General features: G+C 66.9%; 177 protein-coding genes and 6 tRNA genes (1 of these 183 only partly in view). 27 read left to right on the forward strand and 156 right to left on the reverse strand.

Going from position 1 to position 96792, the window contains the following annotated elements; translation table 11 throughout:
- Positions 1 to 93: 93 nt before the first annotated feature.
- The 22 genes from AB0B72_RS18610 to AB0B72_RS18715 all read right to left on the reverse strand — a co-directional run bounded on the left by AB0B72_RS18610 (position 94) and on the right by AB0B72_RS18715 (position 10593).
- Positions 94 to 603 (reverse strand): hypothetical protein, encoded by a 510-nt coding sequence (locus tag AB0B72_RS18610; RefSeq protein WP_367740044.1) that lies wholly within the window; start codon positions 601 to 603, stop codon positions 94 to 96.
- Between the two features lie 136 nt (positions 604 to 739).
- Complete coding sequence (locus tag AB0B72_RS18615; protein WP_367740045.1) at positions 740 to 877, reverse strand: hypothetical protein; 138 nt, start codon at positions 875 to 877, stop codon at positions 740 to 742.
- A 151-nt stretch (positions 878 to 1028) separates the two neighbouring features.
- A complete protein-coding gene (locus AB0B72_RS18620) occupies positions 1029 to 1637 on the reverse strand; it encodes a hypothetical protein (RefSeq protein ID WP_367740046.1) in 609 nt (202 codons plus the stop codon).
- Between the two features lie 30 nt (positions 1638 to 1667).
- Complete coding sequence (locus tag AB0B72_RS18625) at positions 1668 to 2039, reverse strand: winged helix-turn-helix domain-containing protein (RefSeq protein WP_367740047.1); 372 nt, start codon at positions 2037 to 2039, stop codon at positions 1668 to 1670.
- Positions 2036 to 3454, reverse strand: a complete 1419-nt coding sequence (locus AB0B72_RS18630; RefSeq protein ID WP_367740048.1) for a hypothetical protein — start codon at positions 3452 to 3454, stop codon at positions 2036 to 2038. Before AB0B72_RS18630 ends, AB0B72_RS18625 begins: the two co-directional genes overlap by 4 nt.
- Before the next feature lie 44 nt (positions 3455 to 3498).
- Complete coding sequence (locus AB0B72_RS18635) at positions 3499 to 3756, reverse strand: hypothetical protein (RefSeq protein WP_367740049.1); 258 nt, start codon at positions 3754 to 3756, stop codon at positions 3499 to 3501.
- A 34-nt stretch (positions 3757 to 3790) separates the two neighbouring features.
- A complete protein-coding gene (locus AB0B72_RS18640) occupies positions 3791 to 4000 on the reverse strand; it encodes a hypothetical protein (RefSeq protein ID WP_367740050.1) in 210 nt (69 codons plus the stop codon).
- Positions 3997 to 4218 carry a hypothetical protein gene (locus tag AB0B72_RS18645; RefSeq protein WP_367740051.1) on the reverse strand — a complete coding sequence of 74 codons (222 nt, stop codon included), beginning with the start codon at positions 4216 to 4218 and terminating at the stop codon, positions 3997 to 3999. Before AB0B72_RS18645 ends, AB0B72_RS18640 begins: the two co-directional genes overlap by 4 nt.
- 2 nt (positions 4219 to 4220) lie before the next feature.
- Positions 4221 to 4475 carry a hypothetical protein gene (locus tag AB0B72_RS18650; RefSeq protein WP_367740052.1) on the reverse strand — a complete coding sequence of 85 codons (255 nt, stop codon included), beginning with the start codon at positions 4473 to 4475 and terminating at the stop codon, positions 4221 to 4223.
- Positions 4472 to 4837 carry a hypothetical protein gene (locus AB0B72_RS18655; RefSeq protein ID WP_367740053.1) on the reverse strand — a complete coding sequence of 122 codons (366 nt, stop codon included), beginning with the start codon at positions 4835 to 4837 and terminating at the stop codon, positions 4472 to 4474. Before AB0B72_RS18655 ends, AB0B72_RS18650 begins: the two co-directional genes overlap by 4 nt.
- 5 nt (positions 4838 to 4842) lie before the next feature.
- On the reverse strand, positions 4843 to 5517 hold the full coding sequence (locus AB0B72_RS18660; RefSeq protein WP_367740054.1) for a hypothetical protein: 675 nt from the start codon (positions 5515 to 5517) through the stop codon (positions 4843 to 4845).
- Between the two features lie 56 nt (positions 5518 to 5573).
- Positions 5574 to 6050 (reverse strand): hypothetical protein, encoded by a 477-nt coding sequence (locus AB0B72_RS18665; protein ID WP_367740055.1) that lies wholly within the window; start codon positions 6048 to 6050, stop codon positions 5574 to 5576.
- A complete protein-coding gene (locus AB0B72_RS18670; protein ID WP_367740057.1) occupies positions 6047 to 6364 on the reverse strand; it encodes a hypothetical protein in 318 nt (105 codons plus the stop codon). The genes AB0B72_RS18665 and AB0B72_RS18670 overlap by 4 nt, the downstream gene beginning before the upstream one ends.
- Positions 6354 to 6587, reverse strand: coding sequence for a hypothetical protein (locus AB0B72_RS18675; RefSeq protein WP_367740058.1), 234 nt, complete (start codon positions 6585 to 6587; stop codon positions 6354 to 6356). The genes AB0B72_RS18670 and AB0B72_RS18675 overlap by 11 nt, the downstream gene beginning before the upstream one ends.
- Before the next feature lie 44 nt (positions 6588 to 6631).
- Positions 6632 to 7366, reverse strand: a complete 735-nt coding sequence (locus AB0B72_RS18680) for a ribonuclease HI (protein WP_367740059.1) — start codon at positions 7364 to 7366, stop codon at positions 6632 to 6634.
- Positions 7367 to 7504: 138 nt separating this feature from the next.
- Positions 7505 to 7894 (reverse strand): hypothetical protein, encoded by a 390-nt coding sequence (locus AB0B72_RS18685; protein WP_367740061.1) that lies wholly within the window; start codon positions 7892 to 7894, stop codon positions 7505 to 7507.
- A 2-nt stretch (positions 7895 to 7896) separates the two neighbouring features.
- Entirely contained in the window at positions 7897 to 8319 is a 423-nt protein-coding gene (locus AB0B72_RS18690; protein ID WP_367740062.1) for a hypothetical protein, read from the reverse strand.
- Positions 8316 to 8582, reverse strand: a complete 267-nt coding sequence (locus AB0B72_RS18695) for a hypothetical protein (protein WP_367740063.1) — start codon at positions 8580 to 8582, stop codon at positions 8316 to 8318. The genes AB0B72_RS18690 and AB0B72_RS18695 overlap by 4 nt, the downstream gene beginning before the upstream one ends.
- A 41-nt stretch (positions 8583 to 8623) precedes the next feature.
- A complete protein-coding gene (locus AB0B72_RS18700) occupies positions 8624 to 8866 on the reverse strand; it encodes a hypothetical protein (protein WP_367740064.1) in 243 nt (80 codons plus the stop codon).
- A 15-nt stretch (positions 8867 to 8881) separates the two neighbouring features.
- Complete coding sequence (locus AB0B72_RS18705; RefSeq protein ID WP_367740065.1) at positions 8882 to 9964, reverse strand: tyrosine-type recombinase/integrase; 1083 nt, start codon at positions 9962 to 9964, stop codon at positions 8882 to 8884.
- 1 nt (position 9965) lies between these two features.
- Positions 9966 to 10325 (reverse strand): hypothetical protein, encoded by a 360-nt coding sequence (locus AB0B72_RS18710; protein ID WP_367740066.1) that lies wholly within the window; start codon positions 10323 to 10325, stop codon positions 9966 to 9968.
- Positions 10326 to 10368: 43 nt separating this feature from the next.
- Positions 10369 to 10593 carry a hypothetical protein gene (locus tag AB0B72_RS18715; protein WP_367740067.1) on the reverse strand — a complete coding sequence of 75 codons (225 nt, stop codon included), beginning with the start codon at positions 10591 to 10593 and terminating at the stop codon, positions 10369 to 10371.
- 170 nt (positions 10594 to 10763) lie between these two features.
- On the opposite strand from AB0B72_RS18715, the gene AB0B72_RS18720 reads away from it, so the two are divergent.
- The 4 genes from AB0B72_RS18720 (at position 10764) to AB0B72_RS18735 (ending at position 13620) form a co-directional block, all read left to right on the forward strand.
- Positions 10764 to 11066 carry a hypothetical protein gene (locus AB0B72_RS18720; protein ID WP_367740068.1) on the forward strand — a complete coding sequence of 101 codons (303 nt, stop codon included), beginning with the start codon at positions 10764 to 10766 and terminating at the stop codon, positions 11064 to 11066.
- A 63-nt stretch (positions 11067 to 11129) separates the two neighbouring features.
- Positions 11130 to 11966 (forward strand): NYN domain-containing protein, encoded by an 837-nt coding sequence (locus tag AB0B72_RS18725; protein WP_367740069.1) that lies wholly within the window; start codon positions 11130 to 11132, stop codon positions 11964 to 11966.
- A 477-nt stretch (positions 11967 to 12443) separates the two neighbouring features.
- Complete coding sequence (locus tag AB0B72_RS18730) at positions 12444 to 13382, forward strand: DNA-directed RNA polymerase subunit alpha C-terminal domain-containing protein (protein ID WP_367740071.1); 939 nt, start codon at positions 12444 to 12446, stop codon at positions 13380 to 13382.
- The gene (locus AB0B72_RS18735; RefSeq protein WP_367740072.1) at positions 13375 to 13620 is read left to right on the forward strand and encodes a hypothetical protein; all 246 of its coding nucleotides are present in this window, start codon (positions 13375 to 13377) and stop codon (positions 13618 to 13620) included. The genes AB0B72_RS18730 and AB0B72_RS18735 overlap by 8 nt, the downstream gene beginning before the upstream one ends.
- Before the next feature lie 212 nt (positions 13621 to 13832).
- Here the strand turns inward: AB0B72_RS18735 and AB0B72_RS18740 are convergent, their stop codons facing one another.
- A complete protein-coding gene (locus AB0B72_RS18740) occupies positions 13833 to 14312 on the reverse strand; it encodes a hypothetical protein (protein WP_367740073.1) in 480 nt (159 codons plus the stop codon).
- Positions 14313 to 14400: 88 nt separating this feature from the next.
- Here AB0B72_RS18740 and AB0B72_RS18745 point away from each other — a divergent pair, with 88 nt between their 5' ends.
- The 9 genes from AB0B72_RS18745 to AB0B72_RS18785 all read left to right on the forward strand — a co-directional run bounded on the left by AB0B72_RS18745 (position 14401) and on the right by AB0B72_RS18785 (position 16690).
- Positions 14401 to 14736 (forward strand): hypothetical protein, encoded by a 336-nt coding sequence (locus AB0B72_RS18745; protein ID WP_367740074.1) that lies wholly within the window; start codon positions 14401 to 14403, stop codon positions 14734 to 14736.
- Between the two features lie 276 nt (positions 14737 to 15012).
- Positions 15013 to 15261 (forward strand): hypothetical protein, encoded by a 249-nt coding sequence (locus AB0B72_RS18750; RefSeq protein WP_367740075.1) that lies wholly within the window; start codon positions 15013 to 15015, stop codon positions 15259 to 15261.
- Between the two features lie 420 nt (positions 15262 to 15681).
- Positions 15682 to 15755, forward strand: a tRNA-Arg gene (locus AB0B72_RS18755).
- Positions 15756 to 15797: 42 nt separating this feature from the next.
- Positions 15798 to 15870, forward strand: a tRNA-Phe gene (locus AB0B72_RS18760).
- A gap of 5 nt (positions 15871 to 15875) precedes the next feature.
- Positions 15876 to 15948: transfer RNA gene (locus tag AB0B72_RS18765), tRNA-Lys, on the forward strand.
- A gap of 153 nt (positions 15949 to 16101) precedes the next feature.
- Positions 16102 to 16175, forward strand: a tRNA-Ile gene (locus tag AB0B72_RS18770).
- Between the two features lie 38 nt (positions 16176 to 16213).
- Positions 16214 to 16287, forward strand: a tRNA-Glu gene (locus AB0B72_RS18775).
- 22 nt (positions 16288 to 16309) lie between these two features.
- The gene (locus AB0B72_RS18780; protein WP_367740076.1) at positions 16310 to 16609 is read left to right on the forward strand and encodes a DUF1707 domain-containing protein; all 300 of its coding nucleotides are present in this window, start codon (positions 16310 to 16312) and stop codon (positions 16607 to 16609) included.
- A 7-nt stretch (positions 16610 to 16616) separates the two neighbouring features.
- Positions 16617 to 16690, forward strand: a tRNA-Met gene (locus AB0B72_RS18785).
- A gap of 50 nt (positions 16691 to 16740) precedes the next feature.
- Here the strand turns inward: AB0B72_RS18785 and AB0B72_RS18790 are convergent.
- Both AB0B72_RS18790 and AB0B72_RS18795 read right to left on the reverse strand, forming a co-directional pair.
- Positions 16741 to 17118 carry a hypothetical protein gene (locus AB0B72_RS18790; RefSeq protein ID WP_367740077.1) on the reverse strand — a complete coding sequence of 126 codons (378 nt, stop codon included), beginning with the start codon at positions 17116 to 17118 and terminating at the stop codon, positions 16741 to 16743.
- Positions 17119 to 17173: 55 nt separating this feature from the next.
- Positions 17174 to 17557 carry a low affinity iron permease family protein gene (locus AB0B72_RS18795; RefSeq protein ID WP_367740078.1) on the reverse strand — a complete coding sequence of 128 codons (384 nt, stop codon included), beginning with the start codon at positions 17555 to 17557 and terminating at the stop codon, positions 17174 to 17176.
- Positions 17558 to 17612: 55 nt separating this feature from the next.
- Between AB0B72_RS18795 and AB0B72_RS18800 the strand changes: the two genes are divergently transcribed.
- Positions 17613 to 17930: a hypothetical protein gene (locus tag AB0B72_RS18800; RefSeq protein ID WP_367740079.1), complete on the forward strand. Its 318-nt coding sequence runs from the start codon at positions 17613 to 17615 to the stop codon at positions 17928 to 17930.
- 46 nt (positions 17931 to 17976) lie between these two features.
- Here the strand turns inward: AB0B72_RS18800 and AB0B72_RS18805 are convergent, their stop codons facing one another.
- The 54 genes from AB0B72_RS18805 to AB0B72_RS19070 form a co-directional block, all read right to left on the reverse strand.
- Positions 17977 to 18306, reverse strand: a complete 330-nt coding sequence (locus AB0B72_RS18805) for a hypothetical protein (RefSeq protein ID WP_367740080.1) — start codon at positions 18304 to 18306, stop codon at positions 17977 to 17979.
- A gap of 96 nt (positions 18307 to 18402) precedes the next feature.
- Positions 18403 to 19509, reverse strand: a complete 1107-nt coding sequence (locus tag AB0B72_RS18810; protein ID WP_367740082.1) for a hypothetical protein — start codon at positions 19507 to 19509, stop codon at positions 18403 to 18405.
- A gap of 54 nt (positions 19510 to 19563) precedes the next feature.
- Complete coding sequence (locus AB0B72_RS18815) at positions 19564 to 19830, reverse strand: hypothetical protein (RefSeq protein ID WP_367740084.1); 267 nt, start codon at positions 19828 to 19830, stop codon at positions 19564 to 19566.
- A 124-nt stretch (positions 19831 to 19954) separates the two neighbouring features.
- Positions 19955 to 20443, reverse strand: a complete 489-nt coding sequence (locus tag AB0B72_RS18820) for a hypothetical protein (protein WP_367740085.1) — start codon at positions 20441 to 20443, stop codon at positions 19955 to 19957.
- Between the two features lie 30 nt (positions 20444 to 20473).
- Positions 20474 to 20959: a hypothetical protein gene (locus AB0B72_RS18825; protein ID WP_367740086.1), complete on the reverse strand. Its 486-nt coding sequence runs from the start codon at positions 20957 to 20959 to the stop codon at positions 20474 to 20476.
- Positions 20960 to 20961: 2 nt separating this feature from the next.
- Positions 20962 to 21963 carry a hypothetical protein gene (locus AB0B72_RS18830; protein WP_367740087.1) on the reverse strand — a complete coding sequence of 334 codons (1002 nt, stop codon included), beginning with the start codon at positions 21961 to 21963 and terminating at the stop codon, positions 20962 to 20964.
- Positions 21964 to 21975: 12 nt separating this feature from the next.
- The gene (locus tag AB0B72_RS18835) at positions 21976 to 22335 is read right to left on the reverse strand and encodes a hypothetical protein (RefSeq protein ID WP_367740088.1); all 360 of its coding nucleotides are present in this window, start codon (positions 22333 to 22335) and stop codon (positions 21976 to 21978) included.
- Positions 22332 to 22673 (reverse strand): hypothetical protein, encoded by a 342-nt coding sequence (locus tag AB0B72_RS18840; protein WP_367740089.1) that lies wholly within the window; start codon positions 22671 to 22673, stop codon positions 22332 to 22334. The genes AB0B72_RS18835 and AB0B72_RS18840 overlap by 4 nt, the downstream gene beginning before the upstream one ends.
- 137 nt (positions 22674 to 22810) lie before the next feature.
- On the reverse strand, positions 22811 to 23035 hold the full coding sequence (locus AB0B72_RS18845) for a hypothetical protein (protein WP_367740090.1): 225 nt from the start codon (positions 23033 to 23035) through the stop codon (positions 22811 to 22813).
- A gap of 34 nt (positions 23036 to 23069) precedes the next feature.
- Positions 23070 to 23282, reverse strand: a complete 213-nt coding sequence (locus tag AB0B72_RS18850; protein WP_367740091.1) for a hypothetical protein — start codon at positions 23280 to 23282, stop codon at positions 23070 to 23072.
- A gap of 235 nt (positions 23283 to 23517) precedes the next feature.
- Positions 23518 to 24213, reverse strand: a complete 696-nt coding sequence (locus AB0B72_RS18855) for a hypothetical protein (RefSeq protein WP_367740092.1) — start codon at positions 24211 to 24213, stop codon at positions 23518 to 23520.
- 15 nt (positions 24214 to 24228) lie between these two features.
- The gene (locus tag AB0B72_RS18860; RefSeq protein WP_367740093.1) at positions 24229 to 24720 is read right to left on the reverse strand and encodes a hypothetical protein; all 492 of its coding nucleotides are present in this window, start codon (positions 24718 to 24720) and stop codon (positions 24229 to 24231) included.
- 14 nt (positions 24721 to 24734) lie between these two features.
- On the reverse strand, positions 24735 to 25322 hold the full coding sequence (locus tag AB0B72_RS18865) for a single-stranded DNA-binding protein (protein ID WP_367740094.1): 588 nt from the start codon (positions 25320 to 25322) through the stop codon (positions 24735 to 24737).
- 10 nt (positions 25323 to 25332) lie between these two features.
- Entirely contained in the window at positions 25333 to 25587 is a 255-nt protein-coding gene (locus AB0B72_RS18870; RefSeq protein ID WP_367740095.1) for a hypothetical protein, read from the reverse strand.
- On the reverse strand, positions 25587 to 25955 hold the full coding sequence (locus tag AB0B72_RS18875; protein ID WP_367740096.1) for a hypothetical protein: 369 nt from the start codon (positions 25953 to 25955) through the stop codon (positions 25587 to 25589). The genes AB0B72_RS18870 and AB0B72_RS18875 overlap by 1 nt, the downstream gene beginning before the upstream one ends.
- A 151-nt stretch (positions 25956 to 26106) precedes the next feature.
- Entirely contained in the window at positions 26107 to 26892 is a 786-nt protein-coding gene (locus AB0B72_RS18880; protein WP_367740097.1) for an N-acetylmuramoyl-L-alanine amidase, read from the reverse strand.
- Between the two features lie 94 nt (positions 26893 to 26986).
- A complete protein-coding gene (locus AB0B72_RS18885; RefSeq protein ID WP_367740098.1) occupies positions 26987 to 27160 on the reverse strand; it encodes a hypothetical protein in 174 nt (57 codons plus the stop codon).
- A gap of 39 nt (positions 27161 to 27199) precedes the next feature.
- Positions 27200 to 27958, reverse strand: coding sequence for a M50 family metallopeptidase (locus AB0B72_RS18890; RefSeq protein ID WP_367740099.1), 759 nt, complete (start codon positions 27956 to 27958; stop codon positions 27200 to 27202).
- A gap of 267 nt (positions 27959 to 28225) precedes the next feature.
- Complete coding sequence (locus tag AB0B72_RS18895) at positions 28226 to 28993, reverse strand: hypothetical protein (protein ID WP_367740100.1); 768 nt, start codon at positions 28991 to 28993, stop codon at positions 28226 to 28228.
- A 32-nt stretch (positions 28994 to 29025) separates the two neighbouring features.
- Positions 29026 to 29478, reverse strand: coding sequence for a hypothetical protein (locus tag AB0B72_RS18900; protein ID WP_367740101.1), 453 nt, complete (start codon positions 29476 to 29478; stop codon positions 29026 to 29028).
- Between the two features lie 33 nt (positions 29479 to 29511).
- Entirely contained in the window at positions 29512 to 30876 is a 1365-nt protein-coding gene (gene dnaB, locus AB0B72_RS18905; protein ID WP_367740102.1) for a replicative DNA helicase, read from the reverse strand.
- Positions 30873 to 31394, reverse strand: coding sequence for a hypothetical protein (locus AB0B72_RS18910; protein ID WP_367740104.1), 522 nt, complete (start codon positions 31392 to 31394; stop codon positions 30873 to 30875). The genes dnaB and AB0B72_RS18910 overlap by 4 nt, the downstream gene beginning before the upstream one ends.
- Entirely contained in the window at positions 31391 to 31606 is a 216-nt protein-coding gene (locus AB0B72_RS18915) for a hypothetical protein (protein WP_367740105.1), read from the reverse strand. The genes AB0B72_RS18910 and AB0B72_RS18915 overlap by 4 nt, the downstream gene beginning before the upstream one ends.
- A gap of 113 nt (positions 31607 to 31719) precedes the next feature.
- Complete coding sequence (locus AB0B72_RS18920) at positions 31720 to 32307, reverse strand: hypothetical protein (protein WP_367740106.1); 588 nt, start codon at positions 32305 to 32307, stop codon at positions 31720 to 31722.
- 490 nt (positions 32308 to 32797) lie between these two features.
- Positions 32798 to 33082, reverse strand: a complete 285-nt coding sequence (locus AB0B72_RS18925) for a hypothetical protein (RefSeq protein ID WP_367740107.1) — start codon at positions 33080 to 33082, stop codon at positions 32798 to 32800.
- 256 nt (positions 33083 to 33338) lie between these two features.
- On the reverse strand, positions 33339 to 33842 hold the full coding sequence (locus AB0B72_RS18930; protein ID WP_367740108.1) for a hypothetical protein: 504 nt from the start codon (positions 33840 to 33842) through the stop codon (positions 33339 to 33341).
- A gap of 104 nt (positions 33843 to 33946) precedes the next feature.
- A complete protein-coding gene (locus AB0B72_RS18935) occupies positions 33947 to 34213 on the reverse strand; it encodes a hypothetical protein (protein WP_367740109.1) in 267 nt (88 codons plus the stop codon).
- 113 nt (positions 34214 to 34326) lie between these two features.
- Positions 34327 to 34620, reverse strand: a complete 294-nt coding sequence (locus AB0B72_RS18940) for a hypothetical protein (RefSeq protein WP_367740110.1) — start codon at positions 34618 to 34620, stop codon at positions 34327 to 34329.
- A gap of 154 nt (positions 34621 to 34774) precedes the next feature.
- Positions 34775 to 35122 (reverse strand): hypothetical protein, encoded by a 348-nt coding sequence (locus AB0B72_RS18945; RefSeq protein ID WP_367740111.1) that lies wholly within the window; start codon positions 35120 to 35122, stop codon positions 34775 to 34777.
- Between the two features lie 133 nt (positions 35123 to 35255).
- Complete coding sequence (locus AB0B72_RS18950; protein WP_367740112.1) at positions 35256 to 35408, reverse strand: hypothetical protein; 153 nt, start codon at positions 35406 to 35408, stop codon at positions 35256 to 35258.
- Between the two features lie 75 nt (positions 35409 to 35483).
- A complete protein-coding gene (locus AB0B72_RS18955) occupies positions 35484 to 35708 on the reverse strand; it encodes a hypothetical protein (RefSeq protein ID WP_367740113.1) in 225 nt (74 codons plus the stop codon).
- Between the two features lie 116 nt (positions 35709 to 35824).
- The gene (locus AB0B72_RS18960; RefSeq protein ID WP_367740114.1) at positions 35825 to 36070 is read right to left on the reverse strand and encodes a hypothetical protein; all 246 of its coding nucleotides are present in this window, start codon (positions 36068 to 36070) and stop codon (positions 35825 to 35827) included.
- Positions 36071 to 36498: 428 nt separating this feature from the next.
- A complete protein-coding gene (locus AB0B72_RS18965) occupies positions 36499 to 36750 on the reverse strand; it encodes a hypothetical protein (protein ID WP_367740115.1) in 252 nt (83 codons plus the stop codon).
- Positions 36751 to 36860: 110 nt separating this feature from the next.
- Complete coding sequence (locus tag AB0B72_RS18970) at positions 36861 to 37325, reverse strand: hypothetical protein (RefSeq protein WP_367740116.1); 465 nt, start codon at positions 37323 to 37325, stop codon at positions 36861 to 36863.
- Positions 37326 to 37422: 97 nt separating this feature from the next.
- Positions 37423 to 37938, reverse strand: coding sequence for a hypothetical protein (locus AB0B72_RS18975; protein ID WP_367740117.1), 516 nt, complete (start codon positions 37936 to 37938; stop codon positions 37423 to 37425).
- Positions 37939 to 38037: 99 nt separating this feature from the next.
- Positions 38038 to 38253 (reverse strand): hypothetical protein, encoded by a 216-nt coding sequence (locus tag AB0B72_RS18980; RefSeq protein ID WP_367740118.1) that lies wholly within the window; start codon positions 38251 to 38253, stop codon positions 38038 to 38040.
- A 106-nt stretch (positions 38254 to 38359) separates the two neighbouring features.
- A complete protein-coding gene (locus AB0B72_RS18985) occupies positions 38360 to 38728 on the reverse strand; it encodes a hypothetical protein (protein WP_367740119.1) in 369 nt (122 codons plus the stop codon).
- 129 nt (positions 38729 to 38857) lie between these two features.
- Positions 38858 to 39385, reverse strand: coding sequence for a transposase (locus AB0B72_RS18990; RefSeq protein WP_367740121.1), 528 nt, complete (start codon positions 39383 to 39385; stop codon positions 38858 to 38860).
- Positions 39386 to 39503: 118 nt separating this feature from the next.
- Positions 39504 to 39722: a hypothetical protein gene (locus tag AB0B72_RS18995; RefSeq protein WP_367740122.1), complete on the reverse strand. Its 219-nt coding sequence runs from the start codon at positions 39720 to 39722 to the stop codon at positions 39504 to 39506.
- Between the two features lie 91 nt (positions 39723 to 39813).
- Complete coding sequence (locus AB0B72_RS19000; RefSeq protein WP_367740123.1) at positions 39814 to 40245, reverse strand: hypothetical protein; 432 nt, start codon at positions 40243 to 40245, stop codon at positions 39814 to 39816.
- Positions 40246 to 40298: 53 nt separating this feature from the next.
- Entirely contained in the window at positions 40299 to 40490 is a 192-nt protein-coding gene (locus tag AB0B72_RS19005) for a hypothetical protein (RefSeq protein ID WP_367740124.1), read from the reverse strand.
- 125 nt (positions 40491 to 40615) lie between these two features.
- Entirely contained in the window at positions 40616 to 40918 is a 303-nt protein-coding gene (locus AB0B72_RS19010) for a hypothetical protein (protein ID WP_367740125.1), read from the reverse strand.
- Between the two features lie 115 nt (positions 40919 to 41033).
- Complete coding sequence (locus tag AB0B72_RS19015) at positions 41034 to 41324, reverse strand: hypothetical protein (RefSeq protein ID WP_367740126.1); 291 nt, start codon at positions 41322 to 41324, stop codon at positions 41034 to 41036.
- 55 nt (positions 41325 to 41379) lie between these two features.
- Positions 41380 to 41778, reverse strand: a complete 399-nt coding sequence (locus tag AB0B72_RS19020) for a hypothetical protein (protein ID WP_367740127.1) — start codon at positions 41776 to 41778, stop codon at positions 41380 to 41382.
- A gap of 118 nt (positions 41779 to 41896) precedes the next feature.
- Positions 41897 to 42280 (reverse strand): hypothetical protein, encoded by a 384-nt coding sequence (locus AB0B72_RS19025; RefSeq protein WP_367740128.1) that lies wholly within the window; start codon positions 42278 to 42280, stop codon positions 41897 to 41899.
- A 92-nt stretch (positions 42281 to 42372) separates the two neighbouring features.
- Positions 42373 to 42660: a hypothetical protein gene (locus tag AB0B72_RS19030; protein ID WP_367740129.1), complete on the reverse strand. Its 288-nt coding sequence runs from the start codon at positions 42658 to 42660 to the stop codon at positions 42373 to 42375.
- Positions 42661 to 42673: 13 nt separating this feature from the next.
- Entirely contained in the window at positions 42674 to 43048 is a 375-nt protein-coding gene (locus AB0B72_RS19035) for a hypothetical protein (RefSeq protein ID WP_367740130.1), read from the reverse strand.
- 178 nt (positions 43049 to 43226) lie between these two features.
- Entirely contained in the window at positions 43227 to 43499 is a 273-nt protein-coding gene (locus AB0B72_RS19040) for a hypothetical protein (protein ID WP_367740131.1), read from the reverse strand.
- A 62-nt stretch (positions 43500 to 43561) separates the two neighbouring features.
- A complete protein-coding gene (locus AB0B72_RS19045; RefSeq protein WP_367740132.1) occupies positions 43562 to 43822 on the reverse strand; it encodes a hypothetical protein in 261 nt (86 codons plus the stop codon).
- A gap of 169 nt (positions 43823 to 43991) precedes the next feature.
- Positions 43992 to 44318, reverse strand: coding sequence for a hypothetical protein (locus AB0B72_RS19050; protein WP_367740133.1), 327 nt, complete (start codon positions 44316 to 44318; stop codon positions 43992 to 43994).
- A gap of 92 nt (positions 44319 to 44410) precedes the next feature.
- Complete coding sequence (locus AB0B72_RS19055; RefSeq protein WP_367740134.1) at positions 44411 to 45250, reverse strand: hypothetical protein; 840 nt, start codon at positions 45248 to 45250, stop codon at positions 44411 to 44413.
- Positions 45251 to 45328: 78 nt separating this feature from the next.
- Entirely contained in the window at positions 45329 to 45616 is a 288-nt protein-coding gene (locus tag AB0B72_RS19060; protein ID WP_367740135.1) for a hypothetical protein, read from the reverse strand.
- Between the two features lie 273 nt (positions 45617 to 45889).
- Positions 45890 to 46087, reverse strand: a complete 198-nt coding sequence (locus tag AB0B72_RS19065) for a hypothetical protein (RefSeq protein ID WP_367740136.1) — start codon at positions 46085 to 46087, stop codon at positions 45890 to 45892.
- Positions 46088 to 46089: 2 nt separating this feature from the next.
- Positions 46090 to 46353 carry a hypothetical protein gene (locus AB0B72_RS19070; RefSeq protein WP_367740138.1) on the reverse strand — a complete coding sequence of 88 codons (264 nt, stop codon included), beginning with the start codon at positions 46351 to 46353 and terminating at the stop codon, positions 46090 to 46092.
- Between the two features lie 139 nt (positions 46354 to 46492).
- Between AB0B72_RS19070 and AB0B72_RS19075 the strand changes: the two genes are divergently transcribed.
- The gene (locus AB0B72_RS19075; protein ID WP_367740139.1) at positions 46493 to 46741 is read left to right on the forward strand and encodes a hypothetical protein; all 249 of its coding nucleotides are present in this window, start codon (positions 46493 to 46495) and stop codon (positions 46739 to 46741) included.
- Between the two features lie 64 nt (positions 46742 to 46805).
- Here AB0B72_RS19075 and AB0B72_RS19080 read toward each other — a convergent pair whose 3' ends face one another.
- The 68 genes from AB0B72_RS19080 to AB0B72_RS19415 form a co-directional block, all read right to left on the reverse strand.
- On the reverse strand, positions 46806 to 47066 hold the full coding sequence (locus tag AB0B72_RS19080) for a hypothetical protein (protein WP_367740141.1): 261 nt from the start codon (positions 47064 to 47066) through the stop codon (positions 46806 to 46808).
- 48 nt (positions 47067 to 47114) lie between these two features.
- Positions 47115 to 47432, reverse strand: coding sequence for a hypothetical protein (locus AB0B72_RS19085; RefSeq protein ID WP_367740142.1), 318 nt, complete (start codon positions 47430 to 47432; stop codon positions 47115 to 47117).
- Between the two features lie 4 nt (positions 47433 to 47436).
- Complete coding sequence (locus tag AB0B72_RS19090; protein WP_367740144.1) at positions 47437 to 47838, reverse strand: hypothetical protein; 402 nt, start codon at positions 47836 to 47838, stop codon at positions 47437 to 47439.
- 15 nt (positions 47839 to 47853) lie between these two features.
- Positions 47854 to 48054: a hypothetical protein gene (locus AB0B72_RS19095; protein WP_367740145.1), complete on the reverse strand. Its 201-nt coding sequence runs from the start codon at positions 48052 to 48054 to the stop codon at positions 47854 to 47856.
- Positions 48055 to 48149: 95 nt separating this feature from the next.
- Positions 48150 to 48638, reverse strand: coding sequence for a hypothetical protein (locus tag AB0B72_RS19100; protein WP_367740146.1), 489 nt, complete (start codon positions 48636 to 48638; stop codon positions 48150 to 48152).
- A gap of 210 nt (positions 48639 to 48848) precedes the next feature.
- Entirely contained in the window at positions 48849 to 49196 is a 348-nt protein-coding gene (locus AB0B72_RS19105; RefSeq protein WP_367740147.1) for a hypothetical protein, read from the reverse strand.
- Between the two features lie 348 nt (positions 49197 to 49544).
- Positions 49545 to 49715, reverse strand: a complete 171-nt coding sequence (locus tag AB0B72_RS19110; RefSeq protein WP_367740148.1) for a hypothetical protein — start codon at positions 49713 to 49715, stop codon at positions 49545 to 49547.
- A 42-nt stretch (positions 49716 to 49757) separates the two neighbouring features.
- Positions 49758 to 50021, reverse strand: a complete 264-nt coding sequence (locus AB0B72_RS19115) for a hypothetical protein (RefSeq protein ID WP_367740149.1) — start codon at positions 50019 to 50021, stop codon at positions 49758 to 49760.
- Positions 50021 to 50401: a hypothetical protein gene (locus AB0B72_RS19120; protein WP_367740150.1), complete on the reverse strand. Its 381-nt coding sequence runs from the start codon at positions 50399 to 50401 to the stop codon at positions 50021 to 50023. Before AB0B72_RS19120 ends, AB0B72_RS19115 begins: the two co-directional genes overlap by 1 nt.
- Before the next feature lie 43 nt (positions 50402 to 50444).
- The gene (locus AB0B72_RS19125) at positions 50445 to 50708 is read right to left on the reverse strand and encodes a hypothetical protein (RefSeq protein ID WP_367740151.1); all 264 of its coding nucleotides are present in this window, start codon (positions 50706 to 50708) and stop codon (positions 50445 to 50447) included.
- A 136-nt stretch (positions 50709 to 50844) separates the two neighbouring features.
- Positions 50845 to 51450, reverse strand: a complete 606-nt coding sequence (locus tag AB0B72_RS19130; RefSeq protein WP_367740152.1) for a hypothetical protein — start codon at positions 51448 to 51450, stop codon at positions 50845 to 50847.
- Between the two features lie 198 nt (positions 51451 to 51648).
- Complete coding sequence (locus AB0B72_RS19135; protein ID WP_367740153.1) at positions 51649 to 51855, reverse strand: hypothetical protein; 207 nt, start codon at positions 51853 to 51855, stop codon at positions 51649 to 51651.
- A 114-nt stretch (positions 51856 to 51969) separates the two neighbouring features.
- Positions 51970 to 52635 carry a hypothetical protein gene (locus tag AB0B72_RS19140; RefSeq protein WP_367740154.1) on the reverse strand — a complete coding sequence of 222 codons (666 nt, stop codon included), beginning with the start codon at positions 52633 to 52635 and terminating at the stop codon, positions 51970 to 51972.
- 44 nt (positions 52636 to 52679) lie between these two features.
- Complete coding sequence (locus AB0B72_RS19145; RefSeq protein ID WP_367740156.1) at positions 52680 to 52892, reverse strand: hypothetical protein; 213 nt, start codon at positions 52890 to 52892, stop codon at positions 52680 to 52682.
- A gap of 9 nt (positions 52893 to 52901) precedes the next feature.
- Complete coding sequence (locus AB0B72_RS19150; RefSeq protein WP_367740157.1) at positions 52902 to 53243, reverse strand: hypothetical protein; 342 nt, start codon at positions 53241 to 53243, stop codon at positions 52902 to 52904.
- 83 nt (positions 53244 to 53326) lie between these two features.
- On the reverse strand, positions 53327 to 53647 hold the full coding sequence (locus tag AB0B72_RS19155; protein WP_367740158.1) for a hypothetical protein: 321 nt from the start codon (positions 53645 to 53647) through the stop codon (positions 53327 to 53329).
- 4 nt (positions 53648 to 53651) lie between these two features.
- A complete protein-coding gene (locus tag AB0B72_RS19160; RefSeq protein WP_367740159.1) occupies positions 53652 to 53996 on the reverse strand; it encodes a hypothetical protein in 345 nt (114 codons plus the stop codon).
- Positions 53993 to 54268, reverse strand: a complete 276-nt coding sequence (locus AB0B72_RS19165) for a hypothetical protein (RefSeq protein WP_367740160.1) — start codon at positions 54266 to 54268, stop codon at positions 53993 to 53995. The genes AB0B72_RS19160 and AB0B72_RS19165 overlap by 4 nt, the downstream gene beginning before the upstream one ends.
- Before the next feature lie 122 nt (positions 54269 to 54390).
- The gene (locus tag AB0B72_RS19170; protein ID WP_367740161.1) at positions 54391 to 54792 is read right to left on the reverse strand and encodes a hypothetical protein; all 402 of its coding nucleotides are present in this window, start codon (positions 54790 to 54792) and stop codon (positions 54391 to 54393) included.
- Positions 54789 to 55022 (reverse strand): hypothetical protein, encoded by a 234-nt coding sequence (locus AB0B72_RS19175; RefSeq protein ID WP_367740162.1) that lies wholly within the window; start codon positions 55020 to 55022, stop codon positions 54789 to 54791. The genes AB0B72_RS19170 and AB0B72_RS19175 overlap by 4 nt, the downstream gene beginning before the upstream one ends.
- 5 nt (positions 55023 to 55027) lie before the next feature.
- Positions 55028 to 55363 carry a hypothetical protein gene (locus tag AB0B72_RS19180; protein ID WP_367740163.1) on the reverse strand — a complete coding sequence of 112 codons (336 nt, stop codon included), beginning with the start codon at positions 55361 to 55363 and terminating at the stop codon, positions 55028 to 55030.
- A gap of 106 nt (positions 55364 to 55469) precedes the next feature.
- Complete coding sequence (locus AB0B72_RS19185) at positions 55470 to 56375, reverse strand: hypothetical protein (RefSeq protein ID WP_367740164.1); 906 nt, start codon at positions 56373 to 56375, stop codon at positions 55470 to 55472.
- A 130-nt stretch (positions 56376 to 56505) separates the two neighbouring features.
- Positions 56506 to 56733 (reverse strand): hypothetical protein, encoded by a 228-nt coding sequence (locus AB0B72_RS19190; protein ID WP_367740165.1) that lies wholly within the window; start codon positions 56731 to 56733, stop codon positions 56506 to 56508.
- A gap of 7 nt (positions 56734 to 56740) precedes the next feature.
- Positions 56741 to 57025 carry a hypothetical protein gene (locus AB0B72_RS19195; RefSeq protein WP_367740166.1) on the reverse strand — a complete coding sequence of 95 codons (285 nt, stop codon included), beginning with the start codon at positions 57023 to 57025 and terminating at the stop codon, positions 56741 to 56743.
- Positions 57026 to 57537: 512 nt separating this feature from the next.
- On the reverse strand, positions 57538 to 58272 hold the full coding sequence (locus AB0B72_RS19200; RefSeq protein ID WP_367740167.1) for a 7-carboxy-7-deazaguanine synthase QueE: 735 nt from the start codon (positions 58270 to 58272) through the stop codon (positions 57538 to 57540).
- Between the two features lie 67 nt (positions 58273 to 58339).
- On the reverse strand, positions 58340 to 58615 hold the full coding sequence (locus AB0B72_RS19205; protein WP_367740168.1) for a hypothetical protein: 276 nt from the start codon (positions 58613 to 58615) through the stop codon (positions 58340 to 58342).
- Between the two features lie 10 nt (positions 58616 to 58625).
- Entirely contained in the window at positions 58626 to 59075 is a 450-nt protein-coding gene (locus AB0B72_RS19210) for a hypothetical protein (protein WP_367740170.1), read from the reverse strand.
- 157 nt (positions 59076 to 59232) lie between these two features.
- Positions 59233 to 59565 (reverse strand): hypothetical protein, encoded by a 333-nt coding sequence (locus tag AB0B72_RS19215; RefSeq protein WP_367740172.1) that lies wholly within the window; start codon positions 59563 to 59565, stop codon positions 59233 to 59235.
- A gap of 94 nt (positions 59566 to 59659) precedes the next feature.
- A complete protein-coding gene (locus AB0B72_RS19220) occupies positions 59660 to 59848 on the reverse strand; it encodes a KOW motif-containing protein (RefSeq protein WP_367740173.1) in 189 nt (62 codons plus the stop codon).
- 6 nt (positions 59849 to 59854) lie between these two features.
- Entirely contained in the window at positions 59855 to 60286 is a 432-nt protein-coding gene (locus AB0B72_RS19225) for a hypothetical protein (RefSeq protein ID WP_367740174.1), read from the reverse strand.
- A gap of 3 nt (positions 60287 to 60289) precedes the next feature.
- Positions 60290 to 60475 carry a hypothetical protein gene (locus AB0B72_RS19230; protein ID WP_367740175.1) on the reverse strand — a complete coding sequence of 62 codons (186 nt, stop codon included), beginning with the start codon at positions 60473 to 60475 and terminating at the stop codon, positions 60290 to 60292.
- A 245-nt stretch (positions 60476 to 60720) separates the two neighbouring features.
- Positions 60721 to 61035 carry a hypothetical protein gene (locus AB0B72_RS19235; protein WP_367740176.1) on the reverse strand — a complete coding sequence of 105 codons (315 nt, stop codon included), beginning with the start codon at positions 61033 to 61035 and terminating at the stop codon, positions 60721 to 60723.
- A gap of 37 nt (positions 61036 to 61072) precedes the next feature.
- Positions 61073 to 61591 carry a hypothetical protein gene (locus AB0B72_RS19240; protein WP_367740177.1) on the reverse strand — a complete coding sequence of 173 codons (519 nt, stop codon included), beginning with the start codon at positions 61589 to 61591 and terminating at the stop codon, positions 61073 to 61075.
- A 75-nt stretch (positions 61592 to 61666) separates the two neighbouring features.
- Positions 61667 to 62197: a hypothetical protein gene (locus AB0B72_RS19245; RefSeq protein ID WP_367740178.1), complete on the reverse strand. Its 531-nt coding sequence runs from the start codon at positions 62195 to 62197 to the stop codon at positions 61667 to 61669.
- A gap of 251 nt (positions 62198 to 62448) precedes the next feature.
- On the reverse strand, positions 62449 to 63360 hold the full coding sequence (locus AB0B72_RS19250; RefSeq protein WP_367740180.1) for a hypothetical protein: 912 nt from the start codon (positions 63358 to 63360) through the stop codon (positions 62449 to 62451).
- Positions 63353 to 63904 carry a P-loop-containing protein gene (locus tag AB0B72_RS19255; protein ID WP_367740181.1) on the reverse strand — a complete coding sequence of 184 codons (552 nt, stop codon included), beginning with the start codon at positions 63902 to 63904 and terminating at the stop codon, positions 63353 to 63355. The genes AB0B72_RS19250 and AB0B72_RS19255 overlap by 8 nt, the downstream gene beginning before the upstream one ends.
- A complete protein-coding gene (locus AB0B72_RS19260) occupies positions 63901 to 64728 on the reverse strand; it encodes an FAD-dependent oxidoreductase (protein ID WP_367740182.1) in 828 nt (275 codons plus the stop codon). The genes AB0B72_RS19255 and AB0B72_RS19260 overlap by 4 nt, the downstream gene beginning before the upstream one ends.
- On the reverse strand, positions 64725 to 65354 hold the full coding sequence (locus AB0B72_RS19265; protein ID WP_367740184.1) for a hypothetical protein: 630 nt from the start codon (positions 65352 to 65354) through the stop codon (positions 64725 to 64727). The genes AB0B72_RS19260 and AB0B72_RS19265 overlap by 4 nt, the downstream gene beginning before the upstream one ends.
- Complete coding sequence (locus AB0B72_RS19270) at positions 65351 to 66277, reverse strand: hypothetical protein (RefSeq protein WP_367740185.1); 927 nt, start codon at positions 66275 to 66277, stop codon at positions 65351 to 65353. The genes AB0B72_RS19265 and AB0B72_RS19270 overlap by 4 nt, the downstream gene beginning before the upstream one ends.
- Positions 66277 to 67017, reverse strand: coding sequence for a hypothetical protein (locus AB0B72_RS19275; protein WP_367740186.1), 741 nt, complete (start codon positions 67015 to 67017; stop codon positions 66277 to 66279). Before AB0B72_RS19275 ends, AB0B72_RS19270 begins: the two co-directional genes overlap by 1 nt.
- 492 nt (positions 67018 to 67509) lie before the next feature.
- The gene (locus AB0B72_RS19280) at positions 67510 to 68049 is read right to left on the reverse strand and encodes a hypothetical protein (RefSeq protein WP_367740187.1); all 540 of its coding nucleotides are present in this window, start codon (positions 68047 to 68049) and stop codon (positions 67510 to 67512) included.
- A 56-nt stretch (positions 68050 to 68105) separates the two neighbouring features.
- Entirely contained in the window at positions 68106 to 68984 is an 879-nt protein-coding gene (locus AB0B72_RS19285) for an SPFH domain-containing protein (RefSeq protein WP_367740188.1), read from the reverse strand.
- Between the two features lie 97 nt (positions 68985 to 69081).
- Positions 69082 to 69222: a hypothetical protein gene (locus AB0B72_RS19290; RefSeq protein WP_367740189.1), complete on the reverse strand. Its 141-nt coding sequence runs from the start codon at positions 69220 to 69222 to the stop codon at positions 69082 to 69084.
- 68 nt (positions 69223 to 69290) lie between these two features.
- A complete protein-coding gene (locus AB0B72_RS19295; RefSeq protein WP_367740190.1) occupies positions 69291 to 69809 on the reverse strand; it encodes a hypothetical protein in 519 nt (172 codons plus the stop codon).
- 49 nt (positions 69810 to 69858) lie between these two features.
- Positions 69859 to 70239, reverse strand: coding sequence for a hypothetical protein (locus tag AB0B72_RS19300; protein WP_367740191.1), 381 nt, complete (start codon positions 70237 to 70239; stop codon positions 69859 to 69861).
- Between the two features lie 142 nt (positions 70240 to 70381).
- Positions 70382 to 71062 (reverse strand): hypothetical protein, encoded by a 681-nt coding sequence (locus AB0B72_RS19305; RefSeq protein WP_367740192.1) that lies wholly within the window; start codon positions 71060 to 71062, stop codon positions 70382 to 70384.
- Positions 71063 to 71110: 48 nt separating this feature from the next.
- The gene (locus AB0B72_RS19310; protein WP_367740193.1) at positions 71111 to 71260 is read right to left on the reverse strand and encodes a hypothetical protein; all 150 of its coding nucleotides are present in this window, start codon (positions 71258 to 71260) and stop codon (positions 71111 to 71113) included.
- Positions 71261 to 71313: 53 nt separating this feature from the next.
- On the reverse strand, positions 71314 to 71925 hold the full coding sequence (locus tag AB0B72_RS19315) for a hypothetical protein (protein WP_367740194.1): 612 nt from the start codon (positions 71923 to 71925) through the stop codon (positions 71314 to 71316).
- Between the two features lie 38 nt (positions 71926 to 71963).
- The gene (locus AB0B72_RS19320; RefSeq protein WP_367740195.1) at positions 71964 to 72356 is read right to left on the reverse strand and encodes a hypothetical protein; all 393 of its coding nucleotides are present in this window, start codon (positions 72354 to 72356) and stop codon (positions 71964 to 71966) included.
- A gap of 42 nt (positions 72357 to 72398) precedes the next feature.
- Positions 72399 to 72713, reverse strand: a complete 315-nt coding sequence (locus AB0B72_RS19325; RefSeq protein ID WP_367740196.1) for a hypothetical protein — start codon at positions 72711 to 72713, stop codon at positions 72399 to 72401.
- Between the two features lie 37 nt (positions 72714 to 72750).
- Positions 72751 to 73044 carry a hypothetical protein gene (locus AB0B72_RS19330; RefSeq protein WP_367740197.1) on the reverse strand — a complete coding sequence of 98 codons (294 nt, stop codon included), beginning with the start codon at positions 73042 to 73044 and terminating at the stop codon, positions 72751 to 72753.
- Positions 73045 to 73175: 131 nt separating this feature from the next.
- Positions 73176 to 73520, reverse strand: a complete 345-nt coding sequence (locus tag AB0B72_RS19335) for a hypothetical protein (RefSeq protein ID WP_367740198.1) — start codon at positions 73518 to 73520, stop codon at positions 73176 to 73178.
- Positions 73521 to 73631: 111 nt separating this feature from the next.
- Complete coding sequence (locus tag AB0B72_RS19340; protein WP_367740199.1) at positions 73632 to 74057, reverse strand: SLOG family protein; 426 nt, start codon at positions 74055 to 74057, stop codon at positions 73632 to 73634.
- A complete protein-coding gene (locus tag AB0B72_RS19345; protein WP_367740200.1) occupies positions 74054 to 74416 on the reverse strand; it encodes a hypothetical protein in 363 nt (120 codons plus the stop codon). The genes AB0B72_RS19340 and AB0B72_RS19345 overlap by 4 nt, the downstream gene beginning before the upstream one ends.
- A complete protein-coding gene (locus AB0B72_RS19350) occupies positions 74413 to 74811 on the reverse strand; it encodes a hypothetical protein (RefSeq protein WP_367740201.1) in 399 nt (132 codons plus the stop codon). Before AB0B72_RS19350 ends, AB0B72_RS19345 begins: the two co-directional genes overlap by 4 nt.
- Complete coding sequence (locus tag AB0B72_RS19355) at positions 74808 to 75161, reverse strand: hypothetical protein (protein WP_367740202.1); 354 nt, start codon at positions 75159 to 75161, stop codon at positions 74808 to 74810. Before AB0B72_RS19355 ends, AB0B72_RS19350 begins: the two co-directional genes overlap by 4 nt.
- A 71-nt stretch (positions 75162 to 75232) precedes the next feature.
- The gene (locus AB0B72_RS19360; protein WP_367740203.1) at positions 75233 to 75802 is read right to left on the reverse strand and encodes a DUF262 domain-containing protein; all 570 of its coding nucleotides are present in this window, start codon (positions 75800 to 75802) and stop codon (positions 75233 to 75235) included.
- 42 nt (positions 75803 to 75844) lie between these two features.
- Positions 75845 to 76012 (reverse strand): hypothetical protein, encoded by a 168-nt coding sequence (locus tag AB0B72_RS19365; protein WP_367740204.1) that lies wholly within the window; start codon positions 76010 to 76012, stop codon positions 75845 to 75847.
- 135 nt (positions 76013 to 76147) lie between these two features.
- A complete protein-coding gene (locus tag AB0B72_RS19370) occupies positions 76148 to 76405 on the reverse strand; it encodes a hypothetical protein (RefSeq protein WP_367740205.1) in 258 nt (85 codons plus the stop codon).
- Complete coding sequence (locus tag AB0B72_RS19375) at positions 76406 to 76837, reverse strand: hypothetical protein (RefSeq protein ID WP_367740206.1); 432 nt, start codon at positions 76835 to 76837, stop codon at positions 76406 to 76408.
- A complete protein-coding gene (locus AB0B72_RS19380; RefSeq protein WP_367740207.1) occupies positions 76834 to 77166 on the reverse strand; it encodes a hypothetical protein in 333 nt (110 codons plus the stop codon). The genes AB0B72_RS19375 and AB0B72_RS19380 overlap by 4 nt, the downstream gene beginning before the upstream one ends.
- 107 nt (positions 77167 to 77273) lie before the next feature.
- Positions 77274 to 77852, reverse strand: coding sequence for a DUF262 domain-containing protein (locus AB0B72_RS19385; RefSeq protein ID WP_367740208.1), 579 nt, complete (start codon positions 77850 to 77852; stop codon positions 77274 to 77276).
- A 142-nt stretch (positions 77853 to 77994) separates the two neighbouring features.
- Positions 77995 to 78684 (reverse strand): hypothetical protein, encoded by a 690-nt coding sequence (locus AB0B72_RS19390; RefSeq protein ID WP_367740209.1) that lies wholly within the window; start codon positions 78682 to 78684, stop codon positions 77995 to 77997.
- An 84-nt stretch (positions 78685 to 78768) separates the two neighbouring features.
- Positions 78769 to 79227 (reverse strand): hypothetical protein, encoded by a 459-nt coding sequence (locus AB0B72_RS19395; RefSeq protein WP_367740210.1) that lies wholly within the window; start codon positions 79225 to 79227, stop codon positions 78769 to 78771.
- A gap of 123 nt (positions 79228 to 79350) precedes the next feature.
- Complete coding sequence (locus AB0B72_RS19400) at positions 79351 to 80589, reverse strand: hypothetical protein (protein WP_367740211.1); 1239 nt, start codon at positions 80587 to 80589, stop codon at positions 79351 to 79353.
- Between the two features lie 197 nt (positions 80590 to 80786).
- Complete coding sequence (locus tag AB0B72_RS19405) at positions 80787 to 81227, reverse strand: hypothetical protein (protein WP_367740212.1); 441 nt, start codon at positions 81225 to 81227, stop codon at positions 80787 to 80789.
- A 54-nt stretch (positions 81228 to 81281) separates the two neighbouring features.
- On the reverse strand, positions 81282 to 81629 hold the full coding sequence (locus AB0B72_RS19410; protein ID WP_367740213.1) for a hypothetical protein: 348 nt from the start codon (positions 81627 to 81629) through the stop codon (positions 81282 to 81284).
- A 2-nt stretch (positions 81630 to 81631) separates the two neighbouring features.
- The gene (locus AB0B72_RS19415; RefSeq protein ID WP_367740214.1) at positions 81632 to 82144 is read right to left on the reverse strand and encodes a metal-dependent hydrolase; all 513 of its coding nucleotides are present in this window, start codon (positions 82142 to 82144) and stop codon (positions 81632 to 81634) included.
- Positions 82145 to 82475: 331 nt separating this feature from the next.
- Between AB0B72_RS19415 and AB0B72_RS19420 the strand changes: the two genes are divergently transcribed.
- The gene (locus AB0B72_RS19420) at positions 82476 to 83492 is read left to right on the forward strand and encodes a ParA family protein (protein WP_367740215.1); all 1017 of its coding nucleotides are present in this window, start codon (positions 82476 to 82478) and stop codon (positions 83490 to 83492) included.
- Entirely contained in the window at positions 83489 to 84157 is a 669-nt protein-coding gene (locus AB0B72_RS19425; protein ID WP_367740216.1) for a hypothetical protein, read from the forward strand. Before AB0B72_RS19420 ends, AB0B72_RS19425 begins: the two co-directional genes overlap by 4 nt.
- 63 nt (positions 84158 to 84220) lie before the next feature.
- On the opposite strand, the gene AB0B72_RS19430 is transcribed toward AB0B72_RS19425, so the two are convergent.
- The 7 genes from AB0B72_RS19430 to AB0B72_RS19460 form a co-directional block, all read right to left on the reverse strand.
- On the reverse strand, positions 84221 to 84403 hold the full coding sequence (locus AB0B72_RS19430; RefSeq protein ID WP_367740217.1) for a hypothetical protein: 183 nt from the start codon (positions 84401 to 84403) through the stop codon (positions 84221 to 84223).
- Between the two features lie 9 nt (positions 84404 to 84412).
- A complete protein-coding gene (locus AB0B72_RS19435; protein ID WP_367740218.1) occupies positions 84413 to 84976 on the reverse strand; it encodes a hypothetical protein in 564 nt (187 codons plus the stop codon).
- The gene (locus AB0B72_RS19440) at positions 84973 to 85332 is read right to left on the reverse strand and encodes a hypothetical protein (RefSeq protein ID WP_367740219.1); all 360 of its coding nucleotides are present in this window, start codon (positions 85330 to 85332) and stop codon (positions 84973 to 84975) included. The genes AB0B72_RS19435 and AB0B72_RS19440 overlap by 4 nt, the downstream gene beginning before the upstream one ends.
- Positions 85329 to 85574: a hypothetical protein gene (locus AB0B72_RS19445; protein ID WP_367740220.1), complete on the reverse strand. Its 246-nt coding sequence runs from the start codon at positions 85572 to 85574 to the stop codon at positions 85329 to 85331. The genes AB0B72_RS19440 and AB0B72_RS19445 overlap by 4 nt, the downstream gene beginning before the upstream one ends.
- Positions 85571 to 86023: a hypothetical protein gene (locus AB0B72_RS19450; protein ID WP_367740221.1), complete on the reverse strand. Its 453-nt coding sequence runs from the start codon at positions 86021 to 86023 to the stop codon at positions 85571 to 85573. The genes AB0B72_RS19445 and AB0B72_RS19450 overlap by 4 nt, the downstream gene beginning before the upstream one ends.
- 86 nt (positions 86024 to 86109) lie before the next feature.
- Positions 86110 to 86673 carry a GNAT family N-acetyltransferase gene (locus AB0B72_RS19455; protein WP_367740222.1) on the reverse strand — a complete coding sequence of 188 codons (564 nt, stop codon included), beginning with the start codon at positions 86671 to 86673 and terminating at the stop codon, positions 86110 to 86112.
- The gene (locus AB0B72_RS19460) at positions 86670 to 87416 is read right to left on the reverse strand and encodes a GntR family transcriptional regulator (RefSeq protein WP_367740223.1); all 747 of its coding nucleotides are present in this window, start codon (positions 87414 to 87416) and stop codon (positions 86670 to 86672) included. The genes AB0B72_RS19455 and AB0B72_RS19460 overlap by 4 nt, the downstream gene beginning before the upstream one ends.
- A 135-nt stretch (positions 87417 to 87551) precedes the next feature.
- Here AB0B72_RS19460 and AB0B72_RS19465 point away from each other — a divergent pair, with 135 nt between their 5' ends.
- The 10 genes from AB0B72_RS19465 (at position 87552) to AB0B72_RS19510 (ending at position 95923) form a co-directional block, all read left to right on the forward strand.
- Positions 87552 to 87818, forward strand: coding sequence for a hypothetical protein (locus tag AB0B72_RS19465; RefSeq protein WP_367740224.1), 267 nt, complete (start codon positions 87552 to 87554; stop codon positions 87816 to 87818).
- Positions 87815 to 88291: a hypothetical protein gene (locus AB0B72_RS19470; RefSeq protein WP_367740225.1), complete on the forward strand. Its 477-nt coding sequence runs from the start codon at positions 87815 to 87817 to the stop codon at positions 88289 to 88291. Before AB0B72_RS19465 ends, AB0B72_RS19470 begins: the two co-directional genes overlap by 4 nt.
- 11 nt (positions 88292 to 88302) lie before the next feature.
- Positions 88303 to 88743, forward strand: a complete 441-nt coding sequence (locus AB0B72_RS19475) for a hypothetical protein (protein WP_367740226.1) — start codon at positions 88303 to 88305, stop codon at positions 88741 to 88743.
- Between the two features lie 11 nt (positions 88744 to 88754).
- Positions 88755 to 90020, forward strand: coding sequence for a hypothetical protein (locus AB0B72_RS19480; RefSeq protein ID WP_367740227.1), 1266 nt, complete (start codon positions 88755 to 88757; stop codon positions 90018 to 90020).
- 215 nt (positions 90021 to 90235) lie between these two features.
- Positions 90236 to 92428, forward strand: a complete 2193-nt coding sequence (locus AB0B72_RS19485) for a hypothetical protein (RefSeq protein WP_367740228.1) — start codon at positions 90236 to 90238, stop codon at positions 92426 to 92428.
- Positions 92429 to 92522: 94 nt separating this feature from the next.
- Positions 92523 to 93746, forward strand: coding sequence for a hypothetical protein (locus AB0B72_RS19490; RefSeq protein WP_367740229.1), 1224 nt, complete (start codon positions 92523 to 92525; stop codon positions 93744 to 93746).
- A gap of 221 nt (positions 93747 to 93967) precedes the next feature.
- Entirely contained in the window at positions 93968 to 94615 is a 648-nt protein-coding gene (locus tag AB0B72_RS19495) for a hypothetical protein (RefSeq protein WP_367740230.1), read from the forward strand.
- 57 nt (positions 94616 to 94672) lie between these two features.
- Positions 94673 to 95329 carry a hypothetical protein gene (locus tag AB0B72_RS19500; RefSeq protein ID WP_367740231.1) on the forward strand — a complete coding sequence of 219 codons (657 nt, stop codon included), beginning with the start codon at positions 94673 to 94675 and terminating at the stop codon, positions 95327 to 95329.
- 12 nt (positions 95330 to 95341) lie between these two features.
- On the forward strand, positions 95342 to 95755 hold the full coding sequence (locus AB0B72_RS19505) for a hypothetical protein (protein ID WP_367740232.1): 414 nt from the start codon (positions 95342 to 95344) through the stop codon (positions 95753 to 95755).
- A complete protein-coding gene (locus AB0B72_RS19510) occupies positions 95756 to 95923 on the forward strand; it encodes a hypothetical protein (RefSeq protein WP_367740233.1) in 168 nt (55 codons plus the stop codon).
- A gap of 169 nt (positions 95924 to 96092) precedes the next feature.
- Here AB0B72_RS19510 and AB0B72_RS19515 read toward each other — a convergent pair whose 3' ends face one another.
- On the reverse strand, positions 96093 to 96548 hold the full coding sequence (locus AB0B72_RS19515; RefSeq protein ID WP_367740234.1) for a hypothetical protein: 456 nt from the start codon (positions 96546 to 96548) through the stop codon (positions 96093 to 96095).
- Between the two features lie 179 nt (positions 96549 to 96727).
- Positions 96728 to 96792, reverse strand: partial view of a VVA0879 family protein gene (locus AB0B72_RS19520; protein ID WP_367740235.1) — the 3' end only. It continues 295 nt past the right edge of the window; only the last 65 of its 360 coding nucleotides appear in the window; its start codon lies beyond the right edge, outside the window — the gene reads right to left on this strand; the stop codon is at positions 96728 to 96730.

A 96792-nucleotide genomic window follows, 5' to 3' on the forward strand; every position in this document is an offset into this window, starting at 1 on the left:
GTTCTGTTTTTTTTTTCCTTTTGGGTGGGTGTTTTTTTTTTTTTGTTTAAACTTCGCGCGGCCCCCCCCCGGGGGGGGGCCCCCCCGCTACGGTCAGGCGACGGCGGGCAGCGCGTCGCCCTCTTCGGCCTCGGCCGCGCGGGCGAGCAGCGTGTCGGCCTCCTTGTCGAGTCCGGCGCGGCGCAGCGCCTTGGCCTCGATCTTCGCCTTGCGCAGGCCTCGCCGGTAGGCGCTGTTCAGCCAGAACACCAGGGCGGGAAGCCCGCCTTCGCTCCACTCGACGTGACCGGCATGCTTGAAGCCGCGCTCCAAGGCGAGCTCGACGCGCTGGCCAGTGGTGAGGGTCATGTAGTACTCGGTGTTGTACGCGGCGAGCTCCTTGCGGACGCGCTCGAACCGCTCCGGGGGAGCGGGGTGCTCGGTGTTCTCGGCGGCCTGGGTCAGGCACTCGCGAGCGGCAGCGGTGAGGACGTCGATGCTGGCCGCGGCGCCGGTGGCGCCAGCGCAGTTCTCGACAAGGACGACAATGTGGGCGGCGTAGGACGCCGCCTGGTCGAGCGCGGCGTCGCCGGTGGTGAAGTCCGGGATCTCGATGGTGGCCATGGTTCCTCCTGTAAGGGCGGGGTCGCTCATCCCTGCACCCACAATAATACATGTACTTAGCGCGCCGGGCAATAGGACGCCGCGAACAGGAAAAGCCCCACCCGTCACGCGACGGGCAGGGCCCCAACGAACCGCTCTACGGCCGCAACACCCCGGCCTCGTCAGGCTCGAACGGCACCAACGTCAGCCGCACCCACCGGCCGTAGCCGCCGCTGCGAAGCCGCTGAACCTCCGTGACCTGGTGGATGGTGGCGATCGAGGCGAGGTTGTCCACGCCACGGTCACACTCGGGCGGATTATCGCCGACAACCAGCATTCTCAGCACGGGTAGGCCTTTCTCGCGGCCGACAGACGCCCTAACGTGACGCATGAGAACCTTGGGAAGCGCGTCAAGTTACAAATGTGTAGTTACTTGCATCGCCGTGTCAAGCATGCGGAGATGGTTCGTAGCCCTCAGGCATGGGGTCGCCGTACGCGAAGACGCCAGTCGCGCGGGCTGAAGCGGCCAATACCGACAAAAATGGGCCGCCGACCGTCCGCGGCCCATCCAGATAACCCTCGAAGAAGTGCCGTCGGAGAGCGCGCGTCCTACGCTCCAACTCCGTCATCCAGGCACGTCCATCGATGTCGGCGAACATCGCGATCCGCGTCTCTACCGCGTCCGTCCGCGCGTGGAAGGTTCGGTTCCGCCGGTCGGCATCCCACCGGCGGTGCGCCTTCGCCGGGGCGTCCCATCGCGGCTCCGGCGCCCGCCAGAACTCGGCCACAAGCAGGTAGCCGTACAGGTTCGGCTCGACGCCGTTGGCGCGCGCCCGGTTCGCTTCGATGACCGCATCCCTAGAGAACCGCGTAATGACCTTAGGGTATTGGCCGGGGTGGACATCGGTCGTAATCGAGACCCATGTGTGAACACCCAGATCTGAACCATCCCAGGTGACAGTGGCGAAAGTGTGCGGACCATTCCAGTCTGGCCCGCCGATAGCGTGCCGGTCGACGAACCCTTGAATCGCGGGGGCGGGAGCATTGCGAGGCATAGCACACGTACTTAGCACGAGGCGGCGGGGTCACGCAATGAAACCGGCCAGACGCAACGCCTCAACAATCGGACCAGCGACAACGTCGGGGTAGACCTCAACCACTGCGCCGTCCACCTCGTCCCACTTCGAGACAGCTAGACGCACTAGCACCCCTTCCACCACTTCTTCCGGCGTACCGACCGCCCGATTCACATACACACCCTTCCCCTTGACGCCGCGGACATAGCCGTTTGCCTCTAAGAAGATCGTCGCGCGCTGTACCACCGAAGTCGGGACGCCATACTTCTCCGCCAGCTCCCACCTACTCGGCAGGCGCTCACCAAGAGCAAACTCACCGGCGTCGATCCTGCGCGCGAGATCGGACGCGATCGGCTTAAAGGAGGGGTTCTCCAGAGTCACCGCTCCTCCGCCTCGCGTGTGACACCCTCTGTCACCTGATACACGGTGCTGCCCGGCCGCTCCGGCAGGTCCTCACGCACGTTGGTCCGGCGGAACCACTTCTTGACCCGCTCGAACGTCACACCCTCCACCGCGTTCGCCCCGTACACCGGGCCCACCAGCCGGTCCTGCTCGTCCCGTATGCCGATCCGAACCCGGTACTTGTAGTGGCCGCGCCGCTCCGACCGATACCTCAGCGACCGCCCGCCGCTCTCGCCCCGCGGCCGCTCCGGCGCGGGCTCCGGCGGTCGGTAGTCCAGTACCCGCACCCCATGCCAGCCGCCCGCCTGTGCCTCCGGCGTCCGCGCCGCCCGCTTTATCTGATTACTCGTCCCTTCCTTGCCGTGCGGCGAAGAAGGGACCTTCGGCGGCGCCGACCAGTTCTCCCACGACAGCAGGGCTGCGTAGTTCAGCAGTACCCGCCCGGCCGGGTGGTCGCCGTACGGCACCGGGAACGCTCGCCACCCATACTCACCACTGGAGTCCCGCCTGCCCAAGATGATGAACCCCAGGCCGTCGGCCGATATTCGGCCGTCCTCCTCGGCCGCAAGGATTCCGCCCAGCACGAGCGTCTCCCCCGACACGATGTAGTTCTCCCCGAACCGGTCCACCGTGTCGTCGTCACCCATAACCACCGGGGTCGGCACCCCGTCATGGAACACCAGTACGTACCGGGCCGGAAGGCGAAGCTCCCCCCGATACTCACGCGCCGGTGGAGTGGAAGTGACCACGTCGAGAGCCAGGTCGGCGGGGATGAAATGCGGAACCGCCATGTAGGCCGCCGCCCCGCCGATCGCCTTCATGATGCGATCGTTGGCGTCCTCCGGAGAAGCGTAGGACCACCAGAATGGTCGAAACAGCTCCCGATACAGCAGCGACCACCGAAATGAACCGGCGTCGCCAGGCACATACCCCTGCACCCGGCCAGGCGTCTTCCGCCACCGGTCGGTGGCCTTCTCGAACCGCTCGTCGGCGGCCTTCGCCTCCCGAAACTGCTCCGCCAGCAACACCGTCAGGTCAATATCCACGTCCCGCCCGTCAGGGCGGAACGCCGCCGCCGTCGTGTCTTCCGGGAAGCTGGCCAGGTCGACGCCCATCCGCGCAAGAACCTCACCCATGCCAGCGTCGGCCAACACCCTGTTCCACAACACCGCGTACGCACGGTTCTGCCCGGCGCCATCTCCGGCGTCGAGCTCAGCCTTGGTGCCGCCGAACAGGAAAGCCGTGTCCTCATCCGACGCCTCACGGGGAGGCTCCGGAGCCCGCCTGCCGCTCATCTCGTCCTCGATAGCGTCCAGCATGCCGCGCAGCGTCTCCGGCGAAAGCCGGTTGGGCTCATCAGACATTGAGGCCTCCTTTTCCGCCGGAGCGCTCATCCCGGCCATCCGACACTACATGTACTTAGTGGGGGGTGGCAATACTACCGCGGGGTTGGGTGTTCGAACGCGCGATGCGCCTGCGACCCCAGCGCCCGATGGCAGCCCCAACACAAGTCCGCGTCGTCGAACTCCTCGACACCCTCCGCGTTGCCGCCCACCGCCGCCACACGCAGCTTCACCCCGCACGCCATGCGTGCCTGGCCCAGCAGCCACTGGATCGTCGCGCCCGGCTCCTCCACCTCCGGCTCGGCCGGATGGACGACGTGCACCTTGCCGGAGGCGGACCGCACCAACTCCAACTCAACGCCACATCCCTTCTCCCGAAGGAACGCCTCAATGGCCCGCCCGGTCACCGGCATGCTCCAGTCGGTAGGCAGTCACCTCAATGTCGCCGCCGGGCAGGAACGAAACCTCCCCGACGAACCCGCCCGCGTCGATCACCGACCCGGCCCGCTCTATCAGAGCCTTCGCCGCCTCCTCCGCTTGCTCGCGAGACAACGCGGGGTGACACTCTCGGAGTGCCTTCACCAGCTCATCGCTCATCGCGTACCCTCCAGGTAGATCATCTCCCCCTGCTCGCGCCGGGCGATCGAAAGGTAGTAGCCGGAGCCCACCCTCACGCGAGTCGCCTCACGGTACGCCGTCGCAGCCAGCGCCACACCGGCGTCCCCGTCTTCGAGCTGCCCCTGCCCGACGCTGGTTCCGGAGAAGAACTCGTCGAACTTCCCGGGCATGCGCAGTGTCACCTCAGCCGCACCCATACCTACACCTCCTCATCGCGAACCTCGACGGCGATCGGATCGCACGGCGGTGTCTTTCCGCCGTTGTAGTTGTGGGCGTAGAAGCCGTCCGCCTCGCGGGTCCACTCCGTGAACCACCGGCGGCTGTACGGGTCCGGCCGCCGGTACGCCTTCAGCTCGCACCGCTCGCAGACCGAGGTGTACTCATCGCGCTTGTCCCACCTGCGCCGAGGCGTCTTCTCGATTATCAACACCACCCCGCGCGACTTCCCCGTCACGACCTCACCCCCGTCGCCGTCCAGGTCGGCTTGCCGTAGTAGTCCTGAAGCTCGTACCGCACGTAGACAACGCCGCCGCCCCGCAGCACTTTCGCCGCAGCGTGCCACGCTTCCCTGTTGCGCGGGATGTGCCCGTTGCGGACCCCCCGAAGGGAGCCGAATTCGGACAGGTAGCAGCCCCAGCCGATCGCCTCCCGGTCGCCCGGCACGACCGGGATGAATGGCAGGTCGGGGAACTCGTCCCACACATTGTGCGTGTAGTCCCGCGGCCCGGAAGGGTGGTGGACTCGCAGTGTGCTCCCGCCGGGAAGGTTGGCAACGACGACCTCCGTCGCCTCCGGGTGCGCCTCAAAAACGCTCACCGACCTCACCTCTCTTCCTCGTAGTACGGCGAGACGCCCGCATTGCGGAGGACCTCGCCGATCGCGTTGATCACGTCTTGCCCGCCGATGTTCACCGTCAGAATGACCTTGGAGTTCTTGTCACTGAGGTACGCCGAAGCGAAAGATGGATCATGCCCGGCCATGTGCAGCAGGCCGCGGATTCGCGCCAAGGCCTCCCCACACAGCAGGTCGATATGGGCATCCTCGACAACGTGGTCAGCGGCTTTCGCCGCCCTGGCCGCGGCGTTTGCGGCGTTCGTCGCCGTCACATACGCCGCGAACCGCTCAGCGGTAGTGACCCAGACGGAGCCCCCCGGGGCCGCCTCGGGGGCGCCTGGCCGGGACCTCTCATCGGCATCGAGCATGTGAACCTTGCCATCGGCGCCCAAAAGTCCGCTCCCGACCGGGCCGACGTCCAGACCGTCAATCAGAGTAGTCATGAAGGTTTCGTCGTCGCCCGTCGTGTCCGGTTTGAACTGTAAAATCGTGAACCAGCCGCCCCGTCCTTCAACCACCTCGACCATGTGGACCGCCCCGGCGAGCACCGCGCCTTGCAGCCACTCATTGGCCCTGACTTGAGTGACACCGAAGTCCTCCTCCATGAAGTCCAAGGCGAAGTCGAGCCGCACGAATTCGCGGTCACCGACCACCCCGCTCATCCACCGACCCAGGGCGGCTCCGATGACCTCCGGCGACGGCGGAACCCAGTGCGCCATCACTCCAACCCCTCGGCAATGGCCGCTAGGGCGGCGTTGACGCGCCCCTCCCGCTCGGCCTCCTGCGGCGACAGGTGCACACGAAAGCAGCCGACCCGGACCCGACCGGGCTGCCTGGGTTCGGCCAGCAGCCGCCAGTTGGCCACCAGCGGGTGGTCCAGTGTGACCTCCAGGGTGGGGTCAGGCCTCCTCGCGTGCTCCATGATCCGGCACGAGACGTAGCCGTGCTGGTCGAGGATGAAGCCGTTCCCGACCAGCAGGTCAGGGAACTCGGCGTGCAGAAGGTTCATCACAGCGATGGCGTACGCCGTCGCACGCTTGCTGGCCTGGATGTCGGCGCAGCCGTGCGGCGGCAACGACTCCAGCGTCCGCGGCTTCACCCGGGTGCCGCAGTCCCCGCACACAACAGTCCCCGAGGTGGCGAAGTCGCGTTCGGCGTCGTAGTCCGCCGGGATGCCCATGACGTTCACGCTCACTGCGCGGCCGCCTTCCGGGACTGATTCCACTCGTCGAGTCCGCGGGGGGAGCTGTACATGCCGCACCGGCCGTAGATGTAGCCGAGGACCGCAATGTTGGCTTCCTCCAAGGGGCAGCCGAGTTCGGCTGCGACCTGCCGCGTCACAACCTCGACGGCGGCGTGGAATCCGTGTGCGCTGGGCCGGGTGTCCGTGCTTGCCCGGTAGCCCCACTGGAACTCGCGGTAGCTGTCCTCGACGGCGGCCAGGCCGACGCCGATGTAGGGCTTGTCGTTCGCCAGCACGACCAAGTCGCCTGTCCGGTCAGTCGTCATTGGGGGTCCTTTCGCCGCAGGGGTTGTTCCAGGTCTGCACCCAGTACCACTCGCCGTCGTCGGACGTGTTGTGCCCCTTGGGCTCGCCACGCTTCTCGCCGCACCGGCGGCAGTTGGCGGGAATGGTGACGGTCCGCGTGCGGGGGCTGGTCAGGCCAACACCCCAGGGGGACTCGCCGCGGCGGTCCCGTACGGTGACGGTCATGGTGGGAATGATGTCCATGGATACCTCCTGAAAGGGCCGGTCGCTCATCCGGTACCGCAATACTACAGGTACTTAGCGGGTTGGGCAAGGTGCTCCGCCTGCCAAGACCCCAAGAACGCCTTCACTAGCCCCTCCGCGCGCGACTTCGCGTCCGGCGGCTTACGCATCCCGAGCTTGGCCAAAGAGTCGGCGGCCTCATTCAGTGGATGCCCCACATGCCCCTTGACGTGGTGGATCTTCAAGCCGGGCAGTTCAGCAACCGCCTCGGCTAGGCGGACCAGTGTCGGCGGCGCGCCAGAGTTCCTGACTCTCAGGCTGTAGCCGTCCGGCATTCGGCGGACATTCCCGCTCTGCCAAGCGCGCAGGTAGCTGACCGCCCCTTGGCTGTCCAGTAGGAGCGTCGAGCGGGAGGCATCCTCGCTGAGCGTGCGGATCGCCATGAACGCCGCCCGCAGCTCCAGTATCAGCACCCGCGCCGGGCCGGAGGGGTCAGCCCTTCCAAGGTCGCCCCCTCCCCATGACTGGAATCGCCAGCGGCCGTCGCTAGCGACGAACCCCAGCCCTCCATGCCCGCTCTTCCAAGCGGCGTCCGCCGCGGCGAACAATGGGCCGTCCCCGTCGAATCCGGGCACCTGGCCGCCGTTCTTCACAAGCGCTGCCGTACCAAGCCCGGGAACCCGGGTGACGGTACAGAACGGCTCGTGACCGCCGCCATTCGCGGCCGTCTCGGCGCGGGCAATCATCCGCTCCGCGGCTTCCTTGTCGCCTAGATATGCCGCGTCGAACGCCAGCCACACTGCCTCATGAGCTGGCGCGCAGCCAGCGCAACCGGATCTGGTGAGCGCGTAGTGCCGGAGCAGATCCGCCCGAGGCTTCAGCGCCCCAGGCAGGAGCGTCAGCGACGCCTCGAACTCATCATTAGATCGGTTCACGTATCACTCCGGGTCTCTAACCTCTCCTGGGAAGGTCCTGTCGAGCTGGCCAACCGCCTCGCGGACCTGGAGAAGCGCACCGCGTAGCATCGCGACCGAACCGAGCAGCGCCAGTTCGTCCATTCCCGGCTCGCTTTTGATGGTTTCCCGCAGGCCGGAGAGGTCAACGGCCGCCGCGAACCGTTCAGCCGCGCTGTGCGCCTCGTGAAGGATGCGGCTTTCCGCGGCCCCGTACATGAGGTCGCGGGCGGGCAGGTAGTCATTCGTCACGGGCAGTTTCGCCGGATCTGCCGCTCGCGCCGTCTCGGCGCAGGAGGCGACCTGGTCGACGAGCTCGTGCCAAGCTTCCGCGGCGGCCCGAATTGCGGGGTCGTTCAGCGGGTCTGTAGTCACGGTTAGTCCGGATCTTTGACCTCGTACAGGTCAAGGCGGTAGGGGAGGTGCTCCTGAATCGGGCCCCAGCGCTTCAGGTTCATGGTGAGGATGGGCCAATCCAGGTGCTGGGCAACGGCGACCGCGTGCGCGGCCGCCATGTCCGTCGAATCGTAGAGGCAGCTCAGCACGTCGGCTAGCCGTCGATGTTCCTCCTCGTCAGAGACGAATGAGATCCGAACGTTAGAAAGGATCTTCATCGTTCCGGCCAGGACGAGCCGTTGCCCCGGGGCGAGGTCGGCTTCGGCGGCAGCCAATGTCAGAGCGGGGACAGTGATTCGGATGTGCCGTTCCTCATAGGCCAGGAGAAGCGCGTGCATCTCCCTATCAAGGCGTCCCAGCTCTATGAGCACGGTGTCGTCGAGAACGAATCCGACGGCGGTCACTGGTGGGCGGCCCGCTCGGTTAGGTAAGCCAGGTGCGCGTCTGCGTGGGCGCCCGCGCGGTTCATCAGTGCCGAGTCTGCCCGCACCTCTGCGTGGAGCTGCTCGGCGGCCTGGCGGGCGCGCACCTCGTCGGTCTCGTAGCGCTTTACGAGGTCGTTGAGGACCTGGTCAAGGGTGGTTCCTCGACCAAAGGTGTCGGCGATTGCGCTGAGGCGGTCCCTGGTGGATCGGTGGACCTTGATGGTCGTAACGTCAGCAGTCATACCGCGAGGATACTCGGGATACCACGGGTATGAAAGAGCGCCTAGCTCCAGCCTTGTCGGCGTAGACGCCGAACGATCATGTCAAGCTCATGCGCCAGTTCGTCCGAGGGACGGCCCTCCGGTAGAACGCCGAGGACGCGCGCCTTTGCGAAGATCAGCTCAATCTCCGCCTGCGCCTCCGGCGGTAGCGGCTTCCCGTTCTGGAGGTCGGGCACGCCGTCCAGGATCTCCCTGACGCGATCCAGTCCGGCGCGGGCAACTTCGTACTTCTCGTCTTCGTTCATTGGGAACTCCCTTATCTATGAGGCTTCCTCGTCGGCGTAGACGCCTCCCAGGAATGAGACCAGACGCATGGCAGGGTGCCGGTCCAGGCTGAACCGTGACCGGTCGTAGCCCCTGGTGGTACGCGGGTCGATATGGCCCATGGCGTCCTGGACCTCGCGCAGGCTCACACCGGCATCGAGTGCGAGCGTCGCGAAGCTGTGCCGCAGCGAGTGTGGCGACAGCCGGGCGGCCGACGGCACCTCGGCGGCGCGCGCGATGCGCCTGATCAACTTCCTGAGCGCTGAACGGTCCGTGCGCTTGCCGCCGGGGTGCGGCCCGGACGGCTCGGTGATGAACAGCGGCCCCGTCAGGTCCTCAACCCGCACGCCGGAACGTGCAGCCCGGTCAGCAAGATAGGCGTCGATGAGGAACGCCACCGACGGCGCGAGTACGCACTCATACCGCTTACCCCCCTTGCGGGTGACCTTCAGTGTCCGGTGGCCGCGGTTGTGACCGAGGTCTTTCACCTCGGCTGTGATCACCTCCGCGGCCCGCAACCCGTCGGTCAGCAGCAGCGAAAGCGCAGCAGCCGTCCGCAACCGCACCGAACGCCTGTCCTCGCTGGCGGCCCTCAAAAAGGCGACCGCTTCGTCTTTCGAGAGCGACACAGTGGAAGAGGAGTCCCGGTCGAACGTCGGCCGGTCCACCAGTTCCACCGGGTTGCGCTCGCATGCCTCGTTGCTAAGCAGGTAGCGGTACCACGACGAGACTGACGACAACCGTCGCGCGACCGACCGTTCCTTGGACGCCTGCTTCAGGTCGGCCTGGTACAGGTCGACGTCGGCCCGGCGCACTTCGAACGGGTCCAGTCGGTGCTCGGAGCACCATGTGAGCCACATCCGCAGATCTCGGTAATATTCCGCCGCCGTCGCCGGAGACTTGCGACTCTCCAGCCAGATAGCCGTCAGTCGGTGCACGCTGTACCGGTCCTCGAAGTCCACCGGCGGCAGTGCAGGAAGGGCCGCCACGCCCTGCGCGAGCAGGGCGCGGCGCTCCTCCAGCGGCCGATGGAAGTCCCGCGGCTTCAGCGAGACCGGCTCGACCGCGATGATGCTCACTTCAGGCTGCACCCTTCCGCTCACCGATCTGGCGTTTCCACTCACGCACCGGGTTCTCCATCAGTGCGACCGGACCTCTCCAGAAGCCGTACCAGACGAGCTTCTGAGGGTCGACCGTGGCGGCGCCGAACAGCGACCTCATGAAGTCGGCGGCGATCCGCTCGCAGTCCTCTTGTGTGGCATTGGTCCCGATCGTCCGCTCGACGCGGGTAATGATGATCTCAGGGAGGATGTGAGTGCAATCGCGAATGTTGTCGAGGTTCAGGCCGAAGTGCCAGCCCGGCGTCCGCTCATCGAGCAGGGTGATGCCGTTTTTCACCCGAAGTGCGGCGGCTTGCCTGCGCATGGTGTCCTGAGACATGGTTCCTCCTTGTTTAGGGTCGCTCGTCCCGTCGTTGGTGATGCTAGCGACCGTCCCACGGCTTGGGGAGCCCGGCCTTCTCGCAGAGGTCGATGACGGCCGCCCGGACTGCGTCCTTCGTCCAGGTGAAGTTGCCGTAGCGAACTTCGCCGGGCGGTGCCTGGATGATGGTTGGCTGCGAAGAGCGGGAGCCGATGTGCACGGTTACGCCGTTCGGCGCCCTGGTGAAGTCAATGAGCCAGGTGACTTGGTTTGTCCACATTGACATGTTTCCTCCGTGTTTTGGGTCGCTCGTCCCGTGTGTGTGGTTTCGCCCTACCGGAACTTTGTTCCGTTGGGCGGTCCCGTTGACGCCTCGTATCGTACCCCATAATTACCGTTATGGGGTACGATCCTTGCGACGGGAAGAGCGGCCCCTGAAACCAGGAGGATTGACGCATGAGGGAAGAAACCGGACGCCCGCGCGCATTCGCGGTGAGGGCTGACGGATTGCCTCAAGCGCTAAGTACCTGTAGCGTATGCCGCGAGGGGATGAGCGCCCCCCGAAAGGAGAAGATCATTATGGGGAGAACGAGAGAAGCACTCAAAATCAGCGTCCGCCTGAGCGATAGCGACGGGGATCAGGAGCTCTGGGAGAAGCTCCAGCGTGAGGTCTGTGAAGTCGTCGCTAAGGAGGAGTACCGCGGAATCCTCATCCTCGGCGACCCTGTGTTGTCCGTCGAAGTAATGGACCGACCCTGATATCAGTCGACGGCGCTCAACTAGACGAAGCCGTTACCTGAAGGCAGAAAGGACCCCCAAGGCATGAAACAGACCGTGAAAGTTGGCATCTTCTACGACGGCGGCTGGTGGACAGTCTTATCGGACTACCTGGCGGAAACCCACCAGTGGCGCGCGCGCCCTACGTTCGGCGGCCTGGCCGACGTCATGGCTTGGCACCTGGAGCGCTCCGGCCTGGGCGAAGTAGAGGTCGCTGAGCAGCATTACGTCCGCGGCCGGTTCGGCTCGACCTCTTCACGGTCGTTCGACATCGTGCTCCAGGAGTCTGGGGTGCAGCGACACGACGCGCCCACCCCGGAGAACGGCGCGGAGAAGGGCGCAGATGTGCTTTTCGCTCTGAACGCGTTCGACCGCGCTACGGCGGCCCCGCTGGATGCTGTAGTCCTCCAGACCGGCGACGCCGACTTCATCCCACTGGCGCAGATACTCAGAGGCCGAGGACGATACGTGATTGTGCCGAGCGTCGCCGTCCGCGATGGCGGCGTCGACCTCAACACCGCGCCGCGACTGAAGGCCGCCGCCGACAGCGCGCCTGACTTGATCGGCCTGCTCGCCGCCGCTCTGAAGCGGGAAGCCGGGTACGCGGGGGTCTACCCGTTCGTCGAGCCCGTCGCTACCACCCCGCCGGTGCTGCCCCCGTCGGGCGACTACCTGACCGGCGCCATCACCCGCTGGCGCGAAGGCGAGCCCTACGGGTTCATCACCAGCTCCACTGGCGGGTCCTTCTTTGTGTCCCGTGACGTCCTGCCGCCCGGGAAGACCCGGCTTCCGGAGGGCACCCGGGTCCAGTTCAAGGGCAGGCCCAAACCGATGCCTGGAAAGAAGTATCCGGAAGCCTTCAGCGTCCGCCCCGTCGAGTAGCGCCCTGGGCGGGGCGCAGGTTGTTCACGGCTACCACCCCGCGCCTGCGCCCCGCCTCCTTCGGCTCGACCACATGAACCAAGACCATTGAATGCCCGCCCCGCGGCGGCCGGGTCCGGCATTTGACGGATTGCCCTAGGTGCTAAGTACCTGTAGCGGCGGAAGGCTAGGTGAGGTTCAGATGAGCAGCGATTCGAACGTAGAGGCAGCCCCGGGGGCGGTTGCCTTCTACCTGGGAAGAGACTTCGGCGCCGGACAGAAGGATCATGCCATCCGGTCAGGTGCTAAGGCTGGTCCTTTTCCGCGGACCACCCGCTACGAGGGTTACAAGGTGCCGTACACGGCGCTGTGCGGGCGGGAGGTGTGGCGTCCGACCGACACCACTACCTACAAACCCCTGCCGTGGGAAGAGAGTTATCGCTCCTGCAAGAACTGCGCTAAGCGGGTCGCGGCAAGAGCAGTAGAAGGCGGCGCGCGATGAGCGAAGGGAGCGGCGGCCGATTGCGCATGACGAAGCAGATGCAGAGCGCCTTGGTGGTTTTACTCGGCGGTTCCGACGCGCAGATGTCCGCGCTGGACATATGCGCCGCCTCGGGCATCCCGCACAGCTCTGTGCACGGGATACTTGTCCGGCTCCGAGAAGCCGGATGGGTCGAGCTACGCGAAACCGGAGGCCGCTCGCGACAGGATGGCGGCTCGCGAAGCCACTTCTACCGGCTCACCGAACGCGGGGCGCTGGGGGCCAGGGTCGCGCTATCTCGCGTGGTCGGCAAGCCATGGGAGGCGGCCCAGGCGCGGGCGAATGCCGCCTCCCTTCTGGACCAGTTGATCTGGCGGGCGGCCGCCCGCCTTGGTGGGACGACTGCACTGGCCGACCTTCCGTTCTCTACGCGGGTCCGGAACGCCCTGAACCGCTGCCTGTACAGGAACATGGACGACCTTGTTGCGTGCGGAGAAGCAGGCCTTCGGGACATCCTCCACTTCGGCCAGTCGGGAGTCGACGAGGTCCAGCACGTGCTGGAGCGCGCTATAGCCGAATACGAGGAACTTCCCTGCTCGTGCCGTGACACCCACCGCGATCACTCCGGAGCGCAAGGGTTCGGCGCTTGTTCGCGCTGCACATGCCGAAGTTTCCGACCTGCCGTAGCAATGGAGGGGGGGCGCCCCGTGACGAATCGAGGCCGGTTTGCGGATGCAGTCGCCGGAGCGGTCGAAACACTCGGGCGCGAGCACCCCATCGAAGAGACCGCCATCAAGCCGAAGATCCAGGGTTACCTCATCCGAGACGGCATACGGACCCTTGGCGACCTGGCTCGACGTGACGAGATCGACCTGCTGAATATCCGCGGCTTAGGCGACCAGTCGTTGGTCGACCTATGCGAGGCGCTAGAGGGGGTAGCCGCGCCCCATGACTGACGGCCCGTTCTGGTCGCCGGAGCCGGGGAAGTGGGCGGCGCCGCGGGATGCCTCGTGGTACGACCGGCCCAACGTGTGGAGTCCGAAGAAGGTGCACGTCTGGGGTGAGGACATGATGAGCGCCTGCGGCCGCAGCATCTTGACGGACACGCTGCTGATGAGGCTGGAGGAGGTTCCCGAGCATCGGCGGTGCCGGGCTTCAGGTTGTCGCGAGAAGTGGCCAGCCCTGGTCGCGTAGTGGGCCCCTATATATAAGGTGTAGCGCTCACCCCCGGGGCTTCGGCGTGCCGCTCTGGCCGACCTGAGCGCCTGGCCTGTATATGGGGTGTATGTACGCTGATCGTTTCGTCGTTCTGACCGCCACGCTGATTGCGGTCGCCGCAGTGGGGGCGGGGGTGTGCCTGGCCGCGAACCAGAGCCTGTCGGCGTCCTTCCTTGGCTCGGTAGCGGTCATGCAGGGTGCGGTCCTCGCGCGGGATGCGCGGTGGCCCCGGGGGGGCGGTACCCCGCCTCGACAGCTTGCCGGGCGAGCTCTTCCAGGGTCAGCTTTCCGTTGCTCTGGGTCCGCTTGTCGGCGCCGAGCAGAATGTCGGCGATGCTGTCGAAGCGGGCATAAACCCGCTCTGTCCCTTCATTAATGGCCCTGGTGAGAGCCGCTTTGTAGTCTTCGAGGCCGCGCTGCACCGCCTGGTTGATGTGGGGGAAGACCTCGGTGTCAATGAACTCCCGCACGGCCTTTCGCTCCCGTTCGAGGTCTTTCAGGACGCCGTTGGCTTCTTGGATCACTTCTCGAAGCGCCAAGGTGCGGCGGTGGGCGAGCTCGGCCGCGGCGGTAGCTTCTCGCTTCGCGGCTTCGAGCTGCGCGAGAAGCGCAGCGTCAGGCTGTGGCGCTGGCGCCGCGTCCTGGGCTCGCTTGCGGGCTTTACTCACCGGGGCTCCTTACGGGGGGTTGCTAAGTACTCGTGCATTTTAGTGTCCCGAGGGGACGCTAGCGGAGTGGCTCGCCAGACTTGGCGTTATGCCAGTTCGTGAGCCGGAGCGCGAAGTGCGCGACCTGATCGAGCGAGTGTTTCGGGTTTCTGCGGCCTTGCGGTCGTGCGGCGTTGACCCAGGGACGGTTCGCGCGGCCGTGACCGTCACGGCGCGGGAGGCGTTCCTCCTGCTTGATCACGATATTGATTCTTCGTGGTCATTTACGGTTGAAGGGCCGCTTCCGGAACTTCCGCCAGAAGAGCGCTTTTGGGCGCGGTATGACCTGAAGGTGCTTCCGCACGGGGAACGAGGGCCGTGGGCTGTGCTGTTCGGCATGGAGTTGTACATCGACGAGCCTCACGCCATCGACACCCGCATGTGATCGGCGTGATGGGTGTTGCTTCGGTCCGCGTGGGGTAGCGGCAGTGGCATAATGGATAAGCAAGTTAAGTACATGAACGTTAGCCTCGACGAGTCACCTCCCGTGGCGACGAGGGGCTGTTGCGCCGCCCCTCCTGACGGGGAGGGCGAAGGTCAGTCGGCTTCTGACGTCAAAGTTGAATCTTCAGTGAAACGCTCTAAAGGCCTTGCCGGAGGGCGCTAAGTACCCGTAGTTTGGATCGGGAAAGAGGACCGCGCGGATGAAGGAGGGGCGCCGGTGACGATCGACGAGGCAAGGGACGCCGTCGTCGCGGCAGAGCTCTTCTGGCGCGAACACGAAAATGTCCTCAAACAGTTCTTCGCCGACGGATTCTGGGACAACAACACCATCGACGAACGCGGCGCCTGGTACGCCAGGCATCGCGACGTATGGGGCCCTTACATGGATCTCATTGCCCGCCGCACCGAAGCATCGCAAGTGCTCATGGAACACGGCATACACCCGCAGGAAGTAGCAACTGGGTAGGTCTGTGCTACTAGGCGTCGCGGACCGCTCCTCTGTAGCCGGGGCGGTTTTCCATTGGGACATAGATTCAACGGGATCGTCGATCCATAGCCCCCGCTAAGCCCCTATACGGGCGAGTCACCTGACAAGTCAACAGAGGCAACACCCAAGAGCGGGTGGGCGCGGTCTCCGGTCTTCTTGGCACACCGGGGACGATATCGGTCGCAATCACGCGGCCGAGTCGTCTCCGTAAGAACCCCAGGAGACCGCGCTCACCTTTAATCACCCGGCGACGAACCGCGCCGCCGGAACACAGAATCCCACGCCGCGCCAGCGATGGAGTAGATTAGGCAATCCTAATGTTGAGACTCCAATTACCGGCGGTAACGGGATGGCGGAGTAGCTCAGGGGAGATCGCCGGTTCGCCCCGGCCTTCGCCACGCTCGCGTAGCTCAGTGGACAAGAGCACCTGCCTACGGAGCAGGTTGTCGCAGGTTCGAGCCCTGCCGCGAGTACAAGACGGCGAGACGTAGTGCGGATGTCTCGCTGCCTGACCAGCCCCTTTAGCTCAACAGGCAGAGCAGCCCCCTGAAAAGGGGCGGGTTGGGGGTTCGATTCCCTCGGGGGGCACTCATGCGCCGCTAGCTCAATCGGCAGAGCGTCTGACTTTTAATCAGGGGGTTCCGGGTTCGAGTCCCGGGTGGCGCACCTCCGCATCGTCCGCGGCCCGCGACGGTCGCGCTTCAAGGCCTAGAAACAGCCGTGCCCCCGGCGGCTTGCCGAAGCAGAGGCGGACCGGGGGCGTACATGGGTAAGCGTAACGCAAACACTCGGCGGGGGGAAGGTTGACCCGCCGTTCCGTCCCCGATGGCCAAGCCCGGTTAAGGCGCCGCTCTGATAAGGCGGTATCGCTGGTTCGAATCCAGCTCGGGGAACTTCGGAGAGGCTAGGCGATGTCGCCGGAGTCTCCCGCGGCGCCGTTGACCAAGTTGGCAGGTCACCTGGCTTTCACCCAGGATTGTGCGGGTTCGAACCCCGTCGGCGCTACGCAATCGACACGGGGGTGCGCATGGCAAGAGCTGTCATCTTGATTATTTTCGTCCTGATTCTAGTCATTGCGGCGTTCTCCCTCATCCGGTGGGCGCGAGCGGCGCGGGTGGACTCCGAGCGCAAGCGGTGGCTTGGAATGCTGGCCGACGATCAAGTGCGCGGTAAGGCGCTGGAGGTATTGGCGGAAGCCTACGCCGACGGTCGCTTGAGCCTGGAGGAGTACAGTCGCCGCCGAGACGACCTGATGTCAGGGCGCATGATGCCGAATCGCCAAGTCTTGGCGCTCGTCAAGGACCTCGGCGTCTCCGAGCTGTCATAATGAATGTTGCGGCGTGGAGCAGTTCGGTAGCTCGTTGGGCTCATAACCCAGAGGTCGCAGGTTCAAATCCTGTCGCCGCCACTCTGAACACCGGGTGAACCCTATTCCGGGGGGTTCACCCGGTTTGCGTTTCACCCGATGAGCAGCTCGTCGGCGTGCCCGATCCGGACACGCCGGGCGAAGAACGTGATGGTCACGGCGGTGGCCTCGCTACCTGAGGTTTCGACCCTTATCTTGGCGCCGCGGGGCATGTAGATGGGCTGGCCGTTGATGAGGACGTGCGTGGGGATATGGAGCCCTTCGGGGCCGCATCGTTCGCCTGGGTCGCGCTCGCCGTCTCGAAGCGGGGAGCGTTCCTCGATGATGTCGACCATGACCGCCTCGGGCTGGGACGCCAACGCAAGGCGAACCGGGTAGTGCTGACCCAAGGCGTACGCGGCGCCGGGCGTCGGGTCTTCGCCGACGGCGTGCGCGTCGTGCAGCTCGGGGCGTTCAGGCTGCTCATTCATAGGTAGCAGCGTGGCCTCGTTCGACACCTAGCGTCGCGCCTTACCCAGGGGCGGGTTAGGCGCCCTCGCGGTCTTCAAGGCCCACTGCGGCGCGTAGCTCGCGACGCGAGGCGTCATCGGCGGAGTCGACGGCGAGCATCACGTCCGCCAGGGCAACGGCAATGGCATTGAGCTTGCGTTGCGCGGCCTGGTCGGCGCGCCGCTGCGCGTTCTGTAGCAAGGCGACCAACAGGAAGGTGATGATCGTCGTGGCAGTGTTGATGATCAGTTGCCAGGTGTCGAGGTCTCGGAACAGGAAGTAAGACGGCGCCCACAGTCCGACTAGCGCGACGCACAGTGCGAAGAACACCGCCCGGGAGGCGAACGCGCTGGCGGCGCCAGCGAACCGATCGAAGCCGGACAAGTGGTCGGAAGACTGGGACGGCATTTTGGCGTTCACGCCCACATCATGGCGAGACGCCCTCCCTTAGATCGCGGCCTATGGAAGGACCTCAATGGAAAACAGCAACGAAATCCCGTTCATGACGGCCGCGGACAGTGCGGTTTACTGCCCGAATTGCGGACAGACCCTCACGATTCATCAGACCGTCGGCGGTGGGCCGCCCAAGCATGAAGACATCACGGTCTGCGAGACGTGCCGGGAGATGTCGGTGTTCGTGACGACTCCGGCGGGTCCGCTGCTGCGGCCCGTCACCGAGGAGGAGCGCCGGGAAGTGTTTTCCCACCCCAGCTTTAGGGCGATCTTGCGGCAGGCTGCGGTCGCCCCGCGTTTCGTCTACCGGAAGGGCGCAGGCGAGCCCTTCCGGCGTTGAATCGGTGAGGGTCGCCCGCGCCCCGTCTTCGCTTACGACTTGCCCGTCAGGCGGCCTTGAGAGGGCGCTTCCACTTGCTGCGCTGAAGGTTGAGCGCCCCTTCGGCGTAGAGCCGCTCGACAACCGCTCGGGCGCGGTCGCGGTCGGTGACGCGGTCGGACGGCATTTCTTCCAAGGCGCGCGCGCCGGATTCGACGGCCGCCTTTACTGCATCGGCGTGAACGGAAGGCGGGACAAGGGGGCGGAACGCCTCCCCTTGGTGGCGGAGGGTCTCACCCCAGCCTGTTACGGGAAGCCCGCAGGCAAGGCATTCGGGCTTTTGAGTGTCCGGGTTGAGCCAGGAGCGGGCGGCGTGTCCGTACGGCTGAGTGTTCAATGTGCCCTCCTTCCCGGGCATTCACCAGAATCTCATTTCGGATCATACCCGGGAAGTGACTGAATGCACACGTGATATTACAACGCGCGTTCGAGACTAAGCCGCCTGCTGCTCACTCTCCGCCGTCGGATCACTTTCGGCACGCCGGGCGGCCTCCTCGGCGGCTTTCTTCGCCGCTTTGTCGAGCTTCTTCACCAGCTTCGTCAGCTCGGTGCCGACGGGACGCGGGTCGGTCAACGGGTGCTCGACGTACTTGCGGATCAACGGCAGGATCTCCTTGGCCCGCCTCCGGCCGTCCTCGTCCAGGACATAGCGTCCATCGAAGGCCTGCTCGAAGCTCAGCCCCACTTCCGCCCGCCAGCGCTGCGCCTGATCTGAACGAATGCCGAGTTCCTTGGCAATCTCGGGGCAGCTCATCCGGAAGCATATGGTCAGGTGAAGCGTGAGAAGGCGATTACGTGCTGCCTTGCTTCGACCGGCGGCCTTCGAGACCGCCTCCAGCTCCTCTTCCCCTGCGATGCCTTCGAGGTCCAGGTTGCCGTCCTCGTCATAGTGGGCAAGGGGATGCCAGGTCTTCCGTGCGGCAGCCCCAACCCGGTCGTCAGGCCCGTACCGCCCGATGACCTCACGCGCGAGCGAGTGAATCCGCGCAATCACCTCGGGTGCGGCGTACCGCGCCTGGCCCCGGGCGATTTTGCCAATCCACTCGCTTCCGACGCCGATCTGCTCGGCCTGCCAGCGCAGCGACCAGTTCTGCGCCTGCATGGACCGGATGAGCTGAATGTGCTTGGCCGTGATCTTCACGTGCTTGGAACGATCACGTACTCGCTGGTTCACCTCCAACACGTTCATGGCGGTGATCTGCTGGCTGATGGAGAACGCAATGCTGGAGAACCGGCCGGATGTGATGCGACGCAAGGTGCTCTCGTCGACTCCGCAAGCCTCGGCGAGAAGGCGGTATGTGGCTCCGGTGACCTCTCGAACATGCTCGATGTGGCGTGCGGCGCGCTCGGTAGGGACCAGAGTGTGCGGCTCCGGGGGGACGGGTATCCCAGCTCGCCGGTATTCGGTGCGCCGCCTTGAGCGCAGGTACGCGGCGCTACAGGAAGGCGTCTTCGGGCATTCCCCGTCGCATCCGCGGATACGTCCGATGCGGGTGCCGTGGGGAAAGTCAGGGTGGGCGGGGTCGCGGATCACCTGCATGGCGTCCTCCTTCTTTGCGTGGCGCGGTCGCTCGTCGCGCCTGGGTGGTCGGGGTTATCTGTCGTAGCCGTTGATCAGTTGTAGATGAGTGTGAATCGCGGCGCGGAGCTTGTCCTGCTCCGCCTTCATGACGGGAAGTAGCGCCTCTCGCATCTGCCGGGCCTGGCGAAGGGTGTAGCCGTGGCCGCGGGTCTCGCTGCGCGCGGCGCGCCACCGCCGTCGGCCAATCTCCACCTCGTCGACGGTGAGCCAAATGGCCATGTGTCGACGCCAAGGTGTCCGCGGGGCGTACTCGGCTATGGCAATTGCTTCGTCGAGCACGTCGTACAGCTCTCCTGGTCGCACAAGTCCTCCGTTCCGGCTTCGGTGCGCTCGTCCGATACCGAGGCCAATAATACAGGTACTTAGCCGATTGGGGTACCCTCTCCCCTTCCCTGGGGTTGCGTCAAATAGGCACGCCCCACCCCTGCTGCACCGTGACCGGCGGGATCCCGAAGAACAGATCGTCGAACCAGAACGACTGGCTGGTGGCCGACGACACCGCCCAGGGGACGTAGGCCGTTGCCTGTGTGGCTGTGGCTGGCGCTACGGCGGTGAAGGGTCCGACGAGCGTCCAGGTGTTCGCGGTGAGGGTGACCGCCGAGCTGGCGAACGACGACACGAAGGCATTCGAGCTGGTCTTCCAGTCGCATCCGACCTTGGCCGTCCTGCCAGTGAGCGTGGTGAACACGTAGCTGTACAGCGTGTACGTGGTCCCGGCGACAATCCCCGCGATGTTGCCGTTGCTGTAGCAGAAAGTGTCCCCAATGACCGCGCTGACGATTTTCAGGGAGGCGGCGCCGGTGCGGAAGCGCGTGGTGTCGCGGGAGAAGGTGCCGGAGCCGGTGGTCCACCCGGCGGCCGACGTCTCGATTCCCTCCGCGTTGTCCGACAAGAGGTTCCCTGGGATGGCCATGCCGCGCCCTCAGCAGAGAATCTGCACGGTCAGGTCGGCCCCGGCCGCGGTCGACCCGACTTGAGTGATGTCGATCGTGAAATACGAGCCGTCGCTGATGGTGCCGGTGGCGAAAGTCGTGACCTTCGCCGTGTTGGTGCTGACGGCGATCGTGGGGCGGGCGGGCGCCGAGGCGAAAATCGTAGTCCCGTTGATCTTGACGTCGACCACCACGGCCGCGCCGGTGGGGGCGGTGCCAACGCTGGCCCGGACCGCCTTGATGGTGAGGGTCGCCCCGGAGTCGTTGTACAGCCTGAACGTGCCGGTGGAGACGGTGAGAGTTCCCGACCTGGAGAACGGGAACAGCAAGCCCGGCTCCAAGGGGCGCTCGACGCCCGCCGAGGTCCGCAGGAACAGAACGTCGCCGGTCTTGGCGAACACCGACGTGACGCCAGCCGCCGGATTGGACGGGGACGCCTGGTGGGCGAACTGGAGAGGTGCGAGCTGCCGGGGCATTGTCAGCCCTGCACGACGACGCGGTACTGCCCGGAGGTCGGCGCCGTGGCGAAGTTCAGCCTTACCGTGTTGGTGTCCGGGCGGGACACGTCCGGGTCGACCGTTTCCCGCGAGCCGGAGTTTACGAAGACCTCCACGCTGACGTCATAGGTACCGAGGTTGTGCGTGACGTCGATCTGCGTGGCGGAGCCGTCGCCGACGTTGGCGGCCACATGGCGGGCAACGACGGCGGTGTCAACCGCCACAGCGTCGGCGGCCACCGAGATGCCGGTACCCGCGCCGACGGCCAGAACGCCGGTGGTGTACGTCAGGCCCGCCCCCGCGGTTGAAGACGCCAGAGCGACGTCATCGGCGTTGACCGTGATGCCGTTACCCGCGCCGACCGCCAGAGCTGAGCCCGCGCCGCCGGTGAGGCCCGCCCCGGCGGCCGCACCCGCGATCCGGACCGTGCCGGTTGAGATTTCCAGGCCCGTGCCGGTGTTGACGTTGAACGTTCCGGCGGGCGACTCGGTCAGGCCGGACCCGGCCGTGTAGACGGTGCCGCCGCCGCCGAGCGGGGAGAACGACAGCGCGGTGGTGCCCAGAACAATCGGGTCGTTGGTGGTCAAGATGTAGGTCTTGTCGCCGTTGACGGTGCCTTCGGTGACCGTGACGGCCAGGCCCGAGGTGACCTCGGCGGAGCTATCGGCGTCGGCCGCGCGAGTGGGCGCACCAGAACCGTTGACGGTGTAGACGCCGTTGTCGGCCCCGGTCGTCTGGTCTTTGAGCAGGATGCGGTCGCCGGTGGCAAGGGTGACACCGTCGATGACCGAACCGTTGGCGTAGGCCGTAGCCAGCGTGCCGTTGGTAGTCGTGGCCGCGCGGACGGACTGCTTCCAGTCCAAGCCCCTCGCGACGTTGTCGACGTACTGCTTGGTCGCGGCGTCGCCGTTCGAGCTGGGGTCCGCCAGGTTGATGATGCGCTGGTTGGCGAGGTCAAGCCCGTTAAGTACCTTGCGGGACACGCTGCCGGTCTCCTATCCGATGATCGCCTTGCCGGAAAACGGCACGGCGAAAGTGATCACAGTGGTGTTCAGGTCGGCGTGGACGACGTCGGAATCGACCTCGACGTGGTCGTCGGTGAGCACTGAAACCGGGGGATAGCGGCCCAACCCGTGGACGATGGTCCAGGTGGCCGCAGGGACGCCTCCGCGGTCGTAGACAAACTGCTCGCCACCGGCGGGCCCAGGCGGGCCCTGCGCACCGGGCGGCCCCTGCGGGCCGGGAGAGGCCACGGCGATCGGGGGCGGCGTGACAGTGGTAAGAGTGAGCTCGCAGCGCGTCGAGCCATCCACGACAACGATCCGCTGCGAGACGATCTCAACGACGGTCGTCACCGCGTCACCTCGAAGTCCACGGACACCTCGCCTTTGAGGAGGCGGTCGGTGTCGCCGTAGGCGTCGGTGAGCTCCAAGTCAAAAACGCCGTGGCGCCACGCGATGGCGGCGGTTTCCTCGTCCGACAGGCGCAAGGTGATGGTTCCGGGCGGGCCGGGGGTGACGACGATTCCGCTGCCGGGCGCGGTGGACAGGTCGAGTAGGGCGGTGGGGGATTCGATGGTTTCCCGGACTTGCATGCGGGCGGTGCAGCCGGTGAGGTCGCGATCGGTCAGGGTGAGGACGACTTCCCACGTCGCGCCCTGCTCGATGAGCAGGTTCCATACGGCGGCAGGCACGCGAAGACCCCTCGGGTTGTGACCGTGGGGTGGTCCGACGCGTCTACGGTGCCCGGTGTCGGGGGTTTACGTCGCGGCCTGCCCGTAGACGCGAAAGAGGGCACCGGCGGGGGCGCCGGTGCCCTCTTTCAGGGCTGCTACTTGGCCTGCGTCTGGTGGTACCAGAGTTTGACAGTGTTGAACGAGACGGTGATGCCATCCCGAAGCTTCAGCCGCTCGGAGATGCCAGCCGGGCCGAGGGTGTTGTCGGCGTTGTACAGGGCGGCGATGGCGTCCGCCTCTGCCTGAGTTGGCGGCTGCGCGCCGCTGGGTGCTGTGTCGCCCCAGAGGCTCGGGGGTTCATAGGTTTCGTGCCAGCTCATGTCTTCTCCTGATGGTTGCGGGGGTTGCGGGGTTCTACTTCTCGGCGTTCTCGTGGTACCAGAGCCGGACCGTGTCCGCGGGGACCGAAATCCCGTCACTCTTCAGGACGGCGGCGATGCGCTCAGGCCCCCACTTGTTCTTGAACTTGGTGTAGTAGCCCTCGATGGCGTCGGACTCCGCCTGCGTGGGCGGACGGGCGTTCTCGGGGTCCAGAACGCGCCAGAGATGCTGGGGGAGTGAATCCATGTTTTCTCCGTGTGGCGGTTGACGGGGGATTGCGGGGAGGCGTTGCAGGCGAGAGGTGACTACTCGTCGTCCTCGTCGGCCAGGTCGCAGCACTCGGGGGAAGGAAGCATCGGTTTCACCTCCTTTCGGGGGGAAGGCGATCCGGCCGCCGACCGGCGGCCGGAGGTCAGCGGGGCAGGTAGACCCGGACGTCAACCTCACGTTTCTGGTCGAGGCGGATGGCAGCGCGGATCCCTTACCGTGGCCCTGCAAGTCGTTCTCGGAGGTCAATCTGGGGCGACGCCTTGATCAACTGTTCGGCGTCGTTGATCGTGAAGGAGTGTCGGTCGAACCCGCTGATGGATCGGGCGAAGAACGTGTGCCCATCGCCGTCCGGCACGGCCATGAACTCGATATCGGGTTCGGCCGCACCGAACAGGACTGGCCTGTCCTGCTTGGCGAGGTATCGCCCGACTTCACGAAGTGCGCCATCCGTGAACATGGACCAGAACAGGCCCACATTGAAGAAACGGCCCAAGGTGATGTCCTCAGGGGCGCGACACCCGATCCTCGATAACCAGTGCACGCCGATGAGCTGATCCCCGTAGGGCTGCATGTAGACCAGGGCGTTGAGTTCGCCATCCTCGTAGTAGCCGTACATGCGCCAGTCCTCGGGCACGGGGAACGCACGCTCCAGGTCGTCCAGCAGCTCGGGCGTGAGCTCGGCGGTGAACTCCCCGGCTTTGATTTGAGCCTCTGTGAAGGGCGGCCTATCGACGCCGTCGCGTTCGCTCGCGAAGATGCGGAACCCCTCCATCGGGTCCCGATCAACCCTAAATGCCCGTCCCGACTCGAAGCAGAACGCGCGAAGCCAGAAGCCGCAATTTGCGCCGGTCTGCTCTGGGTAGATGGTGAACAGCCGCTCACAGGCAGCTTTGAACCGTTCGTCCATTGGGGGTTCCTTCTCTTAGGTCGGCTGGTCTTCGGTGACGGCCACGTCTTCTACGTCGAAGAGAACGAACCCGGCGCCGGGGCAGTCCGCGGTTGCGAGCCAGACCGCTGGCCGAATGTCGTGGAGGAGGGCGACGGCGCGAGCCTCGACGACGCGGGGCCATTGGTCGTCGATCTGCTTGGGGGCGCCCACCGCGGTGCACACGACACGGAACCGCTCCAAGTCGGGGTGGCCGGGCAGGTCGCGGGCGGAGATGAGCCGCAGCGGGAGGTTGCCGTCGGCGTCGAGCTGTAACCGGCCGTCGTTGAGCGCGTCGGTTACGTGTCGGGCGATTGCCTCTGAGGTGGTGAGGAGCAGGTCGCCGCGGAACGGGTCCTTCTCGAACACCTCGTAGGAGAGGGGCTCCCAGGAGTACAGCGTCCGCCAGGCGAAACGCTCCCCTGCCCACTTCTCATGGATTTCGGTGACGACGCGACGCACGAACTCTTCGGCGGCCGCGTCGTCCATCGGCTGGCCGCCCATCAGAACGGCGGCTCGTCGCGGAATCCCTGGTCGAACCCGCCCTGCTGGCCCCCGCTGGGCTGGCGGGGCTGCTGGTAGCCGCCGGAGCCCCACGGGTCGGCGGGGACACCGGCGCCGGGCTGGCCGCCGGGGGTGTACTGCGGAGGCCGCCCTCCCCCCTGGGGCGCCGAGCTGGCCCAGGGGTCACTGGCGGGGGCGCCACCCTGCCCGTTGCCCTGGCGCTGCGTCTTGTTGACCTTCGCCGTGGCGTTGCGGAGCGAGGGGCCGACCTCGTCGACCTCGACCTCGTAGACGGTGCGCTTCTCGCCTTCCTTGGTCTCGTAGGAGCGCTGCTTGAGGCGGCCCTGGACGATGACTCGCATGCCGCGCATGAGGGACTCGGCGGCGTTCTCGGCGGCCTGCCGCCACACGTTGCAGGTGAGGAACAGGCCCTCACCGTCTTTCCACTCGTTGGTCTGCTTGTCCAGGAAACGCGGGGTCGATGCGATGCGGAACCGGGCGACGGGCTGCCCGGTCGGGGTGAAGCGCAACTCGGGGTCGTCGACAAGATTGCCGACGACGGTGATCTGGGTGTCTCCTGCGGCCATAGCTGGCCTCCTACTCTTCGCGGTCTTCGTTGGTTGGAGGGTTGAGTTGCTCCGGCCAGGCGCAGCCGCAGCGGTTGCACTTGCGGCCCAGGCATTCCTGGCCGGGTTCGACCTCGTTGAAGTCGACCCCGTTGAAGAAGTTCTTCGCCGCCCCTGTCCGGTCGATAGAGCCGAAGTACCGGGTTTCGACGCTGTAGCAGCCGCAGAACGGGCAGGGCGCGTCCGGCGTGTACGGGCGCATCCACATGTCGTCGAGCCGGGACATCAAGGCCTCCGCGGAGCGGGAGCCTCTTCGGGGTCGCCGACGGTGCCACGCCAGGGGCAGGTGTCGCACTCGGCGAGCGCGCCGACGGCGTCGTTCGGCAGGGTGATGGTGTGCCCGCCGAGGGGGCACTCCACGAGCACGAAGTCCCCTGCGGTGTCGGCGGGGGCGGTCTTCGGGGTGTAGCGGATGACGGCGAACCCGGGGCCGTTCTGGTCGGCGCGGATGGTGTACCCGCACGCTTCCAGGGCCTTGATGGCTTCGTCCCGGCCGGGGCCGGGCACGATGAACCTCATCCCGCCCCGGTAGGGGGCCGCCGTCCAGGTGCAGTCGTCGCCCGTGCACTCAAGGGCGTATCCGGCGACATCCATCGCGTGATCTCGATCAAAAGCAGGTTTCACGGGTCCTCCAGTTTTGGCCGGGTCGCTCTTCCGGTTGACGCCAATAGTACAGGTACTTACCCGGCAATGAAACGGGTACTTAGCTGATTCTTTTGGGTGTCCCTGGAGCGCCGTAGACCCGCTACGCCCAGGCGGCGGCCCAAGTCACCGGACCGACGATGCCGTCCACGGTCAGGGACTTCTTCTTCTGGAGCGCCTTCGTGGCCTTCTCGGTCGCCGGTCCGAAGACGCCGTCGACTGCTACGTCGTAGCCGAGGGCGCGTAGCTGCCGCTGCCACACCTTCACTCGGGTGCCGGTCATGTACGGCGAGGCCACCTTGAGGTAGGCGCCTGGCCACACCGGGGCCTGCGGCTTGTCGTTGGCGGCGGCATCCGGCCGGTTCTTGGAACCGAGGTGCTTGTTGATCAGGGCCATGAACTCATCCCAGGGGAACCCCGGGCCGGGGTCGGTGTGGTCGGACCGCTTGTACACGGCGGACACGTCGGAGTGACAGGTGATGCCCTTCTTGCCCGCGGCGAGCTCGGCGCGGGTAAGCCGCCGGGCGGGGATGTTCCACCGGGTGATCCATTCGGCGGTGACGGCCGCGGCCTGGTCGAGCGCCGCCCGCGAGTAGGCGTCCAGCCACTGCTCGCGGGTCTGCCGCATGTATCCGGCGATTTCGAGTTGCAGGCCGTCGGCGTTGCACCCGGGGGCGGCCCAGGCGGTGTCGGAGTCGGGCAGGCAGCGGACCGCCGAGTTGTTGTCGACGCAGACGTGTGCGGACGCTTCGGTGTCGGTCGTGGCGAAGTAATGGGCGACGTTTTCTGCCGTGAGGGGCCCTTCGGGCGCCTCCATGTCGTGTACGACGATTGCCCTGATGGCGGCGATGCGTCCGCTGTGGTACCAGCGGGCCTTGATGGTGAGCACGCCCCGGAGATTGACTCCGGGGCGGCCTTAATGTCGCATCCTCAACCCGGCGGGCAAACTTGCCGTAAAGCGTCGCCTTGCGGGGGTAAAGAAATCAGCTTCGAGTCTTGTGTTCGAGGTCGTCGCCGGACTTCGGCGCCTCCGACTTGCCTTCTTCGTCTTCTATCTCCAGTGCTCGGAGCACCGCGGCGGCTTCGCTACACGCCCCTCCGAGCTTGTCCAGGGCCGAACCGGCGGTGCGAATCAGTTGGGACTTCAGATTCTCCATGCCGCTACGGTGCCCCGGGGTTGCCGTTAAGGTCGCCCGCTAACCGGCCGTGGCGAATAGATCATTTATGCAGGTGTAGCCGATCAACGTGAAGGCGAGGATCATCGCGCCGCTTTGAAACGCCCGCTGAACCCGCTCCCCGAAGAACCGGCTGACGATCGCCCCGGCGATGCGGCCGCCGTCCACCGGATAAAGGGGGATCATGTTGAAAAAGGCCAATCCGAGCGAGATGAAAAAGAACGCCCGCATGAGGTCGTAGGGGCTGTTGAGCTGCTCGGAGATGGCCGTGACCGTACCGACGGGTCCCGTCACGGCGCTGGTGGCTTCGAGGAAGGCCAGGACGAGGAAGCCCAGGACGACGAGGCCGACAAGCGGCATCAGGTAGGCGACGAACGCCTTGCGGAGAACCGTAAAAAGGACGACCAAGGCGACGTAAGCACCCCCAAGGAGCGGCCTGCCGGTGACGAAGAAGGCGGCGAGCGCGCCGACGGCAAACGCTGACACCAGATTGGCGACGACCCCCGCCCCCATCCACCAGGCGCGCTCACGGTACGGCAGCGCCTCGGCCTTGGCCACGTCGGCGTCGGAATGCCGCACGTACGCCCCCAACAGCCAGGGGGAGACGGACACCGTGAACGGCAGTCGCTTCGAGTCGATGATGAGCCGCGGGGGAAACGGCAATCCCAGGCCAGCCTCAACGATGGGGATTTTGTGCCGCCGCAACGCCACGGCGTGGGCCGCTTCATGAATTGCGACGGCCAGAAGGAGAACTGCGACGGCTTCAAAGACCTTGATCATGGGTCTCCTTGAGGGCGGGAAAAGGTCCGACAGGGGGGACGCTACTACGCGCCTCGGACACTTCCTCGGCTTCGTGCCACCTTCGGCTCGGACGCTTGCACCGCGGTGCGCGCCGCCGAACGCCGATATACACCCCCTCCCTGGTGGCGTATTCCCTCACCCATATCTGCGCGTACGGGTAGCCCTGCGGCCGGATGAGCCGGACCATGCCGCATCGTTCGCACACGGCTTGAATGACCGAGCGGTCCTGCCACCGGTGGAGCCACCTCACCGCCGCATTCCCCACAAGTTCCCCGGCCGCCGCGGCTGCTTGCGCTCGAACGCGACCAGAACGTCACTCAGGCAGTCCCACGTGACGTGGGCTGGGCTCATCGACATGAGCCGCCAGTTGTAGTGGAGCTCGGCGAAGAACGCGTCATCTCCGTGACACCCGTCGTTGATCTCCCCGCAGTAGATGAGCAGGTCTCCCTCGTAGACGCGCAGCGCCTCGTAAGCGGCCGAGGAGTTGCCCGGCGGCCAGCAGATGAACAGCGCCCGGTCCGTGATCACCGTGCCCGCGCACATCCGGAGCACTGGTTGGTAAGTCTGGCGCGGCGGCGCGGCGTCGGTCGCCAGCACGTTCACCCCTTTCTGCGCGAGCTGCCAAGCCCAGTACCCGCCCCCGGCGAACACGTCCGCTACCGCGCGGCCGTTCAGAATCCGCTCCATCCAGTCGATGTCGGCCGGACTGGGAACGGCGTAGGCGTACGCCTGATACAGCAAGGTCCGCATCTCTTCCAGCTCGGGCAGCTCCCGAATGCCGGGTTGCGTCGCGAAATACCCGCGCCGCAGGAGAGACAAGGGCCACCAGCGCAAGGCCTCCCAGTACGGGTTGTCGGTACTCGAAACCTGATCTTGAGATGTTCCCAGAAGCGGGGCCGTACTCAGCCAGTACTCGCCCGGCCGGGGCCGCGCAAGCGGCGAGTCCCAGTACTGCTGAAGCATGGTCGTAAGGGCGCGATCCAGGGGGACCGCGCCCTCGTTGAGCTCGTACACGTGCTTAGTCTTCCCGTCTCGCGGTGCAGGGGTCAGGGCTTTGCGGCGTAGTCCAGAGCGGCGCCCATCAGGGCCAGGTCGTGCGTGATCTCTTCGAGCTTCGCGCTGACCTTCCGCACGTACTCCTCCGGGATGATGTGCCCGCGGGAAGGCTGATCGGGCAGGTTCTCGCCCCGCAGCCGGTGGGCGAGCGTCATGAGGGCCGAGGCGGCGGCGTGCATCGTCCACACCTCACCGGCCAGGCTCGGCGGCGGCGGGGGCAGCTCCTCCCCGTTCGCCGCCGCCGGGGGGGACTCGCTGTACATCGGGCCGAAGCGGGTCAGTAGGGTGCGCTCGGACAGATCGGCCCTCATGCCGAAGATCATCGCGTTCTCCGCCTCCGCTTCGGCGGCGGCCAGCAGTCGCCGAAGCGGCTCCAGTGCCTGGGCGACGGCGCAGGCCCGGTCGATCCGCTCCAAGGCGGCTTCCTGTGCGGCTGTGTTCATTGCTCCTCCAGTGGGGTTGTTAGGGGTGGTGAATTATCGGATTGTTGCCATGTCGACGAATCGGCTGTAGTGACCCTGGAAGGCGACCGCCACGGTGCCGGTCGGCCCGTTGCGGTGCTTGGCAACGATGAAGTCGGCTTCACCGGCGCGGGACGACTCCCGCTCGTACGCGTCCTCCCGATGCAACAGGATGACCATGTCGGCATCCTGCTCGATAGATCCCGATTCGCGCAGGTCCGACACCTGGGGGCGCTTGTCGGTCCGCTGCTCGGGGCCGCGGTTGAGCTGCGAAATCGCCACCACCGGGACGTGAAGCTCCTTGGCGAGCAGTTTCAACGCCCGGGAGATTTCGGAGACCTCCTGCTGGCGGCTTTCGGTCCGCTTCGGCTGGCTCATCAACTGGAGGTAGTCGACGACGATGAACCGCAGGTCGTGGCGCTGCTTGAGGCGGCGGCACTTCGCGCGGATCTCCATCATCGACATGTTCGGCGAGTCGTCGATGAACAACGGCGACTCATTGATCTCCGACATGCGGCGGGCCATCCGCGTCCAGTCGTCGTCGCTCATCAGCCCGGCCCGCATCGTGTGGAGCGCGACGCGGGACTCCGCGGCCAGCAGCCGCATCATCAGCTCGTTCCGCGACATCTCCAGCGAGAAAATCACCGTGGCCAAACCATGCTTAATGGCCGCTGACCTGGCGAAATCCATACCTAGACAGGACTTGCCAATGGCCGGTCTCGCAGCCACCACGATCATCTGTCCGGGGTGTAGGCCGTTGGTGAGGTGGTCGAGGTCGGCGAACCCGGTGGGGATGCCGATGCCGGTGCCGCGCGAGCCGATCGACTCGATCTCGTCCAACGCCCCCGGCATGATCTCCGACAGGGGGGCGTAGTCCTCCGAAGCGCGCCGCTCCGTGACCGCGAACAGCTCCGCCTGCGCCCGGTCCACCAGGTCGTCGGCGTCGTCGCCCTGCCCGCCGTACCCGTACGACACGATGCGCGTCCCGGCCTCGATCAGCCGCCGACACACCGCCTGCTCACGCACGATCTTCGCGTAGTAGCCCGCGTTCGCCGCGGTCGGCACGATCGACGTCAGCGTGTGCAGGTACGCGCCGCCGCCGACCCGCAGCAGTTGGCCGCTCTTCTGGAGCTCGTCGAACACTGTCACCGAGTCGGCGGGCTCGCCCCGGCCGTACAGGTCGAGGATCACCTCGTAGATGACCTGGTGGGCGGGCCGGTAGAAGTCGTCGGCGCGGAGTACCTCGATGGCGTCGGCGATGGCGTCCTTCGACAGCAGCATGCCGCCGAGCACGGACTGCTCCGCCTCGATGTTGTGCGGCGGCGTCCGCTCGAACTGCGGCGCAGCCGGGGCCCACACCTCCTCCGGGAGCGCGCTCACGCCGTCACCTCCGCGGGCTGGGTGTACAGGATCGTGTCGCGGTCGAGGTAGATGGTCTTGCCGTCGCGGTGGCGGTACACCATGTAGGTGGGCACGCCGTCGCGGTTGGCGATGCGCGTGGCCTGCGCCCGCGCAACCTGGGCCGAAGAGTACGACGGGCCGAACCGGAGGCAGCCGGTGTCGCCGTCGGCGACAACCACCCACTGGCCCACCCCCAGGAACCCGACGGCCGCGAGGACGCGCAAGGCGAGGACCTCATTCGCGTCGAGCGGCCCCACATGGATCGGCGCCGTCGGGTCGGTTTCAGGCTTCAGCCCGTGCTCGCGCATCACCTGGTAGGCCGCGTCCACGACCGCCTCCGGCAGGGCCTGCCGAAGCTCCTCCACCACCTCGGGGTGCGCGTCCGGGTCGTAGCCCGCCGCCCCCAGGAACGACTCAGGGTCTACGCGGAAGTGTCCGCCGAGAGTCCCACACGAGGGGCCGCAGTGTTCATAGGCATTACGAGATTCGATCATCATCGCCTCCCGGCGCGGTCGGCGGCGATCGTCTCGCGGGCCTCGGCCAGGTTTATGACGTACCCGAGGGGGTTGACGAAGCCGCCGCCGTCGAGGGCGCTCGGCTCGTACACGGCCCAACGCATCCCGCGGACGCCGGACGGCAGGACACGGTACCCGTCGTCCGTGGCGTACTGGGTGCGGCCGCCCGGGAAGGGGAGGCGAGTCAACTTCACGTGAGAATCCATGGGGCTCCTTATGCTTGGCCGCTCTTCCAGCGCTCGAATACTACAGGTACTTAGTTGCACTGGGCTAGCGCAACGTGACGTTTTCGGTACGGAACGTCTGACTACCCGTCCTTTTCGTCGGCTTGCGCCGCCAGCCACCCCTCCGCCTCGGCCCGCGTCTTGAAGTAGGCCAGGCCCGGGTTCACGTAGACGGGGCCGGTGTACCAGGTGCTCTCGGTACGGTCCCGGCCGGGCTCGTCGTCGGGGTGCGGCACGAGCGGCGCGGGGTTGTGCGAGTGATTCGCGGAGTCCCGGACAATCCAGCCGCACCCTACGTACGGTCCGCGGTCCGGCGGGCTGATCTGCTCGATGTAGTACCGGCCGTGGCCATGCAGGCGCGGCGTGAGGGTCGGCCAGTCCGGTGCGATGACGTGCCCCGCCAGCGGAACGTCGCAGCACGGCGCCTTCCCGAAGTTCGACACCAGCACCAGCACTTCGTCCTGGTAGACGTTGTCGACGTCCTCGCGGTCGAGCGCCACCCCCGCCGAAGCGGCCTCGCGCTCCTGATCGGGAGTCAGGCACCACAGGTGCGGAAGTCCCAGGGGGTCGGGGCCGATGACGTGGGCGAACAGGTCACGTCCGCACTCTTCGCACCGCTCGAAAGTGGTGCCGTGAATCGTCGCCTTCAGGTATTCGAGGTACATGTCCATGGGCTACTCCTCCGGGTCGCGGTCGCTCGTCCGCTCACCGCAATACTACATGTACTTAGCGGAAAGGCAAGAGGCGGGCCAGTACGACCCGCCCCTCCTTGTCGAGCTTTTCCTCACCGCCCGACGACCGGCGAAGTCCCGCTGAACACCTTCGCTCGCCCGTCCTCGGGCTCCGGCATCTCGATCGGCGGGCGCGCCGCCTCGGTTGCGGCCAGCTTCTCCTGGTGCGCACGGAACCGTCGCCGGTGGCGGCGCGTGATGCAACTCCGGGTGTCGCAGACCGGGCAGACCTCCGGGTCATTGGGGTGAAGGGGTGGAAGTGGCATGGGGCCTCCTAGGAAGGGAGAGAGGAATAAAAGAAAATGATCTTGACTTGGTGGGAACAAAAAATGCTCCGAAATTCGAGTCCCGGCCAAGGCAACGGCGCTGGCGGCGCCCGGACGTCCGGATCGGGGATCCCCCCCTTTCGGGGGGGGCACCCCCAAGGCGCCTAGTAGAGCTCGGCGTGGCGCTCGGCGTCGGCGATCAGGAGCCATTCCTCGCTGGCGGCGAACCAGTCCTCACGCCCTGCGCGGCTCAGAACGAGCGTGAGGTGGCGCGAACCCTGGCGGCGGACGAAGGTGCCCTCCAGGGCGATGCGCTCGCCCTTGCGGCTGAGGAGGCCCTTGATCTCGTCGCCTTCGAGGAGATCGTCGAGGTCGATCACCATCTCGCCCTCCTGGAGGACGAGCTCGGCGGTGGCGATGCGGGCTTCGAGTGAGGTGGCGGTGTTCATGATCTCTCCTTCGGCGGGGGCGCTCATCCCTTACAACCCCAAAGATACAGGTACTTAGCGGCTAGGACAACCCCCCCTGACGTGGCGCTATACGGGGCGCCCGTAGGTAGGCCTACGTACCCGCTACCTAGGGGCGCCCGTACGGGGAACGCTACCTAGGCGCCCCTGAGCGGGCCTCTCAGAGGGCGCCCGTCGAGGGGCGCCCGTGAGGGTGGGGCTCCTTCAGGGCGCCCGTGAGAGGGCGCCCCGGGGACGCCTAGGCGATGCGGTAGAGGTGGGTCTGGTCGATGAACTCACCGCGCTGGACGCTGGCCCACGCCCTTGCGGGGCGCTCCTCCCAGAAGCCCGTCTTTCGGCCCCACTGGCTGGCGGCGACGTAGGGGGTGCGGCGCGCGGCGAGGTCGGCATACATGGCCGAACGGAGCCGCAGCTTCTCGTCGCAGTCGTAGTCGACCTTGCACCGTGAGCAGGTGGCCCGGGTGTGGGCTGCGTTAGCGGCATAGGAGGTGATGAGCTCCGGGGCGGGCTGGTCGGTCTCCTCGTCGGGGATGGCGGTGGCGAGAGCCGTGAGGATGGCGAACTGCGCGGCGCTGTCGGTGTCGTAGGTGCCGTCGAGGGTGGGGCCGTCGGCGCCGAGACGGGCGGTGTAGCCGTCGGCGGTGCGGGCGGTGCTGCCCTGGAGGTCGCCGTTGCCGTCGCGGATGTCGGTGCCGCCGAGGTCGTTGGGGTACTCGCAGGGGGTGAAGGTCAGGCGCATCATGATCTCTCCTCCGGGTGGGTCGCTCGTCCCTACACCCAAGAGCTTACAGGTACTTAGCGCGCTGGGCAAGCGGGGGGCGCTCGGAGCGCCCCCCCAGTGGCGGGTCAGCGGCAGAGCTTGATCGCGACCTCGGGACGGTGGCCGTAGAGGGCGTCCTGGTCGCTCAGCCACAGGAGGACGTTGTCCATCCGCTGTCCGAGGTCGGGGGAGTTCTTGATGCCGTACTGGCCGTAGTGGACGCCGTCGACGAACACCGGCACCCAGTACTCGCCGCGCCAGCCGTGCTCGTCGCTGCCGATCACGAGGCCGATCATGCGGTCGCCGTCCTTGACGGTGTGGGTGGTGGTGACGACGGTCTCGGTGATCTGCATGGCGTTCTCCTGTCTAGGTGGGGCGCTCTTCCCTACAACCAAGAGCCTACATGTACTTAGCGTGGGCGACAAGGGGGCGCCCCGGGCGTGGTGGCCCGGGGCGCGCCGCGCGGTCAGCCCTCCAGGGTGACCCCGTTGAAGTAGAAGATCGTGTCGTAGCCGAGGTTGTCGAACTGGACGGCGCGGATCAGGTCGAAGACGGCCTCCGCGCCCTCCTGGGAGTTGGCGGCCATGGCGGCGAAGAAGTAGCGGTCGAAGTTGCGGGGGGCGACGATCGCGAGGCAGGCCTCGGCGCCCGCGTAGCCGGTGTAGTCGTCCTTGATCTCGACGTCGTCGTAGGTGCCCCAGCACTGGTCGATGGCGGCGTCGACGGCGTTCTGGACGAGGTGGCGGCTGATGCTGTTCACGGTGGTCTCCTTCGGTCCGGTGGCGGGGCGCTCGTCCCGCCTACACCTAGAAACGTACAGGTACTTAGTGCGTACGACAAGCCGCTACTGAAAATAGCGCCTGAGCTTGGGTAACGCCCCGGGCGCGCGGCCCGGGGCGGGGCGGGGCGGGGCGCTACTCGCACCCGTCCTGGCCGGGTGCGTGGATCATGTAGCACCGCCCGCACGTGGCCGCCTGGACCGCCGCGCGCGCGGCCGCGCGCTCGGCCGCGCGGCGCGCCTTGTTGATGGCGGCGTTGTGGGCGTTGACCTTGGCGTTGTAGTCGGCGACATCGCGGGCGAGGGCCTGCCCCGCGGGGGCGGCGTAAAGCTCGTTGTACTCGATGGCGTAGGAGGTCACCTCGTTGAAGGCGCGGCGGGTGGCGGCGGTCTTCATTTCCTTGATCTGGGCCTGGAGGGCGTCGGCGTCCCACCGAAGGAGCATGGCGTAGTCGTCGGTGCCGGGCTGCGGGGTGGTGTTCATGGTGTCTCCTTCGCTCCTGGCGGGGCGCTCTCCCGCTCACACGAACGAGCCTACAAGTACTTAGCGACCGCGACAAGCGGGCTTCGAGCTGTGCGGATACCCGCCCCGCGGTGTACGCCCCGGGGCGGGACGCTCACAGCGTCCGGGCGATCTCCGCCGCGCGCGCCTCCAGCCGCGCGGCCTGCTCGTGCAGCGCCGTGGCCTGCGCCCGCAGGGAAGCTATCTTGCGCTCCGCGGCCTCACGGTAGGTGCCGCCGTCGTCGTCGTAGTCGTCGGGGGCGCTCACAGTGGTCTCCTCAGGTCGCAGGGGGCGGTCGGGGTGGGGCGCCCCGGGGCGCGCTGCCCCGGGGCGCTCAGGCGCCTACTGGGGAGCGGGCACCGGGTAGCGGTGGGTGATGTAGGCGTCCTCGCCGCTGATGGTGACGCACTCGGCGTGGCCCACGGCGACCTCTCGCTGGCGCAGGATGCGGGCGATGTTGTCCGTCAGGTAGTCGCCGCACCAGCACGCCTCGACGGTCATGGTGGCGCCGGTGCCGTCGGTGGTGGTGGCGACGAGGTGGCCGTCGGCCGAGGTGGTTACCTGCATGGTGGTCTCCCTGGTGGTGTGGGGTGCTCATCCCTTACACCCCCAAACTTACAGGTACTTAGCGGCAGCGACAAGCGCGCCCCCGGGACGGTCTGCCCCAGGGGCGCGCGGGGTGCCTATCGGGTGCGGCGGGCGAAGCCGTAGGCGGTGGTGAGGCGCTGCTCGCGGGCGTCGATCCAGCGCATGGCGTCGACGATGCCGCCCGGGAAGTCGTGGGTCGCCTTGCCGAGCTCGGTCCGCTGGGGGTTGAGTGTGGTCACGTACACGCGGGTGCCGCCGGTGGGCAGGGTGCGGGTCTGGAAGGTGACGGTGTCGCTCTGGTTGGTCAGGGTGGGGTTGTCGCGGCGGACCTGGACCTTCATGGTGTCTCCTTGGCGTTCGGTGCGGGGCGCTCGTCCCGCTTACACAACTGACCTTACAGGTACTTAGCGGCGCCGACAAGCGGCGGTCTAGCTGGGGTTTTGCGGGCGGGGCGCGCCCTGAAGGTGCGCCCCGCGAAGGCTAGCGACTGGCGTTACGACGCCCGGGAACGTCGAACCAGGTCACGCGGTTCCACGCCAGACGCTCGGCCTGGCGTGAGCAGGCCGCGCACTCCGGACAGCCGTTGACGGTGGCGGACGCGATGATCCGCGGGTGCTTCATGCATGCGAGCTCACCGGGGGCGGGTGCGTTCGGGGACATGGCGGCCATGACCTGCTCCTCTGCTCCTGGCGGGGCGCTCGTCCCGCCGACAGGAAGAACATTACAGGTACTTAGCGCCCGGGACAAGCAGTCCTGGCGCCGCGCGAACTCACAGTTCGACGATGTGCTGAACGGGGCTCTTGTACTCCCAGCAGACCGCGGCCTGTCCCGTCAGGCCGAGCGCCTTCGCCAGGCGCTTCACGCACTCTCTCAGGTCCTTGGCGGTGGCCTGGTGGTCGTCGGTGTAGAGGAGCCACTTTCCGTCCTCTCGCGTGCCGAGGATGGAGGAGCCGTCGGGCTCGGTCCATCCGACGGCCTTGCGGGGCTCCACGACGTCCAGGGTGATCGCGTACGTGGTCATGGTTTTTCTCCTCCGTCCGGGCGGGGCGCTCTCCCGCTTCCCAACACCCGCAACGCTACAGGTACTTAGCGCCCGGGACAAGCCTCCAGCCCATCCCGGGCGCCGCGCGGTCAGGCGGCCAGCCCCTCCAGGGCGGCCAGCACCTCGTTCACGTCGTTCAAGTTCACCGGGGCGTCCATGTCCGCGAACTCCCGGAGCGCCCCGTCGGCCAGGCGCCCCTCCTCGTCGAAGTAGACGGACAGTTGCGCACCAGCGGTCTCGTAGTGGACGGTCTCCGCCGTCGCGACCACCGGGCTCACGCCGAGACGGAACGCCGCGGCGCGGATGCGGGAGTAGTCGGTCGCCAGCTCCTCCATCGCCTTCAGCGCCTCCTCCAGCGTCGCCAGGTACTTCACCCCGCCGTTGCCGCCTTCGGTGTAGATGCAGCCGGATTCGAAGTCACTACCCCCGTCGCCGCCCCAGTACATGTTCAAGTGCTTGCCGTTGGTGACGTAGTACGACGCCGAGGTGCAGGCCGTCTCGACCTTGATCCCGATCTTCCTGGCCCTCTCGGCGACGGTGCCGCGGTCACTCATAGTCCTTCTCCTTCGTCTGCGCGGGGCGCTCGTCCCGCTCACAAGACCAATATACAGGTACTTAGCGCGCTGGGCAAGTGGCTTGGGCGCCGCGCGGTCAGAGCCCCAGCGCCACGTCGACCGCCGCCACCCGCGACTTCCTCCGACCCAGTGCCTTCCCCTCCGCGTTCTCCGCCTCCCACATCTTCCAGCCCTTGTCCCAGCGCACCCGTCCGCGGAACACGCCGTCCAGGTGCACCTCCACCTCTGCCTGCGGCTGCATACCGACGGACTTCAGCTCGACATCAAGGGTGGCGTCGCGCGCCTTCAGCTCCTCAGAGGCGGGCCAGCGCGCGGTCGGCCACTCCTCCAGGTCCTCCCGGTGGGTCGCGCGCAGTGAGCTCCACGCCTCGTTCGCCTTCGCCTTGGCCTGCTCGCGGGCGTCCTCGCCGCGGAAGGTGACGGGCCACTGCCAGCCGATGGTGTTGTGGCGCTCGTCGACGACGCGCACCTCCACCTCGACCTCGCCGCGGAAGGTGCTCTCGGTCAGCTCCACGTACCTGACGTGGTGGCCCGCGTTCGATGCGGCGGTGTAGGGCGGCAGGTCCATGGCCAAGTGGCGGCGGCGGTCCATCGTTCCTCCTCGGTTCCAGGCGGGTCGCTCGTCCCGCCTTACAGACACAACCTTACATGTACTTAGCGCCCGGGGCAAGCAGCCCCGGGCGCCGCGCCGCTACAGGTCGTCGCCCTCGTCGTCGTGGCCCGGCCACACGCACCGGGTGGTGTGGTACAGCTTGCCGTCGTTCATGGGGTGGGCGAACGGTCCCGCCACGCAGGACTCGTCGTGGTCCTCACCGCAGTGGCACTCCGCCTCGCACGCGGGGCAGTCGGGCAGGCGACCGGGCTGGTGCGGGTAGTCGACGTGGGGGGTGCCGTTGGGGATGCTCATGATGTCCTCCGGATCGGGTGCGGGTCGCTCGTCCCGCTCACACACAGAACATTACAGGTACTTAGCGCGCTGGGCAAGCAACCTGCCCGCCCAGCGCGCCACGCGGTCAGTCAGTGCAGCGAAGCGGGTGCCCGACCTGCTGCTGCGCGCCGTTCCCGGTGATCTCATGCGGGTAGTGGCACTCCGGCGTCTCGTCGTGCGCGCCTTCGTGCGTGTCACACAGCACCATGCGCAGGGTGATAACGCGGACCTGGTCGTCGGCGTCGTACAGGACGGGCTGGCGGCCTGCGTCCTCCCCCTCCTTGGTGGTCACCCAGACGAAGCCCTCCTCGTCCTGGCGATCGACCTTGACGACAGTCCCGAGGATCACGTGGCCGCGATTCTTGACGTGACCGATGATCTGGTGGTCAGCCCTGAGGGCGTCGGCGCGGATGAAGCCGAGTGGGGCGCCTACGGGGACGAGGGGGAATGGCATCAGGGCCTCCGTTGCGGTGCGGGTCGCTCTTCCCTTGCAAAACCAAACCTACAGGTACTTAGCTGTTACGCCAAGCCTGGCGACATGATTTTTCTCTCCCGTCGGTGGCGATGTCTAAGATGTCCCAATTCATCCCGCTCCCAGCTCCCGCACAACCTCCGCATCCACCACCTCACCGCCACCCTGCCCAAGCTCCGCCGCCAACCTCTCCGCCAACTGACCAATCGTCGACGTCATCACCTCCACCTGACCCGACACCGCCACCTCACGCCGCTCACTCCACCGGTCCGGGAACCGCATCGCCAACAGCTTCAACCCCACCCGACCATCCGCCGGAGCAATCTGCTCCTCCGTCTCCACCGTCCCATCAGGCCGCTCCCGCGTAACCCGCTTGACCACATAACCACCCATCGCCGACTTCATCACCGACCCCGCAACCACCCGCACCTCCACCTCGTCACGTGCGCGATACAACCCCTCCCGAAACTCCCGCTTCCAGCGCTCTGTTCGGGGCTGCTCGGCTTCTTTGAGCCACCTGTAGAGGGTGGTTTCGCCTATGCCTGCGGCTCCGGCGGCTGCTTCGAAGGAGGCTCCGGCGCGGACGGCGTTGATGATCCGTTCGGCGGTTTCGGGTGTGAGTTTGGTGCGGCGTCCCATGGGAGGAAAGGTAAGCGCCCCGTACCTGTATGGTCGCGGGGCGCTTCGTGGAGGCGTGGGATGTCGATGGCAGGGTTTTCATCCGGGAGGGTAGCCCGCCAAGGCAGTCGGGAGGGCGCTAGCGGTGCCACTGGCCGCGGTCGCGGAGCTCATCCTCGATCGGGTACCAGACCATCCAGTGCTCGTCCGCGAGGATCAACTGGGAGGCCAGTAGGTCGATCGCTTCCTGTAGCTCGGGTGTGGATGCGGCGGCAATCTTCGCCTTGGCGGCTTCGCCCACGAGGGGGATGCGGTTGTGGTGGTCGGGGATGGTGACGTGTCGCAGCGTGCGTGCCATGTTCTCTCCTTGGCGTGGGGCGCTCTTCCCTACGAACCCAAAGCTACAGGTACTTAGCTGGTTAGGCAAGTGAGGCGCCGCGGTGTGCGGGTCACGCCTCCTTGGGTTCGTCGCATTCGGGGGAGCTGGCGCGGGTGACTTCGACGTTGGTGTCGGCCCAGTAGGTGGCGGCGTGGGAGTTGCCGTAGAACCAAACGTAGATCTTGTCCACGGGCTCGGCGGTATGGGTCTCGGTGTGGAATACGATTCCGTCTCCGCGCGCGGTGTCGTCGACGACCTGGTGGCCGCGGCGGAGTTCGCTGGCGAACAGCGGCCTGGTGTCCTTGCGGGGGGAGAAGTGCCGGATGTGGGCAGTCTTGCCGAAGCTGTCGACGAACTTGATGTTGCCGTCGGCGAGTGTGCCGGTGAGGGTGCCTTTGCCGCGCCAGCCGTCGATCAGTTTCTGGGCTTGCCGTTCGGTGAGGGCGTAGTTGGGGGCGTGGCCGGGCTGTCCCCAGGTGAGGGTGTAGCGGTCGTCGGTCATGGTGTTCTTCCTTCGTCTGAGGCGGGGCGCTCGTCCCGCTCACGAGGACGATACTACAGGTACTTAGCGCTCTCCGGGGGGATGACTTCTCCAGCGGCGTCGAACAGCTCGCCATCGTCGTTGGTGACCGCCGTCCAGCCGTGGCGACGGCCGTCGGTGTCCTCGAAGTTATCCCGCGCCTCGTCATAGCGAAGTCCGGTCCGCCGCACTCCAGCGGCATGCTCGCCGCGAAGGTAGTAGCCCATGGCTCCTCATTCTGGTCGTGGTCATTCGCTACACGTATATGCGCAGGTAGCGATGTTCTCCTCTGCGCGGGGCGCTCATCCCTTACAAGAGCGACCCTACAGGTACTTAGCGCACTGGGCAAGGGTTAGAAGTACTCGTTGGGGAAGGCGCGCGTGATGGCGTCACGCTGGCTGTTGGCGGGCCAGGTGGCAACACGGGCAGTGGTCTCGCGTACGGTCCACCCGTCGCGGCGCGCGTACTTCCAGGGGAAGTTGTCGACGGCCCACGCGCAGTAGTCCTCGGCCAGCTCCTTCGTGAGGAAGCAGACCGCCCCGTCGCCGCGGTCGGGCGCGGTGGCCTGCTCGATGCTGTCGAATACGCGGAAGCCGTAGAAGCAGCCCATGGCGCTGCCCTGCTGGAGTGGGACGTAGACGGTGGCGGTGGGCATCGTGTTCCTCCTGGTTGCGTGGGGCGCTCTTCCCTACAGCCCCAAACATACATGTACTTAGCTGGCTGGGCAAGTGGAAGCGCCCCGTACCTTTGCGAGGTCGAGGCGCTCCTGTTCAGTGCTCCGCGGCCTTCGGAGATGCGGGCCACTCTCGGATCCGCCAGCGAACGGCGCCGACGACAACCGAATCGACGGCGTCGTCTTGGAGCTGCTCCAGGGCTTGCTGGTCCCGGCGGAGTGAGCTCTCGGCACCCATCCTCTGCCATGAGGCGATCTCCCCCTCGATCATGGCGAGGAGGGCTGCCTTCGCTTCGTGCTTCTCTTCGAAGTGGTCGGACTTCCGGTAAGCCATCGCGGCGGTCTCGTCTGTGTCGGGCCTGACGGCTAAACGCTCCGCAATCCACATGGTCTTCCCTTTCTGTCATCTGATTGGTTCGTCGGGCGAGGGTAGCGCTTGGCGGTCAGGAAAGCTCGTCGCGGCAGTAGCGGGTGACCTCGTCCACGACGGCCTGGTCGTAGGCGTCCCGGTAGGCGTCACCGATCTCGGAGGAGTCGTCATCCAGGTCGTGATAGGTCGGCCATTCGGGCTGCTTGGCGTCGTCGTACAGGCTCTGCTCGGTGGTGCCGTCGGCCCACTGACCGGAAAGGTCGGCTGCGGGGAGCTCGTCGAGGATCTGAGGGTCGCCGTCTTCGATACCTTTGAGGATGCGGCGCGCGGCGGTGCGGGTGTCGCCGGTCGCGCGACCGCCGAGGGCGTCCTGCTGCCACCAGGATGCGGCGTTCTTGCCGTCTTCGGTGCCGCGCGCGGTCATCTGGGCGAGCAGGTCCTGCCAGTCCTGGTCGGCGATCTGGGCGGTCATGGGTTCCTCCTGGTTGGGTCGGGTCGCTCGTCCCTGACAACCTCGAATATACAGGTACTTAGCATGTACGGGCAAGGGGTCGCGCGCCCGGTAACTCGGGCGCGCGACCCTGGTGGTGCTAGCTGGGGTTCTTCGGCAGGTCGGCCAGCTTGCGAGCGCCGGATGCCACGTCGGCGATCAGCTTCTCGACGTCGGCCAGCGCGGTGTCGGCGTCGTCGAAGTGTCCGAGGAACCACGGGTCGGACGTGAAGTCGGGGCGCCACCAAGCACTGTACGGCTTGCCGCCGGACGCCTCCAGGTCGAGCAGGGCGTACGGGTTGCCGTTGACGTCGATGCACACGTTGTAGGACGGCCCGCCGCCGAGCTCCGTGCCGGTGACGGTGGTGTAGACCTGGCAGTACGACCAGGCCCAGGTGGGGCGTCCCGCGTTCCTGGCGGCGGCGCGTAGCGCGCGCTCGGCCTGCATGTGGGGGGGCTGGTCGCGAAGCGATCTGGCGTTCATGGTGGTTTCTCCCTGGTGGGTCGCTCTTCCCTACGCAACGAACGTTACATGTACTTAGCGCCCCGGGGCAAGCCGTCCCCGGGGCGCGCTGCTCACTCGGCGTCGGCGAAGTAGCCAGGCAGGTCGTCGGCCACCAACACGCCCTTTTCGTCGATCCAGAACAGGTACCCGTCCTCGAAAAGATAGGACGGTTCCGTGCAGGGCCTCGCCTCGAACAGGTAAGTCGGGTCGCTGTCGGTGGAGCCGAACACGCCGGAGTGGACCATCCAGCGCCCGGTAAGCTCAGCCGGTGGTGTCGGGCGCGTGCCACCGTTGTAGGTGGCCAGCGCCTGCTCTGCGACTTTACGAGCAGCGAGGGCGATCCTGTTCAGGGCGGGCATGGCGTACTCCCTCCTACTTCCAGTGCTCGGGGTGAAACAGCGGCGTGTCGAGGTCGCCCTGGTTGGTAATGAGGTGCTGACTGGTGATCGCACCCCAGGTGCGGGCGATGGTGCAGCGCGCCTGCTGGTCCGGCGGGAGGTGGCCGAGGTCCGCGGCGACGGTGGTCTCGGTCACGAGTTCGCCGCCTTCGTAGTAGGGGTAGATGCCGCGCCAGAAGATGCCGAGCGCGCCGTTGTCGATGTAGCGGACGCCCTCGTAGTACAGGATGCGGTTCTTCGGATTCTCGCGCTGGCGCCAGACTGCGGTGCGGGTGGTGCCGTCGTCCTTGGGCTCCAGTCGGAAGACGTGCAGGTAGCCGGTGATCGGGCGTTCGTCGGGGTTGGACATGGTTTCCCTCCGGTTCGGGTCGGGTCGCTCATCCCGTCACGATGAATCTACAGGTACTTAGCGCGCATGACAAGCGGTCAGCCGAACAGGGTCGTCCAGATGCCCATGCCGACCAGGTAGAGGATCATGGCGGCGATACCGAAGACAATCATCGCGGTGACCGCCGCGCAGCCCGTGATCACTTCGGGCCCGGGTGGGTGGCGAGGTAGGAGATGGCCCGGGTGCGCGCTATTTCCCGCTGCTCTCTCGGGTCGACGCCCGGCACGTCCTTGCCTTCTGCGGTGTACAGCGCGTAGCCCAGGGCCGTCTTGTAAGAGGCTCGCTGTCCGATCGCCTGCCACTCCTCGTCGCGTTCGCCGGTCCGCTTGGCTTCCTCGACCCACTTGTCGCGCTCTCGAACGTCGGCGACGAGAAGGTCAATGAGGGGCTGGAACTTCGGGTCGATCTGCATGTCTGCTCCCAGTGGGATGGGGGTGCGCCCCGGGCGGTCGGCCGCGGGGCGCACAGGGCGGGTCAGAGGGTCGCGAGGTAGGCGTTGGCGCGGACGATGGCGGACACCTGCACCTTGTCGGCGCTGTCCCCCAGGGGTGTCTTGCCGTTGGCCGCGGCCAGGGCGCGGCCAAGACCGATCTTGAGGCCGACCATCTGCTGTTGGCAGACCTCCATGCGGTGCTCGCTGCGGTCCTGCTCGGCGCGTTCGAACAACATCTCCTTGTTCCTGATGTCGGCGACGAGGCCGTCGATCACGGACTGGAGCTCGGGGGTGGCGGTCATGGTTCCTCCTGGTGAGTGGGGCGTCGCTCGTCGCCCTACAACAACCAATATACATGTACTTAGCGCACTGGGCAAGGTTACTCAGGGGTGGATCTAGGCGTCCTCGTCCAACTCGTCGTCATCCTCGGCGGCGCACTCCTCTTCGCTCCAGATGCCGTACTCCTGCATCTCAGCTCCCGTCGAAGTAGTCGGCCACGGTCTGCCGAAGGACGGCCATGGCGTCGGGCTTGCGGGTGGAGACGGGGTGCTCGCGGCCGTCGCCGCTACTGATGACCCAGCCGGAGTAGAGGGCGCCCTCCGACTTGTAACAGCGGGAGATGCGCCCGACCACCTCGATCTCATTACGCGGGTTGAGGATCGCCCGGTTGAAGGTGTCGTCGTCGCCGTTGCGGAGCTGCTCGGCAAGGACGGGGTCGGCCGTCCACAGGGCGTTCACGGTGTGGCCGAAGTCGCGGTAGATCACGTGGTCGGCGTTGTACGGCAGTTTCTCGGTCATTGGTTCCTCCGGCGAGGGGCGCTCTTCCCTACACAACGAACGTTACATGTACTTAGCGCCCCGGACAAGCAGCCTGGGGCGCGCTGCGTCGGCTAGGAAAGTCTGAGCCGCTTGGCGGTGGCGGCCATCTCACGGGCATCCCGCTTGGCCTTGTCGGTCACCTTCTGGGCCAGGCGCTCGCGGGCCTGCTCGACGGTCTCGCCGTGCTTGGCGGCGATGGCCGCCAAGAGCGGCTCGGCCTCAGCCTTGCGCGCCTCGTGTCGCTCCGGGCCGATTCCCCAGGCGTTGTTGATCGCATCGGCCTGCACCTCAACCCACCGGCGCTGCGCTTCCGATTCGGTCTCGATGATCCAGCCGTCATAGCGAAGCTTGCTGCCGTCGGGGTTGGTGATCGCCTTGGCCGCCTTGGCGGCCTCGCGCTTGGCGCGCTTGGCCTCACGCTCGGCGCGTGCCTTCACCTTGTCGTCCTCCGACGGCAGGACGACCGTGGACGGCTTGTCGACGGGGGCGCTGGGGTAGCAGTAGGTGCAGGCTCTGCTGGCGATTGCTTCGACGATCTCCTTTTCGTTGGCGCCGGACAGGTCCCGCCCCCGGACGTCGCGGGGGGCGATGACCGTGATGGTGTCGGCGTGGAGGGTGTGGCAGGACTGTGAGCTGTGGCCGTGGCCGTGGGGGACGACCCAAAGGCGGGTCCAGCCGCCGCGCCGTCGGTACTCGTCGTGGAGGTTGCCCTGCTCGGCCAGGAGCGCATCCATCTTCCCGGCAATGTCGATCAGTGCGGAGTTGGCTTTCGCGCGCGCACTGTCTTCGCTGTATCGGCCGTCGATGACCCGCTGGTGGACCTGGGCGCGAGCATCCAGTGAGGCGATCTGATAGTCGAGCTCGACGAGGCGGGTGTCGATGTCGGCGGGTGTGGCGGTGGCGAGGTTCACGGGTTTCTCCCTTGGGGCGCTCATCCCTACAACGAGAACATTACATGTACTTAGCGCCTTGGGCAAGCGTCCGCCTGGTCAGAATTGTGCACGTAGGGTAGTCGCGAGATCGCTGAGTACCTCTACGGCGTCGGCAACCCGAATCGGCGCCGTCGCCTGAAAGGCGGATAACGCGACCGTCATCCCAGGACAGTCGCCGAGGAACGGCTTGGCCCGTACGAGCAAGGCCTCCACCATGCGGCGAGAGTAATCGGGCACCTCGTCGGCGCTGCCACCGCAGCTCATCCGATGCTGCCAGGTTGTTATCCACCCTTCGAGGCGGCGCAGGATGCTGCGTGCTTCGAGGATCTCCTCACCGAGAGTCACAACTGTCCTCCTGTCGTGCGGGGTAAGCGGGGTCGATCGAGATGTCCCTGTCGACCTGATCCGGAGTACTCGCGACCAGCTTCTCTGCGCGTAGGAGTACCGCCATCGGCCACTGCGAGCCGACCTTCAAGTCCTCGCCGTTCGGGCCGACTGCGCACCACGACCAGGCGCCAATTCGGCGGTCGGCCTGACTGGCGTACACGCGGCGGAGTGTGGCACCCTCCGGCAGGTCCACGAGGTCGCGGAGCCGCCGGAGGAGCCGCTCGGACGCCTTCACGAGGCACACCCAGGGCAGGTGACGCAGTTGAGCTCGGCGCTGGTCGCCGGACCGGTGAGGCCGCACTTGGACTTGACGGTGTTGTCGTCGATGCGGGTGACGGAGTGGATGTGTGTGCTGAATGCGACGGTGCGGTAGGTGGTTCGCTTGGTGCGGACGCGGTAGACGCGGTCGCCGAAGGGGCTGCTGGTCATAGTCATTTCTCCTGTCCGGCGCGGAGCTCGGCGCGCAGGCGTAGCCCGTTCTCGTTCAGGCGGGCGCCGAGGTATGCGTTGTAGACGCGGGTGGTGCTGCCCTTGACGCCGGTGTAGCGGTAGGCGGGGCGCATTGCGTCTCCGCGGACCTCGGCGGCCAGGCCGCGGTCGATGAGGGCGCCTTCGGTGCGCTTGCTCGCGGAGATTGTGCCGTCTTCTGCGGAGTCGAGGATCGCGACCTTCATGGCGGGCGACAGCTCCTTCATTGACATTCCTCCTGCTCGGGCGGGTCGCTCGTCCCGCTACAAGCAAACATACATGTACTTAGCGCGTTGGGCAAGTGTGAATTGTCGTGTCCAGAGAGTACTTTGGTGTACAGCAGCTTTCCCACGAAAGGGCACTCAGGTGACGATCACGATTCCGCAGGCCGTCCTGACCGCGCCCGTCAACCACGGGCCGGACGGGTTCCAGCTCGCGTTCCTGCCGGAGCTGGTCTGCCTCCCCGACGACTCCGACGTCCGCATCGACGAGCGACGCCGCTGGCTTGCCTTCCAGCTCGCAGGCCGCATGTTTCCCGGGCTACAGCCTCGCGAGATGCTCCAGGCTACGGACGACATGGTGAACTACTTCCTGCGGGGGCAGCTCCCCAAGTAGACGACGAAGCCCGCTCCCCTCCGTCGGGGGCGGGCTTCTGTGTGCCTCTGGTCGGGTCGGGAGATTACCGGGCGTTCGGGTAGCGGGACTCCTCCAGGGTGAGTGTGAGCACGGCCTGGACGCCGTTGGACAGGAAGACGACGACGCCGCGGCCCTCGCGGTCGGTGTCGTCCTCTTCGAAGGTGTAGGCGCCGACGGAGTGCGGCTCGTCGTCCTTCTCGGTGTCGAGGCGGATGAAGTCGGGCTGGGCGGTCGCCAGCAGGTATCCGAGGGCGCTTTCGACCTTGGCGGCGAACTCGTCGGTGATTTCGGGGTGGCTGTTCATGTCGGCTCCGTGCGTGGGCGGGTGGGCGGGTACTTAGCGTAGGGGCGGTCAGGCGCCGGTGATGACGACGTTCAGCAGGTACAGGGCGCGGTCGTTCTCCTCGTCGGGGGCGATGTCGATGCGCTGCTTCAGGTCGGCCGCGTAGGCGTCGCCGTACAGCTTCCTTGCGGCAGCGATGAACCGAACAACAGCCTCGTCGTCGTCGATGATCGTGACGAATGGGATGATGGCGGTCGGCTGGCCGTCGCGGACGCCCTGCCGATGGTCGAGGACGGCGAAGATGCCGTCGCCGTAACACCCGTCGCTGTTGTCAGCGTGAAGCGCGAGCGTGTCGAGCTGTGCGGCGTGGATGTTGAGCAGGTCCATGGGGTCACTCTCCAGCGCGGGGCGCGATCATGAGGGTGTCGTCGGCGATTGTTACCGCAGTCTCACAGCAGTCGGTGACGATGGTTCCAGAGGCGTCACCGAGGGCCAGGAGAACGGTGATGGTGGTGTTCTCGGCGCCACACAAAGGGCAGTCGTAGCGCGAGGGGATGTCGCCGTAGGTGTTCTCGCCAGTGTTGGCGACCTCGGCGATGAGCGGACGGTGCTTGTAGAGGATGCCGGTGTCCTCGACGCCGACGTACGTCCCGCCGTCCTTGCGCCGGTAGATGTTGACGGTGACGCCGTACACCTCGATGACGTACATCTCGGAGCGGTCGCCCTCGTTGGGATCGGGGGCGAAGACGCGAATCTCGGCTTCGCCGATCATGTTGATGTCGGGCAGGCTCATGTCTCGGGTCCCGTCTTAGAAGCCGTTGAAGAATGTCTCGACGACCTTGTTGTCTTCGTCGACGACCACGACGGTCTGAGTGGGGTTGGCGGCGGATACGAAGGCCGCGACGGTCTTGGCGTAGGACAGTTCCGTGCGGACGAGGTCGGCGTTGAAGTAGCCGGTGGGCTGGGGGTTGATCTCTTGGTCGTTGATCAGGATCCGGTACATGGTCATGGTGGTTCGTCTCCTCTGGCGGGTCGCTCTTCCCTATACCTTGAATATACATGTACTTAGCGCCCTGGGCAAGGCGTTGCCCAGGGCGCTGCGGCCTACTGCTCGACCCACCAGCCACGGTTGGGCTCGTTGTAGATCTCGGCGGTGCGGACCTCGATATTGCGGCCCTTGTTGATGTCAGTGGCGAGGAGGACCTCGTGGCCGCCGCGGTGGACGGCGGCGGTGACGAGGTAGTGGTGCCGGGCGTTCTCGCGCTCGTCGACGCCGTGGTGTAGGCGGAAGGCATGGCCGCGGCGAACCTTGCCAGCGATGTCGGCGACGGTGAGGACCCACACCTCCGCTTTGGAGGGGCAGATGCGGTCGGCATCGTTACGGGCGTGACGGCGCCAGATCACGTGCTCGGGTCGGGCGCCGAAGTAGCGGGCGATGCCTCGGGCGAGGGTGTTGAGCTCGGCGAAGCGGTCGGCGTTCACCGCGCTGATCAGTGAGCTCTGCGTGAGGATGACGTTCCGGCCGTGGCGGACAGTCCAGATGTAGCAGGCTTCGTCGCGCTTCTCGGTGATGGTGACGTTCTCGCTCGACATGGGTTCCTCCGGTCCGGGGGGGCGGTCGCTCGTCCGCCCTACACCCCTGAATATACATGTACTTAGCGCGCTGGGCAAGCTGCAACCCCTGGCCTTGGTGACCAGGGGTTGCAGTTGACGCAGGGTGGGCTTGATCAGTCCCAGGAGATGCCTCGGTTGGCCATGGTGCCCCCTCCTTCCTGAGTGTGTTCGTCTTGGGCGTCCGGCGGGTCAGGCGGCGACCAGTGCGCCGGTCACCACCAGTGCGCCGGTGACCACTTGCTTGTGGCGCATAGGCAGGTGGTCTCGGTTGTCGTAGGGGTACTCGTGGCAGCCGCACTCGTAGACGTTGTCGACCACGTACCGCGCCTTGCCCTCTCGGGTGTGCAGGAGCTGGTCCCGGTAGGCGAGTGCGCGCGCGTAGCGGCGGGGATTGTCGACCGTGAGGACGATGTGGCGGACGCGGGTGCCGTCGGGGTTGATGGTCCGCACCACGCGGTAGCCAACCAGGGTGTCATTGCTGTGGTTGTGCCTGGGGTTGTAGGTGGCGCTGTGCGAGGTGGTGGCGGGGGTGGACATGGGGGCCTCCTGGCGGGGCGTGGGGTCGCTCGTCCCTACAACCCGGAAACATACGCGTACTTAGCGCCCGGGGCAAGGGGCTACCTGGCGTCGCCTGCCTATCCCTCCCGGCACTCTTCGCACCACATTTCCGGATGGGGGAGGGCTTCCCTGGCGAGTTCGCGTGTCTTGTGCAGCACGCACCCGCCGTGCGGCTCGCATACGGTTACCCATCGGCCCGCCTCCGGGTCGGATTCGATCCCGGATTCCTGGGCGTGGAAAAGGTTCACCTCTGTGCCAGTAGTGCGGGCGACTCGCCCCTCCCGCCAGCCCTCCCATTCGCTGTGATCTATCTTCGTTCGGGCCATGTCAGTGATCCTGGTCGTTGATGGCGTTCCGGCGGGCGGCAGCGCGGGCGCGCAGCGCTCGGGGGGTGGAGTCGTGCAGGCCAGCGGCGCCCGAGCGGCGGAGCTCGACCACTCGGGCCACGACCTCTCGTCTGCGCGCGTCGGCACGCGGCGCCTTCTTGCGACTCTTCATGGCGGGCTGTTCTCCTTTCGCGGGCTAGCTCTTCCGTGATGGCTACTGGGCGCCGAACATCGGTGAGAGCCGGGCCAGATAGAAGCCGTTCGGCGTGAGCTCCCACGGGGTTGTGACGAGGAAACCGGCGTCGAAGAGCTGCTTGGCGGCCTCCTCCAGGTCGGCTGCGGGCCATGCGCCGTTGGGCCCGCTGATTCCGGCCCAGCGGTCGACGATCAGCGTGACGTTCGGCCCCAGGTCGTCCTCATCCTCGTCGTCGCCTGCGGGGCTCCAGGCGGCGCTGTAGCGGGTCTCTCCGGGTTTCATCAGCACTCCGGGGCGTTCTCGGTGCAGGTGTAGACGCGGCATTCGACGTTGAAGTCGACGCCTCTGCCCGCTCCGCTGAGGTCGTGGTGGGAGATCCAGACGCTCCCGGGGCGCTTCTCCTCGGTGAGGGTCAGCGTGTCCGGCGATACAGGCAGGTAGTGGGCGGCGGAGCTGCAATAGAGGCCGTAGTTTCCGAGGTAGAAACTGCCGCTGTCGCAGGTCTGGATGTGCTCACCTCCCCAGGTCTCGCTGACGCGACGGGTGATGCCGTCGGCAAAGACGATGTAGTCGCCGTCGCGCGGCGCGGCGCCCTTCGCGTCATGAACCTTCGTGCGCTGGGCGATGATGGCGCGGTCTCGGTCGTCGATCTCATATCTCATGGTGCGTGGTTCCTCTGCTGGTCGGGTCGGGCGGTTTCGCCGGTTACGGGACGGGTCCCCAGGGGCGGGATTCGACGCGCTCGCGGATGCGGGCGCGGATGGCGTCGAGGTGGGGGGAGCGCCCGGCGCGGACGTCGGCGACGGCGGCGCGGACGGCGTCGGCGTACGGCTGACCGGTGGCGCGGGCGAGGGCGGTGGCCTCGGCGAGCGCACGTGTGCGCAGGTCGAGGGAGAGTCCTTGGAGGTCGGCCCGGCGGTAGTAGGTGTCGGCCAGCGGGGTCCAGGCTTCTAGGACCTTGTCGTTCATGGGTGTCTCCTACGGGGGTGGGTCGCTCGTCCCAACAACCTCGATAATACAGGTACTTAGCGGCGGCGCCAAGCGGGGCAGACACGAAATCGGGGCGGCCTGCCGTACGGGCAGGCCGCCCCGATAGGGCGGAGCGTCAGGCGGCTTCCTGCCGGGCGCGGCTCAGCACCCAGGCCGCGGCCACCTCGTACTCCCGCTCCGACACGTACGGGCCGTTCGCGACGACACTGCCCCTGTCGCCCCGAGGGAGGAGCTCGCCGGTGTCGGCGTAGTGCGCGGACAGGGCGTTGACGGTGTCCTCGAAACGCCCCCAGTAGCTGTCCCGGGAGCGGCAGATCTTCACCAGGGCGTCGTAGAAGCGGCGGTCACTGTCGTCCATCTGGTCGTAGATGCCGGACAGGCGGATGAAGGCGTCGTCGGAGGGGTTGGCGCCGTACTTGCTGATGTAGGCCCACTGGACGTGGCCGTTGGGCGCGAGGTAGAGGAACGCCATGGTGGCGTAGATGCCGGGCTTGGGCTTGTTCCAGACCTCGCCGGGCCGCTTGGGGTTGGTGGTCTGGGACACGACGCGCTGCTGCCCCTTGGCGGCCGTCTCGACCCAGTAGCGGATCTTGCAGCGGAGGCGGAACCCGAACGGGTAGTCGTCGACCACGTAGGCGGTCTCCTCGCTGATGTGGCCCTTGAGGAGGGTCACCGGCTGGGACAGCTCGTCGATGCGCTCGGCGAGGGTCTTCTCGGTCATGGTGTTCTCCATTCTGTCGAGGTCGCTCGTCCCGACGAGAAGCAAAAATACAGGTACTTAGCCACTTGGGCAAGCGGCGGGCCATTGAAAAGAGAAATGCCCGGACTGGCCAGTCCGGGCATTTCTTCCGTCAGGAGACCCGACGGCTGTTTGCGATACGCCGAGCAGGTTACCAGGATCAGCTTGTTCCCACGAACATCACGTGCGCTGCGGGAGGCAGAGTCTGGCGTAGGCGGCGTTCATGGTGGCGCAGTTGCCGTTGGGGGTGGCGCAGTCGCAGGGGTCGATTCGGGGCTCGGCGTCCATTCTGAGGTGCATTGCGACGCGGTTGGCCATTTCGGTGCTGTGGGCGTGGCCGATCGCGACGCGCTCACCGTTGATCTTTATGCTGATGACCTGATACATGGTTTCCTTCTCTCCCGGGGCGCTCGTCCCTTTACGAACGGAACATTACATGTACTTAGCGCGCTAGGCAAGTAATGGCCCCCGCGCCATTCTCAGGTTCGGGGGTCATCAAGATCAGAGCTTGAGCCACTCCTGATCCCAAGGGAGCCGCATGTCCTCGGCCCATGAACCCAACTGCTCGGGGCAGTCCGCGGCCACCTCCGCGAAGTCGTAGCCGCGCCCCTCGCAACGCGCGCGGACCATCCCCACGATCTCCTGAGGGGTCGCCTCCACGAGCAGCGTCGCGTCGTCGCGGCGCCACGACTCCTCCAGGTCCGCCAGCGGCCCAGCGGCGTACGATATGCCGCTGATGAACGGTCCGAGCCACGTGACGGACCCCGCGAGGGGGCGCGGCGCGTTGGCGACCGCCCACCCGTTGCGGCGGATCTCCTCGTCGTGCTCGCCCCAGCTTCCGGCGAGCACGGTCCGCGTTTTCATCATCAGACTTCCTTTCCCTTGCCTCGGGGCGCATTTGCGGAGTAGAGCCTTGGTTGCCGTCCACGTAGTGACGACGTCGCGTTCTTCTGGTTGGCCCAGGCGGATGCCCGCGCGGCGGAACACGAAGGCGCGGCGGGCGGGCTGGTAGCGGTGGATGACCGTGATGGGCTCCGTGCCTCCGGTGAAGTGCATGAGGTAGTCGCCGCGGTTGGTCTCGCCCAGTACCCGAACGGTGTAGCCGAGCTCCTTGCCGAGGGCCTCGGCGCGGTCGACGGCGGCGTAGGAGCGGGCGTCATACTTCACGGTCGCACCTTCGCGTTGCCGTGTCGGTGGGCGGACCTGGCGGTTCACGCCTGATCCTTCACCGGGAAGTAGAAGGTCATCGGGCGCCCGTTGACCTGGAGCTCTTCGGTACGGACGAGGCCGCGGCGCACCAGGGAGTCGAGGATGCGGCGGGTCTCACTGGTCGAGCCCATGCACCATCCGCCAGGCCATTGGCCGCGGCGGCGGATGGTGCTGAGGGCGATCTCCTGGTTGACGCCGAGAGGCTTGGCGGTCACGTTCTTCTCCTACGCTTCGTAGATGCCGAGGATGTACGTCCGCATCGCTTCGACGTGGACGCCTGCGGGAAGGACGACGGACGGCACCTGCGCGAACTCGTAGGCGGAGTTGGAGGCCACTCCGGCGTCGGAGGCAAGCTGGTAGACCGTCTCGTCGGTCCCTCCGCCGGGGAAGCTGATCGCCCACTCGTACGGCTCTCCGTTGGCCCATTCGATGGCGTAGCGCGCACCCTCGAAGTTCTCGATGATCTGCGGCTGGCAGTGGGGGCAGTGCTCGGGGTCGATGTAGGCGCTGTAGGTCTTCTTGACCAGGGCCAGGACCTTCTCGGCCTGGTGGCGGGTGACACTCATGGGTTTCTCCTCAGGGCGGGTCGCTCTTCCCGACACCTCGAATATACATGTACTTAGCGCTCTGGGCAAGGGGGTGAGGGTGATCAGTAGTCCTGAAGTCTCCGCAGGTTGGGCGCCGCTTCCCGGCTGCCCTGCTTGAACGGCTCGTCCGGGTACGGGAAGAGCGGCTCTTGATCGAGATCGAGGCCGCTGCCCGCGGCGACGTCGCCGCGGGCGATCCAGTAGACGCGCCTGCCGACCCGGTACTCATAGACACCATCCTCGCTTCGCCGACCAGCCCGCGGAGGCAGGCGGTCGCAACCCTCGCGACGCATGGCCCAGGACAGGCATTCGTTCCTGGTTTGGTCCCGGCGGAGCACCCCGTCGTCCATGCTGAAGACGTACCAGTCGCCCTGCTTGCTCACAGCGCTACTCTGCCCCCTCATCGTCCTCATCCCCGTCCCTGTCGCAGAGGCGGAGCCCGCGGGGGCCAAGCTGCCAAGGGTCGTCGGCGTAGGGGTAGGTCGGCTCCTGGTCGATGTCGTACGACGTGTAGGCAAGCGCGTCACCTCGGAAGACGCTTACGAAGGTGGCGTTATCGCGGTCGATGCCGATCTCGTACTCGTAGTGGCCGTTAAACATCTTTTTCTTGCCGGGCAGGACCTTGCCGTCGTACATGATGGTCGCCCACTTGAGCAGGGCCGCCTTGGTGCTCTCGCGGCGGATGATGCCGTCGTCTTCGTCGGCGATGTACCAGTCGGTCGGCTTGGTCATAGCTCCTCCGAGGGCTGTGCGGTGTTCTCCATGAACGCTTTCGCTTCGGGCAGGTGGACGTCGTCGCCGTGGAGGGCGATGGACAGCATTAGGAGTGCGCCGTGCATCCATGCCTCGTGGCGGACCTGGTCGCGCTTCGTGGGGGCCTTGGAGGGGAAGGTGGCGGCCTCGGACAGGTCGGCTGCCCAGCCGTTTTGCTTGTATCGGATGGCACGCGTTATGCGCACCGCCACTTGGTCGGGGGAGAGGTCGTGTTGGACGAATTCGCTCATGATCCTTTTCCTTGTTTGGGGGCGCTCATCCCCGCAACTCAATATACATGTACTTATCACCCTGGGTGAGCGATAGGGCGGGGACATCACTGTCGCCCGCCCCTATCGTCCCGCCGAAAGTCTCAGTCGGTCGACAGGCCCGCGGCCTGGAGGATGCGCTGGGCGGTCTTCCACTTGCCGAACAGGCTGAGCGTTTCGGTCGGGCTGGCTAGCCGGAGACCGGCGGCCAGCTCGTCCAGGTTCCGCTTCCAGTAGGCGCGCATGTCGACGTAGGCGAGGGTGGCGGCCAACTCGTCCGGGTCGGTGTTCTCCAGGTACATGACGGCCCGGTCGATCGTCGCGAGGCGGCTTTCGGTCGGCTCGCTGTTGTGGATGCTCTCGCAGCCGACGTCGGCGCACCCGAGCTCCGGATGGGCGGCGATGTGGCCGTAGCGGGCGCACGGCTCGCAGTGGCCGGGGTTGCCGCGTTCGGCGCGCGCCTTGTCGCTGCCGCAGTAGCGGTGGGTGAATGCGGGATCGGTCACGGCGTCGGCCTTCCTGCGCGGTGGCCGATGACCGCCTTGCGGGCCTCGGCGATGTTCGCGACTCTGGCGATCGGACCTTTAAGGGACCCTTCGAACGTGCCCGGCTCGAACACTATCCACGGCGCCGCTCTCAGGCCGGACGGCAGGACGACGTAGCCGTCTTCGGTCGCGTAGTGGTTCGGGATGCCGGGGAGTGGCTTCCGGACGAGCTCCGGTTCGGCGTTCGACATTGAAGTCACTCGCTCCGGGCTTGCGAGCGGCCCTCGCGGGCACTGTGTCCAGCCTTGTAGCGGTCGTGGCCGTACTGAGTGATGACGCGCAGGGCGTTGCCCCAGTCGCCGCCCTGGAAGTGCTCCCAGATGGCGTTGAGGGCTTGCTCCTCCAGGGTGGCGCTCTCCAGTGTCCGCTTGGTCAGGGAGTTGATCCGGACCCAGTTGCCGCGGTCCTTGGACTTCAAGCCGTCGAGGGTGTTGCCATGGTGGATCTCCGCCATGTCGACGCTGTCGACGCGGATGACGATGTACGGGCGGCCTTCATGTGTGACGAGGTCGCCACGGTTGAACTGGGTCACGGTTTTCTCCTTGAGAGGGTCGCTCTTCCCTACAGGAAGAACGCTACATGTACTTAGCGACGTAGGCAAGTGGGCGGCCCGGGGAGTCCAGGGCCGCCCGGGCGGTTCAGCCTTCGAGGCGGACGGCCTGCTTCGGTCTGGTGGCGATGCCGAACAGCGGGTCGGGGTCGTTCTTGCTGAGCGCCACGTCGGCGGTGAAGCGGACGCGGACGTTCTTCAGGCCGTGGAGGTTGCCGACGGTGGTGACGCCGTGAAGGCTGGTGGGGATGGTGCACCAGATCTTGCCGCCGTCGTCGAGCAGGACGAGCATCTTGTCGACGTACTGGCGGCCGCCCCCGTAGAACGTCTCCTTCATGTCGGCGTGGACGACGACGCCTTCGATGACGATTCCCTTGCCGAGGGGGACGGGCTTGGCGTTGGCTTCCTGCTCGGCGCGCTTGGCGTCGCGCTCGGCCCGCTCAATCTCCCAGTCCATGGCGCGGTAGGCGGCGGTGACCTGCCGGTCGGTGAGGATCTCGTAACGGTTGACGTGGCGGGCCATGTCTTCGAGGAAGCCGTTGCCGCCGTCGTAGCCGCGTAGGTAGTTGATGAGGTTCTCGTGGGGGTCGGCCCACGCCTGGAAGGCGGCGCGGGCGGCCTCGCGGCGGTTGGCTTCGCGGCGCTGCTTGGCGGCATTCTGCTTGGCGACCTTGGCGCGGTACTTCTCCAGGTTGACCTGGAATTCCATGGTGGTGGAGCGCTTACCCCAGGAGGAGCCGTGGTTTTCGCCGCCGCAGGCGCATGAGCAGGCGGGGCCGACGGCGCTCATGCAGTTGGCGTCGCAGACCTCTTCGGTGGTGACGGCGACGAGCCGCTTGACTTCGACGCGCTGCCCGCACTCGGGGCAGGGGGTGAAGGTGGCGGCGCCGCGCAGGGTGTTGTCCTCGATCGCGACGGGGCGGACGCAGGTGGTGCAGGTGCCGAGCCAGCGGGAGGTCAGTGTGGTGTCGATGATGAGGTTCTGGACGGGCATGGGTCTCTCTCCGTTCGAGGGGCGCTCTTCCCTACACCCTCGAATATACAGGTACTTAGCGCATTGCGGCAAGTGCCTGGAACGCAAAGCGCCCCCGCCGGGTGAGAGCGGGGGCGCTTCGCTTCGCGGATCACCACATCAGGTCGTGGACTGCCGCGGGATTGTCGTTGGCCAGCTTTGCCAGCTCCAGCGCGGTCATGCCTTTCGCCTGGGCGCCCTCCCAAACGAGCTGGGGGGACGCCGCGCCGACGAGAAGTTGAAGGGTGTCCGCGCAGAACATCGCCATGAGGCCTGCGTCGGAGGCGTGTTTCGCGCCGACCTTGCGCGCCTTGGCCAGTTCCTGAGCGTATGTCGCCATGTCGCCGTCACCGCCGAAGGGTTCTGCGGCGGCATGGCGCGGTGGCCACCTCGAACACCTCGATGGCTCTCTCCATCACTTCGCCCCAGGTGTGCGCCACGATCTCGTTGCCGTCCTTGAACCAGCGGCGCTCGGGGTTGCGGTGGCGGGCCTCGTCGAAGTTCGCGGCGCGCGCGTCGTCCCGCCATACCAGGACTGGCCAGGAGTCGTTCAGGTGGTCCTCGGTGATGACCAGGCGGGTGCCGTCGGGCGGCTCGGGCATGTCGAAGGCGATGTTCCTGTGTTCGGTCATGGTTCTCCTGGAATTAGGGGGTGAAGGCGCCGATGATCGCACTGATGATTCCTCCGCCGATGAGGTAGAGGGTCATGATTCCGATCAGGGCGATGAAGATGACGGTAAGGGTGCCGAGTGCGGCGATCATGGAACTCCTGAGGTGTCGGTCGCTCTTCCAACACCGCCGACTATACAGGTACTTAGCGATTGGCGGCAAGGCGCCTCCGCGGCCGGATCACGCCTGGGGGTAGATCGCCTCATCCGGCTGGGTCTTATCGCCGCGGGGCAGGATGACGTTCATCGGCAGGCCGTGGTCTGGACACTTGGGCGGGTTGTACGGGTTCGGTTTCGCCCGTCCGCGCGCCAGGCATTCTTGCCACTTTGAGCAGGCGTAACGGGTTTCTTCGGTTTCCCGGTGACTACTCTTTCCGTATCGCATGGGTTCTCCCTCGTGTAGGTGTCGGGTCGCTCTTCCCTCCTTGCGTAAAGTACCTGCATTCATGCCGCCCGGCAATCGTTAAGACGGGTACTTAGCTGATGGAGCTGCGGAAATAGCCGGGGAGCACGTGAGGCCGTGCCGTGATCATAATTAGGCGCGGCGAGAGGTTGAACCGGTACTGATCGACTCTTCCCAGCAGGCGGGCGGTCACTTCGGTAAGGACTCTAGGATGTTGGCCTTCCGGGACGATCCACACCTGCGCCGCGGGGATCGCCAGGTCGGCGGCCAGCGCCGCCACCTCGTCGACGTCGTGCGGGCGACGGCAGATGAACGTGAAAACGGTCCCCTCGACGGCCGCCAGGGCGCGCAGGATGTCCGGGACGATGCGCTCCTCGGCGGGCAGCGATGCGTTGGCCAGCTTCGGGGAGACGACGAGCCGGGAGGCTTGGAGGACGGTTTCGCGGGTCGGCCAGACGGTGCCGTTGGTCTCCACGAAGACGGTCTTGCCGCGGGCGCGCAGGCCTGCGAGGAGTTGCCCCCAGCCGGGTTCGTGCTGCTGGAGTAGGGGCTCGCCGCCGGTGACGACCGCGAGGGGGGCACCTTGGGCGTCGACTTCGGCGAGGACGGCGTCCACGGAGGTCGGCTCGGCGGGGTCCCACGTCCACGGGACGTCGCAAAAGCGGCACCGCAGGTTGCAGCCACTGAGGACGATAGAGGTGGCCATCTGGCCGAACGCGGGCGCCTGACCGTACCAGGCGGGGCCGTGGACGGCGCTGACTGCTAGTTCGCCGACGTGCTCGGCGTCGAGACTCATGGCTTGGCTCACCGGGCCGATGATAGTGACGGCGCCCCCGGTCCGCGGGGAACCGGGGGCGCCGTCGGCCGTCGGTTGTTCAGGTGGCCGCCCGTAGGTGCTCGATGTGGGCTTTGACGTGGTTCCACGCCTCGCTATAGGGGTCGATCGGCATCCGGGTCGGGTCCTCGGGAAGGACCCAGGAGACGAAGTTCCAGCCCCAGACGCCGGGCGGAGAGACGTAGTAGCGCAGGTTGGTGGCGTCCTCGGCGAGGGTGACCTGGTGAAAGGTCTCCCCGTCTTCAGTCCAGTTCCAGGTGAGCAGGACGTCGCTTTCCCAGTGCTCGTCGATGTAGGTGTCGCCTATGGATGGCATGGAGTTCCTCCTACTCGGCGGGAAGGGCGTAGTACTGGTCGGCGGTCAGCTCGACCTGGTAGCCCTCACCGTCGAAGCCGACGACGATGCCGTCGTCATGGGTGTGGACGATGAGGACCTGCCCGGCCAGGAAGGTGCGCTCCAGACCCCAGCGGTCGCGCTCGGCGGCGGCATCGGCGTTGGTGAGGACGGCGTCCATGTAGGGGCTGCCGTAGGCGCGGAGCGCGTTGTGGGCGTCCACGAGGGCGCGGATGGAGCGGACGTGCCGCCCGGCTGCGCGGGCGGCAATGGCGGCCTGGAGGTGTCGGGCGGCGGGGGCGTTGTCGAGGCTCCAGTCGCTGTTCTTGCAGGCTTCGGTGAGGCGGTGGGTGAGGCGGCGGCGCTCGCGGTCGAACGCGGCGTAGGAGGCACCCTCGAAGTTCTGGGCGCTCGGTGCAGGACGGACGGCGTTCTCGGTCATGGTTCTCCTTAGGCGGGTCGCTCTTCCCGACGACAACGAAGATACATGTACTTAGTGGAGCGGGCAAGGGCGGCGCCTCCTTTGAAGCATCTAACAGAGTTGGGGAAGCATCAAAGGAGGCACCAAAGGGTGGGGCGTCGCTTACTCCCCTGCTGGCTCAGCTTGCCTCGTACATGCAGCCGGGGTACTGGTCGCCGGTGTTGCAGCGGTTGTAACCCCACCACGGCACCTTGAGGTCACCCTGGTTGCCGTCCTCGTCCTTGATGGTGAGCCGGTAGCTGCCCGCCTTCCACTTCCATGAGCTGTCCTTGCGGGCGCAGGGGTCGTGCTCGCTCTTACAGGTCGCGACCAGGCTCCAGTGAGCCTTGTGCGGCTTCGGCTTTCCGGCGACCTTGCCGAAGGCGGGCGTGCATCCGGTAGCGGCCAGCGCGAGGGCGGCGGCCAGGGTGGCGGCGGCCAGTTTGGTGAGGCGTGGGGTGTCGGTGTTCATGGCGTTTCTCCTGTTCGTCCGGGGCGCTCGTCCCGGTAAGAGCAAACATACATGTACTTAGTGAGAACGCCAAGTGCTTCCGGCCCGGCCTCTGCTATCTGGCGATGATGGGCTTGCGCGGCTTGCGGATCTCGTTCCGGTCGAAGATGAGGGCGGCGCCGCCTCCGGCGTGCTGTACGTGGTAGCAGCCGTCTTCGTCGATCATTTCGACGATGCCCCAGGAGCCTTTCTCGTCCCCGGCAAGGATATACACCTCGTCGCCGACGTTGATCTTTGCGCCCATGTGTCGTCAGCGCCCCTCTTCGGGGGAAGCGGTGACGGGCTCGACGTACAGAGCGCGGCCGGGGCGGTTGTAGTCGGTGCGGAAGTGTCCGGCGATCCGTAGAGCGCCACCGGGGACGACTTCGAGAACGGGACAGTCCTTGGAGGGACCCTCCCAGGTGAGCACCGTGGGCGAGTCCGGCTTGAAGATGCCCGCTTCGCCGAGGAGTTTCACGGTTTCAGAGTGCCCGCCGAGGCGAAGGTGGCGGACTATGGAGTCGGCGACGTAAAGCTCTACACCTCGGCGTTCAAGCATTTCAAGGGCTTCGGCCTTGCCTGTTGCGACGATTAGACATTCGGGCTGGGCGGCCCACCGCAGGCCAAGCGCCTTTCTCCAGTGCTCGGGCATGGAGGGCGGCATTGCTGAATCGACGGTGAAGATTTTTGGCTGGCGGGGCATGATTCAAAACTCCTCGTTCTGGATCTCCCGGAGATGCTCGCGGAGCACGTCCGGGTCGATGTATACCTCGGCTACGGCCATGGAGGGGACTTCGGAGTCATAGATGGTGAGGAGTATTTCGCCGTCGTCCTCACGGGTGAGACGCATGGGCGTTTCGTTGATCGACTCGAAGTTGATGAACCTGCTCACGATTACTCCTTCGGGGGCGCTCGTCCCTACACCAAGAAGACTACAGGTACTTAGCATATTGGGCAAGCGGAGGCTCGGCGCGAGCCTGTAAAAGTGCGTAAATGCACGTCAACGCCCTTGCGCGCCTGACTGTTCGGTTCGAATACTTATCGCATCGCGAACATTCCCTTGCTCGCGGAACACCAGAGGGGGAGGCCGCCTCTCACCGGCCTCCCCCTCCCCGCGCCAGCGGGCGGTGCGTGTTACTAGTTGGCGAGGTACTCCTGCGGCGTGTAGTTCTCGAAGCCGATCTCGCGCATCTGTCGGGCCGTGGCGAGGTATTGCGCCCGTGCGTTGTACAGGACCGCGTAGGTGTGGTTCGGCCAGTCGTCCTCGATGGACTCCTGGAGCGCCTGGGCTCTCAGGATGGGGTCGTGGTCGGAGCCTTCGCCCTCCACGAAGTCGTGGTACATGGGGCCGCCGTTCCGGCCGCCGGGGTTGGCCAGGTCCATGGAGACGAGGGCGGCGCGGCCGGGCACAGTGCCGTCCACATCCTCCAGGGTGATCTTCTTCTTGGTCATGAGTTACTCCTCTTCTGGGGGCGCTCGTCCCCTTGTGTCAGTTCTTCGCCGCGCGAGCGGCCTGGTCGAGCTCGGCGGCGGCGGCGTGGACGGTGGCGTTGAGCCGCCCGGCTTCCTCGTGGGCGACGCGCACACCGCGGGTGACGTACAGGTGAATGACCCGGGTGGCGGCGTTGAGCTGCCACAGGGTGCCGGGCAGGGCTATCCAGGAGAAGTACCAGCGGGTGCCGCCTTCGTGGGTGAGGCGCTTGTCCTCACTGCCGGGGTAGCCCTTGCGGCACATGAGTTGCTGGACGTCACGCAGGACGTCGGGGTCGTCGTGCCGGTAGACGGTGATGGCGACGCCGTTGAACGGCTTCTCCGTCTTCTTCCGCAGGGACAGCGTGCCGTCGCGGCACAGGTCGAGCCGCCAGTCGGGGGTCTTCTTCGGGAAGCGGTCGTAGCCGATGTCGGACAGGTCGAGGGGGGCGTCTTCGGGCCACCACGAGTTTTCGGGGATGTCCCAGGCCGGGTCGGCAAAGAAGTAGCTGGTGGTGTTCGCTGGGGGGTTGCTCATGCGCTGATTCTCCTTTGGGGGCGCTCGTCCCTACACCCCAAAGATTACATGTACTTAGCGCACTGGGCAAGCTGGTCAGGGGAACGTCTTGCCGGGCAGGAGGGGCGGCGGGGGCGGTACCGCGGTGACATTGTCTTCGATGGCCAGTTTGAGCTCGGCCAGGGTGACGGCCAGCGGCGTGGATGCGGCGTGCCGGACCATCAGGCCGATCGGTGTATTCGGGTGGACGAACATCGCGTGCGAGTAGTGCCGGTACTGCCCGCCGGGCGTGGGCGCGTCGTCGGTCGTCGCCGTCGAGTCGTAGCCGGTTGTCAGGCTGAGGGGGTCCCTGACGAATCTCGCCCTGTACTCGCTGGAGCTTCCGGCGTCCCAGTAGACCATCGCGGTCAGGCAGCCCCAGCCGGACACTGTCGGCCAGATCAGGCCCGAGCGTGCGTCGGGAAAGGTGGAGACGGCTCCGCCGGGCTGGGTTGGCCGGTGCATGTTGTGCGGGTCCCAGGACTCGTCGCTGACGGTGTAGGGGAAGCGGAGCAGGTAGTAGTCGCTGGCCAGTACGGGGACGGCCTGCGCGGTCTCCACCTTCAGGGAGCAGATGTGCAATGTCACCGGATCATGGTGTCCGGCGGGCGCGTTTTAGGTCGCGTCGTGACAGGTGAAGTTGCATGCCTGCGAGCCGGTGGAAGCGCACTCCCCAGTGCAGCCATGAGCGCATTGGGCCTCCTTCGGCGACTCGCCTTCTAGGTGTAGCTCGCGGACGAGTTCGCGCTTCTCGCGGGCCTTCTCCGCTCGGACGGAGCGGGGTCCGTTGCAGCACAGACAGGGCAAGCCATACCGGGTTTTGGCTCCGAGCATCCGCATCACTTCTCGGCCTCTGCGGGGGCGGAGCGTCGGGCTGCTACCTGCTCGCGGTAGTTGCTGCCCTTGCGGTACTCCTCGTCGGGGGTGCCGCAGCGGGCCACTTTCGTGCGGAAGTACGACACGAGGCTTACGCGCTCGGCGCCGCAGTCTTCGCAGCAGCCGGACAGCTCGAAGCCGCACCGGCAGGTGATGGCGACGTTGCCGTGCCATTCGTGGGCGTCCATGAGGATGAGGTCGCCGTGCTGGAGGTCGACGGCGACGCGGTATTCGGCGAATACGAGCTGGCCGCCGGTGTAGGTGCCTTTGCGGAGGCAGGCGATGCTGGAGAAGCCTTCGTCGAGGTCACCTTTGTCGGTATGTACCCCCGTGGGGTATGTGTTATTGATCGTTATGGTGGTGAAGGGGGTGCCGGGGACGATCCAGGCGGGGTCGCTTTTGTCGGCGTACGCCTGCTGTGCGGCGTACCGGTCGGGGACGTGTACGGCGAGCTGGTCGGCGACGGCGCGCAGCAGCGGGTGCAGCTTCTGCCACTCGGGCAGGTTGCGGCCAGTCCAGGCGGTCAGGCGGCAGTACTTCTGCTGGCCTTGCGGGTCGACGGCGCCGACGATGGCGCTCGCGACGTTCTTGGCGTAGGTGCGCTGGTTGCCTTTGAAGCGGGGGGTGCCGGAGGCGAGGCCGCGGTTGGACGACACCAGGCTGCGCAGGGAGTGGAGGATGTCGTACACCTCTTTGTCGTCGACCTGTTCGCGGAGCGCGCCGGGCAGGTAGACGCACAGCGGTTTGCCGTCGGGCTTGCGGACCCGGGTTGGGCCGGTGAGTAGCACGTTGTAGTCGACCGCCCCCAGGATCTTCCCCTGCTTGGCTTCGAGTTCTTCGGCGGAGACCTTGGAGCGTAGGCGCAGGTCAAGCATTGAGCACCTCCAGGGCGGGTTCGAGCTTCACGGCGGCGGCGGCGAGGGTTTCGGTGGGGGCGGTGGCGTCAAGTTCGTGGACGTCGGCGTCCAGGCGCATCCGGGCGGCGATGTTGGCGGCCCGGGTGGTGGCGCCGCGCATCCACTTGGGGTCTTGGTTGGAGCCGCGTTCGCGGCGGCGGTCGTCGAGGACGTATTCGGGGGCGTGGAGGTAGAACACGGTGACGCGGTAGCCGAAGGAGCGGGCGCCGCTGAGGAAGCCGGTGGTGGCCAGGCGGGCGCCTTCGCCGAGGACGAGCGGGGCTGGCTTGGTGGCGATCCAGGTGACGGCGGCGGGCTGGATGTTCATGGCGAGGGCGTCGGTGCCGGAGAAGCCGCCGGGGCGGCGGCGGCCGACTTCCAGGCCGACCGGTTCGCCGCCGCGGCGGAGTTGTTCGTGCGGGACGGGCGTGGTCTGAAAGGTGCGGTCACAACCACGGGTGAGGGCGGCCATGAGGGTTGTCTTGCCGACGCCGGGCGGCCCCACCAGGTACACCAGGTTCATACGTCGTTCCCCTTGTCGATGCGGCGGGCGAGGTTGTATGCGAGGGATGGGGCGATGGCGTAGCCGGTGCGGTGGAAGCCGGTGAGGACGTAAACGCCGTCGGGCCGCCATTCGGCCTGCGGGGCGGTTTTGAGGCGGGCGCCGATGAGCGGCGTCCACCCCTTGGTGGTGGTGATGTAGCCGAGGGCGTGGCACTTGTGGAGCATTGCTTCGCCTTGCTTGACGGCGGTGTCGCGGGAGGGTGCGGAGGAGGAGCCAAGGCGGGCCTGGCCGCCGATGTAGCCGACCATCACGGACTTGTACGGCGCGACGTGGTGGATGCGCAGGTCGGCGGAGGTGAGGACGGAGGGGTCGGCGTGGGCCCAGGTGACGCCCCATGTCTGGGTTCCGGGGGCGGACAGGGCGGAGTCGGCGCCGACGGCCAGGACGACGGCGTCGGCTTCCATGGCGACCGCGCGGCCGACGACGGTGCGGGCGGTGACGTGGCTGATGGTGTCGTAGAAGTCCGGGGTCAGGAGTGGCGCGGCGGGGTCGATGAGCGCCCAGTCGGGGTCGCGGCGCGGCGCGGCGGCCGGGTTGCGGTAGCTGGTGACGAGGGCGCCGCGGCGCAGCGGGATGCCCCAGCGTTCGTACAGGGCCATGGATGCTTGGAAGGCGGCCTGCTCATGGGGGTCTTTGTGATAGGCGGAGCGCAGCACGGCGGTGGCGGCCTGGGAATGCGGAGACTCCTCCTGACCGATCATGGTGACGGTGTGGCCGCGTTCGCGGAGCAGGCGGGTGATGCTGGACCCGGCGATGCCAGCGCCGACGACGATGACGTTCACGGGGCCTCCTGGTAGGCGGGCGGTAGGTCCTCGCGGCGGAGCCGGTAGGGGCCGTACGGGTCGGTGAGGGCCTTGGCGTGTTCGGTAGGGGTGAGGGGGCGGCCGGGGCCGTCGAGCTTCGCGCAGCGCGCTGGGAGGCCTTCGGGGGCGGCGCCGGTGAGGTCGGCGTCGGTGACGATTTGCCGTTGGGCGTTGAGCCCCCAGGCGGGCCAGCCGAGCGCGCGGTGGGTGGCCCAGCCGCCGAAGGTGGCGGCGGTGGTGGTGATGCGGGAGTAGCCCTGGTCGAGGGCGCGGTGGGCGATGGCCTGGTAGGCGGCGACGGCGTGGCCGTTGCCGCGGTGGCGGAGCCGGGTGTGGACGATGTAGGCGTTGACGTACAGGCCCCATTCGCCGACGGGGCGTTTGTTGAATGAGGCGGCGATGACGCCGACCTGCGTTCCGTCGCCGGTGAGGCAGGCGAACACGGGGACTTTCCAGTACACCTGGAGCGGCAACTGGGACAGGACGTCCTTTTCCGGTTTGTACGCTTTGGCGGGCGCGCCCTGGTTGACCAGGTATTTGATGTCGGCGAGGGCGGCGACGCAGTACGCCTTGACCTCTTCGCCGGACATGGAGGTCAACTTCACCTGGTGATCACCTCGCCGGTTCGGCGGTAGTGGCCGCGGCGGGCCTTGTTGACGCCGAGCCATCCGTTCTTCTCGCCGAGGTAGGCGTGCGGGAGCGCCGCGGCGCGGGCTTCGACGGCGTGCCCGGTGAGCGGCGATTGGATGGCGTGGAGCTGGGATTGCATCTGGTCGATGTCGTGGCCGATGTAGTAGCGGCCGTCGTGGAGGGCGTGGAAGTCGCACAAGGTGGTCTCGGTGCGTTCGATGTCGGCGTCGATGCCGCGGTGACGCAGGTCGGCGACCAGGCCGTTGGATAGGCGGTCGAGGGTGGCGACGTCGGCCGCGCTGTGGCCGGTGGGCGCGCCGGGGAACAGCAGCGCTAGGCCGTGCCGGGGGCCGGAGGAGTGGGCGTGACCCATGTCGGGGGCGGCCACGGGGACGCCGACGATTTGCTGGAGCATCTCGGCGGTTTTGAAGGCGGCCCAGCGGCCGTTGCCGTCGATCGTCATCAGGCGGGCATTGAGGACGCTCCAGGCTTTGTGCGGGTCGTCGGGCAGGTCGCAGGTGGCCCATTCGGCGAGGTCGCCGCCGAAGGGTCGGGCGGCGCGGGCGACTGAGGCGAGGTGCTTGGCCAGGCGCGGCCGGGTCCAGTGGGCGCGGCGTTCCGTCGCGACCGGCAGGTCGAGCGGCGCCAGGCAGGCGTCGTCGGCGGTGCGTGCCCCGGCGAAGGCGGCCAGCGCGGAACCCATGTGGTAGTAGGCGACGTGGACTAACACGAGCCAGGCCCGGCCGGGGCGGTCCAGTCCGAGGGCGTCGGCGAGGGCGACGTACACCGGGTAGGTCGGGTCGACGTCTCGTGAGGCCAGTGCGGCAGCGTGGAACTCGCGGTAGTCGGCGCGGAGCCGGGCCGGGTCGCGGTAGTACGGGGTGGCGTCGAACGACATCACTCGCCGTCTTCGTCGGCGTAGGCGCGGAGCGCTTCGAGGACGATCTGGGCGGCGACCTGGTCGCCGTCGCGGGTGCGGATCTTCCCGATGAGGGAGATGACCTCTCGGTGATCTTCGACGTTGAAGACGAGGATCATTTCAGTGAGGGCGCCGCCGCGGGAGGTGTCGGTGTAGCCTGCGGCGACTTCGCGGCGCGCGGCCATCTGTTCTTCGGTTTCGGCGTACCGGGCGCCGGTCGGCGACGGCGGCATGATCTCTACGTCCCCGAGTTCGGCGATCATGTCGTCGAGCTGGGTGTGGTCGTATCCGGCAATGTCCAGCAGGTCGACGTTGTAGTCGGCGACGTCCTGGAGGATCTCCGGCAGGGTCCGCATGTCCCAACCGCCGAGCTCGGATAGGCGGTTGTCGACGACGCCATAGGCGTCGGCTTCGGCGTCGTTGGCTGAGGCCCAGCCGCGGACGATAGGCGCGAGCCAGGCGCCATCGTCGGAGACCTGGACTCCCGCGGGCGGCTTGGCGCCGTCGGCGCGCATCCGCTCCAGCGTTTCCAGGCGGCCGTGTCCGGCGACGAGGCGGCCGGTTCGTTCGTCGATGATTCCCGCGACGGTGCAGCCGAACTTGGTGAGGGCTCCGCGGATGCGGGGGATGTCGTGGTTTTTGGCGTTGCGTTCGGCGCGCGGGATGGACTCCAGCGGCAGTAGGTCTATGTACCGGTCGGGTGAGGTGGCGGTCGTCATGCCGCCACCTCACCGGACGGGGAGCGTTAAGGTCGCGGGCTCGTTCGGCGGTCGAACGAGCCCGCGGCAAACCCCCTACGGTTACTCGTCTGCTGGGCTGATCGGCATGGTGCGGATCTCTGGGTGCTCGCCCGCCTGTTCACAGGTCGGGCATTCACACTTGACGTAGCGCTGGCCGTTTCTTCGTTCGGGCAGCGCTACGCGACCGGGGCAGTTCTTGTGATCACCTCGGCGGCATGGGCCGGTGATGTGTTTGGTCTCTTCTCCTGGCGGCTGCGGTATGACCGGCCGCCAGTGTCGGCTTCTTCTTGGCACGACCCCCACAATGCACGCGTCTTTGACTGCCGTCCGCTACAACGCCTTACTGCTGGTGAGTTACGGCGGGTTAGCAGACATCCGGAACCTCCTGGCGTCTCTTTTGTACCAGGATGCGGCCTGTAGGCAAAACGGGCGTTGTGTAGGAATCTGTCCAAGTTGGTGCGTGAGTGACTTCTAGCGGCGCTTGGAGTTCGAAGGGTTACAGACGTAGGACCACCCGTGCCGAGTTGCCGCCGCAACCAGCGCCCCCGCCAGCAACGCCGGGGGCTGCCCCTGGCAGTCCAGGCGCAACCGCGGCGACACCCACTCACACCCGAGCCGGTCAAGGTGAACGCGGAGGAAGTGAACTGCGGCGCCGACATGCTCAGTCGGCACCTGCCCCGCCGACACCGTATGCCCGGCCGACACCGCGCGGTCGGCGGACAGCGCCACCGAGTCGCCCGTAGTCAGCCTGGCCTCAACCGCCCAATAACCGCCCCCCGCATCAACGACTCTGATGCCGTTCGACCAAATGCGGAGGGGCCGCCGGTCGGGGTAGATCGCAACCAAGACGGCGAAGATCATCGCCGCGACACCCGACAGGGCGGCCAGCAGTGAATCCGGCTCGTCGTTCGCCAAGCAAACCGCCGCGAACACCACGGCGGTCAGAACCGCCATGGACAGCGTGTATTGCACCACGTAGACGCGAGAAACGAGGCGATTGTTTGGACTCATGGCATTCCTCTCCGTGCTCGAAACCGGCCCCCGGCCCGGGTGTGCCGTCCCCTTGGTCAGTTGTCCGCGGTGACGTTGAGGTTGCCGCCGAACGGGACGGGCACGGTGCGGACCTTGCCGTCCTTGGCGAGCTGGTAGATCACCGCCCACTGTGCCCCCAAGACGCCCTTGAGGTCGCGCAGCGACTTCAGTTCCGTCTCAACCCGGGCGTTGACCTGCTCCTGGGCCAGTTGCTGCATCTTGGCCGTCTGCCGGGACGCCATGGCCTTCTCCATGTCGTCCGGCGGGTCGGGCTTCTGAAGGATCAGCACCATGTCGCCGCACTGGCCAGTGCCGCGGTAGGTCGGCGCGCAGAAGTACTGGTCGCCGGTGAGCTCCTGGATGTACTTGCCCGCCAGGGTGCCGACCTTTGCCGCCCACTCGGTGTAGGTCTTCGCGTCGTTGTAGAGGGCGGCGACGTCGTACCCCTGGGCCGCTTCGTTCATGGCGCGCGCCAGCGGCTGGCCGACGTAGCGGACGGTTAGTTCCTTCCACCCGGGCGGGTTGTTGTCGTCGCCGAAGTCGATGCCGTAGCCCTTGGCGATGCTCTCGTGGAAGCTCCTCAGCTTCTCGCAGGTGGTGTTGAGGGCGAAGTTCGCGATGCCGGACACCGTCATCTTGACGTTGTCGCGGGAGACGATCTCGATGGGTCCTCGTTGTGCGCCGGGATCGGCGGAGAAGTCGAACGGTACCTGCCCGTACCGGTAGACGTAGGCGGAGTCGTCGAAGCCGAGCGGCTGGACACTGTTGGGCTTGATGCAGCGCAGGAAGTTGACGCCTTCGATCGGGCCGCCGGAGTAGTTCAGCGCGATTTCGTTGGCGTCGGTCTGGGCACATCCGGCCGCCAGGAGTACCGCAACGGCCGCCAACGCGCCCGCCCTGGTTCGTTTGATCATTGTTTTCCCCTGTTTGTGTTTGCGGCCCGACGAACGGGAACGCCCTCCCCCCTTTGGACTGCGGGGAAGGGCGTTCCGGCTCTTCAGGTCGTATCGTTCAGCGCCAGCCGAGCGACTCCTCGATGGCGTAGAGCCGGGCGCCGCTGCGGCCGCCGCGCTCCCAGGAGGGGCGGGGCTTGCGGTGGACGCGGATCCGGGGGCCGCGAACGATCGGGGTGGCGAACTGCTGGGCGTTCATGGCGATCTCCTAGTGTTTGCTGGTCACGGGGCGCTCTTCCCGTTCGACACAGCCAAACATACAGGTACTTAGCGGCGGGGCGCAAGGGGTTCCGCCCGGTTATTCGCGGCAACCTCCTGGCGGCCAGCCACGCAATATCCCGCTACGTCCCCCGACCTCGGCATTCGCGCCAGCACGTAGGTCCGATCCGCCATGTCGGCCAACACGCCGAGCCGCCTCATCTGCGCGCCCAGCGTCGCGTACGTCCGGTCGGTGTGCCCGCCACGGTCGTCAAGCAGGTGGCCGGTGGGGCACGTCGCGAGGCTGAAGTGAGCCACTACCGCCCGCCCCGCCGCGCCCAGCGTGGTGAACATCACTCCAGGCGCGAGCGCGCCAGCGAGCTCCTCGACGTCGGCGAACGCCCGGGAGGCGTCGGGCTGGATCGACACATCGGTGAAGCCGTCGAGCTGCCGGGCAGCGACGGCGACGCGCAGCAGCGCTGAATGCTCGCGGCAGTCGCCGTAGGGGCGCCCGCGCGGGCCGACCCGCACGGGCTTCCCGTCGGAGCGAATGAGATACACGCTGTACAGCGGGGGTTGGGAGGTCATTTCCTTGTTCCGGGTGACGGCTAGGAATTCGATCGTAAGGGTGGGGCCCTCACGACGCCTTGCGGCGCGCCGCCTGCTCGGCGCGACGCGCCCTTTCCCCGACATACCGGCCGTGCAGGAGCCCGTTCTGGTTTCCGAGGGGGGCGCCGCCCTTTGCGGGTGTCCAGCTCAGGAACCACTCCAAGGCGGCCTGGACGTTCCATAGCCGCTGCGGCGGGGCGCCGGGAGTGGGCCGTCGCTGCGGCTCGGCGGCGGGGAAGCCGGTCTTGTCGCGGTCCCGGGCCCACCGTTCGACTCTCCGAGCCGTGATGTTCTCCGGGCCGGTTTCCTTGAAGGAGCTGAACATGGTGAACATGGCGGCGAGCTCGCGGAGGTTCGCAAGCTCGCTGAGGCCTTCGGGAACCGTCTTGTTCAGTGTGTCGACCAGCATCTGCCTCACCAGTGTTGTCGTGTCGGTTCGCGGGGTGGGGGGCGGGAGGTCGAAGGGGATGCGAGCGCCCCAGGCGCGGGGCTTGCTCGTTGCGGGTGATGTCAAAGTCGGGTCCAATTTCGGGGAGAAGATATCAAGATCATTACGTGCGTTCGGGGCGAACCCGGGCGGCCCAAAGGCGCCACCACGGGCCGGTAGCGCGCCGGAGCACCTCCAGGGCCCACTCCACGTCACCCAGCGCCGTGTGATGGGCGTAGGCGCCCGGGTCGACGCCAAGGCGCCTCGACAGCGCCCGGGAGTCCCACGGCGGCGGCCCGAGGCGAAGCCGCCCGGCCGCCAGAGTTTCGACGTCTTGGAGCTGGTAGTGGTAGGGCGCCTCCGAGTCGATCAGCTCGTGGCGGATCATCATGTCGGCGACGCACAGCTCGTCGAAGTTCGGCACCGCGCCGTACAGAATCGCCTTGCGGTCCCGGCCGCTACCGGTCGCGGGGGCGAACCAACGGTCGTGTAGCTCGCGCGCGAGGTCGGCCTCCCGGTAGACGACGCCGACGGCCAGGTCATTGACCTGCGGGTGTCGTTCGTAGAAGCCGCCGATATCCAGGCCGGTGCGGTCCAGGTGCGGGTCGAACGGGTCGAACGGGAGGTCTTGCAGGTCGACGAACCCCTGAAACCAGCCGATCGCACCGTCGGGTTCGATTCGGGCCAGCGCCACATCCCAGGCCCTTCGCCCGCCTTCCAGGTAGGGGCGGCGGAGGCCGTCGGTCTCGGTGTCAACGATGACCAGTGGGTGGCCGGAGCTGTAGCCGGGCAGGCGGTCGAGCACGGTTCGGAGGCTGGCAGCCTGCCCGGTTTAAGGTCGCGGCCTGCGGGTTCAGTCGGTCCGAACGGCCCGGACGTTGAACCCCTGCACGTACAGCCGGACCGCCCAGGCGAGGGCGCGCGGCCACGGCTGGTTGTGACGCCACACGTAGGCGGTCGGGTTGACACCGGCAGGGATGATCACGCCGGATTCAGCGTCCATCAAGCGCTCCGCTGACTCGTTCGCCGGGCCGCTCGCGACAAGATCGAAACGCATCATGCCTCCCAGATGGCGGTGACTCCGTCACTGGGAAGCCAGTACTCGGTGAATTCGTCCGGCGTGTACGCCAGGAGGCTGGTCCCGCGATGCGGCCAGTAGACCTTGAGCTCGCCGTCGTTCGTGCCGTAGGCGAAGCCGTGGCTGGCGCGGGCGGGCTCGACGGCGGTCGCGGAGTACAGGACGACGGCGCCCTGCCGCTGGAGAAGGGCCGGGATGTCTGAGTAGGTGACCGGCCGGTTCTCCTCGGTGGACACCTCGCCGTACTGGTCGAACTTCACCCGGTGCGCCTCGCATTCCTGGCGCAGTTCTTCGAGGAGCTTCGGCGTGAGGTACTTGTCCCAGTCGGGCTCCCACTCGTCGGCGTAGAACTCACGGTAGTACGCCTCGCCTTCGGCGATGAACCGGCGATCGTCGAAGGGGTAAATGTGGTGCATGCGCAAGCCCCGCTCCAGCAGGTACAGCAGCATCGTGGAGGTCGTCACCTCGCCGGGTACCTGGGACCTACGCTCCAGCGCGAACTGGACGTCCTCAGGTTCGGGCCGGTCGGTCAGGTGATACATCCACAGCAGATTCGCCGCGACGAGCGACAAGCAGCCGACGGCTGTCACAGCATCTTCGGGTCGCAGATTCAGGGGCGGCCGAGGGATCATACGGCCACCCCTGTCGGCCGGTAGGGCTCGACGCGGAAAGCGACGGCGACCGCACCGGCCTCACCTTCGGTGAGTTCCGCCAGGTACGCGGGCACCGTGTAGACGTTCCACTGAGCGGGGCCGCCGCACTCTTGCTGGTCGTACCACCGGTCGGTGTACGGCAGGTCGAGGGCGTCCACGAGGGACTTGAGGGTCCACCCTTGGGGCGCTGGCTTGTAGTTCAGCCAGGCGGCGGTGGGGCGGTCGTCGGGGCTGAACTCGACGCGGATGATGGCGCTCGTGGTGCTCGCGCAGACGGCGACGCCGTCGCAGGCGTCGGTGCCGTCGTAGACGACGGCGGCGCCGCGCCGGTCCAGGTGCTCGGCGAACTTCTGGTGCGGGTAGGGCATGGGTGTTCTCCTTTCCCAGCGCTTCCGGCCGGGGTTGAGGGGTCAGTTGGCGGAGCGGATGCGGCTGGCGTACCAATCGCCGAGGAGGCGGGCGGCGCAGGTCATAGCGGACGCCTTGGCGTTTTCCACGTCACGCAAGGTGGTGGCGGGCAGGTGGGCGGTGCCGAGGTTGGTGGCGCGCCCGGGGGCCTCTGAGACGAACGCTTCGACCGTCCAGCCGTGGCCGGTCCGGTACAGGTAGATCTCGGCGTGGCCGTCGGCGGTCACCCGCTTGTAGCCCAGTTCGCCGCCTGAGGGGCCGTGAACGGAGGTGCGGTAGGTCGTCCACTCGCCCACGAAGGGCTTCCGTTCGGTCATGTCGTGTCCTTTCCTTGGCGTGTGCCCGGGTTGCGGGTCAGGGGTTGTTGAGGATGCGGTCGGCGTACCAGCGGGACAGCACCTTGGCCGCGTAGCGCTTGGCGGCGTTCTTGGCTTGGTGCTCGTCCAGGCCGCCGGGACCTTCCGTGACCCACTGTTCGACGGCGCCGATGAGTTCGAAGCCGCCGTTGGTGAAGGCGCGGACTTCCGCCGTCCACCTGTCCTCGCTTCGCACGAGGATGAGGACGGCCTTGCCGTCGGTGGTTTGCCGGGACAAGGTGTGGTCGTCGGCGCTGATCCAGTCGGTCAGCGCAGGCTCAAGGTCGTTCATGGTTCTCCTGTCAGGGCCGCTCGTCCCTGACGTCGAATATACACGTACTTAGCGGGCGGGGGCAACGGGAACGCCCCGCCGGGAATGCGCTTCCTGGCGGGGCGTCCGGTGTTGGGTGACGCGCGGGCTGGTTACTGCTCGCCGAACTGGAGGTCCACCAGGTTCCAGTCTCCGTCGCCGTTGGTCTTGATGTCACACACGTATGTGGTGCGGATCTTCGCGCCAAAGGAGTTCTCGCTGTCGACGTAGCTGCGGACCTTGTACTGCCACGGCTTGACGCCGCTGACGGTCGTCACCTCCGTGTCGGCGGCGCCGCCGAAGTCCGCGTTGCCCGGCGCCTTCAGGCGGTCCTTCACGAACCGCTCACACATGATCGAGGCGGTGATGCCGTCGGGCTTCGCTGGCCCGCCTGAGCAGGCGGTGAGCGCGGCGAGCAGAACTGCCGCGGCGCAGGCCGTGACGGTGATGGTCTTCATGGTGCCCTCCAAGGGTTGGGGTGCCGGGTTCGCTCATCCCGGACGCCAAATATACGGGTACTTAGCACTGCGGGACAAGGGGAGCGCCCTGGTCCGCCAGGACTGGAGCGCTCAGAACTCGATCTTCTGGGTGGGGATGCCGACGTGGTCGGCGAACGCGGCCGTGCTGCCCGCGCCGGACGAACCCCCGACGATGTAGGCCAGGCAGCCGACCCTCCGGACACCGCGGCCGACGAGCAGGCCAGGCATGTAGCCGTCGCGGACCAGACCGGCCGTCCGCTTGAGCGCCGGGTGGGCGTCCCACGGGGCGGGGACGGGCTCGACCGTCACCGCGGCGCCCTCGCTGATGCGGCGGGCCGCCCAGGCGGCGGCGATGGCGTCGGAGATGAGTTTGCCGTCGCGCCGCTTGTAGTCGCCGTGCATCAGGTGGACGACGCCGTGGCGGGCCAGCACCTCGTCGAGCCGGGCCCACGCACGCTGGACGTCCTGGAACTCGCGGGAGGCGGTGAACAGCAGGTTGAACGCCTCGGCGGTCATGACTCGTCGGCCTCCCTTGCGACCTCATTGATGATTTGGATCAGCGGGTACGGGCCGGGGATCGCGAGCGTGATGTCCTTGCTGGGCCACTTGCCGCGTACGATCCCATCGCCGTACTTGCCGCATTTGCAGATCCAACCCGCAACGGTGATGGCCGGGAGCTCGTCGTTCTCGCTCTCGGTGTCAGTGAACTGGGAGACGGTGCCTACGTCGGGAAGCTGAGAGTTGTCGTAGTCGATGCCGCATTCGGCAAGGTGGCTGGCGACCTTGGGCAGCACGTCCTCGTAGTAGTAGACGTTGTGGTGCTTGGCTCGGGCCAGGAACCACTTCCACAGGTCCCGCTCATAGTCGCCGCTCATGAGCTGGTCTCGCTCTCCATAGGAGTGATCGGTTCGAGGTATAGGCCGACCTCGCCGGGCTTGTAGCGGAACTTGCCGATGAGGGAGCACCTCCCAAGGGGGTCGATGCGGATTACGAAGTCGGCGTCCCCCCTGTCGCTCTCGTACCAGGCGTAGACGGCAAGGGTTTCGAGTGAGATCCCGGCGTCGCGCAGCGCCTGAATGGCGGCGCCGTACTGGACGGGCTTCAGGAGCTTCAGTCCTCGCGCCATGACCTTGGCGGTCTGTTCGGGGATGGGGCGGCCGGAGAGCATGTCGGCCGCCTCGGCTTTGCTGTTGGCGACGACGAGCAGGGAGCCGCCGCGGGGCGCCCATGTCGGGGGGAACTGGGCGCGAGGGTTGAGGTAGAGCTTCATGACTGCGACTCCTGGGTGACGGGATCGATGTAGTGGCCCCGCCCAGTCCCGAAGCTGCCCTCGAAGCACCAGCGGGCGACCGTAGTGAGGGCGCCTCCGGCGTCGACTCGGACGATGGGGTTGCCGTCGGTGGTGTCCTTCCAGATGTGGACGGACGGCGTGTCGGCGTTCACCAGTCCAAGCTCGGTGAGCATGGCGACGGCGACGGCGTCGGCCGGGGTGACGCGCAGGCCACCGGCCATGTTGCCCGCCGACCAGTCGTCGAGGCCGCGTTCGAGGAGGAACTCCTTGACCTGGGCTTTGTTCTTGGCTACGACGAGCACCACGCCGGAGAAAATGTGCGGACGCATCCCGACTGCCTCCCGCCATGGGCCGGGGAAGAAGGACGACTTACCGGAAGCGTTGGCGAAGAAGCGCATGGTCACTCCCCCCGAGCGACGCGGGCGGCGCGGTCGAGGTCGGCGTCGGTCTGGACGGTGCCGTAGCCGTTGACCCTGAGGTAGACCTCGGCTTCGGCCTGGACGGTGGGGAGGCTGCCTTCGGCGACGGCGAGGCTGGCGTGGTTGTTGAAGTACCGCTGGCCGAGCACGGTGAGGTCGGCGTAGGTGACGTAGGGGCCGTCCACGGTGGAGAACGCCTGCTCGTACATGCCGTCCTTCCACCAGGTGGCGGGGACGGGCAGGTTGCCTTTGAACCATGCGGCGAAGGTGCGTAGGCGCTGCTGGCCGTCGATCACGACGTAGACCGGCCCCGGCGTTTTCCAGTTGCGCCGGTTGGTGATGATGGCCGGGATGGGGATGCCGGACAGGGAGCTGGCGATGAGCTGGATCTGCTGGTCGCGCGTCCAAGCGGGGCCGCGCTGGTAGGGGACGGCGGGGCCGTCCCAGGCGAGGTCGCCGTCTTCCCATATCCGGACCATGTCGCGGGGGGACCGCATGGTGACGTGCAGGCTGAGGTACTCGATGGGGTCGAGTGTCTGGTGGGTGGTCATAGGTGGGATTCTCCTCGCTCGGGCCGGTCGGCTCGTCCGGCGTCAGTTGGCGAAAGTGTCCAAGAACAGCCAGTGAAGGACGATCGCCAGCGCCCAGATGATGACGACGAGGGCGATGGACCGGATCATCGGGGGGAGATCGACGCCGACTACTGCGACGAAGGCAGCGAGTCCGGCGACGGCGTCCCCCACCGGGAATCGGTTGGCCATGGTTTCTCCTCTGCGTAGGCGCCGGGTCGCTCGTCCGGCACAACCAGAGCATACAGGTACTTAGCGCAGTTGGGCAAGGTCCCCCGGAAATGCGGAAACCCCCGGCAAGCGGGGGGCTCCAATCGCGGCGTCGATCTACGTCTCCTCGTCGGCGATGACGAACCGTGCCTCTTTGAGGGCATCGAGGACTTCTAGCCTCTCCTTTCCCTCGGCCCCGTCGCGGCAGATGCTCTGGAGGAACCGGGAAGCGTCGACGCGGTCGCCCAGCTCCAGGTCACGGACCAGACTGTCCGCGGTGAACTGAATGTTCTTGGCCAGTTGCAGTAGCCGTTCGGCATGACGTTCGACGATGCGGTCGTACCCGCGCCGGTCGAGCGGGTCGCTGGTTGGCATCTATGACTCCTTGGGGGCGACGGGCTTCAGGGTTGTCATGCCCTCGCTTCTGTCGTAGACGAAGCGGCCGATGACGGTGAGCGCGCCGCGGGGTTCGCATTCGACGCGGACCAGGGCTTCGCCGTCGCTGCTGCCGCGGGTGTAGTAGACGCCCGGTTCCTCCAGGGTGAGCGCGCCTGCCTTGACGCCCTCGGCCAGGGCGCGAAGGTGCTGAGGCTGGCGGTGCCAGCGCAGGCCGTCGGTGAGGGCGTCGGCCAGGTGCTGCGGGACACCCCGTTCGGCGAGCAGGGCGGCGGCGTCGCGCTTGGTCCAGGCGATGACGAATAGGCTGCCCTGCCGACGGCCGTGCGGGAACCTGGCGAACTCCGCCCAGTCTCCGGGGAGGTAGGCGCCCGAGACGTTGAAGACCTTGGGGTTGGTCTGGCGCGTCACGGCTGGTCACTCCCGGGCTCGGCGGGCTCAAAGTAGGTGCCGCGGCCATTCAGCTTCGGGTCGTGACCGAAGGTCCCAAGGATGGTGACGTGACCGGGCGGGACGTCTTCGATTCGGGCGATCTTTGCGCCTTGGGTGGCGTGGGTGAAGAGGTAGACGCCGACGCGGTCCGGGTCGATCACACCAGCTTCGACGGCGAGCGCGACCGACTGCGGAAGGTTCGGACTGCGGCTCATACGCAGTTCGGCGGCAATGCTCTCGGCGTGGCCCTGCCCGAGGCCGCGGTCGGTGAGGAGCGCCACGACGTCGCCCTTGGACAGGGCGGCCACGAGGAGTGTGCCGTCGCCGGGTCGTAGGCCAAGGGGCTCTCGCCAGGCGGCCGGGAGTCGGATGGGGTCGCCTGCGAAACGCTTCACGGTTGCGGGGCGAGGCACGGTCACTCCCCCCGGGCCACGCGCTCGGCGCGGGCCATGTCGTCGGCGGTCTGCGGGGTGCCGAGGCCATTGACGCGCCGGTAGACCTCGGCCTCCTCCTTGACCGTGGCAAAGCGCCCCTCGGCGACCGGGACGGCCGCCATCTCCAGCGAGAACTGCGCTGAATCGGAGAGTCCGCTGTAGGCGACATAGAGTCCGGTGTCGCCATATTCCTTGGCGCCCAGTGGGGTGAGGAGCTCGCCGCTGACGACGTCTTCCGGCTTGAACCAGCTCGCGGGGACGAGGAACTTGTCCTCCAAGAACTCGCGGACAGCGTTGAGGCGCTGCTTGCCGTCGATGACGTAGCGGGTGTCGGCGACGGAACGGCCGCGGCGGTTGGTGATGATGGCGGGGATGGGCGTACCGTCGAGGATGCTGTAGATGAGTGAGATCTTCTGGTCCAGGGTCCAGACCAGGTCCCGCTGGTAGGGCGGGTTGGGGTCAAGGGCGCCCTTGTGCCACATGCTGATGAGCTGGGTCCACGGCTCGTTGGTGGGGCTGAGGCGGAGACTCTGGACGGGGTGGGCGGTGTGGCGGGTCATGGCGATGATTCTCCTTGGTCGGGCCGGTCGCTCGTCCGGGCTACAACTGAACTGTACATGTACTTAGCGCAGGGGGCAAGCTGTATGCCTTGCAAAGGCAGAAGCCCCCGGGCGCGCCGGAGGCTTCCTGGTTCGCTCGGGCCTACACGGTGAAGTACGGCAGTCCCGCGAGGCTGAGGTCGCTCATCATGTTGCGGACGAACTCCCGGGCGGCCATCGCGTTGATGAGGGTCTCGGCGCGGTCAACCTTGCCCAGGCCGTTGCTCTGCACTCGGTCAGGGAAGGCGAAGACGGTTCCGGCGGCCCGCGCGAGGTGATCGGTTACGACTTCGCGGAGTTCGCCGCCGTATGTCAAGCCTTCGATGATCTCCTGGGTGATCTCGGCGAGGGACTGGGCGCGGCCGATCTGGTCGAATTTATCAGCGACGGCGCGCAGCAGCGGGTGCCCGACGGGCCGGGTGGCGAGTTCCTTGAGTTCGGCAGCGGCCAGGTCGGCGCGGTCGAGGTAGGTCTTGAGGCGGGCAATGACGCGCTCGTCCTTGTTGACTTCCCTCTTGAGTGCGGCGAGCTCCTTCGCCTCCGGGGAGTTGTCGGCGCAGGCGTCGACGTAGAGCCGCACGAGTTCGTCGCGCTTGACGGACCGGGAGGGGCTGAGGTTGGGGGCGAGGCGGTTGACGGCCTCCAGGAGCTCGTCTTTGTTCATGCGCTCGGAGTCGAGGCGGGCGCGCTGACGGGCGGCGACTGTGCCGTTCTCCAGGGTCTCGCGGTTGGCCTCGAAGTTGCGCATGGCCTCGGTTTCGAGGGTGTCGAGGATGGTGCGGTTGGCGGTCATGGGTGCTGATTCTCCTTGGTCTGCCGGTCGCTCGTCCGGTCACCTTTGAATATACATGTACTTAGCGCAGAGGGCAAGTGAAGTTCACTCGGCGGGGACCGAGGCCGCCACCAGGAGCGCGGCCAGGTGAAGAACGGCCAGGTGAAGGGTCTGGTCGACCTTGGGGGCGGCTTCCTTGTCCGCCTCGTACCAGGCTCCTGAGCCGGTCCACTCCATGATCTTCTTGACGGGCCAGCGGCGATCGATGACCGCATGCGTTCCCCAGGACAGGGCGAGGGCCGCGGCGGCGCGGCCGGGCGGGATGCGGATGCCGAGGATTCGGAATGTCGCGCCGACGGCCGCGGCCATGGTGGCGTGGTAGGTGAGGCAGTGCTTCTGATTGGCGATCCACGTCTGCGCGTAGGGGGTGTCGTCGACTGCGTTGTAGCCGGGGGCGGCCTTGCGGCATGCCTGGTGGTCGGTCTGGGAGAGGTAGTCGGCGACGTGGTGGGCGGTGATCGCGGAGGTGAGTGTGGCGGCGAAGACGGCTACACGGTTGTTCATGGGCTTCTCCTCTTACGGGTTTGCGTGGGGTGGGCTGGGGTCTCATTCGACCATGCAAACAGGGGCGGGAAGCCGTATTAGTAGGGCTTCCCGCCCCTGTTTGCGGACTTTCCTTCCGCCGTGTCAGGTCACGGGCGGGAGACCGAGGGCTTGGTGGACCTTGTTGAGGCGGTCGCGGAGTTCGGCGTTCTCTGCTCGGAGCTCCGTGTTTTCGCGTTCCGTGTCTTCGCGGGCGGCGTCTCGCTGGCGGAGGCGGTTGAGCTCGGCGATGACGGCGCCGAGGTAGTCGATGGCCTGGTCGACGTCGACGGAGCTGTTGGCCGCGGGGTTCGGGGCCGGGGTTGCGGCGCGCGGGGCGGGGATTTCAGGTGCGGTCGGCGGCGCAACGGGAGGTTCCTGCGCTGTGATGGGTGCCGGTTCGGCGGTGACCGGCGCGGGCTCGGTGGCAGGTTGCGCGGGCTCTGATTTGGCTTCTGAGGCTTGCTGAAGCTCTGGAGTCTCCTCTGGTCGTGCTTCGACGATTTCCGGCTCCACCGGCGCGCTGGGAGCCTCCGAGGGTGGGTTTTGGCGGGCGGCGGCCTCTTCCCGGGAGACGAGGGTGGGGAATCCGCGGCCGGTGGCGCCATGGATGACGGCCATGTGTCGGGCGTATTCGGCGCGGCTGCTAAACCAGGCGCCGAGGTAGTGCCGTGCCTGCGGGTCCTCGGCGGTGGGCGCGGGAACGCCTTCGGTGGCGCAGGCCTTGCAGAACGTCAGCCCGGCGCAGTGTTCCTTGTGGTTGCGCTGGAGGTGGTTGAGCCAGGAGTCGACGTGGACCTTGACGGCGGGGCAGTACTGGCATTGCCGTCGATGGCCGTCTTTTGGGTGGATGCGTGACCTGAGCTTTTGGATGTGGGTGCGGATGGCGACTGCGCTGTCGGTGTCTCCGCATTCGGGGCAGACGGCCATCTTCACTGTCGGTTCCTCCGGGGTGGTTGTGCTGGTTTGGGTTATTTCTGGGGCGGCAGTCGAAGGTGGGTCCGTCGCGTCGGCTTCCTCGGAAGGGTCGTCTTCGGCGCGCCAGGAAACGAACCACTGGTTTGGCCTGAGCTCCTTCATGTGTCCTTCGTTGGACAGGAAGGGCCTCATCTCAAGCTGAAAGCGGACGGTTTCGGGGTGGCTGCGCAGCAGGTGAAACCCTGGCCCCCAGACGCTACGGGCGAGGTTCAGCAGGTCGCCATTCCAGGTGGCACAGCGGACGCCGTCCGAGTTGGTGATGTGGCCGCCGCCCGCGGCGATCTCTTTGCGGGCGGCGGCCACCAGGCTCTGGGCGCTGGCGTCTTTGTCGGCCAGTATCTGGTCGACGACGGTTTGTTGGGGCATGGGCGGGGTTTCCTCAGTCGGTGTTGGTGTTTCCTCGGATGGTCGCCTACTTCGGCCGCGTCGCGGGTCTCCCTGGGGTCGCTCGTCCCGGCTGTCGATAACGTACGGGTACTTAGCAACCGCGGCAAGCATTTCCGTACATGAAACGGGAGCTGCCAGCGAAGATCTTCGCTGGCAGCTCCCGTTCAGAGAGAGGCTTAGCCCTTCGGAAGGCGGGCGATGAGCGGGATTTCCACGTCTCGATCATTGGCGAAGCAGTCGGAATGACCCGGAAGGTGGGAAAGGTGGACCTGGATGGTGATGGTCGGCCGGGTCTTGTCGCTGATGTCGTCAATGACGTAGTTCAGGCCGTGAAGCTGGACGAGGTCGCCGAGCTCCAGGTTGCGCATGGCCACCATGGGGTGGTCCTCCTGAAGGGCGAACATGTGGAGGGCGAGCAGGCGGCGCAGCGCCGCGCGGACCGTCTCGTCGTCGGCGGCTTCGACGGCGACGTCCGCCATCTCCCAGGGGTTCACCGGGAAGCCTGCATTCCAGTTCGGTCCGGGCGGGCTGTACTTGAGGAGGCGCGCGACTGCGGCACTGCCGTGCAGGCGCCCTTTGTCGTCGCGGCCTTCGGTTTCGATGGCGAGAGAGTCCATGGGGTGATTCTCCTTTGGGGTCGCTCATCCCTATACGACGAACCTTACATGTACTTAGCAGACTGGGCAAGCGCCGGGAGCGAGCGCCAGGGCCGTGTGCGTTAAGACGGCCGCGGTGTAAACGACGGCGGTCGGGAAGATGGCGAACCGCTCGACCAAGCCGCCGGTGACGAGGACCTTGACGCCGACGGTGAAGTCCGACAAGGGCCAGCCGTACGGGATGCCGCGATGGGTGACTGCGTCACCAACCAGGTGCGCCATCAGCCCGAGCGTGACGGCGGCAGGCATGAACGACAGGTCGGCGCCGTGGGTGACCGCGAGGTAGGCCAGCGGGAGCGGGACGAGGTTGGCGGCGTCGTCCCAGTAGCCGTTCAGCGGTGCCAGGCGGAGCGTGGAGCTCATGGTCAGGCAGATGAAGGCGCCGAGTACGGGACCTGGGCGGCAGTCTGCGGGTGGGTGAAGCCGAAGAAGGCGAGGGCGGCGGCGACCGCGCCGAGCGCGAACAGATTGGGGCGTCCGGCGCCGCGGTGAGGTCGGCGGGGGAAGATGAGGCCGCCCAGGATGCCGGTGCTGATCAGAATGCTGCTGACGACCCACCCTTGATGGAACAGGTTGGCGTCGCGGGAGTAGAGGGCGGCCGCGGCGTAGACGAGGGCGGCGACCGCCCCGACGCCGACGCCGGAGTGGGTGCCGTACCGGTGGCCGCCGGAGATGGCGCAGACGCCCCGGGACAGGGCCTGGGTGATGAGGCCGTAGGCGCGGGATGCGTGGGAGCCGGGGCAGTCGAGGTCGTTGAGCATGGCGGCCCCGGCGGCGACGAGCGCCCCGGCGGCGAGGGGGCGCAAGTCGTAGTGGGCCGCGGCGCCCCAGGCGACGAAGGCGGCGGCGCCGGTGGCGGCGTGTGTGCGTCCAAGCATGGGCGGGTCTCCAGAGTGGTGTGGGGCCGGTCGCTCGTCCGGCAAGGCCACGATACTACACGTACTTAGTGCGCCGTGGTTGGCAATCCGACGGGGAGTCGTCAGATGTTTTGGCTGTTCATCGCGTGTAGGTGGACCTGTAGGTGGACCTGTAGGTGGACCTGTAGGCGCTCCGTATGTGGACCTGTCTGTAGGTCAGTAGGCCGGTCGGCGTGGCGGCATGTTCCCGACACGGCTTACGCCCGAGTGCGCTAAGTAGTTGCATACTTCGGCGGTTGGGTGGATGGTATGCGTGCGTCACAGGAGTCACATAAGGAGAACAGGAGGCCGCATGTCCCCGCCGCAGGCCGCAATCGCAAACACTGAGGCCATCATCCAAGCCATCCGCCCCCGCCTAACCCGGGTCATCATCTTCCTCAATGGGAAGGGGGGGACTGGGAAGACAACGCTCACTGGCAACACCGCGGCCAACCTCGCCGCCGCCATGGTCAGCGCCCAGTCGAACAGGCGAATCCTCGCCATAGACTTCGACCCCCAAGGCAACCTGGCCCTCGACCTGCGATACGCCACCCACCCTGAAAACGACCAAGGTGGAAGTATCGACGACCTCATCAGAGGGCGAGGGCAACTGCGAATCATTCGTGATGTACGCCCTCAACTCGACGTGGTCCCCGGCGGGGAACAACTCGGCTACGTCCGCGGGTCCTTGTTCAGCGCGGGCAAGATGGCCAACGGCCGGGAACCGCGCCTTTCATTCGCCTACGCCCTCGCCCAGGTGGCGCACGAGTACGAATGGATTCTCATCGACTGCCCGCCTGGCGAACCCGAACTCCAAGACCTCGCCGCCGTAGCGGGCCGGTTCGTCATGGTGCCCTGCAAGTTCGATGAAGGCAGCATCGACGGCTTGTCCAAGGTGTCGTCGGTGTTCGAGGCGGCCCGCGCCCTGAACGGCGAGCTGGAGCTCCTGGGGGTGGCCCTGTTCGGCTTCGGGCGGACCAACCTGCGCACCCAGCGGGACGCCGATGGCGAGGCCGTCGGCGTGAAAGAGGTAGGGCAAGTAGCACGTGTCCGCGCCCGCATCACCAAGCTCCTCCAGGAGGCGGGCATTGAGGCGCCCGTCCTGGACTCCGTCATCACCGACGCACCGGTCATCGCGGAGATGGCGCGCAGGTTCGGCTGGACATTCGCCGAGATCGCCGACCAGGCGGTGAGCGAAGAGTGGCGTAAGGAAGCCCGCCAGACGGGGTTCACCATCGCAGCCGATTCCGCGGAGACGGCAGCCGCGGAGCACGAGGCTCTCACCGCGGAGGTCATCGCCTACGCGCAGAAGGCGGTGGTGCCGGTATGAGCGGTTCGTTCACGCAGGAAGAGCGCGAAACCAAGCTGGGCGGGCTCGGCGGCAAGAAGACCCGGCAGCGGAGCGGCGCGGTCGCGGCCGTCATCGCCGGTCCCACGGCCCCCGCCCCGCCGATGCCTCCATTGCCCGAACCGGCCGCTCCGCAGTCACACGAACCGCGAGGCGATGAACCGCCCGGCGGCCAGACGGAAGCGCCAGCGAAAGCGGTCGCAGCGCCAGCGCCCCCCGCTTTGCCGCTGCCCGATCTACCTTCGCTGGAAGTCGAGCCTGAGCTGCCCGGCGACGTCGACCTCCCGCAACAGATCAACGTCTACATCCTGCCGGAGGCCGCCCGGCGCGCCCGAACCCTGTGCAAAGAGCAGGGCTTGGAGCACGCGGATGTCGCCATGCAGGCGATCGACGCCGCCCTGCGGGAGGACGTTCTGGGGTTGCTCGTGCAGGCTCGGCGGACCGACCGCCAGCCCGCGGGCAGCGCCTTCCCGGCGCGGCGGCGGGCGCGGCCCAAGGCCCGCCGCGGCGTCCGGCGGGTGGTGTGGCCGTGCCAGTTCACCGACGGGCAGATAGCCGTCCTGGAAGAACTGATCATTGAGACCGGCGCGGCGGGCGGGTACTCCGAGCTCATCTCGGTGGCAATCGAGGCGCACCTGCTCGACTGACCCCGGGAGCAACGGAGCCCCCGGCCGCTCACTGACGGCCGGGGGCTCCATTGCTCCTACTCCTCAGATCAGGCCGAGTTCACGCTTGGCAACGGCGTGGGTCGGCCCGCACGCGCGGGCTGAGAACGAATTCCCGCACTGGCTGCAAGTGCCACGCTCGCGCGCCTCGTCGGTGATGTGCTGGATGGGCTCGGCGTCGAGAATGTCCTCGACGGTGAGCTCGCGGTCGGGGTTGGGTGTGGTCATTGCGCTCCTTCAAAAGCTGCGGTCGGCGGACACAGGCTCGCGCCGGAGCAGGGTGTCGGGGTGCGTGTAGCGGGTCTCGTCCAGCGGCGGTGCGCCCGGGATGGGCTCGTTGTCCTTGCAGGACGGGCACGGCACCCACGCAGAGGTGTCGGGGGTGCCGTTCACCTTCGGGTGGAGCTCCTCGTTCCCCCAGCAGGACGTGCACCGGCCGACGTTGGCCTGGTGTTCCTGCATCTCGCCGAAGTCATAGCGGCGCGCTCCGCACGAGCAGGTGTACCGCTGGCGGGTCGGCGAGTCGGGGTCGTTGAACAGGCGGACGGTGTGCTGCTCGCCCTGGTTGATGCGGGCGTAGGTGACTAGGAACCGCTGGGCGCCGTCCTGGAGGACGTACTCGATGTGCGCCCACGCCGATTCGCCGACGCCCCGCGGACGGGCGGCCGTGTGCTCGCGGACGAGCCGGAACGCTTCCTTCTCAGCAGTGGGGCCGTCGAGGAAGCACAGAGTCTCGGCGCCGGGCCCGAACCGCCACAGGTGGACCTTGAAACCCGTTGACTCGCGGTGGGTGGTTTTCATGGCGTCTCCGCCAGCGGGGCGAGGGGCTCGGCGGCCTTTGCGAGCTCCTGGGTAAGCCAGCCGGGGAGCATGGCCAGGGCGAGGCCGACGGCGGCTCGCTCGGCATGCTTCGCCGTCCAGTCCGCGGGCGCCGCGAATAGGCTTCCATGCCGAGCCCACCCGTAGGTGGGGTCGGTGACGAGCATGCCGTAGATCCAGACTCGGCGCCCATCCTCCTCGACTCGTCTGCCGACCTGGAGGCGGGCGACGGCAACCCCTGAGACTCGGATGTCGAGGGTGCGGCCGTCGCTCGTGTTGCGCCACTCGTCGAAGCGGAAGATCGCCGACGTCGTGTTGTTGCGCGGACTGTCATTCATCGCTCTTCGCCCCCTTCCTCCAAGGTGGACCGCCGGAGATCCAGCTCGACGCCTTCCATGGTGGCCCGCTGATTCGCGATCACCATGCGGGGCAGGATGGTTCCGTTCTTGCGGCCCGCGCGCACGAGCTCTTCGAAGAGCGTTTTGTCGGCGTCGCCGAGCAGACCCTCCTCCGCAATGAACCACACAGGGAAGTGAATTTCGCCCTCAGCAGCGGGCCGCTGGCTGTTGTCGGCGCTCATGCGATCACCCAGTCCTCAAGGGTGAGCTGGCAGTTCTCGGCACCCCAGTGGGCGTAGGCGACGCGGCGGTCAGGCTCGGCGAAGTGGGGGTGGTCGCCGTCGACGATGTACCAGATCTCGACGCCCTGGGACCAGTCGCGGTGGATGCGGCGGGTCTGGCTGTTGGGACGGCCGAGCAGGTCGTTGGCCTCTTCGAAGGCGCGGCCGCGGCGGTCGAACTTGTGGAGGTGGTGGCGTTCGCCGGTGTCGAAGTTGACGACGTAGACGCCGAAGACGCAGCGGGGTTCGGCGAGCTCGTCGACGGTGATGTTGGTGACGTCGGGGTCGGACCGCAGTCGGGCGAGGCGTTCGCGCAGCTCCTCATCGGAGTAGATGTCGCAGTCGAAGGTGTAGCCCTCACAGTCATGCGAGGTCTGGTACCGGACGCCCATTTCGGCGAGTGACTTCATGGTTCTCCTTCAGGTGGGTCGCTCTTCCCTACAACCGAAGCGTACATGTACTTAGCGATGTTGGGCAAGGCGCTTCTTCGGGTGGCTCAGAGGCCAGCTTCGCGGATTGCCTGCTTGAGGCGCGGCTGGCGCTCGGCGGCGCGCCGCCATAGCGATCCGGAGGGGCGGCCGATGTTGACGGTCGTCATGTGCTCGAACCCGTTGGAGATGTACCAGGCCTGGAGGCGGCGATTATCCCGGGCCACGTTGATCCACACCCAGTCCTTCCCGGCTTGGGCGGCCTGCGCGCAGACCCAGTCGAGCAGTAAACCGCCGATGCCCTTCCCGGCCTGGTTGCGGTCGACGGCCATCTTGTGGACCAGGAGAGCCTCGGTGACGGGTTGCCCTTCGACGCCGAGGCCTGCGGCGATGAATTCGGCGTCCGGTCGGGCGTCCAGGACGAGTGTGGCGACGGGCGCCTTGGTGGACCGTTCCATCAGGAGCCAGCACGTGCCGTCGCCGATGTCCAGAAGTATCCGCTCGTCGGGGAAACCGCCGGGCGGCCACGCCTGCGAGCCGCGCTGGCGCATCCAGGCGGCTGAGGCGGCGAGCAGGGCGGAGACGGCGCGCACGTCGTTTCGCCGGGCGCGGCGGATCACATAGGGCGTCATCGGGTTGTCTCGTAGATGAACTCGGCCCCGTGGGGGTTGTACACCGAGTGGCGGACGAGCAGGCATTGGTCTCCCGGGGTGAAGAAACTACGGCGGGTGGTCACCATGACGGGGGTGCCCGGGTCGAGCTCCAGGCGGGCCGCCTCCTGCTCGTCGGGCATTCGGGCGGAGTTCACGTCCCGGATGGCGTGCTCTTGGTAGCCGAGTTCTGCCAGTAGGGCGATGAGCCCGCCGGGGAGGTCCTGGCTTTTGGCGGGGGTGTCCTTGACGAGGTCGAACGGCAGGTAGTAGCTGGCCAACTCGCGCGGGTGGTTGGCGATGGTGCGCAGTACCTGGCGGCAGAGGGCGTCGCCGTCGGGGGGGAGTCCGAGTAGGGCGCCGATGCGTTCCCTGCCGACCAGGGTGTCGGCGGCGACAACCCGTACTTCGGTGAGTTCGTGGACGGTGCGCCCTGCTGAGGCGGTCGCCCAAGGGTCCCCGGCCGCGGACATGTTCCAGGTGACCTGGTCGACCATGCGGACGAAGTATCCGCGCCGTGGGACGGCGGTGATGTGCCCGCCGTTCATGAGGCGCTCGTATGCCTTACGCGCGGTGGGCCGGGTTGTTTTCCACTCTTTGGCCATGTCGGCGACGGAGGGGAGTTGCTGGCCTGGGGCGATCTTTCCGCTGGTGATCTGGAACAGGACAGCGTCGTGGATCTTCAGGAACAGCGGGTCTACGCCCGGTGGGCGGGCTGCGGGCACTGGGCGCTCCTCTCGTCGGCGGTTATCTGGTGTACCCCAGCTTGCCAAGCTATTGACTTTTGCGCAAGACTCGTTCTAGCCTCTGGTGTATACCAGCTTGCCAAGAAAGCTAAGCAAGTCCAATGATCTTCGGGAGTGCAGGTGAAAGAGGGTCAGGTTCCGATCGGCCGCAAGCCGCGACGCAAGAAGCGCGTCACCCGCGACGGCTGGTACGCCGACCGGATCGAAGGAGCGGAATCCGTCATCGAGGCGGCCGAAGCAGCCTTCGACCTCCTTCGCTCGGAGATCAAAAAAGCGGACCCGGCGGACGCGGAAAGGATCCGCAACCGCGTCTCCCGGGACCTGACAGACCTAGCCAAGTGGGTCGGGAAACTCTCGGCCAGCGAAAGGAGGAGTGCATGAAGACCGACGAGATGCCGCTGGGCCGCCGTTTCCGACGGCAAGCCCCGCCGTTGCCCGAGGCCGAGCCCGCCCCCCAGGCGGAGGAGACCCCCCAGGCGGCGGACGCCCCGGAGACGACGCAGGAGAAGGCCGCCCAGAAGCGCCCCAAGCCCGCCTGGTTGCGGGTGATGGAGGACAACAGGCGGGCTCGCAAGGCTCGGAACATCACATGGTGGGACGAGCGACCGCCCACTGTTCGGGAGCAGTCCGACTACTTCTGGGGCGACAGCTTCAAGATCAACACGCCGGTCCCGATCTTCAACGGGATCTACACGTTCGCCTACCGGCTCTTCGGAGTCCTCTACGGGGGCCCCGCCACCCTCATCGGCAACGCCCTCACCTACGCCAACCAGCGCCCCCTGCGCGCCACGGCGTTCTGGATCGGGTTCTACATCTTCAGCCGGGCCACCGGACTGAACATCACCTTCGACTAAGGAGATTCACCATGACCACTGGAGGCGTATCACTCCTACTCATCGCGCTGTTCGTCCTGATGAACACCCAGGCGAAGAAGCGCCTGAGCCGAGTCAGATGGCTGGCCTGGCTGTTTTCAGCCGACAAGGCCGTGTTGCAGCGCATCAACCTCACCATCATGATCGTCGCGGGCTGGGGGCTCGCCCAGGAGGACATCGGCAAGATGTTCCGCGGCCTGAACTTCTCCATCCTCGGCGAGATCAAGCTGTTCGCCATCCTCGTCCTCGTCGGCTTCCTCCTGCTGCTCATCGACTACTGCGACGGCCCCGGCATCAAGACCTCCAGCTACGTGGCCGGATTCTGCCTGCCGATCTTCGCCGTCATCAACGGCGGCGCCCTGGGCCACCTCATCTCGTCCGTCTGCGGCGCCCTCAACCACGGCGCCGGAACCTTCTTCAACGGCCTCATCTAAGGAGCACTGCAATGGAGCCGGTCGCGTTCAGCCTCATCGTCGCAGGATTCATCTGCAAGGCGCTGTGGAACCACGCCCAGGAGATCAAGAAGGCCTCCCTCACCGAGGAGACCTCCGCCGACCCCGGGACCATGGCGAACGTGATCCGGCTCCGCCGTGAGCGGGAGACCGCACTCGCCCTCCGATCCCTGATCATCCTGCTGGTCATCAACGGCACCCGCGCCGTGAAGGACTACCAGAAGACCGCCGCGGTCATCGGCGCCCTCATCGACAAGGCCAAGGATGAGGCCCGTCGCAACAGGGAAGCCTCCGTGCCGCAGTTCACGGTGGCACCTCAGCCCGAGGTGGCCGCAAAGTCCGCGAACGTCCCCGTATTCGTCGCCCGGCCGGTGCGACGCGCGGTGGCGCCGAAGGCCGTAGCTCCCGCCCTGGACGCTCCGGCCTTCCGTGCTCCTGCCCTGAACGGTCCGGCCTTCCAGGTCCCCGACCCCTCCGACTACAGCGTGGAGGTGACCCCGGTTCGCACCGCCCACGCTCCGGCCCCGGCGAGGCGAGAAGTGGTCGCCGCCGCAGCCAGGACGGCAGCGCTCGCCGCGGCAGTGACCGCGGTGCCGCTGCCCCGCCCCCGGGCGGTACCGGCGCTGGAAGCACCGGCCGCCCCCTTCATGACCGCAAGTTCCATCGCCGTGGCGCCCGCCCGCCGCCTCGCCAATCTCGGAAAAACCGGAGGAATCATGTCAGGAGAGATCGCTCCCGCGAACCGCGGTGCGGTTGCCGCGCAGAAGACCGCCGGTGCGCCCGCAGTCAACGGCGCCGCCTCCCGGCCGAAGCCCGCTTCGGGGGGCGCGGGAACCTCTTCCCGCGGTGGCGCGGTCGCCCCCGCGGGCGGCGGCGCGGTGGGGAACAGCGGTGAGAGCCACAGCGCCGCTGTGGCGAACGGGCAGGCTATCGCTTCCACGATCGCCGCGCTCGAAGGCCCGCTGACGGTGGTCGACCGGCAGGTTCAGTCCGCGCAGTCGATCTGCGGGCTTCAGATCGACGCCATGTACAACCAGGGCATCACGGGCAGCGTCGCCGCCAACTACGTGAACGTTCTGATGCAGATCGGTATCGCGGTCGGCACATTCAAGGTCGCCGCCCAGCAGCTCTCCCAGGCGCACTCCATGGCCGTCCAGGCGCTGGCCCATCACCGCCGGACCGGCGACCCCGTCAAGCACTCGGTCGCCGCCGCTGGGCAGGGCAACGTCGCCCGGAACACCAGCCACTACCAGGACTGAACCAACCAACCGGGGCGGGCCGATTCCCGCCCCGGCGAATTTCCCTAAAGGAGGGGATGGAAATGACAACCAATGCAACGGCCGAGGAAACCCCCTCCGCGGGGGAATTCGCGAACGTGTCAAACGTTAAGCGCGTCACCATTGGCACTGAGATTCGGCGTGAGGCGAAAAGCGCCGCATGGCGCATGCGGCAGCACCTCTACCCTTACGGCGTCATGGCCGGGATGTGGGCCACCGGTTACAGCCTGCACGAGGCGGGTGAAAACCCCGGCAAGGGCGTGGTGCTGGTCGGGGTTGCCGCCGGTGCTGGCGCCATTGCCAGTTCAGTGAAGTCCGACGCGCTGCGGAAATTCCTGAAGAAGTCGACGTGGCGGCGCGCGTGGTCGGGCGGGTGCCTGGCGGCTGCGGCAGCCTGGACCGCCGGGGCCGTCAAGTACGGCGCGAGTTTGGACAACTCGGCGATGACCGCGTTGTTGGTGACCGTCGGCCCGGCACTGTCTGCGCCGTGGTGGTTCCGCTACCGCGGCGCTGGCGGCAAGCCCGTTGCCGCACCGGCGCCCCAGGCCGCGCCGGTTGCCCCCGTCCAGGTGGAGCGGGCTCCGGAGTCGCCGGAGCTGGAGACCGCCGAGGCGCGCCGGGCAGCCGTGCGGCTGGAGGCCCAGGGCATCGTCGAGCGGTGGCGAGAGGCGTGGAAGCCCTACACCGTCACCTCCGACCAGGAGAGCGTCCGGCTGTACGAGCTGGTCCATGACGCGCTGACCGCCGAGCCGGTCGGCGAGGGCAACCCCGTGACGGCGGAGCGGATCTGGGAGACGCTCATGACCTGCGGCACGTGGCTGCCGACTGCCCTGGAGTTCGAGCGCGCCCTCAACGAGGGCCACCCGCACCACCAGGCGTGGAAGCCACTGTCGGACACCATGGGTAGCGTCCTGCCGCACTCGTTCCTGTCCAACCCCGAGCCGCTGTTCGACTACGAGGGCAACTGGAACGGCACCGCGTGGGAGGTGAATCTGCGGCCGGGCAAGGAGGACACGTCCCGCCTGCTGAACGCCATCCAGACGGTGCGGTCCGCGTTCGACCGGGACAACGCCGCAAGCTTGATCTTCGGGGAGTCGCACCCCGGGGGGAACCTGTCCAAGGGTCGCGTGGTCGTGCTCGACCGCAACCCGCTCGACGGCAACATCGAGTGGATGGAGCCGGGCCTGGACTGGGAGACCGGCGCGGCGCCGATCTCGGTGTACCCCGACGGCTCCGGCTGGGCGTTGTTCAAGTTCTTCAACCCCGGCTCCGGCCCGGTGCACACGCAGATCGCGGGCACGACCAACGCGGGCAAGTCCGGCGTGCTGCGGTGGATCAACATCGAGGCCCTGCGGGCGCAGATGGTGGTCTGGCTGTTCGACCCCCAGCGCGGCGCCTCCTTCCCGGGGTTGCGGAAGTACGTGTCGCGGACCTGGTACGGCATGGACCAGATCAAGGTCGGCATGCGGGCCGCGGACGCCGTGATGGGTGTGCGCGAGGACTGGCTGGTGGACAACGACCTCGGCCAGTTCGACGCGGTGTCGGCGCTGAAGGACCACGGGCGCCGCATCCTCGTGCTGGTCTTCGACGAGGTGCCGGACCTGCTGGCCGACCCGGACAACAACGCTCTGATGGCGTCCCTGGTCCGCAAGGCGAGGAAGACCGGCATCAAGCTCGTGCTGGCTTCCCAGGTCACGTCGATCGAGCAGTACGGCAACGCGGGCAACGTGATCCGGGAGAACGTGGCGTCCGGCAACGGGATCATCCTGCGGGTGGCTCAGGCCATGACCGGGCGGATGGCCTACCAGGGGGCGAGCGACATCAGCCCCCACCTGCTGCCGGAGTACTTCGACCCGCGCACGAAGACGCGGTCGACCGGTGGTCTCGGCTACGTGATGCCGGGCCGGGAGATGCCGTCGCGGGTCGCGAACGTCCCGATCAGCAAGTTCGCGGAGGCCGTCGAGCTCGGCTACAAGCCAGCGCGACTGGAGGACGAAGCCGAGGAGCTGGTCGACCGGATCGTTCAGGAGGCCCTGAACGCGGGCGAGATGGAAGACCGGCGGCGCAACCGGGGCACCGCCGCACCGGCGGCACCGGCGGCGGCCGCACCGGAGCCGTCGCTGGCTTCGGTGACCCCGCTTCGCTCGGCCACCGGGTCGCTGCTCACCGGTAGCGGTGACCCGGCGGCCGACCGGCGCGCCGTGGTGACGTACCTGCGTCAGCGCGGGGGTGAGGGTTCGCTGGCCGACATGCTCGACACCCGGCAGTGGGGGAGCCCCACCTCGCTCCTGGTCGCTCTGGAGGGCCTGGCGGCCGACGGGAAGGTCGAGTCGGTAGGCCCGAGCGGGTCCGGCCAGTACGTCCTCAAGGGCGAGTTGGTGGGCGCCTGATGACTACACACCGTCACACGCCTCCCGCGGGATTTTCGGGGGAATCCCCGCGGGAGGCGCCGGAAGAGAGGGCTTTTTCGGCCCCAACGCGCAAGTGCGTCGCGCGACGCGCGCGCGCGAGGATAACGCCCGTTTCGCAACTACGCAACGTGAAGGAGGGAGGGTGACCATGAAGACCGACAAGGGGCGGCACAGCCTCAAAGTTGAGTGGACGGTAGTGATCGGTTCGTCGCTGAGTTCCCTCACGCTGAACGTGTGGCACGCGGCTCAGAAGCTCGCCGAGTTGGCGGCCAAGCACGACCCGACCTTGGCCAACAAGAGCCTGGCCACTGGTCAGGTCATCCTCGCCCTGATCGGCGGCGTGCTGCCGGTGTTCCTGGCGGTACTGATGCCCGAAGTCGGAAAGGGACTTGAGCAGACACCGTGGGCGAAAACCGTCACGTATTTGGTGTTCGCCGGAGCCATCGGCATGTCCGTGCAGGCCCAGGCCGCCATGGTCAAGCCGTTCCTCGGTGAGCCGCTGTGCTACGTGTTCCCGGCCACGGTGGACCTCGCGCTGATCCGTGCCGTCCAGGTGATCCTCCGGGTGCGGGCAGAGCGGGCCGCCGCCAAGCACGGCGGGTCCCTCCTGGTGCGTAAGTACGACCGCTCCGGTGGGGTCCCGGCCGCACCGGAGGAGCTCACCGAAACGCCCCGCCCGGCGCTCACCGGTGAGGCCCCGGCTTCACTGGCGGGGTTCACCGGTGAGGTTCACCCGGCGCCCGCCGGTGAGGTTCCGGGTTCACCGGTGACCTTCACCGGTGAACCGGCGGTGACCCTCACTCCGGACGGGTCGGTGACCCTCACCGGTGAGGTTCACCCGGCGCCCGCCGGTGAGGTCCCGACCGCCTCGGCGAGTGAGGTTCCGGCGGTTCCGGAGCCCGCTCCGGTGAACCCGCCGAAGCCCGAACCGGCACCGGCACCGGCACTGCCGAAATCTGTTGCGGACCGCCCGAAGCCTGCCCGCAACAACGGTCGTAAGCGGCCCGTCAAGAAGTCGGTCACGGTTGACCCGTCGGAGCTTTCCAACGATGAGCTGGTCGAATACATCGACGAGAAGTTCCAGGGCGGGTTGATTTCGGCCAACTCGATCCGGATGGCGCACCTGCCGATGGGGACGCCCAAAGCCACCAAGATCTACCTGCGGTACCTCGTGGCCAAGGGTCTCCCGCTGCCCGAGAAGTACGCCGGAGTGAACCTTGCTGAGCTCATCGGTGAACCCTCCAGCGGGGTCACCGAGACCCTCACTGGTGAGGGTGCCGACGAGCTCACCGGGTGAGGTTCACTGCCTCACCGGTGAACCCTTCCGCGGTTCACCGGTGAGGCCTGCCGGTGAGGTTCACCGGCTCACTCACCGGCCGTTTCGGTGAACCGGCAGTGAGGTCGCGACGGTTCACCGAACCCCCGATCTGGCTCACCCGGGGAGCCCCACCCACACCCTCCCCGGGTGAGCCTTCCACTTCCCCGATCCACCTCACCGCTTCACTCAAAGGAGACCGTATGAAACTCACCGAACACCATGGCAAGATCAGCGGCGCCGTCCTGTACGACCTCACCGGGGGACGCAACACCCTCATCATCGGGCCACCCCAGTCGGGCAAGACCCGGGTTCTGTCCGCCCTCGCCCGGGTCACGGCCGAACGCGCCGACGTCGCCGAGAGGTGGCTCCTCGGCGCGACACGCAGCGAAATCTCCCCGGAGATCTACAAGGACATGCGCCGGACCATCTTCGACGACCCCCGGCCATATCTGGGGGAACTTCGCGGCGCCATGCGTGAGAGGCAGTACGAGCGCCCGGACGGGCCGAAGCTGGTCGTCCTGTGGGATAACCTGTCGATCTTCCAGTACCCCGAGGAGCTGGACAAAGTGGCCCGGCTGTCGGGGCGCTACACCACGCAGGTCATCGCCGTCATCAACTCCGGCATCGAAACGTCGACCATCTTGTCGAAGACCTCCCAGTTCTTCCCCGTCCGCATCGTCATGGCGCCGCACCGCATCCGCCGCAGCCACATGGAGCGCCACCTGGACTGGTACGGCCTCAACGGCGTCGAAGCACCGACCCCCTGCGACTATCCCGACGTCCCCGGCTTCGCGCTCCTGTCCGCCGACCCGGCCGCCAAGCCCCTCGGCTACGCCATCGACGAGTAGAAGCCGAACTGGAACAGCGCTTCCCCTATCAGCTCCCCTGAACGAAGGAGAACGTCCATGAAGCTCACCGACGCCACAATGAACGGCGCCAACGTGTACAACCTCACCAGGGCGTGCAACACCCTCATCGTCGGACCGAACGCCTCGGGTAAGACGACCGCCCTGGAGAACCTCCTGCTGGGCGCCGGGCCGTCGCCCCAGTCACCGCGGCAGAGCGCCGCCCGCTGGGTGATCGGCAAGTACCCCAATGAGATGAGCGAGCTCTTCTTCTGGGACAAGCCCGACCGCGTCCTCGCCGAGCAGCCCGACGACTGGCAATGGCAGGAACTCGACATCGCGGTGCAGGCGCACGCCTACGATTCCGACGTTCGGCCGTTCATCATCGCGTGGGACAACCTGTCCACCTTCCCCAACCCGGAGAAGCTGCACCAGCTCGCGCGCACGTCCCGGCGCAACAACACCCAGGTGATCGCCGCCGTCAACGCCGGAAGCCCGCCCGAGGTGATCTCCCCGCACACGTGGGACTTCTTCCCCGTCCGGATCGTCATGGCGCCGGGCCTCATCCCCCGGATGGAAATGCGCGGGTACCTGCCGTGGTACGGGCTCAACGACCAGCGCGTCCCCGACCCGTGGGAGTTCCCCAAGGAGCCCGGCACCGCTCTGGTTTCCACCAGCCCCGCCAACAAGCCGTTCGTCTGCCGGATCGTCAAGTAGAAGGGGGCGGGCATGGGTTACGGCTACTACCTGGTGCACCGCAACGGCCAGCAGATCGAGGCCGGGTACCTGGTGCCGGACATCTGCAACGAGGACGACTGCTACCAGGAAATCGACCGCGGCCTGGACTGTCTGTGCGGGCGCCAGCCGGGCGGCGACGAGTACGGATGTGGCGGGTACTACTGCGATTCGCACCTGTACTTTTCCCGGCGGGTGGACGAGCCGGAGATGTGCAAGAGGTGCCTGGCGGCGGCCGACGCGGAGGCCATGGCCTCCTACACCCCTGAGGCGGTCGCCCTCATCGAGGACGCGACGACGCAGGCCGAGGCCGCCTACAAGGACGGGGACCGGGAGGGTGTCGTCGCCGAAAGGCGCAAGGCGGACATCATCATGAACAACCCCCGTTCCCGGGAAGGGGTGACATAAATGAGCGAGAACAGCAAGGTAAAGGTAACGGACCTTATCAACATGCGAATCGAAGCCATTCCGCGCGGGGCCCGCCTCATGGCAACCGACAAGAATGGAAACGAATACGCCTACAACTTCGACCGGCAAACCATCCGGGCGCTCGCGGAGGCGGCAGGGCTTCTATGACAAACAACATGAAACGGGCCCGCGTCCACGGACGCGGGCCCGTTTCATGTCGCGAACTGGTAAGGTCCCCCTGCGGCGCTTTCGAGTTCCGAGCTGCGATGCTGGCAAAAATAGGGGCCTGCTTCGAACCGACTTCACCCGGTTCGGGGCAGGCCCCTCTTTTGCGTGTTCAGGCGGCCTGGTAGAGCATCTCCGGATTTGTGGGATGCAGCAGTGCCCACCGGCCGGACGGCGTCAGCACCGGCACCCGGGCCGGGTCGGTGTCCGCCGTCGCGCGGCCGGGCGCAGGCTGGCGGACCAAGTAGCCGAGCCGGTAGGCCAGGCCGGTCTCCGAGGCTCCGTAGGCGTGATGCTCCACCCAGCCGTGACACCCGACGGTGCCGTGACCGCAGATCAGCAGCAGGTTTGCCAGGGAGTTGATCGCCGGGTTGGTGGTGCCGCCCATCCGCCGGGCCAGCCGGTGGTGGCGGGACACGAGGTTCTTGGTGAGGCGGGTCAGGTCGCCGCGGGGCGCCAGACAGTCGGGGGAGCGGATCTCGCACTGGCCACCGGACCGCACCATCAGCAGGTGCGTCAGCGCCTCCCACTCCTCCCAGGACAGCTCCGCCCGGGGGAAGGGGGCCAAGAGCCTCCACTCCTGCCCGCAGGGGCATACGTGGCCCTCAGGGGGCTCCCTGAGGTAGATCTGGCCGCATGACGGGCACAGGCAACGAGCCATGGGGTCCTCCAAGTGCGTCGGCGGCGCGTCCCGGGTCGCTCATCCCGGGTACACGCCGCCGACAATTAGGGTCGCGGGGTCGCAGGTCAGGTGCCCGAAGGCACCGGCGGGGGGTCGGCGAAGGGGAACACCAGAGTCGGGGCTCCGTCCT

The organism is Microbispora sp. NPDC049125, from assembly GCF_040802045.1.
In the GTDB taxonomy this organism is placed as follows: Bacteria; Actinomycetota; Actinomycetes; order Streptosporangiales; family Streptosporangiaceae; genus Microbispora.

Bases quoted from the DNA above. Each gene is read 5' to 3' on its own strand.
- AB0B72_RS18675 (WP_367740058.1), bottom strand. From the start codon at position 6,587: ATGGACATCATTCCCACCATGACCGTCACCGTACGGGACCGCCGCGGC.
- AB0B72_RS18725 (WP_367740069.1), top strand. From the start codon at position 11,130: ATGAAACAGACCGTGAAAGTTGGCATCTTCTACGACGGCGGCTGGTGG.
- AB0B72_RS18695 (WP_367740063.1), bottom strand. From the start codon at position 8,582: ATGACTGCTGACGTTACGACCATCAAGGTCCACCGATCCACCAGGGAC.
- AB0B72_RS18735 (WP_367740072.1), top strand. From the start codon at position 13,375: ATGACTGACGGCCCGTTCTGGTCGCCGGAGCCGGGGAAGTGGGCGGCG.
- AB0B72_RS19190 (WP_367740165.1), bottom strand. From the start codon at position 56,733: ATGGCGACATACGCTCAGGAACTGGCCAAGGCGCGCAAGGTCGGCGCG.
- AB0B72_RS19455 (WP_367740222.1), bottom strand. From the start codon at position 86,673: ATGACGCCCTATGTGATCCGCCGCGCCCGGCGAAACGACGTGCGCGCC.
- AB0B72_RS19195 (WP_367740166.1), bottom strand. From the start codon at position 57,025: ATGACCGAACACAGGAACATCGCCTTCGACATGCCCGAGCCGCCCGAC.
- AB0B72_RS18710 (WP_367740066.1), bottom strand. From the start codon at position 10,325: ATGTCTCAGGACACCATGCGCAGGCAAGCCGCCGCACTTCGGGTGAAA.
- AB0B72_RS19310 (WP_367740193.1), bottom strand. From the start codon at position 71,260: ATGGACGCTGAATCCGGCGTGATCATCCCTGCCGGTGTCAACCCGACC.
- AB0B72_RS19295 (WP_367740190.1), bottom strand. From the start codon at position 69,809: ATGACCTCCCAACCCCCGCTGTACAGCGTGTATCTCATTCGCTCCGAC.
- AB0B72_RS19130 (WP_367740152.1), bottom strand. From the start codon at position 51,450: ATGACCGAGAAGACCCTCGCCGAGCGCATCGACGAGCTGTCCCAGCCG.
- AB0B72_RS18890 (WP_367740099.1), bottom strand. From the start codon at position 27,958: ATGATCAAGGTCTTTGAAGCCGTCGCAGTTCTCCTTCTGGCCGTCGCA.
- AB0B72_RS19085 (WP_367740142.1), bottom strand. From the start codon at position 47,432: ATGGACCTGCTCAACATCCACGCCGCACAGCTCGACACGCTCGCGCTT.
- AB0B72_RS19445 (WP_367740220.1), bottom strand. From the start codon at position 85,574: ATGAGCGCCGACAACAGCCAGCGGCCCGCTGCTGAGGGCGAAATTCAC.
- AB0B72_RS19485 (WP_367740228.1), top strand. From the start codon at position 90,236: ATGGCCGGGATGTGGGCCACCGGTTACAGCCTGCACGAGGCGGGTGAA.
- AB0B72_RS18910 (WP_367740104.1), bottom strand. From the start codon at position 31,394: ATGATGATCGAATCTCGTAATGCCTATGAACACTGCGGCCCCTCGTGT.
- AB0B72_RS18660 (WP_367740054.1), bottom strand. From the start codon at position 5,517: ATGAGCGGGGTGGTCGGTGACCGCGAATTCGTGCGGCTCGACTTCGCC.
- AB0B72_RS18745 (WP_367740074.1), top strand. From the start codon at position 14,401: ATGCCAGTTCGTGAGCCGGAGCGCGAAGTGCGCGACCTGATCGAGCGA.
- AB0B72_RS18870 (WP_367740095.1), bottom strand. From the start codon at position 25,587: ATGTCCCGGCTCGACGACATGTGGATGCGCCCGTACACGCCGGACGCG.
- AB0B72_RS19080 (WP_367740141.1), bottom strand. From the start codon at position 47,066: ATGAACAGCCACCCCGAAATCACCGACGAGTTCGCCGCCAAGGTCGAA.
- AB0B72_RS19175 (WP_367740162.1), bottom strand. From the start codon at position 55,022: ATGTCGAACGCCGAACCGGAGCTCGTCCGGAAGCCACTCCCCGGCATC.
- AB0B72_RS18980 (WP_367740118.1), bottom strand. From the start codon at position 38,253: ATGAGCATCCCCAACGGCACCCCCCACGTCGACTACCCGCACCAGCCC.
- AB0B72_RS18875 (WP_367740096.1), bottom strand. From the start codon at position 25,955: ATGGATGTCGCCGGATACGCCCTTGAGTGCACGGGCGACGACTGCACC.
- AB0B72_RS18825 (WP_367740086.1), bottom strand. From the start codon at position 20,959: ATGCCCCGGCAGCTCGCACCTCTCCAGTTCGCCCACCAGGCGTCCCCG.
- AB0B72_RS19430 (WP_367740217.1), bottom strand. From the start codon at position 84,403: ATGACCACACCCAACCCCGACCGCGAGCTCACCGTCGAGGACATTCTC.
- AB0B72_RS19100 (WP_367740146.1), bottom strand. From the start codon at position 48,638: ATGTCGAGCGAGAACGTCACCATCACCGAGAAGCGCGACGAAGCCTGC.
- AB0B72_RS18630 (WP_367740048.1), bottom strand. From the start codon at position 3,454: ATGAGCGCTCCGGCGGAAAAGGAGGCCTCAATGTCTGATGAGCCCAAC.
- AB0B72_RS18965 (WP_367740115.1), bottom strand. From the start codon at position 36,750: ATGACCACGTACGCGATCACCCTGGACGTCGTGGAGCCCCGCAAGGCC.
- AB0B72_RS19030 (WP_367740129.1), bottom strand. From the start codon at position 42,660: ATGCCCGCCCTGAACAGGATCGCCCTCGCTGCTCGTAAAGTCGCAGAG.
- AB0B72_RS18945 (WP_367740111.1), bottom strand. From the start codon at position 35,122: ATGAACACCACCCCGCAGCCCGGCACCGACGACTACGCCATGCTCCTT.
- AB0B72_RS19330 (WP_367740197.1), bottom strand. From the start codon at position 73,044: ATGAACGACCTTGAGCCTGCGCTGACCGACTGGATCAGCGCCGACGAC.
- AB0B72_RS18715 (WP_367740067.1), bottom strand. From the start codon at position 10,593: ATGTCAATGTGGACAAACCAAGTCACCTGGCTCATTGACTTCACCAGG.
- AB0B72_RS18810 (WP_367740082.1), bottom strand. From the start codon at position 19,509: ATGCAGGTGATCCGCGACCCCGCCCACCCTGACTTTCCCCACGGCACC.
- AB0B72_RS19360 (WP_367740203.1), bottom strand. From the start codon at position 75,802: ATGACCACCCACCAGACACTCGACCCCATCGAGTACCTCAGCCTGCAC.
- AB0B72_RS19400 (WP_367740211.1), bottom strand. From the start codon at position 80,589: ATGCCCCAACAAACCGTCGTCGACCAGATACTGGCCGACAAAGACGCC.
- AB0B72_RS19290 (WP_367740189.1), bottom strand. From the start codon at position 69,222: ATGAACGCCCAGCAGTTCGCCACCCCGATCGTTCGCGGCCCCCGGATC.
- AB0B72_RS18730 (WP_367740071.1), top strand. From the start codon at position 12,444: ATGAGCGAAGGGAGCGGCGGCCGATTGCGCATGACGAAGCAGATGCAG.
- AB0B72_RS19040 (WP_367740131.1), bottom strand. From the start codon at position 43,499: ATGCAGATCGACCCGAAGTTCCAGCCCCTCATTGACCTTCTCGTCGCC.
- AB0B72_RS18790 (WP_367740077.1), bottom strand. From the start codon at position 17,118: ATGAATGAGCAGCCTGAACGCCCCGAGCTGCACGACGCGCACGCCGTC.
- AB0B72_RS19090 (WP_367740144.1), bottom strand. From the start codon at position 47,838: ATGAGCCTGCCCGACATCAACATGATCGGCGAAGCCGAGATTCGCGTC.
- AB0B72_RS19450 (WP_367740221.1), bottom strand. From the start codon at position 86,023: ATGAAGTCACTCGCCGAAATGGGCGTCCGGTACCAGACCTCGCATGAC.
- AB0B72_RS18845 (WP_367740090.1), bottom strand. From the start codon at position 23,035: ATGAGCTGGCACGAAACCTATGAACCCCCGAGCCTCTGGGGCGACACA.
- AB0B72_RS19285 (WP_367740188.1), bottom strand. From the start codon at position 68,984: ATGATCAAACGAACCAGGGCGGGCGCGTTGGCGGCCGTTGCGGTACTC.
- AB0B72_RS18970 (WP_367740116.1), bottom strand. From the start codon at position 37,325: ATGAGTGACCGCGGCACCGTCGCCGAGAGGGCCAGGAAGATCGGGATC.
- AB0B72_RS19005 (WP_367740124.1), bottom strand. From the start codon at position 40,490: ATGGGCTACTACCTTCGCGGCGAGCATGCCGCTGGAGTGCGGCGGACC.
- AB0B72_RS19345 (WP_367740200.1), bottom strand. From the start codon at position 74,416: ATGAGCGGCGACTATGAGCGGGACCTGTGGAAGTGGTTCCTGGCCCGA.
- AB0B72_RS19420 (WP_367740215.1), top strand. From the start codon at position 82,476: ATGTCCCCGCCGCAGGCCGCAATCGCAAACACTGAGGCCATCATCCAA.
- AB0B72_RS18850 (WP_367740091.1), bottom strand. From the start codon at position 23,282: ATGGATTCACTCCCCCAGCATCTCTGGCGCGTTCTGGACCCCGAGAAC.
- AB0B72_RS19105 (WP_367740147.1), bottom strand. From the start codon at position 49,196: ATGTCCACCCCCGCCACCACCTCGCACAGCGCCACCTACAACCCCAGG.
- AB0B72_RS18855 (WP_367740092.1), bottom strand. From the start codon at position 24,213: ATGGACGAACGGTTCAAAGCTGCCTGTGAGCGGCTGTTCACCATCTAC.
- AB0B72_RS19220 (WP_367740173.1), bottom strand. From the start codon at position 59,848: ATGGGCGCAAAGATCAACGTCGGCGACGAGGTGTATATCCTTGCCGGG.
- AB0B72_RS19495 (WP_367740230.1), top strand. From the start codon at position 93,968: ATGAAACTCACCGAACACCATGGCAAGATCAGCGGCGCCGTCCTGTAC.
- AB0B72_RS19440 (WP_367740219.1), bottom strand. From the start codon at position 85,332: ATGAATGACAGTCCGCGCAACAACACGACGTCGGCGATCTTCCGCTTC.
- AB0B72_RS19255 (WP_367740181.1), bottom strand. From the start codon at position 63,904: ATGAACCTGGTGTACCTGGTGGGGCCGCCCGGCGTCGGCAAGACAACC.
- AB0B72_RS19000 (WP_367740123.1), bottom strand. From the start codon at position 40,245: ATGACCGACGACCGCTACACCCTCACCTGGGGACAGCCCGGCCACGCC.
- AB0B72_RS19250 (WP_367740180.1), bottom strand. From the start codon at position 63,360: ATGCTTGACCTGCGCCTACGCTCCAAGGTCTCCGCCGAAGAACTCGAA.
- AB0B72_RS19335 (WP_367740198.1), bottom strand. From the start codon at position 73,520: ATGAAGACCATCACCGTCACGGCCTGCGCCGCGGCAGTTCTGCTCGCC.
- AB0B72_RS19240 (WP_367740177.1), bottom strand. From the start codon at position 61,591: ATGAGCAACCCCCCAGCGAACACCACCAGCTACTTCTTTGCCGACCCG.
- AB0B72_RS19270 (WP_367740185.1), bottom strand. From the start codon at position 66,277: ATGTCGTTCGACGCCACCCCGTACTACCGCGACCCGGCCCGGCTCCGC.
- AB0B72_RS18930 (WP_367740108.1), bottom strand. From the start codon at position 33,842: ATGATGCGCCTGACCTTCACCCCCTGCGAGTACCCCAACGACCTCGGC.
- AB0B72_RS19385 (WP_367740208.1), bottom strand. From the start codon at position 77,852: ATGACCCGCCACACCGCCCACCCCGTCCAGAGTCTCCGCCTCAGCCCC.
- AB0B72_RS19205 (WP_367740168.1), bottom strand. From the start codon at position 58,615: ATGCCATCCATAGGCGACACCTACATCGACGAGCACTGGGAAAGCGAC.
- AB0B72_RS19025 (WP_367740128.1), bottom strand. From the start codon at position 42,280: ATGAACGCCAGATCGCTTCGCGACCAGCCCCCCCACATGCAGGCCGAG.
- AB0B72_RS19325 (WP_367740196.1), bottom strand. From the start codon at position 72,713: ATGACCGAACGGAAGCCCTTCGTGGGCGAGTGGACGACCTACCGCACC.
- AB0B72_RS19435 (WP_367740218.1), bottom strand. From the start codon at position 84,976: ATGAAAACCACCCACCGCGAGTCAACGGGTTTCAAGGTCCACCTGTGG.
- AB0B72_RS19510 (WP_367740233.1), top strand. From the start codon at position 95,756: ATGAGCGAGAACAGCAAGGTAAAGGTAACGGACCTTATCAACATGCGA.
- AB0B72_RS19235 (WP_367740176.1), bottom strand. From the start codon at position 61,035: ATGACCAAGAAGAAGATCACCCTGGAGGATGTGGACGGCACTGTGCCC.
- AB0B72_RS19185 (WP_367740164.1), bottom strand. From the start codon at position 56,375: ATGCCCGTCCAGAACCTCATCATCGACACCACACTGACCTCCCGCTGG.
- AB0B72_RS19125 (WP_367740151.1), bottom strand. From the start codon at position 50,708: ATGAACGACAAGGTCCTAGAAGCCTGGACCCCGCTGGCCGACACCTAC.
- AB0B72_RS19320 (WP_367740195.1), bottom strand. From the start codon at position 72,356: ATGCCCTACCCGCACCAGAAGTTCGCCGAGCACCTGGACCGGCGCGGC.
- AB0B72_RS19500 (WP_367740231.1), top strand. From the start codon at position 94,673: ATGAAGCTCACCGACGCCACAATGAACGGCGCCAACGTGTACAACCTC.
- AB0B72_RS18780 (WP_367740076.1), top strand. From the start codon at position 16,310: ATGGCAAGAGCTGTCATCTTGATTATTTTCGTCCTGATTCTAGTCATT.
- AB0B72_RS19480 (WP_367740227.1), top strand. From the start codon at position 88,755: ATGGAGCCGGTCGCGTTCAGCCTCATCGTCGCAGGATTCATCTGCAAG.
- AB0B72_RS18920 (WP_367740106.1), bottom strand. From the start codon at position 32,307: ATGGACATGTACCTCGAATACCTGAAGGCGACGATTCACGGCACCACT.
- AB0B72_RS19370 (WP_367740205.1), bottom strand. From the start codon at position 76,405: ATGCCAACCAGCGACCCGCTCGACCGGCGCGGGTACGACCGCATCGTC.
- AB0B72_RS18645 (WP_367740051.1), bottom strand. From the start codon at position 4,218: ATGGGTGCGGCTGAGGTGACACTGCGCATGCCCGGGAAGTTCGACGAG.
- AB0B72_RS19115 (WP_367740149.1), bottom strand. From the start codon at position 50,021: ATGAAACCCGGAGAGACCCGCTACAGCGCCGCCTGGAGCCCCGCAGGC.
- AB0B72_RS19350 (WP_367740201.1), bottom strand. From the start codon at position 74,811: ATGAAGCTCTACCTCAACCCTCGCGCCCAGTTCCCCCCGACATGGGCG.
- AB0B72_RS18975 (WP_367740117.1), bottom strand. From the start codon at position 37,938: ATGGACCGCCGCCGCCACTTGGCCATGGACCTGCCGCCCTACACCGCC.
- AB0B72_RS18620 (WP_367740046.1), bottom strand. From the start codon at position 1,637: ATGCCTCGCAATGCTCCCGCCCCCGCGATTCAAGGGTTCGTCGACCGG.
- AB0B72_RS19010 (WP_367740125.1), bottom strand. From the start codon at position 40,918: ATGCCCACCGCCACCGTCTACGTCCCACTCCAGCAGGGCAGCGCCATG.
- AB0B72_RS19215 (WP_367740172.1), bottom strand. From the start codon at position 59,565: ATGAACACCGACACCCCACGCCTCACCAAACTGGCCGCCGCCACCCTG.
- AB0B72_RS19355 (WP_367740202.1), bottom strand. From the start codon at position 75,161: ATGCGTCCGCACATTTTCTCCGGCGTGGTGCTCGTCGTAGCCAAGAAC.
- AB0B72_RS19410 (WP_367740213.1), bottom strand. From the start codon at position 81,629: ATGAGCTCCACGCTCCGCCTGGCACCGCTGAACGGCTACTGGGACGAC.
- AB0B72_RS18885 (WP_367740098.1), bottom strand. From the start codon at position 27,160: ATGGAGAATCTGAAGTCCCAACTGATTCGCACCGCCGGTTCGGCCCTG.
- AB0B72_RS18720 (WP_367740068.1), top strand. From the start codon at position 10,764: ATGAGGGAAGAAACCGGACGCCCGCGCGCATTCGCGGTGAGGGCTGAC.
- AB0B72_RS18995 (WP_367740122.1), bottom strand. From the start codon at position 39,722: ATGGCACGCACGCTGCGACACGTCACCATCCCCGACCACCACAACCGC.
- AB0B72_RS19035 (WP_367740130.1), bottom strand. From the start codon at position 43,048: ATGTCCAACCCCGACGAACGCCCGATCACCGGCTACCTGCACGTCTTC.
- AB0B72_RS18800 (WP_367740079.1), top strand. From the start codon at position 17,613: ATGGAAAACAGCAACGAAATCCCGTTCATGACGGCCGCGGACAGTGCG.
- AB0B72_RS18960 (WP_367740114.1), bottom strand. From the start codon at position 36,070: ATGAAGGTCCAGGTCCGCCGCGACAACCCCACCCTGACCAACCAGAGC.
- AB0B72_RS18610 (WP_367740044.1), bottom strand. From the start codon at position 603: ATGGCCACCATCGAGATCCCGGACTTCACCACCGGCGACGCCGCGCTC.
- AB0B72_RS19015 (WP_367740126.1), bottom strand. From the start codon at position 41,324: ATGTGGATTGCGGAGCGTTTAGCCGTCAGGCCCGACACAGACGAGACC.
- AB0B72_RS19505 (WP_367740232.1), top strand. From the start codon at position 95,342: ATGGGTTACGGCTACTACCTGGTGCACCGCAACGGCCAGCAGATCGAG.
- AB0B72_RS19470 (WP_367740225.1), top strand. From the start codon at position 87,815: ATGAAGACCGACGAGATGCCGCTGGGCCGCCGTTTCCGACGGCAAGCC.
- AB0B72_RS19050 (WP_367740133.1), bottom strand. From the start codon at position 44,318: ATGACCGAGAAACTGCCGTACAACGCCGACCACGTGATCTACCGCGAC.
- AB0B72_RS19045 (WP_367740132.1), bottom strand. From the start codon at position 43,822: ATGACCGCCACCCCCGAGCTCCAGTCCGTGATCGACGGCCTCGTCGCC.
- AB0B72_RS19280 (WP_367740187.1), bottom strand. From the start codon at position 68,049: ATGAGTCCAAACAATCGCCTCGTTTCTCGCGTCTACGTGGTGCAATAC.
- AB0B72_RS19120 (WP_367740150.1), bottom strand. From the start codon at position 50,401: ATGAGATATGAGATCGACGACCGAGACCGCGCCATCATCGCCCAGCGC.
- AB0B72_RS18865 (WP_367740094.1), bottom strand. From the start codon at position 25,322: ATGGCCGCAGGAGACACCCAGATCACCGTCGTCGGCAATCTTGTCGAC.
- AB0B72_RS18700 (WP_367740064.1), bottom strand. From the start codon at position 8,866: ATGAACGAAGACGAGAAGTACGAAGTTGCCCGCGCCGGACTGGATCGC.
- AB0B72_RS19020 (WP_367740127.1), bottom strand. From the start codon at position 41,778: ATGACCGCCCAGATCGCCGACCAGGACTGGCAGGACCTGCTCGCCCAG.
- AB0B72_RS18860 (WP_367740093.1), bottom strand. From the start codon at position 24,720: ATGGACGACGCGGCCGCCGAAGAGTTCGTGCGTCGCGTCGTCACCGAA.
- AB0B72_RS19225 (WP_367740174.1), bottom strand. From the start codon at position 60,286: ATGCCCCGCCAGCCAAAAATCTTCACCGTCGATTCAGCAATGCCGCCC.
- AB0B72_RS19365 (WP_367740204.1), bottom strand. From the start codon at position 76,012: ATGGCCAACCGATTCCCGGTGGGGGACGCCGTCGCCGGACTCGCTGCC.
- AB0B72_RS18640 (WP_367740050.1), bottom strand. From the start codon at position 4,000: ATGAGCGATGAGCTGGTGAAGGCACTCCGAGAGTGTCACCCCGCGTTG.
- AB0B72_RS19415 (WP_367740214.1), bottom strand. From the start codon at position 82,144: ATGCTTGGACGCACACACGCCGCCACCGGCGCCGCCGCCTTCGTCGCC.
- AB0B72_RS19165 (WP_367740160.1), bottom strand. From the start codon at position 54,268: ATGAGCGAATTCGTCCAACACGACCTCTCCCCCGACCAAGTGGCGGTG.
- AB0B72_RS19390 (WP_367740209.1), bottom strand. From the start codon at position 78,684: ATGACCGCCAACCGCACCATCCTCGACACCCTCGAAACCGAGGCCATG.
- AB0B72_RS19275 (WP_367740186.1), bottom strand. From the start codon at position 67,017: ATGACGACCGCCACCTCACCCGACCGGTACATAGACCTACTGCCGCTG.
- AB0B72_RS18670 (WP_367740057.1), bottom strand. From the start codon at position 6,364: ATGACGACTGACCGGACAGGCGACTTGGTCGTGCTGGCGAACGACAAG.
- AB0B72_RS19160 (WP_367740159.1), bottom strand. From the start codon at position 53,996: ATGACCAAGCCGACCGACTGGTACATCGCCGACGAAGACGACGGCATC.
- AB0B72_RS19340 (WP_367740199.1), bottom strand. From the start codon at position 74,057: ATGACCGCCGAGGCGTTCAACCTGCTGTTCACCGCCTCCCGCGAGTTC.
- AB0B72_RS19475 (WP_367740226.1), top strand. From the start codon at position 88,303: ATGACCACTGGAGGCGTATCACTCCTACTCATCGCGCTGTTCGTCCTG.
- AB0B72_RS19395 (WP_367740210.1), bottom strand. From the start codon at position 79,227: ATGAACAACCGTGTAGCCGTCTTCGCCGCCACACTCACCTCCGCGATC.
- AB0B72_RS18990 (WP_367740121.1), bottom strand. From the start codon at position 39,385: ATGGGACGCCGCACCAAACTCACACCCGAAACCGCCGAACGGATCATC.
- AB0B72_RS18955 (WP_367740113.1), bottom strand. From the start codon at position 35,708: ATGCAGGTAACCACCTCGGCCGACGGCCACCTCGTCGCCACCACCACC.
- AB0B72_RS18900 (WP_367740101.1), bottom strand. From the start codon at position 29,478: ATGAACACAGCCGCACAGGAAGCCGCCTTGGAGCGGATCGACCGGGCC.
- AB0B72_RS19300 (WP_367740191.1), bottom strand. From the start codon at position 70,239: ATGCTGGTCGACACACTGAACAAGACGGTTCCCGAAGGCCTCAGCGAG.
- AB0B72_RS19405 (WP_367740212.1), bottom strand. From the start codon at position 81,227: ATGGACTCTCTCGCCATCGAAACCGAAGGCCGCGACGACAAAGGGCGC.
- AB0B72_RS18985 (WP_367740119.1), bottom strand. From the start codon at position 38,728: ATGCCATTCCCCCTCGTCCCCGTAGGCGCCCCACTCGGCTTCATCCGC.
- AB0B72_RS19110 (WP_367740148.1), bottom strand. From the start codon at position 49,715: ATGAAGAGTCGCAAGAAGGCGCCGCGTGCCGACGCGCGCAGACGAGAG.
- AB0B72_RS19150 (WP_367740157.1), bottom strand. From the start codon at position 53,243: ATGAGTGTCACCCGCCACCAGGCCGAGAAGGTCCTGGCCCTGGTCAAG.
- AB0B72_RS19135 (WP_367740153.1), bottom strand. From the start codon at position 51,855: ATGTATCAGGTCATCAGCATAAAGATCAACGGTGAGCGCGTCGCGATC.
- AB0B72_RS19065 (WP_367740136.1), bottom strand. From the start codon at position 46,087: ATGACCAGCAGCCCCTTCGGCGACCGCGTCTACCGCGTCCGCACCAAG.
- AB0B72_RS19070 (WP_367740138.1), bottom strand. From the start codon at position 46,353: ATGAAGGAGCTGTCGCCCGCCATGAAGGTCGCGATCCTCGACTCCGCA.
- AB0B72_RS18925 (WP_367740107.1), bottom strand. From the start codon at position 33,082: ATGAACACCGCCACCTCACTCGAAGCCCGCATCGCCACCGCCGAGCTC.
- AB0B72_RS19095 (WP_367740145.1), bottom strand. From the start codon at position 48,054: ATGACCATGTACCGGATCCTGATCAACGACCAAGAGATCAACCCCCAG.
- AB0B72_RS18935 (WP_367740109.1), bottom strand. From the start codon at position 34,213: ATGCAGATCACCGAGACCGTCGTCACCACCACCCACACCGTCAAGGAC.
- AB0B72_RS19210 (WP_367740170.1), bottom strand. From the start codon at position 59,075: ATGACCGAGAACGCCGTCCGTCCTGCACCGAGCGCCCAGAACTTCGAG.
- AB0B72_RS19425 (WP_367740216.1), top strand. From the start codon at position 83,489: ATGAGCGGTTCGTTCACGCAGGAAGAGCGCGAAACCAAGCTGGGCGGG.